Origin of the sequence: Mesorhizobium sp. PUT5 (assembly GCF_052216645.1) — a bacterium.
Taxonomy (GTDB): Bacteria; Pseudomonadota; Alphaproteobacteria; order Rhizobiales; family Rhizobiaceae; genus Mesorhizobium.
This window is the reverse complement of record NZ_JBQOSO010000003.1, coordinates 3,791,524-3,903,445: the sequence shown is the minus strand read 5'-3', so window position 1 is coordinate 3,903,445 and position 111,922 is coordinate 3,791,524. Positions and strand designations below refer to the sequence as shown.

General features: G+C 66.8%; 105 protein-coding genes, 2 tRNA genes and 1 pseudogene (2 of these 108 running past the window's edge). 63 read left to right on the top strand and 45 right to left on the bottom strand.

Annotated features, from left to right (window positions below; translation table 11 throughout):
* The 7 genes from ACTDI4_RS20600 to ACTDI4_RS20570 form a co-directional block, all read left to right on the top strand.
* Window positions 1-772, top strand: partial view of an iron ABC transporter substrate-binding protein gene (locus ACTDI4_RS20600; protein WP_442842924.1) — the 3' portion only. Its footprint begins 236 nt before the window's first position; the window shows 772 of its 1,008 coding nt (coding positions 237-1,008); its start codon lies off the left edge, out of view; the stop codon is at window positions 770-772.
* Between the two features lie 177 nt (window positions 773-949).
* Window positions 950-2,518, top strand: a complete 1,569-nt coding sequence (locus tag ACTDI4_RS20595; protein WP_442842923.1) for an ABC transporter permease — start codon at window positions 950-952, stop codon at window positions 2,516-2,518.
* On the top strand, window positions 2,515-3,600 hold the full coding sequence (locus tag ACTDI4_RS20590; RefSeq protein ID WP_442842922.1) for an ABC transporter ATP-binding protein: 1,086 nt from the start codon (window positions 2,515-2,517) through the stop codon (window positions 3,598-3,600). Before ACTDI4_RS20595 ends, ACTDI4_RS20590 begins: the two co-directional genes overlap by 4 nt.
* A gap of 645 nt (window positions 3,601-4,245) precedes the next feature.
* The gene (locus ACTDI4_RS20585; RefSeq protein WP_442842921.1) at window positions 4,246-7,662 is read left to right on the top strand and encodes a helicase-related protein; all 3,417 of its coding nucleotides are present in this window, start codon (window positions 4,246-4,248) and stop codon (window positions 7,660-7,662) included.
* A 16-nt stretch (window positions 7,663-7,678) separates the two neighbouring features.
* Complete coding sequence (locus tag ACTDI4_RS20580) at window positions 7,679-8,065, top strand: RNA-binding S4 domain-containing protein (protein ID WP_442842920.1); 387 nt, start codon at window positions 7,679-7,681, stop codon at window positions 8,063-8,065.
* 135 nt (window positions 8,066-8,200) lie between these two features.
* Complete coding sequence (gene fdxA / locus ACTDI4_RS20575; protein WP_442842919.1) at window positions 8,201-8,539, top strand: ferredoxin FdxA; 339 nt, start codon at window positions 8,201-8,203, stop codon at window positions 8,537-8,539.
* 473 nt (window positions 8,540-9,012) lie between these two features.
* On the top strand, window positions 9,013-9,597 hold the full coding sequence (locus ACTDI4_RS20570) for a CarD family transcriptional regulator (protein WP_442842918.1): 585 nt from the start codon (window positions 9,013-9,015) through the stop codon (window positions 9,595-9,597).
* A gap of 109 nt (window positions 9,598-9,706) precedes the next feature.
* On the opposite strand, the gene ACTDI4_RS20565 is transcribed toward ACTDI4_RS20570, so the two are convergent.
* Both ACTDI4_RS20565 and ACTDI4_RS20560 read right to left on the bottom strand, forming a co-directional pair.
* The gene (locus ACTDI4_RS20565) at window positions 9,707-12,256 is read right to left on the bottom strand and encodes an ABC transporter permease (protein WP_442843418.1); all 2,550 of its coding nucleotides are present in this window, start codon (window positions 12,254-12,256) and stop codon (window positions 9,707-9,709) included.
* Between the two features lie 17 nt (window positions 12,257-12,273).
* A complete protein-coding gene (locus ACTDI4_RS20560) occupies window positions 12,274-12,972 on the bottom strand; it encodes an ABC transporter ATP-binding protein (protein WP_442842917.1) in 699 nt (232 codons plus the stop codon).
* Window positions 12,973-13,055: 83 nt separating this feature from the next.
* Here ACTDI4_RS20560 and ACTDI4_RS20555 point away from each other — a divergent pair, with 83 nt between their 5' ends.
* Window positions 13,056-13,697, top strand: coding sequence for an arylesterase (locus tag ACTDI4_RS20555; protein ID WP_442842916.1), 642 nt, complete (start codon window positions 13,056-13,058; stop codon window positions 13,695-13,697).
* A 31-nt stretch (window positions 13,698-13,728) separates the two neighbouring features.
* On the opposite strand, the gene selD is transcribed toward ACTDI4_RS20555, so the two are convergent.
* Both selD and ACTDI4_RS20545 read right to left on the bottom strand, forming a co-directional pair.
* A complete protein-coding gene (gene selD, locus ACTDI4_RS20550; protein WP_442842915.1) occupies window positions 13,729-14,778 on the bottom strand; it encodes a selenide, water dikinase SelD in 1,050 nt (349 codons plus the stop codon).
* A 10-nt stretch (window positions 14,779-14,788) separates the two neighbouring features.
* The gene (locus ACTDI4_RS20545; protein WP_442842914.1) at window positions 14,789-15,886 is read right to left on the bottom strand and encodes a transglutaminase-like domain-containing protein; all 1,098 of its coding nucleotides are present in this window, start codon (window positions 15,884-15,886) and stop codon (window positions 14,789-14,791) included.
* Window positions 15,887-16,374: 488 nt separating this feature from the next.
* Here ACTDI4_RS20545 and fdnG point away from each other — a divergent pair, with 488 nt between their 5' ends.
* From fdnG to ACTDI4_RS20500, 9 genes are all read left to right on the top strand, one after another.
* On the top strand, window positions 16,375-19,464 hold the full coding sequence (gene fdnG, locus ACTDI4_RS20540; RefSeq protein WP_442842913.1) for a formate dehydrogenase-N subunit alpha: 3,090 nt from the start codon (window positions 16,375-16,377) through the stop codon (window positions 19,462-19,464).
* A gap of 15 nt (window positions 19,465-19,479) precedes the next feature.
* The gene (gene fdxH, locus ACTDI4_RS20535) at window positions 19,480-20,421 is read left to right on the top strand and encodes a formate dehydrogenase subunit beta (protein WP_442842912.1); all 942 of its coding nucleotides are present in this window, start codon (window positions 19,480-19,482) and stop codon (window positions 20,419-20,421) included.
* Complete coding sequence (locus tag ACTDI4_RS20530; protein WP_442842911.1) at window positions 20,418-21,128, top strand: formate dehydrogenase subunit gamma; 711 nt, start codon at window positions 20,418-20,420, stop codon at window positions 21,126-21,128. The genes fdxH and ACTDI4_RS20530 overlap by 4 nt, the downstream gene beginning before the upstream one ends.
* 97 nt (window positions 21,129-21,225) lie before the next feature.
* Window positions 21,226-22,143: a formate dehydrogenase accessory protein FdhE gene (gene fdhE, locus ACTDI4_RS20525; RefSeq protein WP_442842910.1), complete on the top strand. Its 918-nt coding sequence runs from the start codon at window positions 21,226-21,228 to the stop codon at window positions 22,141-22,143.
* Between the two features lie 7 nt (window positions 22,144-22,150).
* Window positions 22,151-23,572, top strand: coding sequence for an L-seryl-tRNA(Sec) selenium transferase (gene selA / locus ACTDI4_RS20520; protein ID WP_442842909.1), 1,422 nt, complete (start codon window positions 22,151-22,153; stop codon window positions 23,570-23,572).
* 13 nt (window positions 23,573-23,585) lie between these two features.
* Window positions 23,586-24,365 carry a tetratricopeptide repeat protein gene (locus tag ACTDI4_RS20515; protein WP_442843417.1) on the top strand — a complete coding sequence of 260 codons (780 nt, stop codon included), beginning with the start codon at window positions 23,586-23,588 and terminating at the stop codon, window positions 24,363-24,365.
* On the top strand, window positions 24,362-26,302 hold the full coding sequence (selB, locus tag ACTDI4_RS20510; protein WP_442842908.1) for a selenocysteine-specific translation elongation factor: 1,941 nt from the start codon (window positions 24,362-24,364) through the stop codon (window positions 26,300-26,302). Before ACTDI4_RS20515 ends, selB begins: the two co-directional genes overlap by 4 nt.
* A gap of 17 nt (window positions 26,303-26,319) precedes the next feature.
* A tRNA-Sec gene (locus ACTDI4_RS20505) sits at window positions 26,320-26,415 on the top strand.
* Window positions 26,416-26,672: 257 nt separating this feature from the next.
* Window positions 26,673-27,173 (top strand): class I SAM-dependent methyltransferase, encoded by a 501-nt coding sequence (locus ACTDI4_RS20500; protein ID WP_442843416.1) that lies wholly within the window; start codon window positions 26,673-26,675, stop codon window positions 27,171-27,173.
* 155 nt (window positions 27,174-27,328) lie between these two features.
* On the opposite strand, the gene ACTDI4_RS20495 is transcribed toward ACTDI4_RS20500, so the two are convergent.
* The 5 genes from ACTDI4_RS20495 to ACTDI4_RS20475 form a co-directional block, all read right to left on the bottom strand.
* Entirely contained in the window at window positions 27,329-27,946 is a 618-nt protein-coding gene (locus ACTDI4_RS20495; RefSeq protein WP_442842907.1) for a hypothetical protein, read from the bottom strand.
* A 104-nt stretch (window positions 27,947-28,050) separates the two neighbouring features.
* Window positions 28,051-28,176: a type B 50S ribosomal protein L36 gene (ykgO, locus tag ACTDI4_RS20490; RefSeq protein WP_442842906.1), complete on the bottom strand. Its 126-nt coding sequence runs from the start codon at window positions 28,174-28,176 to the stop codon at window positions 28,051-28,053.
* A 194-nt stretch (window positions 28,177-28,370) separates the two neighbouring features.
* The gene (locus tag ACTDI4_RS20485) at window positions 28,371-29,462 is read right to left on the bottom strand and encodes a 5-(carboxyamino)imidazole ribonucleotide synthase (RefSeq protein WP_442842905.1); all 1,092 of its coding nucleotides are present in this window, start codon (window positions 29,460-29,462) and stop codon (window positions 28,371-28,373) included.
* Window positions 29,459-29,938, bottom strand: coding sequence for a 5-(carboxyamino)imidazole ribonucleotide mutase (gene purE, locus ACTDI4_RS20480; RefSeq protein ID WP_442843415.1), 480 nt, complete (start codon window positions 29,936-29,938; stop codon window positions 29,459-29,461). Before purE ends, ACTDI4_RS20485 begins: the two co-directional genes overlap by 4 nt.
* 120 nt (window positions 29,939-30,058) lie before the next feature.
* A complete protein-coding gene (locus ACTDI4_RS20475) occupies window positions 30,059-30,262 on the bottom strand; it encodes a YdcH family protein (protein ID WP_442842904.1) in 204 nt (67 codons plus the stop codon).
* 234 nt (window positions 30,263-30,496) lie between these two features.
* Here ACTDI4_RS20475 and ACTDI4_RS20470 point away from each other — a divergent pair, with 234 nt between their 5' ends.
* The 3 genes from ACTDI4_RS20470 to ACTDI4_RS20460 all read left to right on the top strand — a co-directional run bounded on the left by ACTDI4_RS20470 (window position 30,497) and on the right by ACTDI4_RS20460 (window position 33,050).
* Window positions 30,497-30,676, top strand: coding sequence for a YdcH family protein (locus tag ACTDI4_RS20470; RefSeq protein WP_442842903.1), 180 nt, complete (start codon window positions 30,497-30,499; stop codon window positions 30,674-30,676).
* Between the two features lie 261 nt (window positions 30,677-30,937).
* Window positions 30,938-32,194, top strand: coding sequence for a flavodoxin-dependent (E)-4-hydroxy-3-methylbut-2-enyl-diphosphate synthase (gene ispG / locus ACTDI4_RS20465; RefSeq protein WP_442842902.1), 1,257 nt, complete (start codon window positions 30,938-30,940; stop codon window positions 32,192-32,194).
* Window positions 32,195-32,198: 4 nt separating this feature from the next.
* Window positions 32,199-33,050 carry a lytic transglycosylase domain-containing protein gene (locus ACTDI4_RS20460; RefSeq protein ID WP_442842901.1) on the top strand — a complete coding sequence of 284 codons (852 nt, stop codon included), beginning with the start codon at window positions 32,199-32,201 and terminating at the stop codon, window positions 33,048-33,050.
* A gap of 36 nt (window positions 33,051-33,086) precedes the next feature.
* Here ACTDI4_RS20460 and ACTDI4_RS20455 read toward each other — a convergent pair whose 3' ends face one another.
* Together ACTDI4_RS20455 and ACTDI4_RS20450 are read right to left on the bottom strand one after the other, a co-directional pair.
* A complete protein-coding gene (locus ACTDI4_RS20455; protein ID WP_442842900.1) occupies window positions 33,087-35,447 on the bottom strand; it encodes a response regulator in 2,361 nt (786 codons plus the stop codon).
* A gap of 167 nt (window positions 35,448-35,614) precedes the next feature.
* Window positions 35,615-36,532, bottom strand: a complete 918-nt coding sequence (locus ACTDI4_RS20450; protein WP_442842899.1) for a polyprenyl synthetase family protein — start codon at window positions 36,530-36,532, stop codon at window positions 35,615-35,617.
* 94 nt (window positions 36,533-36,626) lie between these two features.
* On the opposite strand from ACTDI4_RS20450, the gene ACTDI4_RS20445 reads away from it, so the two are divergent.
* The 3 genes and pseudogenes from ACTDI4_RS20445 to ACTDI4_RS20435 all read left to right on the top strand — a co-directional run bounded on the left by ACTDI4_RS20445 (window position 36,627) and on the right by ACTDI4_RS20435 (window position 38,507).
* A complete protein-coding gene (locus tag ACTDI4_RS20445) occupies window positions 36,627-37,388 on the top strand; it encodes a biosynthetic peptidoglycan transglycosylase (RefSeq protein WP_442842898.1) in 762 nt (253 codons plus the stop codon).
* Between the two features lie 138 nt (window positions 37,389-37,526).
* Entirely contained in the window at window positions 37,527-37,709 is a 183-nt protein-coding gene (gene rpmF, locus ACTDI4_RS20440) for a 50S ribosomal protein L32 (protein WP_188253464.1), read from the top strand.
* Window positions 37,710-37,843: 134 nt separating this feature from the next.
* Window positions 37,844-38,507: pseudogene (locus ACTDI4_RS20435) on the top strand (glutathione S-transferase family protein).
* Window positions 38,508-38,527: 20 nt separating this feature from the next.
* Here ACTDI4_RS20435 and ACTDI4_RS20430 read toward each other — a convergent pair.
* Both ACTDI4_RS20430 and ACTDI4_RS20425 read right to left on the bottom strand, forming a co-directional pair.
* A complete protein-coding gene (locus ACTDI4_RS20430; RefSeq protein ID WP_442842897.1) occupies window positions 38,528-39,775 on the bottom strand; it encodes an MFS transporter in 1,248 nt (415 codons plus the stop codon).
* Between the two features lie 104 nt (window positions 39,776-39,879).
* Entirely contained in the window at window positions 39,880-40,071 is a 192-nt protein-coding gene (locus tag ACTDI4_RS20425) for a DUF1192 domain-containing protein (protein ID WP_442842896.1), read from the bottom strand.
* Between the two features lie 113 nt (window positions 40,072-40,184).
* Here ACTDI4_RS20425 and ACTDI4_RS20420 point away from each other — a divergent pair, with 113 nt between their 5' ends.
* The 3 genes from ACTDI4_RS20420 (at window position 40,185) to ACTDI4_RS20410 (ending at window position 42,504) form a co-directional block, all read left to right on the top strand.
* A complete protein-coding gene (locus ACTDI4_RS20420; RefSeq protein ID WP_442842895.1) occupies window positions 40,185-41,192 on the top strand; it encodes an NAD(P)H-quinone oxidoreductase in 1,008 nt (335 codons plus the stop codon).
* 206 nt (window positions 41,193-41,398) lie between these two features.
* The gene (locus ACTDI4_RS20415; RefSeq protein ID WP_442842894.1) at window positions 41,399-41,539 is read left to right on the top strand and encodes a DUF1127 domain-containing protein; all 141 of its coding nucleotides are present in this window, start codon (window positions 41,399-41,401) and stop codon (window positions 41,537-41,539) included.
* Window positions 41,540-41,805: 266 nt separating this feature from the next.
* A complete protein-coding gene (locus tag ACTDI4_RS20410; RefSeq protein ID WP_442842893.1) occupies window positions 41,806-42,504 on the top strand; it encodes a DUF1013 domain-containing protein in 699 nt (232 codons plus the stop codon).
* A gap of 94 nt (window positions 42,505-42,598) precedes the next feature.
* Here ACTDI4_RS20410 and ACTDI4_RS20405 read toward each other — a convergent pair whose 3' ends face one another.
* The 3 genes from ACTDI4_RS20405 to ACTDI4_RS20395 all read right to left on the bottom strand — a co-directional run bounded on the left by ACTDI4_RS20405 (window position 42,599) and on the right by ACTDI4_RS20395 (window position 44,837).
* Entirely contained in the window at window positions 42,599-42,826 is a 228-nt protein-coding gene (locus ACTDI4_RS20405; RefSeq protein ID WP_442842892.1) for a hypothetical protein, read from the bottom strand.
* A gap of 265 nt (window positions 42,827-43,091) precedes the next feature.
* Window positions 43,092-44,396, bottom strand: coding sequence for a DUF4214 domain-containing protein (locus ACTDI4_RS20400; protein WP_442842891.1), 1,305 nt, complete (start codon window positions 44,394-44,396; stop codon window positions 43,092-43,094).
* Window positions 44,397-44,477: 81 nt separating this feature from the next.
* Complete coding sequence (locus tag ACTDI4_RS20395) at window positions 44,478-44,837, bottom strand: hypothetical protein (RefSeq protein WP_442842890.1); 360 nt, start codon at window positions 44,835-44,837, stop codon at window positions 44,478-44,480.
* Between the two features lie 147 nt (window positions 44,838-44,984).
* On the opposite strand from ACTDI4_RS20395, the gene ACTDI4_RS20390 reads away from it, so the two are divergent.
* From ACTDI4_RS20390 to ACTDI4_RS20290, 21 genes are all read left to right on the top strand, one after another.
* Window positions 44,985-46,157 carry an ABC transporter substrate-binding protein gene (locus tag ACTDI4_RS20390; RefSeq protein ID WP_442842889.1) on the top strand — a complete coding sequence of 391 codons (1,173 nt, stop codon included), beginning with the start codon at window positions 44,985-44,987 and terminating at the stop codon, window positions 46,155-46,157.
* A 15-nt stretch (window positions 46,158-46,172) separates the two neighbouring features.
* Window positions 46,173-47,039 carry a branched-chain amino acid ABC transporter permease gene (locus ACTDI4_RS20385; protein WP_442842888.1) on the top strand — a complete coding sequence of 289 codons (867 nt, stop codon included), beginning with the start codon at window positions 46,173-46,175 and terminating at the stop codon, window positions 47,037-47,039.
* On the top strand, window positions 47,036-48,073 hold the full coding sequence (locus ACTDI4_RS20380) for a branched-chain amino acid ABC transporter permease (RefSeq protein WP_442842887.1): 1,038 nt from the start codon (window positions 47,036-47,038) through the stop codon (window positions 48,071-48,073). Before ACTDI4_RS20385 ends, ACTDI4_RS20380 begins: the two co-directional genes overlap by 4 nt.
* A complete protein-coding gene (locus tag ACTDI4_RS20375; RefSeq protein ID WP_442842886.1) occupies window positions 48,070-48,837 on the top strand; it encodes an ABC transporter ATP-binding protein in 768 nt (255 codons plus the stop codon). Before ACTDI4_RS20380 ends, ACTDI4_RS20375 begins: the two co-directional genes overlap by 4 nt.
* Window positions 48,821-49,513 carry an ABC transporter ATP-binding protein gene (locus ACTDI4_RS20370; RefSeq protein ID WP_442842885.1) on the top strand — a complete coding sequence of 231 codons (693 nt, stop codon included), beginning with the start codon at window positions 48,821-48,823 and terminating at the stop codon, window positions 49,511-49,513. The genes ACTDI4_RS20375 and ACTDI4_RS20370 overlap by 17 nt, the downstream gene beginning before the upstream one ends.
* A gap of 37 nt (window positions 49,514-49,550) precedes the next feature.
* Window positions 49,551-50,687, top strand: coding sequence for a CaiB/BaiF CoA transferase family protein (locus ACTDI4_RS20365; protein ID WP_442842884.1), 1,137 nt, complete (start codon window positions 49,551-49,553; stop codon window positions 50,685-50,687).
* The gene (locus tag ACTDI4_RS20360) at window positions 50,684-51,478 is read left to right on the top strand and encodes an enoyl-CoA hydratase/isomerase family protein (protein ID WP_442842883.1); all 795 of its coding nucleotides are present in this window, start codon (window positions 50,684-50,686) and stop codon (window positions 51,476-51,478) included. The genes ACTDI4_RS20365 and ACTDI4_RS20360 overlap by 4 nt, the downstream gene beginning before the upstream one ends.
* Window position 51,479: 1 nt before the next feature.
* Complete coding sequence (locus tag ACTDI4_RS20355) at window positions 51,480-52,403, top strand: hydroxymethylglutaryl-CoA lyase (protein ID WP_442842882.1); 924 nt, start codon at window positions 51,480-51,482, stop codon at window positions 52,401-52,403.
* Window positions 52,404-52,421: 18 nt separating this feature from the next.
* Window positions 52,422-53,594 carry an acyl-CoA dehydrogenase family protein gene (locus ACTDI4_RS20350; RefSeq protein WP_442842881.1) on the top strand — a complete coding sequence of 391 codons (1,173 nt, stop codon included), beginning with the start codon at window positions 52,422-52,424 and terminating at the stop codon, window positions 53,592-53,594.
* Between the two features lie 7 nt (window positions 53,595-53,601).
* Window positions 53,602-54,957, top strand: coding sequence for an MmgE/PrpD family protein (locus tag ACTDI4_RS20345; protein WP_442842880.1), 1,356 nt, complete (start codon window positions 53,602-53,604; stop codon window positions 54,955-54,957).
* Between the two features lie 49 nt (window positions 54,958-55,006).
* Window positions 55,007-55,894 carry an MBL fold metallo-hydrolase gene (locus ACTDI4_RS20340; protein WP_442842879.1) on the top strand — a complete coding sequence of 296 codons (888 nt, stop codon included), beginning with the start codon at window positions 55,007-55,009 and terminating at the stop codon, window positions 55,892-55,894.
* Window positions 55,895-55,921: 27 nt separating this feature from the next.
* Window positions 55,922-56,962 carry a LacI family DNA-binding transcriptional regulator gene (locus ACTDI4_RS20335; protein WP_442842878.1) on the top strand — a complete coding sequence of 347 codons (1,041 nt, stop codon included), beginning with the start codon at window positions 55,922-55,924 and terminating at the stop codon, window positions 56,960-56,962.
* 118 nt (window positions 56,963-57,080) lie between these two features.
* Window positions 57,081-58,292, top strand: a complete 1,212-nt coding sequence (locus ACTDI4_RS20330; RefSeq protein ID WP_442842877.1) for an NADH:flavin oxidoreductase/NADH oxidase — start codon at window positions 57,081-57,083, stop codon at window positions 58,290-58,292.
* Between the two features lie 30 nt (window positions 58,293-58,322).
* Window positions 58,323-59,075, top strand: a complete 753-nt coding sequence (locus tag ACTDI4_RS20325) for an aspartate/glutamate racemase family protein (protein WP_442842876.1) — start codon at window positions 58,323-58,325, stop codon at window positions 59,073-59,075.
* Between the two features lie 37 nt (window positions 59,076-59,112).
* On the top strand, window positions 59,113-60,480 hold the full coding sequence (locus tag ACTDI4_RS20320) for an MmgE/PrpD family protein (protein ID WP_442842875.1): 1,368 nt from the start codon (window positions 59,113-59,115) through the stop codon (window positions 60,478-60,480).
* A gap of 33 nt (window positions 60,481-60,513) precedes the next feature.
* Window positions 60,514-61,692, top strand: coding sequence for an NADH:flavin oxidoreductase/NADH oxidase (locus ACTDI4_RS20315; RefSeq protein WP_442842874.1), 1,179 nt, complete (start codon window positions 60,514-60,516; stop codon window positions 61,690-61,692).
* A gap of 17 nt (window positions 61,693-61,709) precedes the next feature.
* Window positions 61,710-63,260 (top strand): class I adenylate-forming enzyme family protein, encoded by a 1,551-nt coding sequence (locus tag ACTDI4_RS20310; RefSeq protein ID WP_442842873.1) that lies wholly within the window; start codon window positions 61,710-61,712, stop codon window positions 63,258-63,260.
* Window positions 63,257-64,189, top strand: a complete 933-nt coding sequence (locus ACTDI4_RS20305; RefSeq protein ID WP_442842872.1) for an MBL fold metallo-hydrolase — start codon at window positions 63,257-63,259, stop codon at window positions 64,187-64,189. Before ACTDI4_RS20310 ends, ACTDI4_RS20305 begins: the two co-directional genes overlap by 4 nt.
* An 11-nt stretch (window positions 64,190-64,200) precedes the next feature.
* Window positions 64,201-65,184, top strand: a complete 984-nt coding sequence (locus tag ACTDI4_RS20300; RefSeq protein WP_442842871.1) for an NAD(P)H-quinone oxidoreductase — start codon at window positions 64,201-64,203, stop codon at window positions 65,182-65,184.
* A 110-nt stretch (window positions 65,185-65,294) separates the two neighbouring features.
* Window positions 65,295-66,296 carry an AraD1 family protein gene (araD1, locus tag ACTDI4_RS20295; RefSeq protein ID WP_442842870.1) on the top strand — a complete coding sequence of 334 codons (1,002 nt, stop codon included), beginning with the start codon at window positions 65,295-65,297 and terminating at the stop codon, window positions 66,294-66,296.
* Between the two features lie 103 nt (window positions 66,297-66,399).
* A complete protein-coding gene (locus tag ACTDI4_RS20290) occupies window positions 66,400-66,564 on the top strand; it encodes a hypothetical protein (RefSeq protein WP_442842869.1) in 165 nt (54 codons plus the stop codon).
* A 63-nt stretch (window positions 66,565-66,627) separates the two neighbouring features.
* Here the strand turns inward: ACTDI4_RS20290 and ACTDI4_RS20285 are convergent, their stop codons facing one another.
* Window positions 66,628-66,963 carry a hypothetical protein gene (locus tag ACTDI4_RS20285; RefSeq protein ID WP_442842868.1) on the bottom strand — a complete coding sequence of 112 codons (336 nt, stop codon included), beginning with the start codon at window positions 66,961-66,963 and terminating at the stop codon, window positions 66,628-66,630.
* Between the two features lie 198 nt (window positions 66,964-67,161).
* Complete coding sequence (locus ACTDI4_RS20280) at window positions 67,162-67,539, bottom strand: DoxX family protein (RefSeq protein ID WP_442842867.1); 378 nt, start codon at window positions 67,537-67,539, stop codon at window positions 67,162-67,164.
* Between the two features lie 220 nt (window positions 67,540-67,759).
* Here ACTDI4_RS20280 and ACTDI4_RS20275 point away from each other — a divergent pair, with 220 nt between their 5' ends.
* Window positions 67,760-69,205, top strand: a complete 1,446-nt coding sequence (locus ACTDI4_RS20275; RefSeq protein WP_442842866.1) for a family 16 glycosylhydrolase — start codon at window positions 67,760-67,762, stop codon at window positions 69,203-69,205.
* 40 nt (window positions 69,206-69,245) lie between these two features.
* Here ACTDI4_RS20275 and ACTDI4_RS20270 read toward each other — a convergent pair.
* Window positions 69,246-69,321, bottom strand: a tRNA-Ala gene (locus ACTDI4_RS20270).
* 241 nt (window positions 69,322-69,562) lie between these two features.
* Between ACTDI4_RS20270 and ACTDI4_RS20265 the strand changes: the two genes are divergently transcribed.
* Window positions 69,563-69,853: a YggT family protein gene (locus ACTDI4_RS20265; RefSeq protein ID WP_442842865.1), complete on the top strand. Its 291-nt coding sequence runs from the start codon at window positions 69,563-69,565 to the stop codon at window positions 69,851-69,853.
* A gap of 8 nt (window positions 69,854-69,861) precedes the next feature.
* Window positions 69,862-70,170 (top strand): DUF167 family protein, encoded by a 309-nt coding sequence (locus ACTDI4_RS20260; RefSeq protein WP_442842864.1) that lies wholly within the window; start codon window positions 69,862-69,864, stop codon window positions 70,168-70,170.
* Window positions 70,171-70,191: 21 nt separating this feature from the next.
* Here the strand turns inward: ACTDI4_RS20260 and ACTDI4_RS20255 are convergent, their stop codons facing one another.
* On the bottom strand, window positions 70,192-71,499 hold the full coding sequence (locus ACTDI4_RS20255) for an ammonium transporter (protein ID WP_442843414.1): 1,308 nt from the start codon (window positions 71,497-71,499) through the stop codon (window positions 70,192-70,194).
* A gap of 306 nt (window positions 71,500-71,805) precedes the next feature.
* Entirely contained in the window at window positions 71,806-72,678 is an 873-nt protein-coding gene (gene tesB, locus ACTDI4_RS20250) for an acyl-CoA thioesterase II (RefSeq protein ID WP_442842863.1), read from the bottom strand.
* A 117-nt stretch (window positions 72,679-72,795) separates the two neighbouring features.
* Between tesB and ACTDI4_RS20245 the strand changes: the two genes are divergently transcribed.
* A complete protein-coding gene (locus ACTDI4_RS20245) occupies window positions 72,796-74,055 on the top strand; it encodes a ubiquinone biosynthesis hydroxylase (protein ID WP_442842862.1) in 1,260 nt (419 codons plus the stop codon).
* 13 nt (window positions 74,056-74,068) lie between these two features.
* Here ACTDI4_RS20245 and ACTDI4_RS20240 read toward each other — a convergent pair whose 3' ends face one another.
* Window positions 74,069-74,602 (bottom strand): L,D-transpeptidase family protein, encoded by a 534-nt coding sequence (locus ACTDI4_RS20240; protein ID WP_442842861.1) that lies wholly within the window; start codon window positions 74,600-74,602, stop codon window positions 74,069-74,071.
* A gap of 154 nt (window positions 74,603-74,756) precedes the next feature.
* Between ACTDI4_RS20240 and ACTDI4_RS20235 the strand changes: the two genes are divergently transcribed.
* The 3 genes from ACTDI4_RS20235 (at window position 74,757) to ACTDI4_RS20225 (ending at window position 76,539) form a co-directional block, all read left to right on the top strand.
* A complete protein-coding gene (locus ACTDI4_RS20235) occupies window positions 74,757-75,440 on the top strand; it encodes a response regulator transcription factor (RefSeq protein ID WP_442842860.1) in 684 nt (227 codons plus the stop codon).
* Window positions 75,441-75,566: 126 nt separating this feature from the next.
* Window positions 75,567-76,022, top strand: a complete 456-nt coding sequence (locus ACTDI4_RS20230) for a cyclic nucleotide-binding domain-containing protein (protein ID WP_442842859.1) — start codon at window positions 75,567-75,569, stop codon at window positions 76,020-76,022.
* 31 nt (window positions 76,023-76,053) lie between these two features.
* Window positions 76,054-76,539: a GNAT family N-acetyltransferase gene (locus tag ACTDI4_RS20225; protein ID WP_442842858.1), complete on the top strand. Its 486-nt coding sequence runs from the start codon at window positions 76,054-76,056 to the stop codon at window positions 76,537-76,539.
* A 3-nt stretch (window positions 76,540-76,542) separates the two neighbouring features.
* Here ACTDI4_RS20225 and ACTDI4_RS20220 read toward each other — a convergent pair whose 3' ends face one another.
* The 11 genes from ACTDI4_RS20220 to ACTDI4_RS20170 form a co-directional block, all read right to left on the bottom strand.
* Window positions 76,543-77,349, bottom strand: coding sequence for an exodeoxyribonuclease III (locus tag ACTDI4_RS20220; protein ID WP_442842857.1), 807 nt, complete (start codon window positions 77,347-77,349; stop codon window positions 76,543-76,545).
* A gap of 119 nt (window positions 77,350-77,468) precedes the next feature.
* The gene (locus ACTDI4_RS20215) at window positions 77,469-78,152 is read right to left on the bottom strand and encodes an outer membrane lipoprotein carrier protein LolA (protein ID WP_442842856.1); all 684 of its coding nucleotides are present in this window, start codon (window positions 78,150-78,152) and stop codon (window positions 77,469-77,471) included.
* A 114-nt stretch (window positions 78,153-78,266) separates the two neighbouring features.
* Window positions 78,267-80,918 (bottom strand): DNA translocase FtsK, encoded by a 2,652-nt coding sequence (locus tag ACTDI4_RS20210; protein WP_442842855.1) that lies wholly within the window; start codon window positions 80,916-80,918, stop codon window positions 78,267-78,269.
* Window positions 80,919-81,061: 143 nt separating this feature from the next.
* Window positions 81,062-81,253, bottom strand: a complete 192-nt coding sequence (locus ACTDI4_RS20205) for a DUF4214 domain-containing protein (RefSeq protein WP_442842854.1) — start codon at window positions 81,251-81,253, stop codon at window positions 81,062-81,064.
* Between the two features lie 292 nt (window positions 81,254-81,545).
* Window positions 81,546-82,571 carry an IS110 family transposase gene (locus tag ACTDI4_RS20200; RefSeq protein ID WP_442841230.1) on the bottom strand — a complete coding sequence of 342 codons (1,026 nt, stop codon included), beginning with the start codon at window positions 82,569-82,571 and terminating at the stop codon, window positions 81,546-81,548.
* A gap of 117 nt (window positions 82,572-82,688) precedes the next feature.
* Window positions 82,689-84,479, bottom strand: a complete 1,791-nt coding sequence (locus ACTDI4_RS20195) for an FG-GAP-like repeat-containing protein (RefSeq protein ID WP_442842853.1) — start codon at window positions 84,477-84,479, stop codon at window positions 82,689-82,691.
* 388 nt (window positions 84,480-84,867) lie between these two features.
* The gene (locus ACTDI4_RS20190) at window positions 84,868-86,793 is read right to left on the bottom strand and encodes a DUF4214 domain-containing protein (protein WP_442842852.1); all 1,926 of its coding nucleotides are present in this window, start codon (window positions 86,791-86,793) and stop codon (window positions 84,868-84,870) included.
* A 298-nt stretch (window positions 86,794-87,091) separates the two neighbouring features.
* Window positions 87,092-88,078: an AraC family transcriptional regulator gene (locus ACTDI4_RS20185; protein ID WP_442842851.1), complete on the bottom strand. Its 987-nt coding sequence runs from the start codon at window positions 88,076-88,078 to the stop codon at window positions 87,092-87,094.
* A 290-nt stretch (window positions 88,079-88,368) separates the two neighbouring features.
* Window positions 88,369-89,082, bottom strand: a complete 714-nt coding sequence (locus ACTDI4_RS20180) for a helix-turn-helix transcriptional regulator (RefSeq protein ID WP_442842850.1) — start codon at window positions 89,080-89,082, stop codon at window positions 88,369-88,371.
* Window positions 89,083-89,205: 123 nt separating this feature from the next.
* Entirely contained in the window at window positions 89,206-89,373 is a 168-nt protein-coding gene (locus tag ACTDI4_RS20175) for a hypothetical protein (RefSeq protein ID WP_442842849.1), read from the bottom strand.
* A 79-nt stretch (window positions 89,374-89,452) separates the two neighbouring features.
* Window positions 89,453-91,360, bottom strand: a complete 1,908-nt coding sequence (locus ACTDI4_RS20170) for a propionyl-CoA synthetase (protein WP_442842848.1) — start codon at window positions 91,358-91,360, stop codon at window positions 89,453-89,455.
* Between the two features lie 118 nt (window positions 91,361-91,478).
* Here ACTDI4_RS20170 and ACTDI4_RS20165 point away from each other — a divergent pair, with 118 nt between their 5' ends.
* Window positions 91,479-91,640 carry a hypothetical protein gene (locus tag ACTDI4_RS20165; protein ID WP_442842847.1) on the top strand — a complete coding sequence of 54 codons (162 nt, stop codon included), beginning with the start codon at window positions 91,479-91,481 and terminating at the stop codon, window positions 91,638-91,640.
* Window positions 91,641-91,647: 7 nt separating this feature from the next.
* On the opposite strand, the gene ACTDI4_RS20160 is transcribed toward ACTDI4_RS20165, so the two are convergent.
* From ACTDI4_RS20160 to tkt, 6 genes are all read right to left on the bottom strand, one after another.
* Complete coding sequence (locus tag ACTDI4_RS20160; protein WP_442842846.1) at window positions 91,648-92,376, bottom strand: DUF899 domain-containing protein; 729 nt, start codon at window positions 92,374-92,376, stop codon at window positions 91,648-91,650.
* Between the two features lie 140 nt (window positions 92,377-92,516).
* Complete coding sequence (locus ACTDI4_RS20155) at window positions 92,517-93,413, bottom strand: fructose bisphosphate aldolase (protein WP_442842845.1); 897 nt, start codon at window positions 93,411-93,413, stop codon at window positions 92,517-92,519.
* 111 nt (window positions 93,414-93,524) lie between these two features.
* Entirely contained in the window at window positions 93,525-94,721 is a 1,197-nt protein-coding gene (locus ACTDI4_RS20150) for a phosphoglycerate kinase (protein WP_442842844.1), read from the bottom strand.
* 106 nt (window positions 94,722-94,827) lie between these two features.
* Window positions 94,828-96,708: a potassium/proton antiporter gene (locus ACTDI4_RS20145; protein WP_442842843.1), complete on the bottom strand. Its 1,881-nt coding sequence runs from the start codon at window positions 96,706-96,708 to the stop codon at window positions 94,828-94,830.
* A gap of 186 nt (window positions 96,709-96,894) precedes the next feature.
* Window positions 96,895-97,905, bottom strand: a complete 1,011-nt coding sequence (gene gap / locus ACTDI4_RS20140; protein ID WP_442842842.1) for a type I glyceraldehyde-3-phosphate dehydrogenase — start codon at window positions 97,903-97,905, stop codon at window positions 96,895-96,897.
* A gap of 30 nt (window positions 97,906-97,935) precedes the next feature.
* Entirely contained in the window at window positions 97,936-99,930 is a 1,995-nt protein-coding gene (gene tkt / locus ACTDI4_RS20135) for a transketolase (RefSeq protein ID WP_442842841.1), read from the bottom strand.
* Between the two features lie 256 nt (window positions 99,931-100,186).
* Between tkt and ACTDI4_RS20130 the strand changes: the two genes are divergently transcribed.
* The 3 genes from ACTDI4_RS20130 to ACTDI4_RS20120 all read left to right on the top strand — a co-directional run bounded on the left by ACTDI4_RS20130 (window position 100,187) and on the right by ACTDI4_RS20120 (window position 101,676).
* A complete protein-coding gene (locus tag ACTDI4_RS20130) occupies window positions 100,187-100,459 on the top strand; it encodes a DUF4164 domain-containing protein (protein ID WP_442842840.1) in 273 nt (90 codons plus the stop codon).
* 10 nt (window positions 100,460-100,469) lie between these two features.
* On the top strand, window positions 100,470-100,841 hold the full coding sequence (locus ACTDI4_RS20125) for a cell division protein ZapA (RefSeq protein ID WP_442842839.1): 372 nt from the start codon (window positions 100,470-100,472) through the stop codon (window positions 100,839-100,841).
* Between the two features lie 175 nt (window positions 100,842-101,016).
* Window positions 101,017-101,676 carry a peroxiredoxin gene (locus ACTDI4_RS20120; RefSeq protein ID WP_442842838.1) on the top strand — a complete coding sequence of 220 codons (660 nt, stop codon included), beginning with the start codon at window positions 101,017-101,019 and terminating at the stop codon, window positions 101,674-101,676.
* 106 nt (window positions 101,677-101,782) lie between these two features.
* Here the strand turns inward: ACTDI4_RS20120 and ACTDI4_RS20115 are convergent, their stop codons facing one another.
* Window positions 101,783-102,496, bottom strand: a complete 714-nt coding sequence (locus ACTDI4_RS20115; protein WP_442843413.1) for a hypothetical protein — start codon at window positions 102,494-102,496, stop codon at window positions 101,783-101,785.
* Between the two features lie 523 nt (window positions 102,497-103,019).
* Between ACTDI4_RS20115 and glmM the strand changes: the two genes are divergently transcribed.
* On the top strand, window positions 103,020-104,372 hold the full coding sequence (gene glmM, locus ACTDI4_RS20110) for a phosphoglucosamine mutase (RefSeq protein WP_442842837.1): 1,353 nt from the start codon (window positions 103,020-103,022) through the stop codon (window positions 104,370-104,372).
* A gap of 15 nt (window positions 104,373-104,387) precedes the next feature.
* On the opposite strand, the gene ACTDI4_RS20105 is transcribed toward glmM, so the two are convergent.
* Window positions 104,388-105,386 (bottom strand): DUF2125 domain-containing protein, encoded by a 999-nt coding sequence (locus ACTDI4_RS20105; RefSeq protein WP_442842836.1) that lies wholly within the window; start codon window positions 105,384-105,386, stop codon window positions 104,388-104,390.
* Between the two features lie 103 nt (window positions 105,387-105,489).
* Here ACTDI4_RS20105 and ACTDI4_RS20100 point away from each other — a divergent pair, with 103 nt between their 5' ends.
* The 4 genes from ACTDI4_RS20100 to ACTDI4_RS20085 all read left to right on the top strand — a co-directional run bounded on the left by ACTDI4_RS20100 (window position 105,490) and on the right by ACTDI4_RS20085 (window position 109,589).
* Window positions 105,490-106,047 carry a gamma-glutamylcyclotransferase gene (locus ACTDI4_RS20100; protein WP_442842835.1) on the top strand — a complete coding sequence of 186 codons (558 nt, stop codon included), beginning with the start codon at window positions 105,490-105,492 and terminating at the stop codon, window positions 106,045-106,047.
* Window positions 106,048-106,124: 77 nt separating this feature from the next.
* Window positions 106,125-107,072 carry an aldo/keto reductase gene (locus ACTDI4_RS20095; protein WP_442842834.1) on the top strand — a complete coding sequence of 316 codons (948 nt, stop codon included), beginning with the start codon at window positions 106,125-106,127 and terminating at the stop codon, window positions 107,070-107,072.
* A gap of 91 nt (window positions 107,073-107,163) precedes the next feature.
* Entirely contained in the window at window positions 107,164-107,901 is a 738-nt protein-coding gene (locus ACTDI4_RS20090) for an SIS domain-containing protein (protein WP_442843412.1), read from the top strand.
* 41 nt (window positions 107,902-107,942) lie between these two features.
* Window positions 107,943-109,589, top strand: coding sequence for an acyl-CoA synthetase (locus tag ACTDI4_RS20085; RefSeq protein WP_442842833.1), 1,647 nt, complete (start codon window positions 107,943-107,945; stop codon window positions 109,587-109,589).
* A gap of 3 nt (window positions 109,590-109,592) precedes the next feature.
* Here the strand turns inward: ACTDI4_RS20085 and ACTDI4_RS20080 are convergent, their stop codons facing one another.
* The 4 genes in view from ACTDI4_RS20080 to ACTDI4_RS20065 are tightly spaced (each overlapping or abutting the next) and all read right to left on the bottom strand, a layout consistent with a single transcriptional unit that may run on beyond the window.
* Entirely contained in the window at window positions 109,593-110,099 is a 507-nt protein-coding gene (locus tag ACTDI4_RS20080; RefSeq protein WP_442842832.1) for an L-2-amino-thiazoline-4-carboxylic acid hydrolase, read from the bottom strand.
* A complete protein-coding gene (locus ACTDI4_RS20075) occupies window positions 110,096-110,884 on the bottom strand; it encodes an ABC transporter ATP-binding protein (protein ID WP_442842831.1) in 789 nt (262 codons plus the stop codon). The genes ACTDI4_RS20080 and ACTDI4_RS20075 overlap by 4 nt, the downstream gene beginning before the upstream one ends.
* Window positions 110,877-111,668, bottom strand: coding sequence for an ABC transporter ATP-binding protein (locus ACTDI4_RS20070; RefSeq protein ID WP_442842830.1), 792 nt, complete (start codon window positions 111,666-111,668; stop codon window positions 110,877-110,879). Before ACTDI4_RS20070 ends, ACTDI4_RS20075 begins: the two co-directional genes overlap by 8 nt.
* A protein-coding gene (locus ACTDI4_RS20065) for an ABC transporter permease (RefSeq protein WP_442842829.1) crosses the window boundary here: on the bottom strand, window positions 111,665-111,922 show its 3' portion. The gene runs 573 nt beyond the window's last position; 258 of the gene's 831 nt are visible here — the last part of the coding sequence; its start codon lies off the right edge, out of view; its stop codon occupies window positions 111,665-111,667. Before ACTDI4_RS20065 ends, ACTDI4_RS20070 begins: the two co-directional genes overlap by 4 nt.

Below are 111,922 nucleotides of genomic sequence, written 5' to 3'. Positions count from 1 at the left end.
CGACGTGTTCCTGACCGAGAACTCGCCCGCCATGGCGCTGGTGGAAGAGGCGGGCCTGTTTGCGCCCGTCGACGCCGACACGCTTTCGCTGGTGCCGGAGAATTTCCGCCCCTCCAGCGGCAAGTGGACCGGGGTGGCGGCGCGCAGCACCGTCTTTGCCTACAACAAGACCAAGCTGACCGAGGAGCAACTGCCCAAGTCGATCCTCGACCTGGCCGATCCGGCATGGAAGGGACGCTGGGCGGCCTCGCCCTCAGGCGCCGACTTCCAGGCCATCGTCAGCGCCCTGCTGCAGTTGAAGGGCGAGGAGGCGACCGCGGCATGGCTGAAGGGCATGAAGGAGAACTTCACCGCGTATCGCGGCAACGGCACCGTGATGAAGGCGGTGAATGCCGGCGAGATCGACGGAGGCGTCATCTACCACTATTACTACTTCGGCGACCAGGCCAAGACCGGCGAGAACAGCAACAACGTCGCGCTGCACTATTTCAAGCACCAGGACCCCGGCGCCTTCGTGTCGATCTCGGGCGGCGGCGTGCTGGCGTCGAGCAAGCATCCCAAGGAAGCGCAGGCGTTCCTGAAGTGGGTGGCGGGCAAGGGCGGGCAGGACGTGCTGAAGAACGGCACCTCCTATGAATATGCGGTCGGCGTCGGCGCCGAATCCAATCCCAAGCTGGTGCCGCTGGCCGATCTGGACGCGCCGGCCGTCGATCCTTCGAAACTCAATTCCAGGAAGGTGACCGACCTGATGACGGCTGCCGGCTTGCTTTAGGTCGCGTTCGCCTTAAAAGAGCAACGCTTCCGCTCCCGCGGCAGATCTCTGCGCGGGGGCATTCCGTTTTTGAAAGGCCGACATCCATGATCCGCATTCACGGTCGCGCCTCCGCCCGCCCGGCCGCGGCTCGGCCGGGCTCCTTCGCTGCGTGAGGCGATGGCGTCGGCCGGCACCATGCGCCAGGACCTCGCGGCGGCAGCCGTGAAGGGCCGGCGCGCGCGCCGGCACGGCGGCGTGCCGTGGATCCCGATCGCGGCGGTCGCGGTCTCGCTGTTCGCGTCGCTGCCGCTGGGTTTCGTCGTGGTGGCCGCCTTCCAGGCCGGCTGGGAGACGGTGTCGGCGCTGGTGTTTCGTCCCCGCGTCGGCGAACTGCTCACCAACACGCTGTTTCTGGTGGTGCTGACGGTGCCGGTCTCGGCCGCGCTGGCCGTGGCGCTGGCCTGGCTGACGGAGCGCAGCGATCTGCCCGGCGCGCGGCTGTGGTCGTGGCTGGCGGTGGCGCCGCTCGCCGTGCCCGCCTTCGTGCATTCTTATGCCTGGGTCACGCTGGTGCCGGGCATGCACGGGCTCTGGGCGGGGGTGTTCATCTCCGTCATCGCCTATTTCCCCTTCCTCTATCTGCCGATCGCGGCGGCGCTGCGCCGTCTCGACCCGGCGCTGGAGGACGCGGCGGCCTCGCTCGGCCTCAGTCCGCGCCGCGTCCTGCTGCGCGTGGTCCTGCCGCAACTGCGGCTGGCGCTCTGCGGCGGCGGGCTGCTGGTGGGCCTGCATCTGCTTGCCGAATACGGGCTCTACGTCTTCATCCGGTTCGACACCTTCACCACGGCCATCGTCGACCAGTTCCAGTCCACCTTCAACGGTGCGGCCGCCAATATGCTGGCGGGAGTGCTCGTGCTGTGCTGCCTGACCCTGCTCGGCGTCGAGGTGCTGGTGCGCGGCGAGGAGCGCTATGCGCGCGTCGGCCCCGGTGCGGCGCGGCTGCAGCAGCGCGCCAGGCTCGGCCGCATGACGCTGCCATGCCTGGCCCTGCCCCTCGTCGTCGCCATGCTTTCGCTGGGCGTGCCCTTCATCACCATCGGCCGCTGGCTCATGCACGGCGGCGCGCAGGTCTGGCGCATGGACGAGATCGGGCTGGCGCTGGGCCAGACGCTGTTCCTGGCGCTGGCCGGCGGTCTTCTGGCCACGCTCGCCGCCATCCCCATGGCCTGGCTGTCTATCCGCGCGCCGGGCCGCCTGCAACGGGGGCTTGAGGGGCTGAACTACGTCGCCGGCTCGCTGCCGGGCGTGGTGGTGGCGCTGGCGCTGGTCACCATCACCGTGCGGGTCGCCCTGCCGCTCTACCAGACCCTGTTCACCATCATCGCAGCCTATGGCCTGATGTTCCTGCCGCGCGCGCTGATCAGCCTGCGCGCTTCGATCGCCCAGGCGCCGGTGGAGCTGGAACGCGCGGCGGCCAATCTCGGCCGGCCGCCGCTCAGGGCGCTGTGGGCCACCACCATCCGCCTGTCGGCGCCGGGGGCTGCCGCCGGCCTGGCGCTTTCGGCGCTGGGCATCACCAACGAACTGACCGCGACCCAGATGCTGGCGCCCAACGGCACGCGCACGCTGGCCATGGCCTTCTGGAACCACAGCGGCGAGATCGACTATGCGGCGGCCGCGCCCTATGCGGCCATCATGGTGGCGCTGTCGCTGCCGCTGACATGGCTGCTCTATGTCCAGTCGAAACGGATGGCCGGACGATGAGCCTGCTGGAGCTTCACGACGTCGCCAAGAGCTACGGCCCGGTGGCGGCGCTGGCCGGCGTCGACCTTGCCGTGGCATCCGGCACGCGCACGGCCATCGTCGGCCCGTCCGGCTGCGGCAAGACCACCCTGCTCAGGCTCATCGCCGGCTTCGAGGCGCCCGACCGCGGCCGCATCGTGCTCGACGGCGAGGTGCTGGCCGACGAGGCGGGCGCCGTGCCGGCGCATTTGCGCGGCATCGGCCTGGTGGCGCAGGACGGCGCATTGTTCCCGCACCTGACTGTTGCCGACAATATCGGCTTCGGCCTGGCCCGCCACGCCGAGCGGCGCGCCGAGCGCATCGCCGAGCTTGCCTATATCGTCGGGCTCGACGCGGCCATACTGAAGCGGCGGCCGCACCAGCTTTCCGGCGGCCAGCAGCAGCGCGTGGCGCTGGCGCGCGCCATGGCCATGAAGCCGCGCCTGATGCTGCTGGACGAGCCGTTCTCGGCGCTCGACACCGGCCTTCGCGCCTCCATGCGCAAGGCGGTGGCGGAACTGCTGGAGGCGGCCGGCATCACCACCATCCTGGTCACGCACGACCAGGCCGAGGCGCTGTCCTTCGCCGACCAGGTGGCCGTGATGCGGGAGGGCAAATTCTGGCAGGTGGGCACGCCGCGCGAGCTTTACCTCAAGCCCAAGGACCGCATGGTGGCCGAGTTCCTGGGCGAGGCGCTGGTGCTGCCGGCCCGGATCGCCGAGGGTTTCGCCGAGACCCCGCTGGGCCGCATCGCCCTGGAGACCCGCGAAAGGCGCGACATCGCGCGCATCATGCTGCGGCCGGAGCAGGTGACGCTGGAACGCGCGAGCCGGCAGGAGGCCGCCGCCGCCCGGCCCGGCCTGCTCTATGGCGAGGTGACCGAAACCGAATTCGCCGGCGCGAGCTGCGCGGTGGCGGTGAAGCTGCTGAACAGCCCCGATCCGCCCGAGGCGGCGGCCATCGGCGGCAGGCCGCTGATGCTGCGCAAGGCCGGCGTCGACGCGCCCGCCGTGGGCGAGGTGGTGCTGATCCGTGTCGTCGGCACCGCCCATGTCCTTGCCTGACGTCCGCGTCCCGGCGGCTGTACCGGGCGATGCCTGTGCCGTTCCGGCACATAAATGCTAACGCCGGGCGCGCGGCAGCCGGCAAATATCTCGGAGCGCCTGTGGATCGTCGGTGGAAAAGCTGTGGACGGCACAAGATGTTGTGGCGAACGAAACGTGAAACTTCGTCCATAGCCGATTCGTCGCTGATTCGTTCCGGCTTTGGCCGGATCGTTAATTCCGAAGCGCGTTTGGCAGGGCCGAAGCGTTAATGCCCGTTAAGAAATGGATGATTTTTCAAGAGGTTGAAGCGGCGTGCCGGTGCAGCGGCGGCGTGTGCGGGGCCCGAGCCGGCAAAACGTTAACGCGAGCCGGCGCGGCGCGGCGATCAGTGGCGGCGCGGATTCAGCATGTGGTGCGAAAATGCCCGGAAATGTCCATATGTAGCCGTGAACGAATCGTGAATCGGCAGGAGTCAGTGATTCGTCGCCGATTCGTTCCAGACTCGTTCCAAACATTAATCCGGCGGTGGAGGACGGGCGCCTCCGATCCCGGCCTCGCCGAACATTCCGCTTTTACTCGCGCCCGCGAATGCCTATGTGTCGCGGGGCAATCGAGACAAACGCGGACAAGACGAACGCGGGCGCGAAAGGTTTTTTCCGGCCGATGAATTTCCAGCCGAAGGCGAACCAGCCGCTGATCCTGTCGGGGCGTGACGTGACGGCCGTGCTCGGTCCCACCAACACCGGCAAAACGCATCTGGCCATCGAGCGCATGGTGGCGCATGAGAGCGGGCTCATCGGCCTGCCGCTGCGGCTTCTGGCGCGCGAGGTCTACGGACGGCTGTGCGAGAAGGTCGGCGCCAACAAGGTGGCGCTCATCACGGGCGAAGAAAAGATCCAGCCCGCCGGCGCACGCTATTCGGTCTGCACGGTGGAGGCGTTGCCGCGCGAGACCGACGCCGCCTTCGTGGCCATCGACGAGGTGCAGCTTGCCGGCGACCTGGAGCGCGGCCACATCTTCACAGACCGGGTCCTTCATCTGCGCGGCCGGCAGGAAACGCTGTTGCTCGGCGCGGCCACCATGCAGGGCATATTGCAGAAGCTGCTCAAGGGCGTGTCGGTGGTCACCCGTCCGCGCCTGTCGCATCTGGCCTATGCCGGGTCGAAGAAGCTCACCCGCCTGCCGCGGCGTTCGGCCATCGTGGCGTTCTCGGCCGACGAGGTCTACGCGATCGCCGAGCTGATCCGCCGCCAGCAGGGCGGGGCGGCCGTGGTTCTGGGCGCGCTCAGCCCGCGCACCCGCAACGCCCAGGTGGCGCTCTACCAGTCCGGCGACGTCGACTATCTGGTGGCCACCGACGCCATCGGCATGGGGCTCAATCTCGACGTCGACCATGTGGCCTTCGCCCAGAACCGCAAGTTCGACGGCTACCAGTTCCGCCAGCTCACCGCCGCCGAGCTCGGCCAGATCGCCGGCCGCGCCGGGCGGCATATGCGCGACGGCACCTTCGGCGTCACTGGCCGGGTCGATCCGCTCGAGGACGAGCTGGTGCAGAAGATCGAAAGCCATGATTTCGAGCCGGTGAAGGTGCTGCAATGGCGCACCGTCGATTTCGATTTTTCATCGCTTGACGCGCTGAAGCGCTCCATCGAGACCAATGCGCCGGTGGAAGGGCTGACGCGCGCCCTGCCGGCGGTCGACGCGCAGGCGCTCGAATTCCTGTCCAGGGACGGCGACATCCGCGCGCTCGCCGCCGGGCGCGAGCGGGTGGCGCTTCTGTGGGAGGCCTGCGCGCTGCCAGACTACCGCAAGATCGCTCCGGCGCAGCATGCCGACCTGATCGCGTCCATCTACACCGACCTTGCCCGGCACGGCCATGTCGACGAAAACTACATGGCCGAACAGGTGCGCCGCGCCGACACCACCGAGGGCGACATCGACACGCTGTCGCACCGCATCGCCCAGATCCGCACCTGGACCTTCGTGTCGAACCGCCCGGGCTGGCTGGCCGATCCGACACATTGGCAGGAAAAGACAAGAGAAATCGAGGACAGACTGTCGGATGCGCTGCATGAGCGGTTGACGAAACGCTTCGTAGACCGCAGGACTTCCGTCCTCATGCGGCGCCTTAGAGAAAATACCATGCTTGATGCCGAAATAAGTGCGAACGGAACCGTCCTCGTCGAGGGCCATCATGTCGGCGAGCTTCAGGGCTTCCGCTTCACCGCCGACCAGAGCGCGGGGGGCGAGGACGCCAAGGCCGTGCGCACGGCGGCGCAGAAGGCGCTGGCCGCGGAGTTCGAGGCACGGGCCGAGCGCTTTTCCGCGTCCGGCAACGGCGACATCGCGCTCGGGTCCGACGGCACGCTGCGCTGGATCGGCGCGCCGATCGGCACGCTGGTTGCCGGCGAGGACGCGTTGAAGCCGCGCGTGGTGCTTCTGGCCGACGAGCAACTCACCGGGGCCGCGCGCGACAAGGTGGCGGCGCGCGCCGAGCGCTTCGTCAATTTCCAGGTCGAGCAGTTCCTCAAGCCGCTGGTCGACCTGAAGGCGGCCGAGCAGCTTTCCGGCATCGCCCGCGGCATCGCCTTCCAGCTTTCGGAGAGTTTCGGTCTCATCAACCGGCGCGACATCGCCGAGGAGATGCGCTCGCTCGACCAGGAGGGCCGGGCCGCGCTGCGCCGGCTCGGCGTGCGCTTCGGCGCCTACCATGTCTTCGTGCCGTCGCTCGTCAAGCCGGCGCCGGCCGGGCTGGTCACGCTGCTGTGGGCGCTCAAGAACGACGGCAAGGACAAGCCTGGCTTCGGCGACGTCGTCAACGCGTTGGCCACGGGGCGCACCTCCGTGGTGGTCGACCCGGCATTCGACAAGGCCTTTTATCGTCTCGCCGGCTTCCGCAATCTCGGCCGGCGCGCCGTGCGCGTCGACATATTGGAGCGGCTGGCCGATCTGATCCGCCCGGCCACCAACTGGAAGCCGGGGCTGGGCCCGCGCCCGGACGGCGCCTATGACGGCCAGTCCTTCACGGTGACGCCGGCGATGATGTCGATCCTGGGCGCCACGGCCGACGACATGGAGGAAATCCTCAAGGGTCTCGGCTACCGTTCGGAGGCCAAGCCTGCCGAGGAGGTCAAGGCGAGGCTGGAGGCCATCGACGGGGCGGCGCGGGAAGCGGCCGAGGCCAAGGCCGCCGCAGAGGTGGCAAAGGCCGCGCAGGCAGCCGCGGCAGAGCCAGCAGTGGAAAGCGTCTCGGAGACGGAAACGACCGGAGTCGACGAGGCTTCGCACGAGGCTGAGGCCGCAACGGCCGGTGGCGAGACCATGGATGCCGAAGGGGCAGTGCCATCGGCGGTGGAGAGCCTTGACGAGGCGGCCGGGTCGAAGCCCTCCTCCCCCCTTGAGGGGGAGGTGTCGCCGCAGGCGGCGGAGGCGGTCGCTGAAACAGGTTCCGACGCCCCCTTTGCAGAACAGCCGGCCGTTTCAGATCAAGCGTTGAACAATGAGGACGCCGGAGCGGTTGAGGGGACCCCTCCCGACCAGACTTCGTCCGGCCACCCTCCCCTCGAGGGGGAGGGGAACGGCGGCACGACCGTCACCGCCGTCGCCATGGCTGGCGAGGCTGCATCTGCCGGAGCCCCTGGGGTCGAAGCCGCGGAGGAGGAAGCGCCCAAGCCCATATTGCTGTGGCGGCAGGCCCGCTTCGAGCACCGGCGCGGCGGCCAGCGGCACGACCAGCGCCAGCGCGGCGGCGCCCGCCATGGCGGCGAGGCTGCCGGCGGCCAGGGACGTGCCGCGCGCGAGAACGGCCGGGAAGACGGCCGTCCGCGCTTCAAGGGCAATTCCGAAGGCAATCCTGGCGGCGGGCCCGGGGGCAAGCCCGGCGGCCGGCAGGCCGAAGGCAAGGGGCGCCGCGAGGGCCGGCCCGAATGGAAGGGTGGCCGGCAGGACGGCAAGGACAGGAACGGCGGCGGCCAGGGCAAGCCGGGGCTCCGCGACCGGCGCGAGGAGCGTCCGGCCCGTATCGATCCGGATTCGCCCTTCGCCAAGCTCGCCGCGCTGCGCGACCAGCTCAAGAAGTAGGTTCGGGGCCGATGCGATGAACGCCGACGGCCGGCAGCGCATCGACAAATGGCTGTTTTTCGCGCGTGCGGTGAAATCGCGCTCGCTGGCGGCGCGGCTGGTCGTGGCCGGGCGCGTGCGCATCAATCGCGACAAAGCAGCGCAGGCATCCGATCTCGTGCGGCCCGGAGACGTGCTGACGATCACGCTGGACGGCCGCATCCTGGTGTGGAAGGTGGCCGCGCCCGGTTCGCGGCGTGGCCCGGCAGAGGAAGCGCGCACGCTCTATGAAGACCTTTCGCCGGCTCCGGCGCCGCGCGACGCCGCCGTTCCGGACGCCATCGCGCCGCTTCGGGAGGCCGGCAGCGGCCGCCCGACCAAGAAGGAGCGGCGCCAGACCGACCGGCTGCGCGAAGGCGGCTGAGGGCTTTTGCGCAAGGCTTGGAAAACCATTCCCGCAAGGCGGCCATGCGCGCGCGTGCCGCCCTTGCAAGCGCTGGCCAAAGGCGTTACCTGACCGCGCAGATATCGAGAGAACGGGACGTTCCCGGAGCCCCAGATGACCTATGTCGTGACCGACAATTGCATCAAATGCAAGTACATGGACTGCGTGGAGGTCTGTCCGGTCGACTGTTTCTATGAAGGCGAGAACATGCTCGTCATTCATCCCGACGAGTGCATCGACTGCGGCGTGTGCGAGCCCGAATGCCCGGCCGACGCCATCAAGCCCGACACCGAGCCGGGGCTCGACAAGTGGCTGCAGATCAACTCCGAATATGCCGACAAATGGCCCAACATCACCGCCAAGAAGGAGCCGCCGGCGGATGCGGCCGAGTTCGACGGCGCGCCGGGCAAGTTCGAGAAATATTTCTCCACCGAGCCGGGCGCCGGCGACTGAGGCCGGCCGGTCCGCGTCGCTCGCAAGGTGACGCTCAATAAGCGTGATGTGCCCGCGTCCTCGCTTGACAAGGCGGGGCCGAGGCCTTCGCGCATGCAGCAAATTCTTGATTCTTCCGACTTTTTGTTATATATATGTCCCACATGCCTGCGAGACATGTCGGTTCATGGCGAATTTGCCCGATCACTGAAAGGTGAGTCCCACAACCCGGATCAGAGCGATTTGAACCAGGCGGCCGCCATCGTGCGGGATGCCGGTTCAGGCTTATCACGGGGTGGGCTCGCGCGTCGCGCGGCAAGCCAGGGGCATCGGCCCGGAAGCGGTCCCGCCGTTTCCGCAAGGGCTGGTGCATAAACAAGAAGAGGAGGCGTTGCTGCGGCCCTCTGGGGTTGCGGGACGCTTCGGCCGGCCAGACCGGCCGCCCGTGTTCAGCCGGCAGTCCGCCGGCGCCACAACAAGGAGTTCAGGGCGTAATGGCAATCACCACCCCGCAGAAGAAGTCCGCAGCGGCCGCGCGTCACGGCTTCAAGACCGGCGAATTCATCGTCTATCCCGCTCACGGCGTCGGGCAGATCGTGTCCATCGACGAGCAGGAAGTGGCCGGTATGAAGCTGGAGCTTTTCGTGATCGATTTCCAGAAGGACAAGATGCGGCTCAAGGTGCCGGTCGCCAAGGCCACCTCCATCGGCATGCGCAAGCTGTCGGAGACCGACTATGTCGACCGCGCGCTCAAGGTCGTGCAAGGCCGCGCCCGCATCAAGCGCACCATGTGGTCGCGCCGCGCCCAGGAATACGACGCCAAGATCAATTCCGGCGACCTGATCTCCATCTCCGAGGTGGTGCGCGATCTCTACCGCGCCGAAAACCAGCCCGAGCAGTCCTATTCCGAGCGCCAGCTCTACGAGGCCGCGCTCGACCGCATGGCCCGCGAGATCGCGGCCGTCAACCGCATGTCCGAGACCGAGGCGGTGCGCCTCATCGAGGTCAACCTCAACAAGGGCCCGAAGCGCGGCGCCAAGGCCGACAACGAGGAGGCCGAGCAGGAAGAGGCCGCCTGAAGCCTCTTTCCTCGACAGGATCCATGCAGAACCCGGCCTTGCGCCGGGTTTTTGTTTTTTTGAAGCAGGGCCTCCTGCCCGAAAAGCCCGTTGCTTTCGGGATCATGCGCTACAGGGTGCGCAGAACCGGGGCGGCCTTCTGGCCCAGCACGCGCCATGTGCCGGCCAGGCCGATGCCCACGGTAAGCAGCAGCGACAGCAAGATGGTTCCCAGCGCTACTTCGGGCAGGAAATGGGACGGCAGCGACATGATGCGCGCCACCACGAACCAGGCGGCGACGCCGCCGGCGAACAGCGCGAAGACGGCGGTGGCCAGGCCGATCAGCATGTATTCGAGCGAGAACGCCGCTATCAGCGTGCGCCGCCGCGCGCCCAGCGTCTTCAGCACCACCGCGTCGTGGATGCGGGCGCGGTTGCCGGCCGCCAACGCCCCGGCCAGCACCAGCACCGAGGCGACCAGCGCCACGCCGGCGGCGGCGCGGATCGCCGTGCCGATCTGCTCGACCAGCCGGTTCACCATGTCCAGCGCGTCCTTGACATATACGCTGGTCACCGCCGGATAGGCGCGGGTCACGGCGTTGAGCAGGCGGGCGTCGTCGGCTTGCGTCGCGGTCTTGTCGGTCAGCGTCGCCAGCCAGGAATGCGGCGCGCCGGCGAAGGCGTTGGGCGAGAACACCATCACGAAGTTGATGCCCATGCTCTCCCATTCGACCTGGCGCAGATTGGCGATCCTGGCCGTGATCGCGCGGCCCAGCACGTTGACCGTCACCGTGTCGCCAAGCTTCAGGTCGAGGTCGCCGGCCTCGCGCGCGGAAAAGGACACCAGCGGTTCGCCCTGATAGTCGGCCGGCCACCATGTGCCGGCGGACAGCGTGGCGTTTTCCGGAACGGTTGCCGAATAGGTGATGCCGCGGTCGCCGCGCAGCACCCAGGCGCCTTCCGGCTTGATTGCGGCCCGGTCGACGGGAACGCCGTTCAGCGCCATCACCCGGCCGCGCAGCATCGGCACCTTCATCAGCGTGCCCTCCGGCGCCTCGCGCGCGACCAATGCCGCGAAGGCGTCGACATCGGCCGGCTGGATGTCGACGAAGAAGAAGTTCGGCGCGCGCTCCGGCAGGCTGGCGCCGATCTGGCGCCTGAGATTGCCGTCGACCAGCGCCAGCGTCACCAGAAGCGTCAGGCCCAGCCCGAGCGACAGCACGACCGACGGCGTCAAGGCGCCCGGCCGGTGGATGTTGCCGATGGCCAGGCGCAGCGCGGTGTGCCGCACGCGGGGGCTTTTGCGGGCCAGGTATTGCACCCCGGCGCTGACCGTGCGCAGCACCAGGAAGGCAAAGATCGCCGCGCCGACGAAGATGGTGGCGATGCGCCGGTCATTGGCCAGCAGGATCGCCATTGCCGCAAGCAGCACCGCGATGGCGAGCGCGCCCGCGACATAGGCAAGGCGCGGCAGGCCGCGGCTTTCGAAGCCCATCTCGCGGAACAGCGCCGTGGCCGGCACGTCGCGCGCCCGGCCCAGCGGCAGCAGCGCGAAGGCCAGCGTCACCAGCACGCCGAACAGCGCCGCCAGCGCCAGCGCGCCGGGATAGAGGCCGCCATGCGCCGGCAGCGGGATCAGCGACTGCAAGGAGGCGCTCACCGCGAACGGCACGAGCAGGGCAAGCAGCAGCCCGATGCCGATGCCGATCGCCGCGATCATCAGGATCTGCATGAGATAGACGGCGAAGACGAAGCCGCCGGAGGCGCCGAGGCTCTTGAAGGTGGCGATCACCGCCCGCTTGCCGTCGAGATAGGCGCGCACCGCGTTCGCCACGCCCACGCCGCCGACGACCAGCGAGGTCAGCCCGACCAGGGTGAGGAATTGCGAGAAGCGCTCGATATTGGCCGACAGCGCCGGCGCGGCGTTGGTGCGGGTGCGGATCGACCAGCCGGCCTGCGGGAACTTCTCGCCGGCCTGCTTGCGGATCGCGGCGAGGTCGGCCTCGCTGCTGCCGGCGGGCAGGCGCACCTTGTAGGCGTTTTCCACCAGGCTGCCCGGTTGCACCAGCCCGGAGGCGGCCAGCCCCTGCCGCGAGATCAGCAGCCGCGGCGCCAGGCTGAGGCCTTCGGAGACGGCGTCGGACTCCGTCACCAGCTTCGCCCGAAGCTCGAAGGTGGCGCCGCCGAGCATCAGCCGGTCGCCCGGCTTCAGCTTCAGCCGCTCGAACAGCAGATCGGGCGCCACGGCGCCGTAGACGCCCGCCTTTTCGCCGAACAGATCGGTGCGTGGCAGCGCCGGGTCCGTTTCCAGCGCGCCGTAGAGCGGATAGGCCTCGTCCACCGCCTTGGCCTCGACCAGTGCTTGGTCGGAGCCGTCGGGAAGCCGCGCCATCGAGCGCATCACGGAGCTTTCCGAAACGGTGCCCAATCCGGTCAGGAAGGCTCGCTCGGCGGAGGTCGCCTCGCGCTGGTTGATCTGGAAGCGGATGTCGCCGCCGAGGATCACCTGGCCCTGGCCGGCCACGCCGTCCAGGATCGAGCGCGCCACCGAGTTGACGCCGCCGATGGCCGCCACGCCGAGCGCGATGCAGGCCAGGAAGACCAGGAAGCCGGACAGCCCGCCGCGCATTTCGCGCAGCGAAAACCGCAAGGCGAGCGCGAGGGTTTGGGCCAGCGGCAGGCGAGACAGGGTGCCGATCATGCGGAAACTGCGACCGCGCCCAGGGCGGTCTCCATGCGGCCCGAGCGCATCGCCACCTGGCGCGAGCAGCGGGCGGCAAGGGCGGGATCGTGCGTCACCAGCACCAGCGTCATGCCGCGCTCGGCCGCCTTGGCAAAAAGGAGATCGGCCACCTGCCTGCCCGTGGCCTGGTCGAGATTGCCGGTCGGCTCGTCGGCGACAAGGATGCCGGGGGAGGGCGCCAGCGCCCGGGCGATCGCCACCCGCTGCTGCTCGCCGCCGGAAAGTTCGCCAGGATAGTGGGTGATACGGTCGGAAAGGCCGACCGCCGCCAGTTCCTTCGCCGCGATGCCGAACGGGTCCGCCGCGCCGGCAAGCTCCAGCGGCACCGCGACGTTCTCCAGCGCCGTCATGTTCGGGATGAGATGGAAGGACTGGAAGACGATGCCGATGTTTCGGCCCCGAAACGAGGCGATGGCGTCCTCGCTTTTGCCGTCCAGTTTTTCGCCTGCTATCCGCACCGTGCCGGAATCCACCCGCTCCAGCCCAGCCAGCACCATCAGCAGCGTCGACTTGCCGGAGCCGGAAGGTCCCACGACGCCGACCGCCTCGCCGGCCGCCACGTCGAGGCTGACGCCCTTCAGCACCTCGACGCGGGAGGCACCCTGGCCCAGCGTCAGCGACACGTCCCTCAGTTGGATGATGGCTTCCGTCAAAGCGAACTGTCCCCTACGGATGGAATTGTCCTATATGGAGCAAAAGCGGGCGGCAAATGCCGCTGTGATATGGGTCTTGCCGCATGGCTTTCAAACACCTCGTCGCCTTTGTCGCGCTTTTCATGGCCTCCTTCGGCACAGTTTCGCCGGCAAGGGCCCAGCCCTTGCAGATCGTTGTATTCGGCGACAGCCTTGCGGCCGGCTACGGGCTGGCCGCGGGCGACGGTTTCGCCGACAAGTTGCAGGCCGCGCTGCTGGCGGGCGGCCATGACGTGGCCGTCGCCAATGCCGGCGTTTCCGGCGATACGTCGAGCGGCGGCCTGTCCCGGCTGGACTGGTCGGTGCCGGACGGCACCGGGCTGGTCATCCTGGAACTCGGCGCCAACGATATGCTGCGCGGCATTTCGCCCGACATCACCGAAAAGAATCTCGACGCCATGCTGGCGCGGCTGAAGGCGCGCAACATCGCCGTGCTGCTGGCCGGCATGCGCGCCGCACCCAATCTGGGGGCCGGCTACCAGAATTCGTTCGACGGGATCTACCCGAGGCTTGCCGAAAAATACGGCGTGCCGCTCTATCCGTTCTTCCTCGACGGCGTCGCCGGCAATGCCGCCCTCAACCAGGCCGACGGCATGCATCCCAATGCGGCCGGCGTCGACCTGATCGTCGAGCGCATCCTGCCTGTGGTCGAAAAGACAATGGCCGCGCTGCCCCGCAACTCGTAAATCCGGATCCGGCGCCGGATCGCCCAACGCCTCAGGCTGCGACCGTGACGCCGCCCTGCGAAGTCACGGTGCCGACGATCGTCGCAGCCGGGCAGCCGCTATGGCGGATCATGCGCAGGATATCCGCCGCCCGGCCGGGTTCGCAGGAAACCAGCAGCCCGCCCGAGGTCTGCGGGTCGGTCAGCAGATGTCGTTTCCACAGCGGCAAATCCGGCGGCAGGCGCACGCTTTCGCCGAAGCTTGCCCAGTTGCGGTTCGAGGCGCCGGTCACGAACCCCTGCTCGGCCAGAGCTTCCGCCCGTTCGAAAAACGGCAGGTCGCCATAGCGCAAGGCGATGCCGGCATTCGAACCGCGCGCCATTTCCAGCGCATGGCCGAGAATGCCGAAGCCGGTGACGTCGGTGACCGCATGCACGTCCGCTTCCCTGCCGAGATCGGCGCCGACGCGGTTGAGCAGCGTGACCGAGGCCATCATTTCGGCATAGGCGGCCGCGTCGAGTTTCTCCTTCCTGAAGGCCGCCGAATAGATGCCGACGCCGAGAGCCTTGGAAAGGATGAGCGCATCGCCTGCCCGGGCACCGCTGTTCCTGCGCAAATTGGCTACCTTGCCGGTGCCGATCACCGCCAGACCGTAGATCGGCTCCGGCGCGTCGATGGAGTGGCCGCCGGCAACGGGAATGCCGGCCTCGGCGCAGATGCCGGCGCCGCCCCTGAGGATGTTGCGGATCGTCTCGACCGGCATCTTGTCCACCGGCATGCCAAGTATCGCCAGCGCCATGACCGGCGTGCCGCCCATGGCGTATACGTCGGAAATGGCGTTGGTGGCGGCGATACGGCCGAAATCGACGGGATCGTCCACCATCGGCATGAAGAAATCGGTGGTGGCGATCACGCAGTTTTCGTCGTCGGTTTGCCACACGGCCGCATCGTCGCCGGTTTCCGTGCCCACGAGAAGCCGCCTGAACGGGTGGGCGGCCGGCGGCTCCGCCAGCAGGGATTGCAGGACCGCGGGCGAGAGCTTGCAGCCGCAGCCGCCGCCATGGGCGAGCGTGCTGAGGCGGATCGGGGGTGCGGCGTCCATGTCGGTCTCCTCAGGCGCCGATTTCGCGCGCGGTCATGACATAGCGGAACTTGTCCGGCTCCAGGTAGTCGAGGCGCCTGCCCGCAACCTCCGCCTGCGGATACATCAGGAAGCCGAGTTCGCTCGCACGAGAGTCCGGCAGGTCAATGTCGCTGCCGTCATTGAAGGCGATCCAGTTGCCTTCCCAGGCGCCGAACAGCTTCTCGCGCACGGCGGCGACGCGCGGATTGTCCGCCGCAAGGCCGCCCTTCTCCTCCAGCATGACCTTGCGAACGTCGGCGGGGTCGGTGGCCACCCAACCGAAGCCGCCGAGATGAATTTCGGCGCGGCAGTGCTGTGCCTTGGTGATGGTCTCGTCCTTCGTCCCGAGGCTCTTATAGCCGAAGGCCGAAGGCGCGACGCGCACGCCGTAAAGGTCCCGCGCCGGAATACCTGCCGCCCGCACGAGCGCGACGAAGAGCGGATTGAGGTCCGCGCATTTGCCGCCGAAATCGCCGCTTTTCAGCATGGCGACGATGTCGCCGTCGCCGCAACCGCGTGTGGAAGCGCGGCGATAGGTATTGGCGACAACCCAGTCGTAGATGCGCCGCGCCTTCTCAAGGTCGCCCGCGGCATCGCCGACGATCCTGTCCGACGTTTCCTTCACGATGCCGTCGACCGGCGCGAGCCTGGTTCCGGACAGATATTTCTCGCGTTCCGCCGGGGTGAGCGCCGGGGCGTTGCCCGGCTTTGAAAGATCGACGGCGCGGTCCAGCGTGGAAACCACGCTGACGACCTGCGCCATCGGCTCGGCCTGGCCCGCCTTCCACTCCAGATAAAGCATGTCGGTGCCGCTGCGCGCGTCGCGTTCGACACGTGCAATGCCGGCATTGCTCGTCCAGCGATTGCCATCCGGCCGGTTCCAGTCATCGGCGCGCAAGCCCGCAAGTGGAACCCATGCGCGGACCGTGTCGTCCGTGCGCGCGGGCGTTATCAGCGTCGTAATCTCGAAGCTACGCCAGCCTGACGGCCTTGGATCGAATCCATTGCTCGCGGCCAGCGATGATCCGGGCATCATGGATGCCGCGCAAAAAGCGGCGCCGGCCTGCAAAATCTCGCGACGGTTCATGACATTCCCCTTTCAGGCCCCTTTCAGGTCGAACTCATCGATGTCGGATGTGCTCTGTTCGGCAGCGTTGGAACGGCCCGCGCAACGAGCCTCGAAACCGATTTCAGGATGTGATGGAAGATCGGCCCGCAAAGAAGGCCGTGCCGCGATGACGATCTGCACAGCTTCGCGAAGCACGCGCGAAGGGCAGTCAATTTTCGCAGCCCCGGCACGCGGGAGCTATGAAGAGCAGCCACGGCTCAAGTTTCGCGCGTTTGCGCTTCGTCGTCAACAATCGGGCATCGGAGCATCTGCATTCGATGCGAGCAACTAAACATGACCGATATGGTCATGTATTCAAGAATGCAAAATCAATACAGCGAAAGTCCAAATGCCTCATTTGTTGACAACCTTCGGTTATTGCGGTGAACTGCCTTCGTTACATAGCCAACGGATTGCCTGAGCCCGTTCCTGCGGGTCTCGCATGGTGCCAGAGGAGGTGTCGCGCAATGAATATTGAACTCTCACGCCGCCAGTTTCTGGGCGGAGCGGGAGCGGCGGTCGCGGCGACGGCGTTGGGGTCGTTCGGTTTCGGCGCGGTGGAAGGCGCCTATGCCGAGGCCATTCGATCCTTCAAACTCGTCAACACCGTCGAAACCCGCAATACGTGTCCCTATTGCTCGGTTGCCTGCGGCATCATTCTCTATTCCAAGGGCGACCTGAAGAAGGGCGAGAAGGCCGAACTCGTCCATGTCGAGGGCGACACGGACCATCCGACCAACCGCGGCACGCTCTGCCCCAAGGGCGCTGCGCTGAAGGATTTCGTCAAGGCCAAGACCCGGCTGCAGTATCCCATGCTGCGCGAGGCGGGGTCCGACACGTTCAAGCAGATTTCGTGGGACGATGCGCTCGATCGCGTCGCCCGCCACCTGAAGGACGACCGCGACGCGAACTTCATCGCCAGGAACGCGGCCGGCGTCACGGTGAACCGGTGGACCTCCACCGGCTTCCTGGCCGCCTCGGCGACCACGAACGAAACCGCGTTCCTCACCTACAAGGTGGTGCGCAGTACAGGCATAGTGGCATTCGACAACCAGGCACGCGTCTGACACGGCCCGACGGTGGCGAGTCTCGCCCCAACTTTTGGCCGCGGAGCAATGACCAACTCCTGGACCGACATCAAGAACACCGACCTCGTCGTCATCATGGGCGGCAACGCGGCGGAAGCCCACCCCTGCGGCTTCAAATGGGTCACCGAGGCCAAGGCCAATCGCGGCGCGCGGCTGATCGTGGTGGACCCGCGCTTCAACCGCTCGGCCTCGGTCGCCGACTATTACGCGCCGATCCGCCAGGGTACCGACATCTCGTTCCTGCTCGGCGTCATCAACTACTGCATCCAGAACGACAAGGTGCAGTGGGAATATGTGAAGAACTTCACCAACGCGGCCTACATCATCAAGGACGGGTTCGCCTACAAGGACGGGCTCTTCACCGGCTATGACGAGGCCAAGCGCGATTACGACCGCTCGACCTGGGACTATGTCATCGGCGACGACGGCTACGCCGCGATCGACGAAACGCTGCAGAACCCGCGCTGTGTCTGGAACCTGCTGAAGCAGCACGTTTCGATCTACACGCCGGAAATGGTGGAGCGCATCTGCGGCACGCCGAAGGAGAAATTCCTGAAGGTGGCCGAGATGATCTCGGAATGCTCGACGCCCACCAAGACCATGACGTCGATGTATGCGCTCGGCTGGACCCAGCATTCCAAGGGCTCGCAGAACATTCGCTGCATGGCGATGCTGCAGCTCATCCTCGGCAATATCGGCGTGCGCGGTGGCGGCATGAACGCGCTGCGCGGGCACTCCAACATCCAGGGGCTGACCGATATCGGCCTGATGTCCAACCTGCTGCCGGGCTATCTCAACATCCCCACCGAGAAGGAGGTGGATCTCAACACCTACATGTCGACGCGCGGCTACAAGCCGCTTCGGCCGAACCAGACGAGCTACTGGCAGAACTACCGCAAGTTCTTCGTCAGTTTCCAGAAGTCGATGTGGGGGCCGGCGGCGACCGCGCAGAACGACTTCGCCTATGACTGGCTGCCCAAGCTCGACGTGCCGAACTACGATATGCTGCGTATCTTCGACATGATGAATGCCGGCCAGGTCAACGGCTATGTCTGCCAGGGCTTCAACCCACTGATGGCCGCGCCCAACCGCAAGAAGATGACGGATGCGCTGTCGAAGTTGAAATTCCTGGTCACCATGGACCCGCTCGACACGGAGACATCGCGCTTCTGGGAGAACCACGGCGAGTACAACGACGTCGACACGGCATCGATCAAGACCGAGGTGATCCAGCTTCCCTCCACCTGCTTTGCGGAGGACGAAGGTTCGCTCACCAATTCCGGCCGCTGGCTGCAATGGCACTGGCCGGGCGCGACGCCGCCCGGAGACGCCAAGTCCGACAACTGGATCATGGCGCAGATATTCCTGCGGCTGAAGGCGCTCTACGGCAAGGATGGCGGCGCGTTCCCCGATCCGATCCTCAACCTGCAGTGGCCGTATGAGGACCCGAACGAGCCGACGGCCGCCGAGCTTGCGCAGGAAATAAACGGCCGGGCGCTGACGACGCTGACCGATCCCGCCGATCCCACCAAGGTGGTGATCGAGCAGGGCAAGCTCCTGCCGGGCTTCGCGGCGCTGCGTGACGACGGCTCGACCGCCAGTGGCTGCTGGATCTATTCCGGCTGCTTCACCGAGGCGGGCAACAACATGGCCCGTCGCGACAACCACGATCCCGACGAGACCGGGGCCTATCTGAACTGGGCCTGGTCGTGGCCGGCCAACCGGCGCATCCTCTACAACCGCGCCTCCTGCGACCTCGACGGCAAGCCGTGGGACCCGAGCCGCAAGCTCATCGCCTGGGACGGCCAGAAGTGGACGGGCTACGACGTGCCCGATATCGCGCCGAACGCCGATCCGCGCCAGGTCGGCCCGTTCATCATGAACGCGGAGGGCTCGTCGCGCCTGTTCGTCCGGGCCATGATGCGCGACGGCCCGTTCCCGGCGCATTACGAGCCGTTCGAGTCGCCGGTAGCCAATGTCATCGCGCCCAAGGTGCGGGGCAATCCGGTGGCGCGCGTCTTCGACGACGACTTCAAGCAGTTCGCCGAAACGGCATCGCCGGAGTTCCCCTACGCGGCCACCTCCTACCGGCTGACCGAGCATTTCCACTACTGGACCAAGCACGTCACCGTGAACGCGGTGCTGCAGCCGGAGTTCTTCGTGGAGATCTCGGAAGAGCTGGCGAAGGAGAAGGGCATCGCCAAGGGCGACTGGGTGCGCGTCTGGTCGAAGCGCGGCTCGGTGAAGGCCAAGGCCGTGGTGACCAAGCGCATCAAGCCGCTCGTCTGCGACGGCAAGACCATACATGTGGTCGGCATCCCGCTGCACTGGGGCTTCACCGGCGCGGCACGCAAGGGCTGGGGGCCGAACTCGCTCACGCCCGTGGTTGGCGACGCCAACATCGAAACCCCGGAATACAAGGCGTTCCTGGTCAACATAGAGCGCACCACGGCGCCCGCGGTCGCCTGAGGAGGAAACGACGCCATGTTTCCACCCGTTCCAAATCCCGACACCGCTCCGCAGGAAGCGCGCTTCGGGGAGAAGGACCTGATAAGGCGCTCGGCGTCGTCCGTGACGCCACCTGCCCAGCGCCAGACCGAAGTGGCCAAGCTGATCGACGTGACCAAATGCATCGGCTGCAAGGCATGCCAGGCGGCCTGCGCCGAATGGAACGACACCCACCAGGAGATCGGCTTCAACACGGGCTCCTACACCAATCCGCCCGACCTGACGCCCGACACCTTCACGCTGATGCGCTTCACCGAATGGGACAATCCCGACACCGGCAACCTCGAATGGCTGATCCGCAAGGACGGCTGCATGCATTGCGAGGATCCCGGCTGCCTCAAGGCCTGTCCCGCGCCCGGCGCCATCGTGCAATATTCCAACGGCATCGTCGATTTCGTCCACGAGAACTGCATCGGCTGCGGCTATTGCATCAAGGGCTGCCCCTTCAACATTCCGCGCATCTCGCAGGTCGACCACACCGCCTACAAATGCACCCTGTGCTCCGACCGTATCGCCGTCGGGCAGGGGCCGGCCTGCGCCAAGGCCTGTCCCACCCAGGCGATCGTCTACGGCACGAAGGATGAGATGAAGGAGTGGGCGCAAGGCCGCATCAAGGACCTGAAATCGCGCGGCTTCGAGAATGCCGGGCTTTACGATCCGCCGGGCGTCAGCGGCACCCATGTCATGTATGTGCTGCACCATGCCGACAAGCCGGAAATCTATGCCGGCCTTCCCGCCAATCCCCGCATCAGCCCGATTGTGGACGCGTGGAAGGGCATGACCAAATATGCCGGCATGGCGGTGATGGGGCTTACCGTCGCCGCCGGCGCGCTGCACTACCTGTTGCGTGGCCCCAATGTCGTGACCGAGCAGGACGAGGAGCAGGCCGAGAGGCTCACGGGAGAGAACCGCTCATGAGCAGGACCGACTATGGAGACGTGGAACGCGGCGACGTGGTGGTGCCCGGCCGGCCGGTGAAGGTGCATCGCTATTCCGGCGGCGCGCGCGTCAACCACTGGGTCACCGCCATCTGCCTCGTGCTGCTGGCGCTGTCGGGGCTGGCCATGTTCCACCCCTCCCTGTTCTTCCTTTCCGGGCTCTTCGGCGGCGGCCAGTGGACGCGCACCATCCATCCCTGGATCGGCGTGGTGCTGTTCTTCAGCTTCTTCGGCCTGTTCGTCCGTTTCTGGAGCGCCAATCTGTGGCGGCGCGACGACAGCCGGTGGATCGCCCAGGCCAACGACGTGGTTGCCGGCCGAGAGGAACGGCTGCCGGAAGTCGGCAAGTACAATGCCGGGCAGAAGCTCGTCTTCTGGTCGATGTCGATCCTGATCATCATCCTGATCGCTTCGGGTCTGGTCATCTGGAATGAATATTTCGGCTCCTTCACCTCCATCCAGTTGCAACGCTGGGCGCTGCTCGTCCACGCGATCGCCGCCGTCGTGGCGATCTGCGTGTGGGTCGTCCACGTCTATGCGGCGATCTGGGTCAAGGGCACGATCGGCGCCATGACGCGCGGAACGGTCACCGGCGGCTGGGCGTGGCGGCACCACAGGAAATGGCTGCGCGAGCTGGTTTCCATGCAGAAGGGCAAGCGCACGGAAACCACGACGCATTCGAGCTGAATTTCCCAAGAGCCTTTTCGGATGGACAGCGGCGGCCCATGGTGCGCACAATGCTGCTCGATGTCCACGTGGCCCGTCGGGTTCGTGAGGTATGAATATGGCAGGCAAGGCTGATCTGGCGCCGGACCCCACCGCGATCGGTGAAGTCTCTTCCCCTCCCTTCGTCAGATTGCCCGATCCGGACTCGCTTTTTGCCAGACGCGCGGCGCGCCTGCGTACGCTTGCCTCGGTCTCGCAGCTCGAACCCTATCTGCGCTTCGTCGCCGGCCTTTTCGAAGCCCAGCAGTTGGTCGCCACGCAATTTGGCCCTGCCGAGGCAACCGATGGGCTGGAGACTGCCCGCGCCGCCGAATTCGGCATGCCGCCGATCGACCGCGCGAAGGCGGCAGACGACGACAGCCTCGCGGCCATGTTCGACCGGCTTTTCGCGGAAGCCGAAATGATCGAGAAGCCGAAGAGCGCCGCATCCGCGCTGGCAAGTGTGGCGGCGGCGCACCGGGCCGGGCGTCGCGACATGGCGAATGCGGTCTTCTCCGGCCTGCTTCCGCCGGATGCGGTTGCCGAGCACATCTATGTCTGGGCGGCGCTGCAGGTACATTTCTCCCGGCTGGCATCCAGGCTCGATCCGAAGGCGGTGAAGCCGGTGGCCGACGGCATCTGTCCCGCCTGCGGTAGTCTGCCTTCCATCTCCATGGTGGTCGACTGGACGGGAGCGCATGGCGCCCGTTTCTGCGTGTGCTCGCTGTGCAGCACCATGTGGCACTATGTGCGCATCAAATGCGTCTGCTGCGGCTCCACCAAGGGTATCGGCTACAAGGAGGTTGAGGACGGCGGCGGCGCGGTCAAGGCCGAGACCTGCGACGAGTGCCGGAGCTGGCTGAAGATCATCTACCAGAAGAACTCCCCCGGCGCCGATCCCGTGGCCGACGATGTCGCGAGCCTCGGCATGGACATGCTGATGCGCGCCGAGCCTTACCGGCGTGGCGGTTTTGCGCCGCTGCTTGCCGGCCTCTGAGGTCGCCATGGCGCAGAGCAACGCCGACGTGCCACGCCGCGATCCCCAGGCAAGCCTTCGCCGGCTGCCATCGGTCGACCAGGTGCTGCGGGGCGAAGCCGCCCATCTGGCCGTGCAGCGTTTCGGCCGGCCCGCCGTGACGGATGCGGTGCGCAGCGCCCTTGCCCTGGCGCGCGAGGAGGTGCAGGCCGGGGCGGGGCTTGCGACGACGCAGGAGCTGGCATGGCGGGCGACGCAGATGCTGGAAGCGGCCGAGCGGCCGAGCCTGCGGCCGCTGTTCAACCTCACCGGCACGGTGCTTCACACCAATCTCGGCCGTGCGGTTCTCGCGCAGGCGGCGATCGAGGCGGCAACGCTTGCCATGCGCGACGCGGTGGCACTGGAATTCGATCTTGCCTCCGGCAAGCGCGGCGAGCGCGACGATCATCTGCGCGCGCTGGTCTGCGAGCTGACCGGCGCCGAGGACGCCACCGTCGTCAACAACAATGCCGCCGCCGTGCTTCTGGTGCTGAACAGCCTGGCCGCCGGCAAGGAAGCCATCGTCTCGCGCGGCGAACTCATAGAAATCGGCGGCGCCTTCCGCATGCCCGACATCATGACGCGCGCCGGCACCAAGCTCGTGGAAGTGGGCACTACCAACCGCACGCATCCGCGCGACTATGCCGATGCCATCGGCGAGGACACGGGCCTGCTGCTCAAGGTGCACACTTCAAACTACCGGATCGAGGGCTTTACCCGGGAAGTGACGGCGGCCGAACTGGCCGGCATCGCGCGGCAAAAGGGCGTGCCGCTCGTCAACGATCTGGGCTCCGGCACGTTGGCCGACCTTGCCGCCTTCGGCCTCGCGCACGAGCCGACCGTGCGCGAGGCCGTCAATGAGGGCGCCGACATCGTCACCTTTTCCGGCGACAAGCTGCTGGGCGGGCCGCAGGCCGGCTTCGTCGTCGGGCGCAGGGAGCTGATCGGCAGGATCAACTGCAACCCGATGAAGCGGGCGCTGCGGGTGGACAAGATCAGGCTGGCCGCCCTCGAAGCGACGCTGAAGCTTTATCGCGACCCGCAGCGGCTGGCGGAGCGCCTGCCGACGCTGCGGCTGCTTTCGCGCCCGCAAGAAGAGATTGCCGCGCAGGCCGCGAGGCTGGCGCCGAAGCTGGCGGCCTTTGCCGGCCCCGCCTTCGATGCCGTCGTGGCCGACTGCCGCAGCCAGATCGGTTCGGGCGCCCTGCCGCTCGCCACCATCGCCAGCGCCGGCGTGGCCGTCTCGCCCAGGGACGGCAGCGGTTCGGCGCTTGCCGAGCTTTCGGCGCGGTTGCGCGCACTGCCGATGCCGGTGATAGGCCGCATCGAGCGCGGCACGCTGATCCTGGACCTGCGCTGCCTTGAAGACGAGGACAGGTTTTCGGCCAACCTGTCCGGCGCGGACGCCTAGGCGGGGTGCGGTGATGCGCCTTGCCGGGTTCTTCACGCGAAAACAGCCGCAAGACGAGACCGCGCAGGAGATGGAGACGGCGCTCGCCGCCGCGAAATCCGGCGACTATGCGGCCGCGCTCTCCATCTGGGAGCCGCTGGCGCGGGGCGGCAATGGGCGCGCGCAGAACAATATCGGCGCCTGTTTCGCCGGCGGGCTCGGTGTCGAGCGGGATATGGACCTTGCCCGCCGCTGGCTGGCGCTGTCGGCGCAGGCTGGCGACGCCGCCGGGCAGCGCAACCTGGCCTCGCTGCTGTTCAAGGGCGACGGCATCGATGCCGACCATGCCGAAGCCGCCCGGCTCTACCGGCTGGCGGCCAAACAGGGCGACGCCCAGGCGCAGGACATGCTGAGCTGGATGCTGCTGGAGGGCGAGGCCGTCGCGTTCGATCCGGCGGAAGCGCGGCTGTGGGCCACGAGGGCGGCAGAGAACGGCATCGCCTCATCGATGACGCGGCTCGGCATGATCCACCACAACGCGCTCGGCGTTCCGCGCGACGCCGCGCAGGCCGTGCACTGGTGGCGAAAGGGCGCCGAAGCGGGCGATGCCGACGCGCAGGCCATGCTGGGGGCCGCGCTGCATCTGGGAATGGGGGCCGAGCGCGACCCGATCGCCGCCCTTGCCTGGCTCACGCGCGCTCGGCGGGCAGGCAGCGGGCTTGCCGCCCCCTTCATCGAGCCGGCGCGCGCCGCGCTGGACCCGGAGCAGCTTCAAGCGGCCGAGGCGCAGGCCGGAAAGGTTCTCGCCCCATGATCATCGGCACGGCGGGCCATATCGACCATGGCAAGACCTCGCTGGTGAAGGCGCTGACCGAGATCGATACCGACCGGCTGAAGGAAGAAAAGGCGCGCGGCATTTCGATCGATCTCGGCTTTGCCTATGTGCCGCTGCCCGGAGCCGAGGGCGAGGTGCTGGGCTTCGTCGACGTGCCGGGGCACGAAAAATTCATCCACACCATGCTTGCCGGCGCCGCCAGCATCGATTTCGTCATGCTGGTGGCGGCGGCCGACGACGGCGTGATGCCGCAGACGCGCGAGCACCTGGCCATCGTGGACCTGCTCGGCATCGAGCGTGGGGTCGCCGTCATCACCAAGAGCGACCTCGCCTCGACCGAGCGTTTGGGCGAGGTGGAGGCGCAGCTTCGCCGCGAACTCGCTGGAACCGGCCTTGCGGAGATTCCGATCCTGCCGGTCTCCACGGTCAGCGGCGCGGGCCTCAATGCCCTGCGCGACCTGCTCGTGGCGACGGCGCGCGCATTCGGCCATCGCCGCGGCGCCGGCCGTTTCCGCCTGGCCGTGGACCGCTCCTTCACCATCCAGGGTGTCGGCACCGTTGTGACCGGCACGGTGCTGTCAGGACGGGTGGCCGTGGGCGATCATCTCACCGTCAGCCCCTCGGGAAAGGCGGTGCGGGTGCGTTCGCTGCACGCGCAGAACCGGGAAAGCGAGACCGGCAAGGCGGGCGACCGCTGCGCGCTCAATCTGGCGGGCGAAGGCCTTTCCAAGGACGCCATAACGCGCGGCGACATGGTGGTGAGCCCGGGCCTGCATGCCCCCACGAGCCGTATCGATGCAACGCTGCGCGTCTTGTCCACGGAGCGGAAGCCTCTCGGCCAATGGTTTCCGGCGAGGTTGCACCACGCCTCGGCCGAAGTCGGCGCGCGCGTCGTGCTGCTCGGCGACGAGGATCTGCAGCCCGGCAGCGAAAGCCGCGTGCAACTGGTCCTCGACAGGCCGGTCGCCGCCGCGGCCGGCGACCGCTTCGTCATTCGCGACGTGTCGGCCCGGCGCACCATCGGCGGCGGCCGGTTCCTGGACCTTCGCGGCCCGCAGCGCGGCAGGCGCAGCCCGCAGCGCAGGGCGCAGCTCGAGGCCCATGCGATCGACGACCCGGTCGAAGCGGCCCGGGCACTGCTCGCAACCGAGCCCTTTCATCTCGACGCCGTCGCCTTCCTGCGCGACAGGGCGCTTTCCGAAGATCCCGCCGCGTTCGCGCGAACCCTCGATGCGGTATTGCTGGTGGACGCAGCGTCGGCCCTGCTGCTGCTTCCCGAATATTGGCGACTGTTCCGCGCCGGCCTTCTGGAGCGGCTTGAGCGGTTCCATGCCGAGAACCCGGACCTGACCGGCATCGGCCTCGAGCGGCTGCGGCAGGCCCTGCAGCCGCGGCTTCCCCCGCCTGCCTTCCGCATTGCGCTTCTGGCGCTCCGGGAGGAAGGGCTGGTCGTGCTCGACGGGGCCTGGCTGCGGCTGGCCGGCCATGAGGCGACAATGAGCGCCGCCGCCGACCGGCTCTGGCAACAGACCGAGCCGCTGCTGGGCGGCGCGGCGCGCTTTCGCCCGCCGCGGGTGCGCGACATCGCCGCCCTGCTCGGCGAGAGCGAGGACGACATTCGCCATCTTCTGAAGCTGGCCAGCCGCATGGGCCGCGTGCATGAGGTGGCGCAGGACCGCTTCTTCCGGCGCGACACGATTGCCGAAATGGTCGCCATGCTCGCCGAACTGGACGCCGCCAGGGCCGACGGCTGGTTCCTCGCCGGCTGTTTTCGCGATCGCGTAGACAGCGGCCGCAAGGTGGCGATCCAGATCCTCGAATTCTTCGACCGCAACAGCGTGACGATCCGGCGGGGCGACCGCCGCCGGCTCAACCGCCGCAAGCTGGACTTGTTCGGCGATCTGGCTCATCGTTGAAAGGCTGCGGTGGACCGGGAAGAGAATCGTCTCCGGTGGGGCGTCCGGACTTCAAATCCGGGAGAGGCCGTCAGACGGTCTTTGGTGGGTTCGACTCCCATTCTCTTCCGCCAGCCGCCGCCTCAGGACGGCAGCAGGCCGAGTTCGGATGCTAGCTCGAATTATGAGAGGGACAAGCACGCCGACCCTCACGTATTATCCGGCCTTCACTCGGGGAAGAACCATGTTGGCCGGATTTCGGCGTTCGGCGAGGCTGGTCGCAAACCACCTGCAAGACGCATGGCTCGGCATTTCCACCACCGGAACGGCCCCTGCGGAACTGCCGGGCCACGTCTATTATGCGACCGTCAGCTATTCCACCACATGGTCGGTGTTGCGCAAGCTCGACCTGGGGCAGGAAGATGTCTTCGTGGATGTCGGCTGCGGCAAGGGGCGCGTGCTGTGCCTGGCAGCGAGACACAGGATAAGGCAGGCCATCGGCATCGAATATTCGCCGGCGCTGGCAGCCGCAGGTCAACGGAACATCCGGCAGTTGAGAGGCCGCAGGTCGCCCGCGAAAATCCTCTGTCAGGCTGCGGAAGATTCCGACTATTCGGATGCCTCCGTCCTTTACTTTTTCAACCCGTTTGAAGCGCATCTGCTGAACCGGGTCCTCGAGAAGATCCGGGCGGACAGGCGCGGGCGGCCGGCACGAATGGCGTTCGTGATGGAATCGCAGGAGCAACGGAAGGTGTTTTCCCGCCATAGCTGGCTTGCATGTGACGAGCGGTTCGAAGATCAGGACCGGCATACCGTGGCGCTCTATCGGAGCGTCGGTGTCGACCGGCCGGACACTGCCTCTCTCCGTTCGACGCCGCCGGCGGACGATTGAGGCGGCGGTGAACCCCGCCGCGAGGCAGCCAGGCGGGTTCCGCTAGACCATGATGCCGAAAAGTGTGAAGCGGTTTTCGGACGAGATCATGGTCTATCCGATAGATTTTGCCGCATGTATGCGACGCCAAGTGATCCACTTGGCTGCAACATGCTCTAGATGCCTTCGCCGGCCAGTTCCTCCGACAGGGTGGCGACCTGGTTCTGGGCGTTGCGCAGCATGGGGTAGATGTCGAGCACGCGCTGCCAGGCCTCCAGCGCCGCCTGCTTGCGGCCGGTGTCGGCCATGATGTGCGCCAGGCCCGACAGCGCGCCGAAATGGCGCGGCTCGAGCTCCAGCGTCTTTTCGATGTTGACCATCGACTTGGCGTAGTTCTTCATCAGGAAATGCACGGTGGCGCGGCGGTTCCAGCCTTCCGCATAGGTCGGGTCGAGGGTGACCACCTGGTCGAGGAAATCGAGGGCGACGTCGTATTTCTGCTCTTCGATCGCCTTTTGCGACCATTGCATCATGAGGTCGATCGAGGCGCTGCCCGATTGCGACCATTCCTGCCAGATCTGGTTGGCGATGCGCTCGGCCGCCTTTTCGTTCCGCTCGCGCTTGAGCTTGGCAAACAGGGCGTCGAGCCGTTGCGCCCGGTTTTGGGGCGGCTGGTCCGGGGTGCCGGCAGGGGGCGGCTGCGGGATCGGCGCCGCAGCCTGGTCCTGCGCCGCCACGGCCGGCAGCATCATGGAGAGGAAAAGGGCCGCACAGACGGCAACAACGCTCCGCATGCCGGGAAATCTAATCCCCGGCATCGGAACGTCAAACGAAATCGCGCTGCGGCCAGCCGCCTTGCAGCCGGCGAGGGAAGGCGAAGATGCCGCCTTCGCCCGGCTCAGCCCTGGCGGGCCTTGTAGCGCGGATCGGACTTGTTGATGATGTAGATGCGGCCCTTGCGGCGAACCAGGCGGTTGTCCCGGTGACGCGCCCTGAGCGCCTTGAGCGAGTTCTTGATCTTCATGGTCGTGCCCGTTTCTAAGCCCGCTACGGGCCGAAGTTAAGGCGCGCCCGAAGGCGCGCCCGAATTTGTGCTCGGCTCATAAACGAGGAGCCTTGCCCGTGTCAACCGCTAGAGCGAGACGATCTCCCGCGGAATCTCTCTCGCGCTCCAAACTTTTGTTTTCGAAGCATGATCTTGTCCGCAACTTTTCGGGATCATGCTCCAGCGGCCGGCCGGCGCAATTTCGTGAAATGGCCCATCTTGCGGCCCGGCCGGCTTTCGGCCTTGCCGTAGAGGTGCAGCACCAGATCCGGTTCCGCCAGCAGGGCGGGCATGCGCGCCACGTCGTCGCCGATCAGGTTCTCCATCACGCAATCGGAGTGGCGATGCGGCACGCCCAGCGGCAGGTCCGCCACGGCCCGGATATGCTGCTCGAACTGGGAGACCGCGCAGGCGGCCTCGGTCCAGTGGCCGGAATTGTGGACGCGGGGGGCCATCTCGTTGACCAGCAGCGAGCCGTCGCCCAGCACGAAGAATTCCACGCCGATGACGCCGACATAGTCGAGCGCCTCCAGGATGCCGCGCGCCGCGTCCTGCGCCGCCGCGGCGGTTGCGGGCGCGATGTCCGCCGGCACCGTGGATGTGTGCAGGATGCCGTCGCGATGAACGTTGTTCGCGGGATCATAGGCGCGGAAGGAACCATCGGCGCCGCGCGCGGCGATGACGGAGATCTCGCGCTCGAACGGAACCAACTCCTCCAGGATCAGCGGCACCCCGCCCATGGCGGCCCAGGTGCCGGAAAGATCGCCGCCCACGGCATTGCGGAACAGGCGCTGGCCCTTGCCGTCATAGCCCATCCGGCGCGTCTTCAGCACGCCGTTGCCATGGTAGCGCGAAAGCGCGGTAGCGAGCTGTTCGTCATTGTCGACGGGGCTGGAATGCGCGGTCGGTATGCCGATGCCGTTGAGGAACTGTTTTTCGACGACGCGGTCCTGGGCCACTTCCAGCGCCTGCGGCGGCGGAAACACGGGAACCAGGGCGGCCAGCGCGTTGGCGGCCGCCACCGGCACGTTCTCGAATTCGTAGGTCACCACCGCCGAGGATTCGGCCAGCTCGGCGAGCGCGGCCGTGTCGTCATAGGCCGCCACGATCTGCCGGCTGGCCACCTGGGCCGCCGGGCAGCCGGACTGCGGCTCCAGGATGATGGTGCGATAGCCGAGCCGCGCGGCCGCCATCGCCAGCATGCGGCCGAGCTGGCCGCCGCCGATGATGCCGATGACCGAGCCGGGCGCGAGCGGTGCCGTCATGACGACCCCGCCGGTGCATCCGTTGCCGGTTCGAGCGCCACCCGCGCCGTCTGCGCCGCGCGCCAGGCGTCGAGGCGGGCGGCCAGCGCGTCGTCGCCGAGCGCCAGCACGGCCGCGGCCAGCAGCGCGGCATTGGCCGCGCCGGCCTTGCCGATGGCCAGCGTGCCGACGGGGACGCCGGCCGGCATCTGCACGATGGAATAAAGCGAATCCTGGCCGGAAAGCGCCTTCGATTCCACCGGCACGCCGAACACGGGCAGCGGCGTCATCGCCGCCGTCATGCCCGGGAGATGGGCGGCGCCGCCGGCGCCGGCGATGATGACCTTGTAGCCGGCGGCCTTGGCGCCCCGGGCGAAGTCGTAGAGCCGCTCAGGCGTGCGGTGAGCCGAGACGATCAGGCTGCGGTGCGGGATGCCCAGCGCCTCCAGCGTCTCGGCGGCGTGACGCATGGTGGTCCAGTCGGACTGGCTGCCCATGATGATGGCGACGTCGGCGCTCTCTTGCAATGGCGCGCTCCTGCGAGGCGGGGAAGGCCGCGCCTTAGCTCAAAACGCCGGGGCGGGCAAGGACGGGGATAAGGCGGGCGGTGCGGGTGTTCAGGCGATGATATCGGGAATGATGCGGTCCTCCAGCGCCTGGAGCCGGTCTTTCAACAGCAGCTTCTTCTTCTTCATGCGCTGAATCTGCAACGGGTCGCACCCGGTCGCCACCATGGCGTTGATGGCGGCGTCGAAGTCGGCATGCTCCTGCTTCAAACGCGCGAATTCGAGGCGAATCTCGGCCTGTTCCTGTTCCGACATGTCCACCGTTCTGCGAATCTCGTCGCCCGAAGACGCACCCGGACGGGCGGCCGGCGCCCACGGCCGGTGCGCAGCCCTTACCACATTTCTTGCCGCCGGGGAATGCTACCAAGCATCATTCGACATCCTCGTTCTTTGGTGGCAAAGTGTCATGCAGCCGTCACGGAGACGGGCCTGCGGTGGATCCTGCCGGGGCGGTTGCAATCGAGGAAACCATGAAAGGGAGAACCAATCATGTCTCTTGCATCCCATCTTGAGGAGCTGCAGAGGAAGCACGGCGCCATCGAGCGCGAGATCGATGAAGCGATGCTGCATCCTTCGATGGACGATCTGGAGATCGCCAACCTTAAGCGACGCAAGCTGGCTATCAAGGACGAGATTGAGAAACTGAGGGCGCAGCCCACGGCTCATTGAACCTTCATCGCCTCCCAGGCGCGGACAGGGCATTCCGGCGGTGTAGCCGCCGGAGTGCGGGTCGGCGTAGCGCAATTCCATAAAGCGATGCGGCTTCGGCCGTCATGCAACATGCGTTGCGGCCGACCCGCGGCACCGTTCATGCGCGCCGGTTGCGGCGCGCGTGGCCCGCGCCGGATGCCGCTATGACAGCATGCGCCATTGACAAGGCGGCTGCTGTCGGCCACCTCATGCGCGGACCTTTCGATAAGAGGCACCGGCATGACCGGGTATTTTTCCTCCCCCTTTCCGCGCCGCGCCAGCGTCGGCGTCGATGTCGGCGGCGTGATCGTCGGCGGTACCGCGCCGGTCGTGGTGCAGTCGATGACCAACACGGACACGGCCGACGTCGATGCCACCGTGCGGCAGGTGGCGGCGCTGTCGCGCGCCGGCTCCGAGATCGTGCGCATCACGGTGGACCGCGATGAAAGCGCCGCCGCCGTGCCGAAGATCCGCGAGCGGCTGGAGCGGCTGGGCGTCCACGTGCCGCTGGTGGGCGATTTCCACTATATCGGCCACAAGCTCCTGGCCGACCATCCGGCCTGCGCCCGGGCGCTGGCGAAATATCGCATCAACCCCGGCAATGTCGGCTTCAAGGACAAGAAGGACAGGCAGTTCGCCGACATCGTCGAGATGGCGATCCGGCACGACAAGCCGGTGCGCATCGGCGTCAACTGGGGCTCGCTCGACCAGGAACTGCTGACGAAGCTGATGGACGAGAACCAGGCCAACGGCTCGCCGATGACCGCGCAGCAAGTGACGCGCGAGGCGATCGTGCAGTCGGCCATCCTCTCGGCCGAAATGGCGGAGGAAATCGGTCTCGCGCGGGACAAGATCATCCTGTCGGCCAAGGTCAGCGGGGTGCAGGACCTGATCGCCGTCTATACCGAGCTTGCCGAGCGCTCGAACCACGCGCTGCATCTCGGCCTCACCGAGGCCGGCATGGGCTCCAAGGGCATCGTCGCCTCGTCGGCGGCCATGGGCATATTGCTGCAGCAGGGCATCGGCGACACGATCCGCATCTCGCTGACGCCCGAGCCGGGCGGCGACCGCACGCGCGAGGTGCAGGTGGCGCAGGAACTGCTCCAGACCATGGGGTTCCGCCAGTTCGTGCCGATCGTGGCGGCTTGCCCGGGCTGCGGGCGCACCACCTCCACCGTCTTCCAGGAACTGGCCCAGTCGATCCAGGAGGACATCCGCAGGAACATGCCGGTCTGGCGCGAAAAATATCCGGGCGTGGAGCAGCTCAAGGTGGCGGTGATGGGCTGCATCGTCAACGGGCCGGGCGAATCCAAGCACGCCGACATCGGCATCTCGCTGCCCGGCACGGGCGAGACGCCGTCGGCCCCGGTGTTCATCGACGGGCGCAAGGCCGCGACGCTGCGCGGCCCCAACATCGCCGCCGATTTCGAGAAGATGGTCGCCGACTATATCGAGCAGCGCTTCGGCCGGGGCATCGGGGCGAGCGCGGCCGAATAGAACCATGCGTGCGGCGGTCCTCGTTCTCGTCGCCGTGCTGGGGCTGTGTCTTGCGGCGACGGCGCGGGCGGACCCGCCCATGCCCGGCAAGAAGCGGCTGATCGGCCGCGTCTGCGAACTGATCGAGGCGTCGGCCGAAAGCACCGGCCTGCCCCGGGAATTCTTCGCGCGGCTGATCTGGAAGGAGAGCCGCTTCGATCCCGCCGCGGTCAGCCCGGTCGGGGCGCAGGGCATAGCCCAGTTCATGCCGGGCACGGCCAGGATGCGCGGCCTGGCAGACCCGTTCGACATCGAACAGGCCATTCCGGCCTCCGCCCGCTATCTGGCCGAACTCAGGCAGGGCTACGGCAATCTCGGCCTGGCGGCAGCCGCCTACAATGCCGGCGAAAGCCGCGTGGCGCGCTGGCTGGCATCGGGCGGCTTCCTGCCGCTGGAAACGGAAGCATATGTGCTGGACGTGATGGGCGAACCGGCGGACAATTTCGCCGACCGGGGGCATTCCGGCACCGTGCGGCCGCTGTCGGAGAAGGAGAATTTCGCCGTTGCCTGCCGCCGCCTGCCGGCCATCATGTCGGTGACGGTGGCGATGGCATCCATCAACGTCAAGCCGTGGGGCGTGCAGGTGGCAGGAAATTTCCGCCGCGCGGCCGCCGTGCGGCAATGGCAGCGCGAGCAGAATCGCTTTCCCGCGCTGCTGGCGGGCTACGATCCGGTGGTGAGCCGGGTGCGCACGCCGATCGGGCGCGCCGGCGTCTACGCGGTCAGGATCGGGGTGGACGATCGGGCCGGCGCCGACGCCATCTGCCGCAAGCTGCGCGGCGCCGGCGGCTCCTGCGTGGTGATGCGGAACCGTTGATCCGTTACGCGCGGCTGGCGGCGGGCGCGGGCGGCGTCACGCCCTCCTGGCGGCCGCCGCTTCGTTGAGCCAGGTGCCGATCTTGGCGCCGAGGCGGTCCGGCGAGACGGGCTTGGCCAGATAGTCGTCCATGCCGGCCTCCATGCACTTGTCACGGTCGCCCTTCAGCGCGTGCGCGGTGACGCCGATGATGGGCGTGTGGACACCGGTGGCCGCTTCGGCGGCGCGGATGGCGCGGGTGGCCTCGTAGCCGTTCATCTCCGGCATCGACACGTCCATCAGGATCAGCTTGGGCGAAAGCGCGCGGTACATCTCCACCGCGGTGCGGCCATTGCCGGCGATGCGGTAGTTCAGGTCCAGCCCGTTGAGGATCTGCGCGAAGACGAGTTGGTTCACCTCGTTGTCCTCGGCGATCAATATGTCGACCGGCCGGGCGGAGTTGGCCGCGGGCTCCGGCGGTGCGACGGCGGCCGGCGTTCCGCGGATGACGGTGAAGGTGGGCGTCGTCGCGACCGGCGCCGCGGCGGCGGGCGCCGGAGCCAAAGAGGGCGCCTCGCGCACGAACTGCGCCGGCTTGCCGAGCTGGCTGCGCGCCTTCTGGATGACGGAGATGACGGTGCCCAGCAATATGGCCGAGCGCGCCGGCTTGGTCAGATGCGCGGCGATGCCGAACTCGATGATGAGCTTGCCGAAATCCACCTGGTCGACCGAGGTGAGCAGCACCACCGGGATGGAGGCCAGCCGGCTGTCGGCGGCGATCGCCTTGGCGACGTCGGCGCCGTTCATGCCCGGCATCTGATAGTCCAGAATGACGCAGTCGACGGCCGCGCCGAGCTGGACGGCGCGGTTGAGGAAGGCGAGCCCCACGGCGCCGCTCTCGGCTGCGGCGCAGTCGAAGCTCCAGCTCCTGAGCTGTTCCAGCAGGATCTCGCGGTTGACCGGGTTGTCGTCGATTACCAGCACGCGGGCGCCGGTCACGTTGACGGGAACGATGTCGGTGTCGGACATGTCCTCGTGGACCGGCAGCGACACGCAGAACCAGAAGATCGAGCCGCGCCCGACCTCGCTTTCCACGCCCATGCGCCCGCCCATCAGGTTGACCAGCCGCGCGGCGATGGCAAGACCCAGCCCGGTGCCTTCGTGGCGGCGGGTGGAGGAGCTGTCGACCTGGGCGAACTTCTCGAACACGCTTTGCAGCTTGTCGGCGGGGATGCCGATGCCGGTGTCCTCGACGCGGACCTTGATTTGGGCGGCGCCGTTGACGATCTCGCCGCCGACGTCGACCAGCACATGGCCCTTTTCGGTGAACTTCACCGCATTGCCGAGCAGGTTGGTGATGATCTGGCGGAAGCGGCCGGCATCGCCCACCACAAGGGTGGGCAGGCGCGGATCGACGCGCACGATCAGCTCGATATTCTTTTCGGCGACGCGGGCCGAGACCAGCGTGGCGACGTCCTCGACCGCCTCGGTGAGCCGGAACGGCGCGGGGTCGAGGGTGAGCTGGCCGGCATTGATCTTGGAGAAGTCGAGGATGTCGTTGATGATGGTGAGCAGCGCGTTGCCGGATTTCACGATGACGTCGGTGAAGGTTTTCTGGCGCGGCGTCAGTTCGGTCTTGGCCAGAAGCTCGGCCATGCCCAGCACGCCGTTCATCGGCGTGCGGATCTCGTGGCTCATATTGGCCAGGAATTCCGACTTGGCGCGGTCGGCCGCCTCGGCTTTGAACAGGGATTCGGCGGTTTCGGCGAAGGCGCGGCGTATCGCCTTTTCCATCGGCCGGAATATCCAGAAGGTCACGATCGCAAGGGCCGCGGCCAGCAGCAGCGTTCCCCACATCAGCAGCCTGTCGCTGTGGGCGTCGGCAAGGCGGCGCTCGTTGTCCATGGCGGTGCGCGCGCGCACCAGCATGGGCTGGGCGAACAGTTCGTTCTGGTTGCGGATCTCGCGATAGCTCCAGTCGTCGAGCGTCTTGGCCTGCGCCATCAGTTCGAGGTTGCGCACCATGTCGCGCGCCGACCACAGGAGATAGCCGTTGACGGAGGCCGACTTCAGCTCGTCCTCGGTCTTCTTGGTCAGGCGCGGCGCGATGGCGGCGATCTCGGCGGTGAGGTTGTCGATCGCCTGCAGCAGACGCTTGGCGTGGCCCTGACCGGCCGTTGCCAGCTCGCCGCGCGTATCCGGCCGCCAGGCGCCGGCCGCCGTCTCGGCGAAGCTGGAAGCGTTGTTCAGGTCGCTGGAGAAGGCGACGAGATGGGCGCCCAGCGTGTCCACCTCGTGACGGTAGGAATTGTTGTGGTTCAGCGTTACGACGACGCTGCCCACCGCCAGGGCAAGGATCAGCAGGCCCGACAGATACCGAATCCGGATGGAGCGGATAAAGGATGAATATTCGGGCATGCGTTAATCCCCCCAAACACATACGCGCAATTTTAACGGTGGGGATTACGCTGCATTACCGTTAAGATTCCGTTCCGGATCGGCCGTTCCGGGCCGGATGGAAGGCCGAAGGGGCTCGGGGCGGGATGATCTCGTCCGGAATCCCCGTCGCGCTCCAGGACCTGACCCTAGCTGTCGCGCGTGGCGATGAAGGATGCGGCGGCCCGCAGCAGGGCCGCGCGTTCGCCGAAGGGTTCGAGCAGGGCGCTGGCCTGGCCGACCAGGCCGTCCAGCTGCTTCCTCGCCCAGCGCTCGCCATGCAGCGCGACGAGCGTCGCTTTGCCGGCGGCGGCGTCCTTGCCGGTCGCCTTGCCCAGCGTGCCGGCGTCGGCGGTGAGGTCCAGCAGGTCGTCGGCAAGCTGGAAGGCAAGGCCGATGGCCGAGCCGAATTCGGCCAGCCTTTCGCATTCGGCCGCGGGCGCGCCGGCGAGCACGGCACCCGCCTCGCAGGCGAAGCGGATCAGCGCCCCGGTCTTCATGGCCTGCAGCGTGATGATGCCGGCCTCGTCGGGGCGGTTGCGCCCGGCGTCGAGGTCCAGCATCTGCCCGCCGGCCATGCCGCCCAGGCCTGCCGCGCGCGCCAGCATCAGCACGAGCGCCGCCCGGCGCTCCGCCGGCAGGGGGGTCGCCTCGTCGGCCAGTATGTCGAAGGCCAGCGTCAGCAGCGCGTCGCCGGCCAGGATGGCGGCCGCCTCGTCGAAGGCCCTGTGCACGGTGGGCTGGCCGCGGCGCAGGTCGTCGTCGTCCATGGCCGGCAGGTCGTCGTGGATCAGCGAATAGCAATGGACGCATTCCAGCGCGGCGGCCACCCTGAGCGCGGCATCGCCATCGGCCGAAAACAGAGCCGCGCTTTCCAGCACCAGGAAGGGGCGCAGCCGCTTGCCGCCGTTCAGCACGCCGTGGCGCATGGCTGCCAGCAGCCGCTCGGGCCGCGAAATCTCGCCGGCGAGCCGGGGCGTGCCGAGAAGGCGGCGCAGCAGCGCTTCCACCTGTTCGGCCCTGGCCGAAAGCGCCGCCTCGAACGCCATGTGGTCGTCTTTTGTCATGGCGGCGAGCGGTAGCCGACACTCAGCCGTTGCGCAAGCAGCCAAGCGCCTTTATGCCGGGAGACGGGTTTCGGCCCGAGGGGCTTGACCGAGGTTGGACGGGTTGGCGGAACCGATCATCGACCACGAGACCGAAGGGCTGGATATGGCGTCGCGGGGCAAGCGCGGCACACGCGCCGGTCTCAGGCGCTGGGTTTGGCGGGCAGTCAAGGCGGCAGTCGTTCTGGCGCTCGTCCCGGTCGTGCTGACGCTGCTTTATGCGCCGTCCTTCGTGCATCCGATCTCGACGCTGATGCTCAAGGACCTCGTCACCCTCCAGGGTTACGACCGGCGCTGGGTGCCGCTCGAGGAGGTGGCGCCGGTGCTGGCCAATTCCGTCATCATGTCGGAGGACGGCCAGTTCTGCTTCCACCACGGCATCGATCTCGCCGAGTTGAAGGGCGTGGTCGACGACGCGCTTGCCGGCGAGGCGACGCGCGGAGCCTCCACCATCACCATGCAGACCGTGAAGAACCTGTTCCTGTGGACACGGCCGGCCAGCATGCTGCGCAAGGTGGTGGAGCTGCCGCTGGCGGTCTATCTCGATGCGGTGCTGTCGAAGCGGCGTATCATGGAGATCTACCTGAACATCGCCGAATGGGGGCCGGGCATCTACGGCATCGAGGCGGCGGCGCAGTATCATTTCGGCGTGCCGGCCAAGAAGCTGTCGCGGCGCCAGGCGGCGCTGCTGACCGTGTCGCTGCCCAATCCCTATGTCCGCAACCCGGCGAAGCCCGGCCCCGGGCTGCGGCGGCTGGCATCGCTGATCGAAAGGCGGTCGGCGCGGTCGGCGGCCTATGTGGGCTGCCTGGACTGAGGGCCCAAAAATTTTCGCGGGGGCTGGCCAAACGGCCGGCGGGCGTGTATAGCCACGCCACTTTCTTCCAGAATTTGGCCCGAAAGGCCCTTTTGCGAGGGCGAGGCGGGTCTTTGACCGATTGAGTGGAGCATATCCATGGCCGTACCGAAACGAAAAACTTCCCCGTCCCGGCGCGGCATGCGTCGCTCCGCCGACGCAATCAAGGCGCCGACCTATGTCGAGGACAAGAATTCCGGCGAAATGCGCCGTCCGCACCACATCGACCTGAAGACAGGCATGTATCGCGGCCGTCAGGTGCTGGAGCCCAAGGAGAGCTGAGCCGCTCTTCCTGCTGCAGAAAATGGCAAGGACCGGCCCGGCGCCGGTCCTTTTGCTTTTGGCGGCTGCTTTCGGCGGGGCACTCGCAAATCGCGCGAAGTTGAGCGACAGTGCGCCTCCCGGAGGAGAGGCCGATGTCCCTGACCCTGCATTTCCATCCGCTGGCATCGTTCTGCTGGAAGGTGCTGATCGCGCTCTACGAGACCGACACGCCGTTCGTTCCCAACATCGTCGATCTCGGCGACGAGCAGTCGCGCGCCGGCTTTTTCAAGCTGTGGCCGCTGGGCAAGTTCCCGGTACTGCAGGACGACGCGCGGCGCCCTGGTGCCGGAATCGACGATCATCGTCGAATATCTCGCGCAGCATCATCCCGGTCGCACCATGCTGATCCCGGCCGATCCGGAACTGGCCTTGCAGGCGAGGCTGGCCGACAGGCTGTATGATTTCCACCTGCACGAGCCCATGCAGAAGATCGTGGGCGACAGGCTGCGGCCCGAGGACCGGCGCGACCCGCTCGGCGTCGAGCAGGCGCGCGCGCAGATCAGGGCCACCTACGCATTGCTGGAGCGCGACATGGCCGGCAGGCAATGGGCGCTGGGCGAGGTCTTTTCCATGGCCGACTGCGCGGCCTTCCCGGCCCTCTTCTATGCCGACAGGGTGGAGCCGCTGGGGCAGGCGCACGGTACTCTCGCCGCCTATCTGGCCCGCCTGCGCCGCCGCCCCTCGGTCGAGCGCGTGGTGCAGGAAGCACGGCCCTATTTCCACTTCTTCCCCTATCACGACGGCCGCGATCCGTAGCGGCCGGCGCGACCGGTCGCTCAGCTTCCGGCTTCGGGTGCGGTGCGGGGATCGAGGTGCACGGCCTGCGGCGTGACCGCCCGCTCGGCCGGCTGGGTCTTGAACGCCTCGCGATCCTCGACCGGCACGGGCGCGCGCCGGCGGATGCGCAGCAGCGTGTAGCCGGCGAGCGAAAGGTGCGCCAGCGCCGTGGCCAGGAACAGCCCCTCGGGGCGCATCCAGCCCATCAGGGCGGCTGCCAGCATCGGCCCCAGCATGGTGCCGAAGCCGTAGAGCAGCAGCAGGCCGCCCGAGACCTTGACGAAGCTTTCGGCGGAAGCGTGGTCGTTGGCGTGGGCGACGGCGATGGAATAGAGCGTATAGGCGAAGGCGCCGTAAGCGGCGGTGAAGGCGATGACGAAGGTGCCGGCGCGGAACTGGAACAGGAACAGCAGCACGGCCATCAGCGCCGCGCCGAAGGCGACGGCGGCCAGCACGTAGCGGCGGTCGGTGCGGTCCGAGATGCGCCCGGCCGGGATCTGCATCACCGCGCCCGCCACCACCACAAGGCTCATCATCAGCGCGATCTGGGCCGTCGAGATGCCGACGCGTGCGCCGTAGACGGCGCCCAGCGTGCCCCAGGCGCCGTTGGCGATGCCGATCAGCATGCAGCCGATGAAGGAGACGGGCGAGTTGGCGTAGAGGCCCTTCAGGTCGAGCGAGACGTCCTGCAACGGCTTCGGGTGCGCGGCGGAGGATACAGCCGTCGGTATCAGCGACAGGCAGAAGAGGATGCCGGTGATCATGAACAGCGAATCCGAGCGCACGTCGCCGCCGGCCACCATCATCTGGCCGGCCATGATGGAGGCGTAGGTGACCATCATGTAGAGGCCGAACACGGTGCCGCGGTTCTCGTTGGTCGCCTTCTCGTTCAGCCAGCTTTCGATCACCATGAAGGCGCCGGCCATGGCAAAGCCGGTGAAGGCGCGCAGCACGATCCAGACATACTCCTCCACGATGAGCCCGGTGAGCAGGGCGATGATGGCGGCGCTGGCGGCGAAGGTGCCGAAGGCGCGCACGTGGCCGGCGCGGCGCACGATGCGCGGCGCCAGGAAACAGCCGGTGACGAAGCCGCCCGCCCAGGCCGTTCCCATCAGGCCCAGCGCCGCCGTGGAAAAGCCCTCGACCTGCCCGCGCAGCGGCAGCAGCAGGCCATGCAGCCCGGAGGCGGCAAGGAGGAAGGCAGTGCCGCGGAGCAGCGAGAGGATCGGGCGGTAGGCAGCGAGCATCGAATCGGTCCGTTCGTGAAAGGCCCGGCCACAGAATCAGCGGCGGGACCGCCTGACAACAGGTCGTTTCGGGCTTTTCGGCGGCGGCCGCCGAAGATCGGGGGTCAGCGGCGAAAAAGCGCCTCGGCGGCGGATCTGGTGGTATCCTTCGCCTGCAGCTCGGCTTCCAGCCGGACGATCTCGGCCTGCAGCAAGCCGATGCGCTCGGTCAGTTCGGCGACCGACAGCAGCGACAGGTCCTGCCCGATCTCGTGCCTTGCCGGCTTCTTGCGAGGCTCGTCGTCGAAGACCGCCATGCTCGCTCCTCCATCCCACTTTGCCGGAACCGGCATTGATCCTACGAGGAGGAGCATACATAGGGGAGGGGCGGGGATGCAAACGCCGGCGGCGGCCGGCATGGAGAAAGAAAATGGCCAGTGGGAACATTCCGGTGAAGATGAACGCCATCGTCATTTCCGAGCCCGGCGGCCCGCTGGTGCTGAAGCTGGAGCGGCGCGACGTGCCGAAGCCGGGGCCGGGCGAGATCCTCATTCGCGTCCATGCCGCCGGCGTCAACCGGCCGGACGTGCAGCAGCGCAAGGGCGTCTATCCGCCGCCGCCCGGTGCTTCCGACCTGCTGGGGCTGGAGGTGGCCGGCGAAGTGGCTGCGCTCGGGCCGGGCGCGGAGCGCTGGCGCGTCGGCGACCGGGTCTGTGCCCTGACGCCGGGCGGCGGCTACGCCGAATACGTTAAGGTGCACGGCACCCATGCGCTGCCCCTGCCGGCCGGCTTCACCTACACCGAGGCGGCCGCACTGCCGGAGACCTTCTTCACCGTCTGGCACAACGTGTTCGAGCGCGGCGCGCTGAAATCGGGAGAGACGCTGCTGGTGCATGGCGGCTCCTCCGGCATCGGCACCACCGCCATCCAGCTCGCCTCGGCCTTCGGCGCGCAGGTGATCGCGACGGCCGGCAGCAAGGAAAAATGCGATGCCTGCCTGCGTCTGGGCGCCGGCAGGGCGGTCAACTACCACGAGGAGGACTTTGTCCAGGCGGTGAAGGAGGCCACCGACGGCAAGGGCGCCAACGTCATCCTCGACATGGTCGGCGGCGACTATGTCGGCCGGAACTACCGCGCCGCCGCCGTGGAAGGACGCATCGTGCAGATCGCCACGCAAAGCGGCGCGGTCGCCAGCGCGGACTTTTCCAGGCTGATGGTCAAGCGCCTGGTGCATAGCGGCTCGACGCTGCGGCCGCGCAGCGTGGAATTCAAGGGAGCGGTCGCCGCGGCGCTGGAGGCGCAGGTGTGGCCGCTGCTGGCCGTGCGCCGGGTCGCGCCGGTGCTGGACATGATCTTCCCGCTCAAGGAAGCCTGGCGGGCGCACGAGCGCATGGAAGAGGGTGAGCATATCGGCAAGATCGTGCTCGACGTGGGCTGACCGCCCCGCCGGCAATGCCGCCGCAGCGCCTTTCCCGAGGCAGCCGGAAAGCCTGGTTAACCGCCTTTCCGGCCTTTTTACCCTTCGTTTATGTTGCAATGCACAAAGGCATTGCTGCTATGCAAAAGCGCATGTTCAAAAATGGTGCGTCAGTACCTATTTGAGGGTTGTCGAATTCACACCTGAACGAACGAATGGAGAGAGAGATGAACCTGATCCGCAGCTTCCAGAACTGGCGCCGCTACAACCAGACCGTCCGCGAGCTCAGCCGCCTCAACGCGCGCGAGCTGAACGACCTGGGCATCAACCGCGCCGACATTGAGCGCGTGGCCCGCGCCTCGCTCTAACAGAGCGGCCCAAGAGTAGACAGAACCGAAGCCTGGCGCGCCTTCATCGGCCTGCGCCGCCGGTTCCGAAGCCCGCCGGAGAAGTCCGGCGGGTTTTGTTTTGCCCGGTTCCATGGGGCCGGCCTTGCCCGTTTTGCGGCGCTTTTGTCGCGAATCTGTTGCGAGGCAGCGCCGGAACCGCTATATACGCCTCGATTTTCCCAATTCCGGTGGCTTCATAAACCACCGCCCGCGTCGGGACGCGGGCGAACGAGAAGGATTTTTCGATGGCCAACACGCTGCTGATGCCCAAGGCGACCGCCGTCTGGCTGGTCGACAACACCGCCCTGTCCTTCGACCAGATTGCGCAGTTCTGCTCGCTGCATCCGCTCGAGGTCAAGGCGATCGCCGACGGCGAGTCGGCGCTGGGCATCAAGGGCATGGACCCCATCATCACCGGACAGCTCACCCGCGAGGAGATCGCGCGCGGCGAAAAGGACATCAACCATCGCCTCAAGCTCTCCGAGCCGAAGGTGCGCGTGCCGGAATCCAAGCGCAAGGGCCCGCGCTACACGCCGCTGTCGAAGCGGCAGGACCGGCCGAACGCCATTTTGTGGCTGGTGCGCAACCATCCCGAACTGAAGGATGCGCAGATCTCGCGCCTGGTCGGCACCACCAAGTCGACGATCGAGCAGATCCGCAACCGCACGCACTGGAACGCGGCCAATCTGGTGCCGATGGACCCCGTCACCCTCGGCCTGTGCTCGCAGATCGATCTCGACCTGGAAGTGCAGCGCGCCTCGCGCGGACGCGAGCAGCCGCAGCCGGTGGCCGGCGACACGCTGCTGCCGGCCTCGCTGACCGAGCGGCTGACGCCGGAAAGCGGCCGGCCGCGCGACGAGGACGAGGAACTCGACGCCGATGCCGTCTTCGCCAAGTTGTCGGCGCTGAAGTCGAAGGACGCCGAAGAAGAGGACGAGGAATAGGCGGCGTCCCATGGGCGCCTCCACCTGCCGAGAGAGCCTGGTTCGAGAAGCAGGTTTCCCGAAATCCGGCTTTCATGCCTTCCGGCGCCGCGCTCTACGGCAGCAGCGCACGCAGATGGGCGCTCATCCCGTTTGAAAGCCGCTGGAGTTCGAGGCCGATGAGGTCGCCGAAATGCATCTGGAAGTGCCGGTCGATGACGACAAGGCACAGAGCGACCACCACGGTCGGATAAAGCCAGTTGAATGCTATGTGAAGAGGGTGGGGCTTGACCCTCTTCTCACGCCGCACAAGAGTACCGTCATTGGCATCCGGCGTATTCATGAGCCAATTCCCGCAGGGAATGATCAATCGGCACATGATGGCAATAGCAAGATGAATTTATTCTTAAAGACAGGTCTTTCCCGTCTTCTGCTTTCAGTTCCGCGCTCGATTACTTGCGTTGCATGACGTTCGACCAGGGTTGACGCAAATGCCCGGAAATGGCGGGCCTTCGCGCCCGCAGGCCCGTTTTGCGGCCCGTTTCGCGGATTGCCTGCAGGAGCGTTGAAGGCGCGGCCGCGCCGGGCGGGTTTACCCACCAGAACCTTCAAACGAACCAGATGCCGTTGGCGGTCGCATCTGCGGTATGGAGGTGGTTCTCGTTGCTGTCGGAGAAGAAGGCGAGCAGATCGCCCCTGTTCGTCTGGTGCGTGTCGAGCTTGTTGACCCAATAATTGAAGCCGGATTGATCGTATTCCCGTCCGAGCGTGTGGAGATAGAGCAGTTCCACGAATTTCGAGTTGCTGACGGTGTCCGGCGTGCCGTAGGTGCGGACGAATTCCGGTGAATGGATGAAGCTGTCGGCGACCGCGTTCAGCGTCGTCGTTCCCGAGTCGAGCCGGCCGATCCAGTAGCTCAGCCCTTCGACATCCGGCACCCGGTCGAAGGCCGCCTGATAGAGGCGATAGGCCTGTCCGGCATTGCCGGCGATGTCGAAGGCGAGCGTGCCGTTCTGGAAATCCAGCCTTTCGATGCCGGATAGTGCCCAGGCGGAATGGGTGGAAGTCTGCTCGACCGTGCCGTTCCCGTCTGAGTCGACAATGATCTTATACTGGGAGCGCGTGCCCGTGAATTTGATGGTGTCGGTGCCCGCCCGGCCCACATAAGACGTGATGGACGTGTCCGCCGCGAAGACGTCGTTGCCGTCCGTTCCGTATTTTACCGAGCCCGAGCTGCCGCCGTCCGTGATGAACTTGTCGTTGTCGACGATGGCGTCCTTCAGCCAGTGGGCGTGGCCTGAAAGGCTGGCGGCGCCGGAGGCGGTGGAAACCACCCCGATCACATAGGGGCCGGATCCGTTGTCATACCAGATGGGGCCGCCGGAATTGCCCGGATTGATTTCCAGATTGGAGATGTGGATGGTCTGGTCGACATAGTCTTTCCAGACATAGCCGAAATCGTTGGTCATGAAGTCCTGGTAGACCCCAGGATGACCCGTGACGTTTGCGTATCCCGACGAGAAGGAGAAATCCATTCCCATCCAGCCGTAGATGTCCCCCACCGCCGAGGAGAGCGACAACAGCGCGACGTCCAGTTCGGAGCCGCCAAGGCTGTTGCCGGGCTTTCCGTCACCAAAGCTTATGAGGCCGTCGCCGTTCGGATCGAAATCGGCGTAATAGCTGACATATACGGATTTGTAGGGGACGTTCGTCTCGTTCGGATCGTATGACAAATATATGTTTATCTCGTCCGCCAGTCCGTAGTTCACGTCGTAGACGACATGCGACGCGGTCAGGACGTCGTTTCTTCCGACCAGGACGCCGGAGCCGGAAAACCAGTTCGATCCGAAGCGCGTTTCAATGTATGCGACGGTCAGAAATGGATATGCGTCGTCGTTGACGAATGTAGTCATGGCGTCCCCTCCATCTTGGCTTCAGGTTAATGCCGGCGAGCCCGCGACTTCAACGAGAATCCGCGTATAGGCGGCCCGCTTTTACAAGCCGGTCGCCGGACCCGCCCGGGCATCCTGCATTCCTGACATCCGGCATTCGCGCCCGGCGTTCACCCGACGCCGTTCGCGGGGCGCAGGCGTTGCCCGCGGAAAGACGAATTTTCTCGGGCGGTTTCGCCAGGCGGGCCGAGGATCTCCCAGGTGCCTCCGCTTCGTATCCGTGCGGCGGGCGATTCCGTTGAACGATTCAAAAACTGGGATTTTATCCACGGCAGCGTGAGACCGTTCCGGCATTTCGAAAGCGGTAAACTTATTGAGCGTGTTAATATCTATATGAAAATAAAGAGGTATTTTTGTCGTGTCGGCTATTTGTGGATTTGCAAACGGAAGCAGAATTTTCATGAAACGTTTTATTTACATGAACCCAGAGTGCCCATAATGTCGCGCCCGGCATGCGGCGGACCTGCGACCAGGAGGAGACGTCGCCGGTCCAAAATTGGTCAAAAGAAGTGAAGCCGCATGGCTGTTACTCGGGAAGGAGATTGGTAAATGGCATTGCATTTCGGCCGCCTCATGTGCGGCACTTTGTTGGCATCTTCCATATTGGGCGGCGCGGCCGGGGCCTGTGAACTCAAGATCGGCTCGCCGGCGGTCCTGTCGGGGCCGGCGGCCCAGTGGGGCCTGGCGCTGCGCGGCGCGCTCGAATTCGTCGCCAAGGAGACCATGGAAGAGCACCGTCTGGCCATCGACGGCGTCGACTGCAAGGTCTCGGTGGTGGCCATCGATTCCAAATACACCGCTGAAGGCGCGGCATCGGCGATGAACGCCCTGGCCGCCGACGGCATCAAGGTCATCGTGGGTGCGGTCGGGTCGCCGGAAGTGACCGGCATGAAGCCCGTCGCCAACCGCAACCGCATGGTTGCGATGGTCAACAGCTTCGCCAAGGATTCCATCGGGCCGAAATGGCCCAACGTGTTCCACATCGGGCCGGGACCGTCGGGCTGGGCCGGGCCGATCATCGATGCGGGGCTGGAGCGCTACAAGTTCTCGACCGTGGCGATCGTGGCGCCGAACGACCAGGGCGGCACCGACATCGCCAGCGTCAACGCTTCGATCTTCGCCGAGAAGGGCGTCACGGCGACGGAGGAATACTATCAGCGCGGCACCACCAACTTCGCGCCGATCGTCACCCGGCTGCTCGGCTCCAACCCGGGAGCGGTCGACCTGGCCTCCTCGCCGGCCGGCGATGCGGGCATCATCGTCAAGCAGTTGCGGCAGGCCGGCTTCGAAGGGCCGATCTTCCGTCTTGGCGGTCCGGGCTTCGAGGAGATCGCCCGCGTCGCCGGAGGCGTCGACGTGCTGAAGGACTTCCTCTGGTACGAGCCGGTCTACATGGACGACAACCTGCGCAAGCTCGAGGCAAAGCATGCCGAGCTTCTGGGTGGCCAGCGCCCCGAGAACGCGGACTATTTCCGCTGGGTCTTCGCGGCGCGCATGATGATCAAGGCCGTCGCGGCCGCCGGCACGGTGGACGACGCCGACAAGATCGCCGAGGCGATGCGCAAGCTGCCGGTCGAGGACGAGAACATCGGCAGTGGCCACTGGATCGGGCAGAAGTTCTTCGGCATCAACCAGGAGATGTCCTATCCGTTTGCCATCGGCATCGTCCAGGATGGCGAAATCCAGCCCTATTTGCGCGCGGATGCCGTCAGCGAAGGCTGACGCTTCGGAGGAAAGATGGAAGCCTTCATCGCAACGGGGCTGATCGGGATCAGCCTCGGGTCCCAATATACTTTGCTGGCGCTCGGGTTCACGCTGATCTTCGGCATTCTCGGCGTCGTGAACTTCGCCCATGGCGGCTTCTACGTAATGGGCGGCTATGTCGCCTATTACTGCACCGCCGTCCTGGGACTGCCCTACCCCGTTGCGGTGCTGGCGGCACTGATCGGCACGGCCGCTCTGGGCTGGCTGCTGGAAGCGCTCATCCTCGAGCGCGTGATCGACGATCACCAGGCGACATTGATGGCCACCATGGGATTCTATCTCGTGATGGCCACCACCGTGCTTCTGATCTTCGGCGCCGAGTCGCCGGAGTTCTCCTTTCCGGTCTCCGGGGTGTGGCGCGCCGGCGGCGTCTATTTCCCCTATGCGAACATGATCGTGCTGGCGGTCTGCCTCGCGGCGATCCTCTTCGTCTACTGGCTGGTCTACGGCACCAATGTCGGGCGCGCCATGCGCGCCATGGCCGAGGACCGCGCCGTGGCCAGCGCGCTCGGCATGCGCACGAAGGCGCTGTTTCCCTTCGCCTTCGCGCTTGCCACCGGCCTTGCCGGCATGACCGGGGCGCTGGTCACGCCGATCCTGGCGCTGGCGCCGCATATCGGCGATCCGGTCCTGGCCTTCTCGTTCCTGACCGTGATCCTCGGCGGGCTCGGCAGCGTCACCGGCGCCACCGTGGCGGCCTTCATCGTCGGGCTGGTGGAGGCCTATGCCGCCGTCTATCTCGGCGGCTCGAAGGGGGCGCTGACGCTCTTCGTGCTCGTCCTCGTCATCCTGGTCGTCCGCCCGCAGGGCATCCTCGGCAAGGAGGTGCGCCGGTCATGAGCCGCACTGTCGCCACCCTGCTCCCCGAAGAGCGGCGCCAGCCGCTCTTCGGAACCAGCGAATGGGCCACGCTCGGCCTTGTGCTGCTGGCGTTCGTCGTGCCCTTTTCGGTCTCCAACCCGCAGATCCTGTCGCAGACCAACCTAATCCTCATTGCCGGCACCGCCGCTCTGGGCGTCTACATCATGCTGCGCATGGACCTGATGAGCTTCGCCGTGCCCTCCTTCATGGCGATAGGGGGCTACACCGTCGCCATACTGGGCATCCGGCTCGGGGTCACCGACGCGATCGTCCTCGCGGTCGGCGCGTTCGTGGTGCCCGCCGTCCTTGCCATACCGCTCGGCGCGCTGATCCTGCGCCTGAAGGGCGTCTACTTCGTGCTCGTCACCTTCGTGCTGACCGAGATCGTGCAACTGCTGCTGTTCGAGGCGGCGCCGCTGACCGGCGGATCGAACGGGCTGGTCGGCATGCCGGCGGTCACCTTCTTCGGGTTCGAGCTGTGGGACAATTCCCACGTGCTGCTCACCACCTGCGGCCTTGCCTTCGCCGGCTTCTTCATCGCGGCCGCCTTCACCCGGCGCTTCCGCTATGAATTCGCGGCGATCGAGAAGAACGACGTCCTGGCCGAAAGCCTGGGGCTGGCCTGCTGGAAATACAAGGCCATGGCCTTCTCGGTCGCGGGCGGCATCTCGGGCCTTGCAGGTTTCGCGCTCGTCAACATGCTGATGACCGCGCACCCGACTTCCTTCGCGCCGATGTCGTCGGTGACCTACATCACCTACACCATCGTCGGCGGCAAGGGATCGATCCTCGGCACCCTGGTCGGAGCGATCCTGCTCGTCACGGCGACGGACTATTTCGCGCTGAGCGGCGAGCTTTCGCCGGGCCTCTTCGGCCTGCTGATCGTCGTCGTGACCCTTGTGGCGCGTGGCGGCATCGTCGGCCTTGCAGGCACGCTTCTGCGGCGGCTGCGGGGCGGTGCCAAGGCCGGGTCTTCCGCCCGGTCGGCCGAGACGGCGGAGGCCCGGTCATGAGCGCGGATGCGATGAAGCGCGCGGATGCGCTGCGTGCCGAGAGCATCTCGAAGGAATTCGGCGGGCTGAAGGTCTTCCACGACGTCAGCTTCGAACTGCCCGCCGGAGGCCTTCTGGGGGTGATCGGGCCGAACGGGGCCGGCAAGACCACGATGATCAACATCATCTCCGGTCGCCTGCCGCCGAGTTCGGGACGGGTGCTTCTGGGAGAGAGCCGCGTCGACGGCCGCTCGGTGTACGAGAACGCCGGCAACGGCCTCGTGCGCAGCTTCCAGCAGACCGCGACGTTCAGCGGCCACAGCGTCGAGGACAACATGATCTCCGCGCTGCGCTTCTCTGGCGGAAGCCGCGCGGTGCTGGAAAGGCTCGGTCCGCTGCTGGACCAGTTCGGCCTGCTGGAGAACTGGCGGCGCAATGCCGAAGTGCTGCCCTACGGCCTGCAGAAGATGCTCGGCCTCACCATGGCCCTGGCGACGCAGCCGCGCATGCTGCTTCTGGACGAGCCCGCCGCGGGGCTGGAGAAGTCGGAGCGCACCAATATCGACAGCTATGTCCGCTTTGCCCGGGAGGAGCTGGGCTGCGGGATCCTGCTCGTCGAGCACGACATGGATCTCATCAAGCGGCTTTGCCCGGAAGTGATCGTTCTCGACGGCGGCAAGCTCATCGCCGCCGGAGAGCCGGCCGACGTGCTCGGCCGCAAGGACGTGATCGACGCCTATCTGGGCGGCAGCGACGAGGAGGGCGACGATGCTCAGCATTCGTGACCTGCATGTGGCCTATGGCGGCACACGGGCCGTCGACGGCGTCGACCTCGATATCGCAAGCGGCCAGACGGTGCTGCTGATCGGCGCCAACGGCGCCGGCAAGTCCAGCCTCATCAACGCCGTCATCGGGCTGGTGCGCTCGGCGCGCGGGCAGATCACGTTCGACGGGCGCGACATCGGCGCGCTGTCGAGCGATGCGCGCGCCAGGCTCGGCATCGGCTATTCGCCCGAGGGCCGGCGGGTGTTTCCCACCATGTCGGTGAAGGACAATATCCTGGCCGGGGCGGTGCGGCTGGCTCCCCGCGAGCAGAACAGGCGCTGGGACGGCATGGTGGCGACCTTCCCGTTCCTCGCCGAACGGCAGTCGCAGCCGGCCGGCCAGTTGTCGGGCGGTCAGCAGCAACTGGTCGCGATCGCCCGGGCAATGAGCGGCGGCCCGAAGCTGCTGCTGCTGGACGAGCCCTTCCTCGGTCTCGCGCCGGTCTGGATCCAGCAGATCTCGGCGGCCGTACGGCAGATGCAGGACGAGGGCATCGCCGTGCTCATGACCGAACAGATGGCGCGCCCGGCGCTGAAGATCGCCCACTACGGCCATGTCATGCGCGGCGGCCAGATCCGCCGTTCGGGCACGACCGCAGAAATCAAGGGGGCGGCTCTGGCAGAGGAATATCTCTGAACCGAGCCGGCGGCACCCCAGCCGAAGGAGTAACAAGTTGACGAATTCCGCACCGCTTCGCGGTCTGACCATCCTCGAACTCGGCCATAGCGTGGCCGCGCCCTATGCGGGACTGATCCTTGCAGAGCTCGGCGCACGGGTGATCAAGGTCGAGAATCCTGCAACGGGAGACTATGCCAGGGGCTGGGGTCCGCCCTTCCACAAGGAGGACGCGACCGCGTTCCACGCGCTCAACCGGGGCAAGGAAAGCCTCACGCTGGATTTCGCCGACGCGGCCGACGCGGCAATCCTGAAGCGGTTGATCGGCGAAGCCGACGCCGTGATCCAGAACCTGCGGCCGGGCCTGCTGGCGAAGTTCGGCATCGACGCCGACGAGGTACGCCGCGAGCATCCCGCGCTGATCTGGTGCGACATCGGCGCTTTCGGCAAGACCGGCCCGCTGTCGCGCAAGCCGGGCTACGATCCGCTGGCGCAGGCCTCCTCCGGCATCATGTCGGTCACCGGCGAGGTCGACCGTCCGCCCGTGCGCGTCGGCGTGTCGCTGATCGACATGGGCTCGGGCATGTGGACCGTGATCGGCCTTCTGGCCGCCCTTTGCGAACGCCTGCGCAGCGGCAAGGGCGCCCAGGTCGCGACCTCGCTGTTCGAGACCGGCCTTGCCTGGATGACCATTCCGCTCGCCGCGCATGCGGTGTCCGGCGAAGTTCGCAAGCCGCACGGTTCGGGACTTGCCGAGATCGTGCCCTACCAGGCCTTCGAGGCCAGCGACGGCTGGGTGATGATCACGGCCGGCAACGATAAGCTTTTCACCAAGCTTTGCCAGGCGCTGCCGGGACTGAAGGAAGTGGGAGAGGACCCGCGCTTCGCGCTCAACCGCGACCGGGTGATCCTGCGCCACGAACTGGTGCCGAAGATCGAAGAGGCCGTGCGGCAACTGACCGTGGCCGAGGTCGGGACGCTGCTCGACGCGGTCCAGGTGCCGAACTGCCCGTTGCTGCGCATCGACGAGGTCTGGAACCATCCGCAAACCGAAGCCATCGGCATCCTGACCGAAGGCGACGGGCAGAAATGGGTCGGGCTGCCGTTCACCCTCGATGACGTGCGCCCGACCTCCGGCGGCGCCGCGCCGCGGCTCGGCGCTCACGACAACATGTTCAAGCAGGCTTCCCAATGAACCGCAGTTTCGAAACGCTCGCCCTGGAACGGATCGAGGATCATATCCTGCTGATCCGCCTCGACCGTCCGCAGGCGGCCAATGCCATGAACACCCGCATGGGCGAGGAACTGATGGAGCTCTTCGAGGGCTTCCAGCTCGACACCCGGGGCCTGCGCGCCCTCGTGCTCACCGGCACCGGGGAAAAGGCCTTCTGCGCCGGCGGCGATCTGAAGGAGCGCAACGGCATGACCGACGAGCAATGGCTGCGCCAGCACGCCATGTTCGAGCGCATGCTGCGCGCCGTCATCGCCTGCCCGCTGCCGCTGATCGGCGCCATCAACGGCGCGGCCTATGGCGGCGGCTGCGAGATCACCGCAGCCCTCGACTTCGCCTATGCCGCCGACAATGCGCGTTTTGCGCTGACCGAGGTGACGCTCGGCATCATGCCGGGCGCCGGCGGCACGCAGAACCTGGCCCGGGCGGTGGGCGAACGCCGCGCCAAGGAGATCATTCTCACCGGCCTGCCCTTCACCGCGCAGCAGGCCTGCGACTGGGGGCTGATCAACCGCGTGCTGCCGCAGGCGCAATTGCTGGAGGCGACGCTGGCCACCGCCCGGCGCGTCGCGGGCAATGCGCCGATCTCGGTGCGGCAGGCCAAGCAGTCGATCCATCGGGGCCTGCAGATGTCCCTGGCGGACGGGCTGGCCTTCGAGATCGAATGCTATAACCGCATGGTCTCCACCGAGGACCGTCACGAGGGCGTGCGCGCCTTCAACGAGAAGCGCAAGCCGGTTTTCCGGGGGGTCTGACATGGCAGAGCAAGTCATCCTGCGCGAGGTCGGCCCTCGCGACGGCATCCAGATGGCCAAGCGCTTCCTGGAGACGGAACGCAAGCTGGAATGGGCGCTCAGGCTCGAGGCAGCGGGCATCCGCGAGATCGAGCTGACTTCCTTCGTCCCGGCCAAGGTGGTGCCGCAGTTCGCCGATGCGGACGAGCTGGCCAAAAGCCTGCCGCAGCTTGGCGGCGTGGTGGTGTCGGCGCTGGTGCCCAACCTCAAGGGCGCGGAGCGCGCCCTGGCGGCGGGCTTCACCCACATCAACTACGTGCTTTCCATCTCGGAGGCGCACAGCCTGTCCAACGTGCGGCGCTCCACCGACGAGGCGATCGCCGAATTCGACCGCATCGCGGCGCTGAGGCAGACGGAAGCGGGCAGGGCCATGGTGCTGGGCGTGGGCCTTGCCACGGCCTTCGGCTGCACGCTTCAGGGCCATGTGGAGCCCGAGCGGGTCTGGCAGGTCGCGCGGCATGTCGCGGCCGGCGGCGCGGACGAACTGATCGTCGCCGATACGGTCGGCTACGGCAATCCCGTCCAGGTGAAGATGCTGCTGCCGCCGATCGTGGAGATCGCGGCCGGGCGCCGGGTGATCTGCCACTTCCACGACACCCGCGGGCTCGGCCTCGCCAATGTCGCGGCCGCGCTCGACGCCGGGGTGCGCGTCTTCGACAGCTCGCTCGCCGGCCTCGGCGGCTGCCCCTTCGCGCCGGGCGCCACGGGCAACATCAACACCGAGGATGCCGCCTACATGCTGGAAAGCATGGGCTTTTCCACCGGTGTGGACATTGCGGCGCTGCTGGAGCTGCGCCGCGACGTCGAAAGCTGGCTGGGCGACGAGCGCTACAGCGGCGCCATCGCCCGCGCCGGCCTGCCCAAGACCTTTGAAATTGCAAAGTGAGTGAAAGACCCCAACAAGATGAGCCAGGTTACCCTCGATCTCGGTGAAGACTATCCGGAACTGCGCGAATCGATCCGCAGGATCTGCGAGAAATATCCGCTGGAATACTGGGCGAAGCTGGAAGAGGAATCCGGCTACCCGTCCGAATTCGTGGCGGAGCTGACGGAAGGCGGGTTCCTGGCGGTGCTGGTTCCCGAAGAATATGGCGGCTCGGGCCTGCCCTTGCGGGCGGCGGCGGTCATCCTGGAGGAAATCAACGCCTGCGGCTGCCAGGCAAGCCCGGCGCATGCGCAGATGTACATCATGGGCACGCTGCTCCGGCACGGCAGCGAGGAGCAGAAGAAGACCTACCTGCCGCAGATCGCCGAGGGGTCGCTGCGCCTCCAGGCCTTCGGCGTCACCGAGCCGACCACCGGTTCGGACACCACCCAGCTCAAGACCCGCGCCGTGCGCGACGGCGACCACTATGTGATCACCGGCCAGAAGGTGTTCACCTCGCGCGCGCTCTATTCCGATCTGATGCTGCTTCTGGCGCGCACCACGCCGCTGGATCAGGTCTCGAAGAAGACCGAGGGCATCTCGGTCTTCCTGGTCGACCTGCGGGAAGCCCGCGGCAACGGACTCGACATCCGGCCGATCAAGGCGCTGATGAACCACAACACGACCGAGGTCTTCATCGAGAACCTGCGGGTTCCGGCCTCGGCGCTGGTGGGCGAGGAAGGCAAGGGCTTCCGCTACATTCTCGACGGGATGAACGCCGAGCGCATCCTGGTGGCTTCGGAATGCATTGGCGACGGGCGCTACATGGTCCGCCGCGCGGTGGAGTATGCGAACGAGCGCGTCGTGTTCAAGCGCCCGATCGGCGCGAACCAGGGCGTGCAGTTCCCCATCGCCCGCTCCCATGCGGAACTGGAAGCGGCCGACCTGATGGCGCGCAAGGCGGCGGCGCTGTTCGATGCGCACCAGCCCTGCGGCGGAGAGGCCAACATCGCCAAGCTTCTGGCGTCGGAGGCGACATGGAAGGCGGCCGACACCGCGCTCCAGACCTTCGGCGGGTTCGGCTACGCCAGCGAATACGGCATCGAGCGCAAATGGCGCGAGGCCCGGATCTACCAGACGGCGCCGATCTCGACCAACCTGATCCTCGCCTATGTCGCGCAACACATGCTGGGCCTGCCCCGCTCCTATTGAGGTCATGATGGACGGCATTACCGGAAAGGCAGCTCAATTCGTCGCGGGCTTCGACGCCGCCTCGGCGCCGCCCGAGGCGCTGCATGCGGCACGCATCGGGATCGTCGATTGCGTCGGCGTCATGCTGGCCGGTGCCCGGGAACCCGCGATCGAGCTGGTGGCGAGCATCGCCACGCCGGTTCCCGGCAGCAACGAGGCGCCGCGCGCGGTGAACGGCATCAGCTACGGCGCGCCGGATGCCGCGCTGGTCAACGGCGTCGCCGCCCATGTCCTCGATTTCGACGACGTGGCGCTGGCCGGGCATCCCAGCACGGTGCTGGTGCCGGCGATCCTGGCCGAAGGGCACGAGCTGCGTGCCTCCGGCCGGGACGCGATCGAGGCCTATCTGGTCGGCTACGAATTGTGGGCGCATCTGGCCGAGCTGGAGCCCGGCCATCTGCACGACCGGGGCTTTCATCCCACGGCGGTGATGGGCACGCTGGCAACCGCGGCGGCGGCGGCGCGCCTGCACCGGCTGTCGCCGGAGCAGGCCGCCCACGCGCTCGCCATCGCCGCTTCGCTCGCGGCGGGGCTGGTCGCCAATTTCGGGTCGATGACGAAGTCGCTGCATGCCGGGCGCACGGCGCAATCGGGGCTCCAGGCGGCGCGGCTCGCCAAGGCGGGATATACGGGCAGCCTCGACGTCGTCGAGCACCGCACCGGCTTTCTCAGGGCGTTCTCGCCCTCCGGCTCGCCCGAACTCGATCCGCAGGCGTTCCGCATCGGCGAGGAATGGATGTCGGCCCGCTTCGGCGTCAACATCAAACGCTATCCGACCTGCTATGCCACGCATCGCGCCATCGACGCCATGCTGGGCCTGGTCGAGGAGCACGATCTCGCCGCCGAGGACGTGGCCACCATCCATGTCCACACCGGCGTCACCCAGCGCCTGATGTTGCGCAATTCGCGCCCGCAGACCGGGCTTGCCGCCAAGTTCTCGATGGAATTCGCCATGGCGAGCGCGCTGCTCTCCCGCAGGGTTGGGCCCCGCGAGCTGACCGACGAGTACGTCTCGCGCCAGGACGTGCAGGCCATGCTCGGTCGCGTCGAGGTGACGGTGAACGAGGACAAGGCTGGGGCCGACCTGCCGGTCGCCCCCTTCGACCTGGTCTGGGTGACGCTGAAGGACGGCAACGTCCACCGCCACGCGCCGGTGGAACATGCCCGGGGAAGCTGGCAGCTTCAGCTTTCCCGCGAAGAGCTGGAGGCGAAATTCGCCGATTGCGCCTCGATGCTGCTGCCGCGGGAGCAGGTCAAACCCCTGTTCGAAAAGCTCTACCGGATCGAGGAAGTTGGCGACCTTCGTGAACTTGCTCTGCTATGACCGGACTGCCCCGCGCAATTGAAGGAAACGGGATCGGAACCCAAAGGACATGACCAGCCTGCCGCAAAAACAGATAGCCGGCGTCTATCACCGCCGTTTCGGCGAGTTCCTGGTGACAGCCCTGTCGGACGGCTATGTCGAAATGGGCTATCAGATCTTCCACGAGTTCTCGCGCGAGGACGTGGACCTGATGATGGCGCGCGACCACAGGATCTCGCCGCCGCGCATCTCGATCAACTGCTTCCTGCTGCGCGGCCCGGCCGGCACCGTTCTCATCGACTGCGGCTCTCAGGACAAGTTCGGCCCGACCACGGGCAAGCTGTTCGAGAACCTTGCCGCGGCGGGCGTCGATCCGGGGGAGGTCGATCACGTGCTGTTGACCCATTGCCATCCCGATCACTCCTGCGGGCTGACGGACGCGCGCACGGGCAAGCGGCTTTTCCCGAACGCGACGGTCATCGCCAACCGCAAGGAGATCGCGCACTGGTTCTGCGACGAGGCAATGGCGGCCGCCGACGAGCGCCGGCGCGAGCGCTATTTCGGGTGGGCGCGCGAGCAGGTCGGTCCCTATCGCGACGGGCATCTGCGGCTCGCGGAGGACGGCGAGGAGGTGCTGCCCGGCATCACCATGGTGGAATGCGCCGGGCACACGCCGGGCCACAGCACCTGGCTGATCCGCTCAGCCGGCAAGCAGATGATCGTGTGGGGCGATCTCGCGCATGTGCCCGAGATCCAGGTGGCGCGGCCCGAGGTTTCGATGAGCTTCGACTACGACCCCGGCATGGCGGCGAAGAACCGCACGGCGCTGCTGGCGCGGATTCTTTCCGAGGACATGCTGGTGGCCGGCATGCACATCCATTTTCCCGGCTTCGGCTGGCTCATGCGCGACGGCTCCGGTTATCGCGTCGCCACCGAACAGTGGAGTTTCGAGATTTGATGACGGTTTCCCGGTAGCGCACAGAACATGCCAAAGGTCCCGACCATACGTGATGTTGCCCGGCTCGCCGGGGTTTCGATCGGCACGGTCTCGCGCGTGGTCAACGACGCGGCGGACGTGAAGCCGCATATCCGCAAGGTGGTGGAAAGCGCCATCGAGGAACTGGGCTACGTGCCCAACGCCGCGGCCAAGTCGATGCGCATGGGCCGGACCCGCACGGTCGGGTGCATCCTGCGCGAGATCAACATCGCCCAGCTCGGCGGGTTCGTCTCGACGGCCCAGAACGTGCTCAACGAATCGGGCTATTCGCTGCTGATCTCGAATTCGGAAGGCCGCACGCAACGGGAGATCGAGCTGTTGCGGAGCTTTTCCAGCGGGCAGGTCGACGGCGTTCTGATGGGCCCCTACACGCCCATCGAAGGCGAGTTCGAGGAGATCCTGCGCGGGCTGCCGGTGCCCCTGGTGATGATCGACCGCGATCAGCCGGAATGGTGCGACGCGGTCTATGCCGACCACGAGGGCGGCGTCTTCAGCGCCACCGAGCATCTGCTCAATCTGGGCCACCGGCGCATCGCGCTGCTTACGGGCCCCACCCGGCTCCACCCCGGCGCGGCGCGCGTGCGCGGCTTCGAGCGCGCCCATGCCGTGCGCGGGCTGAAGCCGGTGCCGGAACTTTTGATGGCGGACAGCTTCCTGCGCGACCACGCCTACAGGGCGACGTCGCTTCTGCTCGGGCTGTCGCAGCCGCCGACCGCCATCATCGCCGGCGGCATCGACATGCTCTCGGGCGTGCTGCGCGCGATACGCACGCGCGGATTGTCGATCCCGCACGACATTTCGGTCGTGGCATCGGGCCAGAACGACTTGTGCGACCTGCACCAGCCGCCGATCGCCGTCATCGGCTGGGACCAGAACGAGGTTGGCGCCACGGCGGCCTCGCTGCTGCTCGACCACATCATCCACGGCAAGAGAGAGGAACCGCGCCGTGTCATCATTCCGACGACCTTCAACCCGCAGGCCTCGTGCATGCCGCCAAAGGGCGTGACGCTCGACCTGCCGGCCGGCTGACGGCCAACCACTTCGCATCCGCATGCCTGCCGCTCCTCGAGGGAGCGGACGAAGAACTATTGCCCGCACGAAGGGCGCGGCGCGCGTTAGCCGGACCGTGCCACGAAAGGAGAGACCGATGTCGCGAGACGTGAAACTGTTTTCGGAGTTCAGCCTGCGCAGCGTGAGGCTGAAGAACCGCGTCGTCATCTCGCCGATGGGCACCTACACGGCCGAGAACGGCCACCTCCAGCCTTTCCACCACACGCACTATGCCAGTTTCGCCATGGGCGGGGCAGGGCTGGTGATGGTGGAGCAGACCTCGATCACCCGGCGCGGCCGCGTCACGAACGGCGATCCCGGGCTCTGGGAAGACAGCCACATCGCCGGCATGCGGGCATTGGTCAGCCATATGAAGAGCTATGGCGCCAAGGCCGGAATCCAGCTCAACCACGGCGGGCGCAAGTCCAGCATGCAGCGCGCCTTCCGGGGCAACGGCCCGCTCACCGACGCCGACCTGGCGATGGGCGAGGAACGCTGGACGCCGCTGGCGCCGTCGGCGCTGCCGCTGGGCGAGGGCTGGCTCACGCCGGAGGCGGCCAGCGTCGAGCAGATCGAGGGCTTGCGCCGTGCCTGGGTGGCGGCGGCGCGGCGCGCGGTGCTGGCGGGGTTCGATCTCATCGAGATCCATATGGCGCACGGCTATCTGCTGCAGAACTTCCTCTCGCCGCTCGCCAACCATCGCGACGACGCCTATGGCGGCAGCCTCGAGAACCGCATGCGCTTTCCGCTCGAAGTGGTGCGCGCGGTGCGCGAGGTCCTGCCGCAGTCCATGCCGCTTCTCGCCCGCATCTCGGCGACCGACTGGATCGAGGGCGGCTGGACCATCGAGGACAGCCTGGTGCTCGCGCGCGCTCTCTCCGAGGCCGGCGTCGACCTGGTCGACTGCTCTTCGGGCGGAAACCTGCGCATCGGCGCCACCAATGCCAGCCTCGGCCGCGGCCCGGGCTATCAGGTGCCCTTCGCGGACCGCATCCGTGCCGAGACCGGCGTTCCCACGGCCGCGGTCGGCATGATCCGCACCCCGGAATTCGCCGAGCGCATCCTGCAGGAGGGCAGGGCCGACCTGATCTTCCTCGCCCGCCAGGCGCTGTTCGACCCGTTCTGGGCGCATCACGCCGCCGAAACGCTGGGCGTCAACCAGGGGTTTGCCGACTGGACGCCGCAATATGGCTGGTGGCTCGACAAGTGGTCGAGGGCATTGGCGGCCAATGGCGAGACCCCGCTTGGCGCGGAGGTCTTTCCCGAACCCGCCGCAGCCGCGCCTGCCAAGGCATCGGCCCGCGCCTGAACCGAAGGAAAAGAGGGGAGGATAAACGCCATGCAAATCCGGATCTGGCACCAGTCCGTCAACGAGCTGAGCCGCATCGAGGCCTACAAGCGCGGCATCGAAGCCCATGCCGGCGCCTTTCTGGGCAGCGAGGCAAGCGTGCATGTTCACGGCCTGCCGGAAGGCACTTACGGCGCCCTGAGCCCGAGCGATGCGCTGGGCAACGCCTACACCTATCACCGCGTGCTCTCGCCCCTCGTGGAAATGGCGGTGGAGGCGGAGCGCCAAGGCTACGATGCCTTCGTCATGGGCTCGTTCAGCGAGCCGTTCCTGCGCGAGATGCGCACCGCCGTCGACATCCCGGTGGTTTCGCTGACCGAGGCGGCATTGCTGACCGGCTGCTCGCTGGGCTCGCAGATCGGCCTGATCTCGAATGCGCCGAACGTGGCCTACATGACCCGGCTTTCGGTGGCCAAGCACCATCTCGAAGCCCGGGTGCTGGAGGTGACCTCGCTCACGCCGGGCATGGACGAATACGAACTGATCGCCGCGCGCGACAACCCTGCCGCTCTGATCGAGGCCTTCACCCGCACCGCACGCGACCTGATCGCCAGGGGCGCCGACGTCATCGTGCCCGCGGAAGGCGTCATGGCCGAAATCTTCGCACGCGAAGGGCTGAAGCGGATCGACGATGCGGCGGTGGTGGACGTCTTCGCCGCCGCGTGGAGCCACGCGCTGAGCCTGGTGCGGCTCAGCCACGCCGGAATCGGCACCAGCCGCGCCTGGCTCTACCGCCGGGGCTGACGCTGCCGGAACCATTGCCTTGGAAGGAGAAACAACGATGAAGCCTGCCAGCCAGGTCCTGGGCGACTATCTCGCCAGCTTTGCCACGATCCAGCTTGAACAGGACATCCGCCAGAAGGCGCTGATCTGCCTGCTCGACACGCTCGGCCTGTCGATTTCGGCAAGGACGGAGACGACCACCCGTGCCGCGCTGGCGCTGGCGCAGCGCCTGGAAACGGGCGGCGCGACGGCCTGGGCGTCCGGCGCGAGGCTGAGCGCCGGCGAGGCCGCATTCGCCAACGGCGTCGCCGCCCATGCGCATTTCCAGGACGACACCGACCATGATTCCTGGACCCATCCGGGATCGCTGGTGCCGCCGGCCGTCGTCGCGCTCGGCGAGCGGCAGGGCGCCAGCCTGGACGCGGTCCTGGCGGCGCTGGTCGCCGGCTACTCGGCGATCAACTGGCTCGGGCGCGAGGAGGTCGTGGCGCGCAGGCTGATCCAGCGCGGCTTCCGCACCAGCCCGACATTTGGCACCATCGCGGCCGCGGCCGGCAGTGCGGCCCTGCTCGGGCTCGATGCCGCCCAGGCAGCCTCGGCGGTCTCGATCGCCGCCAGCACGACCGGCGGGACGCTGGAGCCGGTGCGCGCGGGCAGCGACGAATGGCGGGTCCAGAACGGCCGCGCCGCGCAGGGCGGCCTCATCGCCGCCTGCCTGGCGGCGGAAGGCGTGACCGGCGCTCCGCAGGCGCTCGACGGGCCCAAGGGATTTCTCGCCACGCTCGCCGGGCTGGAGACCACGCCCGACGTGTGGGCGACGCCGCCCGACCCGGCGATCATGCGCACCATCATGGCCAAGCCCTACGCGACGCTCGGCGACAACATGCCGGCGGCCATGGCCGCGCAGAAGCTTCACGACGAGGGCGTTGACCCTGCCGCGATCGAGGCGATCGAGGTGACGCTGTGGGAGCCCTACACGCTCTATCCGGGCACCAACTACAAGGGTCCCTACGAGCGGCAGGTGCAGACGCAGGCAAGTACCGCGTTCGCCGTCGCGGCGATGCTCTCGCAAGGCGACATCACCTACGAGATGGGCAACAGCCTGCGCCGCGACCCGGTCATCCTCGACCTGGTGGGCAGGACCACGGTGGTGCCCGACGCGGTGGGCGGCGCGCTGGATTCGGGCGTGACGCTGCTGATGAAGGACGGCAGCCGCCGCGAGGCGCATTCCTCGCAGATGCCGCGCGAGATGCTGTTCCAGACCCCGGACAGGGCGCTCCAGGTATTCGAGGGACGCCTGTCGCGGCTGGGCGCGCCCGCCGGTGCGGCGCGCGACCTCGGCGAACGGCTTTTCGCCGGGCTGGGGAACACCAGCGGCCCGGCCATGGGCGACGTGCTGCGCGACATCCTCGCGCTGGCGCGATGAAGGCGCGGCCAGATCATGCAATCGGAACCTGACATGCCGAACGATCCGCTTCTCTTCCGGCCCTACACGCTGAGGGGGGTGACGCTGAAGAACCGCATCGTCGTCTCGCCCATGGGCACCTATTCGTCCGAGGACGGGCGGCTGACGCCTTTCCAGTTCGCCCACTACGAGCGCATGGCCATGGGCGGAGCCGGCCTGGTGCTCATGGAGCAGACCTTCGTCACCCGCGCCGGCCGCGTCAGCAACGGCGATCCCGGCCTGTGGGCCGACAGCCATATCGAACCGATGGCCCGCCTGGTCAGCGAGATGAAGCGCTACGGCGCCAGGACCGGCATCCAGATCAGCCATGGCGGGCGAAAGGGCGGCCAGCAGCGCGCCTATGAGGGCAACGGGCCGATCACCGAGCGCGACCTGGCGGCCGGCAACGAGCGGCTCTATCCGATGGGCGCTTCGGCGCTGCCGCTGTCGGAAGGATGGCTGACGCCGATCGAGATGAACGAGGCGCAGATCGAAGGCATCGTCGAGGCCTTCGTGGCCGGTGCGCGGCGCGCGCTGCTTGCCGGCTTCGACCTGCTGGAACTGCATCTGGCGCACGGTTACCTGCTGCAGAGCTTCCTTTCGCCGCTGGCCAACAAGCGCACGGACCGCTGGGGCGGATCGCTCGAGAACCGGATGCGCCTGCCGCTGACCGTGGTCGGGCGGCTGCGCGAGATCATGCCGGAGTCCATGCCGCTCCTGGCGCGGCTTTCGGTGACGGACTGGATCGAGGGCGGCTGGACCGAGGACGACAGCGTCATCCTTGCCGGGCGGCTGAAGCAGGCGGGCATGGATCTGATCGACTGCTCGTCGGGGGGCAATATGCGCGCCGGCGCCACGAACTCGAACCTGGCGCGCGGGCCGGGCTACCAGGTCGCCTTGTCCGACCGGCTGCGGCGCGAAGCCGGCATCGCGACCGCCGCCGTGGGCATGATCCGAACGCCCCAATACGCCGAGGAAATCCTGCAGGCGGGCAAGGCGGACCTCGTCTGCATCGGCCGCCAGATGCTGTTCAACCCGTTCTGGGCCCATCACGCCGCCTGGCAGATGGGCGTGGAGCGCGATTTCCGGTCCTGGCCCGAACCTTATGGCTGGTGGCTGGACAAATGGGTGCGGGCACTGGCTGCCAATGGCGAGGACCCCCTCGGGCCCGAGCGTTTTCCCGAACCTGCCTGAACCCGGAGGAGCCCGGCATGAACTGGGGCGAGGATATTGCCGCCACCCGGTCCCGATACGGCGACCGCGTCGGCATCGTGGATGCGGAAGGCAGCCACAGCGTTGCGCAGGTGATCGACCGCGCGGCGGGCATTGCCGATCATCTTCGCGGCCTGGGGCTGGGGCCGGGCGACTTCGTGGCCACCGCCTTCCACAATTCGGCGCTGGCGGCTGCGGCAAGCTATGGCGTGGCGCTCGCCGGCGCGGCGGAAGTGCCGGTCAACCCGGTGCTGAGCCAGGCCGAGCTTGCCCATGCGCTGCAATGCACCGGGGCGCGGCTCATGCTCGTGGACGGCGATGCGGAACCGCTGCCGGAGCTTTCCGTGCCTTTGGTCGACGCGCGCCTGATCGCAGCCCGGACGATGACCGCCGCGGACTGGCCCGACGTCGAACCCGATGCGCCGAGCCGCATCGTCTTCACCAGCGGGACGACTGGTTTCGCCAAGGGGGCGATCCACAGCCATCGCGGCCGGTGGACCGGCACGCTGCTCTTGCGGGCGTCGCTGCCGCTTCTGCCCGACCGCAGTAACCGCATCCTGCTGATGACGCCCTTCTCGCATGGCAGCTCGCTGCTGACCTTCGCCTATCTGGCGCATGGCGCCGCAGTGCACCTGACGAAGGGCGTCGATCCGGCAATCGTGCTGCCGCTGCTGGCCTCGGGCGAGGTGACGGAGATGTTCGCGCCGCCGACGGTGCTCTCCAAGCTGACGGAAGCGTCCGCCGATCCGGCATTCAAGGACCTGACGCCGCGATTGCGGATGATCCTGACCGGCACCGCGCCGCTCACGCCGACGCTCTATCGCAATGCCGTGGCCCGCTTCGGCGAGATCATCCGCGTCACCTACGGCAAGAGCGAGATCTTCAACCCCATCACCTCGCTGGAGCCGGCCGAAACCGCCACGGCCTATGCCGAACCGGCAGGAGAGGGGCTGTGCGTGGGCTGGCCGGCGGCCGGGGTGCGGGTCGAGATCCGCGACGATGACGGCAGGGCTCTGCCGCGCGGCGAAACCGGTCAGATACATCTCCACAGCCCGCATCTGTTTTGCGGCTACATGATGCGCGACGGGGTCAGGATGCTGGCGCCGGGCGAGTTCCACGACACCGGCGACATCGGGCGCATCGACGAGGCCGGACGGCTGCATCTGGTTTCGCGCCAGTCCGACATGATGAAGAGCGGCGGCTACAAGATCGCGCCGGACGAAGTGGAACGCCTGCTGGCACCGGCGCTTGCGGGCACGGAGCTGGTGGTGCTGGGCTATCCGTCCGAATATTGGGGCGAGATCGTCACCGTGGTCGCCGAGAACCCGCCGGCGGGCTGGCAGGAGCGCCTTGCGCCGGCGCTGGCCGAAATGACCTCGTACAAGCGGCCGCGGCTGTTCGCCGCCATCGACAGCCTGCCGCGCAACGCCATCGGCAAGATCGCCCGCGCCGGCCTGCGCCGTTGGCTGGCCGAACGCTACGAGCTTGTCGAGAAGCCGCGCCCCGCCTTCGTGGCGAAGGCGGCCGGGGTGCAGGAAGGCGAGCCATGACAGGGTTCGAGCAGATTCCCGGCATTTATCATCGCATGCTGGGCGATGTTCTGGTGACCGCGCTTTGCGACGGCTACATGGCCTATGACAGCCTCGACATCATACGCTATCCCGATCACGCCAGGCTGGAGGCCTTTCTTGCCGAGGAAACCCGGGTTTCGCCACCGGTCGTGTCGATCAACGCGTTCCTCTTGCAGGATGGTGCCCGCAAGATCCTCTTGGACTGCGGCTCGGGCGACATCATGGGGCCGACCTGCGGGCGGCTGCCGGGCCTGCTGGCGCGTCTCGGCATCCGGCCGGACGAGATCACGGACGTGCTGCTGACCCATGTCCATCCCGACCATTCCAACGGCCTCACCGACCCGGCGAGCGGGAACAAGCTCTTCCCGGCCGCCAGCGTCCATGTGCATCGGGCCGAGATCGCCCACTGGTTCGACGACGGGCAGAGGGAAAAGGCCACGGAGCGCCAGAAGCGGGTCTATTTCGACGCCGGGCGGATCCAGCTCAGGCCCTATCTCGCGGACGCGGTCAAGATGTTCGACCGCGAATGCGAGGTGTTGCCGGGAGTGGTCGCGCTGCCCTCGCCGGGCCACACCCCCGGTCATAGCTGCTACATGGTGCGTTCGGGCGGCGAGGCGATGATCGTGTGGGGCGACACCGTCCATGTCCCCGAGGTTCAGCTCGCCGACCCCGATGTCGGCATGATCTTCGACACCGACAGCGCGGCCGGCGCCGTCTCGCGCCGCAGGATATTGCAGCGCTGCGTGGACGAGGACCTGCTGGTTGCGGGCATGCATATCCATTTTCCGGGCTTTGCCCGTATCCGCCCCGGCCACAGCGGGGCTTTCCGTTTCGTCCAGGAGCAATGGTTCCATGCCGTGAACCACGGCCATCGCCCCGAAGTCTGGTCGCCGTCCAAGAAGGATTGAGGAAACCTGTCATGTCGATGATGAAGATCTGCCATGCCCCCGAGCCCGGGGGACCGGAAGCCCTGCGTTTCCTGAGCGTCGAGCGCCCCCGGCCCGGACCGGACGAGGTGCTGATCCGCGTCGGCGCGGTCGGCGTGAACCGGCTCGATGCGATGCAGCGCGCCGGTGTCTACCCGGTGCCGGCGGGCGCCAACCCGGTGCTGGGCGTGGAATGCGGCGGCGAAGTGATCGAGGTGGGCGCCGAGGTGCGCGACATCGCGCCCGGCACGCGCGTGGCGGCGCTGCTTTCCGGCGGGGGATATGCCGAATATGCCGTGGCCCACTGGCGCCATGTCGTCGCCGTGCCGACGGACTGGGACGATGTCCGTGCCGCCAGCGTGATCGAGACCTTCTGCACCGCGCATGAGACGCTGTTCGAACTGTCGCGGCTCGCGCCCGGCGAACGCGTGCTGATCCAGGCGGGGGCGAGCGCGGTGGGCAGCACGGCCATCCGCATGGCCCAGCATGTCGGCGCCGAGATCGTCACCACCACCGGACGCGAGGAAAAGGCACGGCGCCTGCGCGAGTGGGGCGTGCCGCATGTGCTGAACTATCGCGAGGTGGATTTCGCCGAAGCCGTGCGCGAGATCTTTCCCGACGGCATCGACGTGATCGAGGATTTCGTCGGCCCAGCCTATCTGGCGCGCCACATCTCGCTGTTGCGCTGGCGCGGACGGCTGGCCTTCGTGGGCCTGCTGAGCTCGGGCCCTGCCGAGATCGACGTCGCCTCGGTGCTGACAAAGATGGTGCAGTTGCGCGGCTTCACGCTTCGCCCGCATTCGAGCGACGAGAAGGCGCAGGTGGTGGAACGTTTCCGTCGCCGCTGGCTGCCGGTGCTCGCCAGCGGCGAGATCGAGCCTGCCATGCATGGCGTGCTGCCTTTCGACGAGGCCGTCGAGGCCCACCGCATTCTCGAGGCGGCGGACAATTTCGGCAAGATCGTGCTGCGGCTCTGATCGTCCGCTGCGCCGCTCCGTCGATTGATGGCCGCCCCCGCCGGCACTTCATCCTCCCCAACGCCGTCGGGCGCCTGCCCGCATTTCCATTCCCGAAAGGCCTTTGCCCCATGTTGATGTCCCAGATCGCCGGTGCCGGAAGCACCACACTCGTCCTGGTCCGCGAGGAGGGCCGCCCCGCGTGCGAACTGCGCGGGGCTTCCAGCCTCTACGATGTCGCGCTGGCGGCGGCTCGCTCGGGCAGGCCGCTTGCCGATCTGGTCGCGGATCAGGGCTTTGGGGCCGAGCACGACCCCGAGGCGCTGGCGCGCGAGGGGCGCTATCTCGCGCCGATCACCCATCCCGACCCTGCCCATCTGCATCTGACCGGCACCGGGCTGACGCATCTGGGCTCGGCGGCGACCCGCGACGGAATGCACGCCAAGGCGATGGCGGCGGAAACCGATCTGACCGATTCCATGAAGATGTTCCGCATGGGACTGGAAGGCGGCAAGCCGGCGCGCGGCGGGATCGGGGTGCAGCCGGAATGGTTCTACAAGGGCAACGGCCACATGCTCGCCGCCCCCGGCCAGCCGCTCGTGTCGCCCGCCTTCGCGCTGGACCACGGCGAGGAACCGGAGATGGCCGGGATCTACGTGATCGGCGACGGCGGCCGCCCGTTCCGCCTCGGCTTTGCCGTGGCCAATGAATTCTCGGACCATGTGACGGAGCGCGGCAACTATCTGTGGCTTGCCCACTCCAAGCTGCGGCCGGCCTCGGTCGGGCCGGAGATCCGCATCGGGGCGCCGCCCGCCGACATCCGCGGCGCCAGCCGCATCCTGCGCAACGGCGCCGTGGTGTGGGAGAAGCCCTTCCTGTCGGGCGAGGACAACATGTCCCACAGCTTCGCCAATCTCGAGCACCACCATTTCAAGTACCGGCTCTTCCGCCAGCCCGGCGACGTGCATGTGCACATGTTCGGAACCGCGACGCTCTCCTTCGCCGACGGCGTCCGCGCCGAACCGGGCGACGTGTTCGAGATCGAGGCCGAAGGCTTCGGCATGCCGCTGCGCAATGCGATCGCCGTCGAGGCGGCGGAAGATGTCGGCGACATCGCCGTGCGCGACCTGTAGGAGGCCGCGTGGCGGTCGCCGGTCCCCGCTTCACCTGACAGTGATGGAAGAAGCGGAGCGCGATGCTGTTTACCAGGCGTGGCGGGGCGCATGGAGGTGACCCATGTCCGGACGCATCGCAACCGCAATCGTGCTCCTGATCCTGGCGGGAATTTCCGGCTGCAACACGACCAGCAACGGCACGCAACGTCCCCCGGCCCAGACCACCAATGGCGGCAATGCCGGCAGTTCAGGCGGCATGGGCGGCGGCGGCGGCGGTGGTTACTGAGCCTATGCCGTCAGCCGGCCGCCAAACGAGAAACAGAACGATGCCGTGTGGCCATGAAAGGCTCTAAAAGGCCGAGCAGACCTGCTCGCGGTCGGTCACCACGGTTCCGTCTTCCCGGGTGGTGACTTTCTCCACCACCTTGCATTTCTGCTCGGGCTTCCGCTCGGACCTCTCCTGCATCCTGCGGAAATCCTCGTCGCGCTTTCGCTGCCATTCCCTGTTATCGGCGGCCTGACGATCGGCTTCCGCAGACCGCGAAGCGGCGGAATTGGCCATGCACATTGCCATCGCCTGCGAGCCGGGCTCGAACCCGAGCTGCTCGCAGCGCTGCTTGTCGTTTGCCATGTCGATGGAGCGCTGCTCTTCCGAACTCACGCAGGCAGTGAGCGAAATGGCCATGCCGACCGCAAGAATACGTGCTGTGTTCCAATCTACGCGAACGCTCAACGCCACTACGCCCCTCCTGCCCAATTCGTGGCGGTAAGCTCTCTTTTCTCCGAATGTCCGTCAAGCGTGCGGAGCGCCTATCCAAGCGTTTTGCTGCAGGCGTCCGCCGGCCTTTGTCCGCGCGTCCAGCCAAATTGACAGGGCCTGACCCTAGCCCTTTTCGCGATCCAGGCTCCAGGCTCCGGGGCCTGCGAAAACGAGGTACAGGAACACGAAGCAGAACAGAATGGCCGCATCGCCCCCGTTGAGCACGGGGAAGAAGCCGCGCGGCGCATGGGCCGTCCAATAGGCAACGGCCATCTCGCCGGACAGGAGGAAGGCGACGATGCGCGTCTTGAAGCCAAGGACCAGCAGGGCGCCGCCCACCGCTTCGAGTATCCCCGCCAGGCCCATGATGGAAAACAGGCTGGCGGCATGGCCGCCGCCATCCGGGAAGCCGAGCAGCTTTTGCGTGCCGTGCTCCAGAAAAAGCAGCGCGGATACGACACGGAGAACCGTCAGCGCCAGGGGTCTATATCGATCCAGCATCGCGGTCGTCCAATTCAGAGGTTCCCGGCGAAATCTAAGGGCGGCCGCTCTTTTGGCAAGCGATGCCGTGACCGGACAGTCGTGTCCCCACCTCCGCTGGTCGCCTGTCCGGCCGAGCCAGGAATGTTACGACGCGTATCACATCGTTAGCGCAGGTCGATCGCGGCAGGGGGGAATGGATGCTAGCCTCGCTCAGGTATCGCGATCAGGGAATTGTTCGATGACGACCATCACGAATGCCAAGGGCGTACCTCTCTCATACAGCGGCGCTTCCACACATCATATCTCCGCCACCGGAGCCGGGCCGGAGCTTCACGGCAGCGCCGGAAACGATTCCTTCTGGGGAGACGCCGCTGTCGATGTCGCCATGTATGGCGGTGCGGGCGACGACATCTACTACCTCTATTCGCCGCTCAACAGAGCGGCCGAAGCATTCGGGCAGGGCACCGACACGATCGTCACCTGGATGAGCTACGAGCTGCCGGACAATTTCGAGAACCTGATCGTGACGGACGGCGATCGCTATGCCTTCGGCAACGCCATGGACAACATCATCGAGGGCGGCGCGGGCCATCAGACGCTGGACGGCGGTCCGGGCGACGATGTTCTCATCGGCGGTGCCGGCCCCGATACTTTCATCATATCGAAAGGCAACGGAAGCGACCTGATCGTCGATTTCGACGCGACCGACACCGTTCGCCTCAACGGCTACGGATTGACGTCGTTCGACGCCGTCCAGGCACGCCTGGTGCAGGCCGGGCCGGACGTCCGTCTCGATCTCGGCTCCGAGGAGGTGCTCGTCTTCAAGGACATGACCATCGACAGGCTGCAGCCCGGACAGTTCGAGCTGCCGCTGGACAAATCCGGGATGACGCTGTCCTTTGCCGACGATTTCGACGCGCTCAGCCTGCGCAGCGGCACGAGCGGCACCTGGGATACCAACTTCTGGCGGGGACAGCCGAACGGGAGCACGTTGAGCGGAAACGGCGAACTCCAATGGTATATCGACGCCTTCTATGGCCCGACAGGCAAGGTCGATCCGTTCAGCGTGGAAGACGGCATTCTGACGATCACCGCGGCGCGGGCGCCGGATGACATCAAGCCGCTGATCGACAACTACGAATACACCTCGGGCCTGCTGACCAGCTTCGGGTCCTTTTCCCAAACCTACGGCTATTTCGAAATGCGGGCCGATCTGCCCGAGATCGGCGGAACCTGGCCGGCCTTCTGGCTCCTCCCGGCAGACGGCGGCTGGCCCCCGGAACTCGATGTCGTGGAAATACGCGGCCAGGACCCGAACACGCTTTTCATGGCGGCGCATTCGAATGCGGGCGCAGAGCACACCAAGGCTGGTGCCACGGTGCATGCGTCCGATGCCGAAGGCTTCCACACCTACGGAGTGCTTTGGACGCCGGACGAGCTCGTCTGGTATTACGACGATGTGGCGGTGGCTCGCGCGGCCACGCCGGCCGACATGCACGACCCCATGTACATGCTGGTCAACCTCGCGGTCGGCGGCACCGCCGGGCCCCCTTCCGACGGGCTTGCCACGCCTGCCGAAATGCGCATCGACTATATCCGCGCCTATACGCTGGACGACGTGGAGACCGGCACATTGGGCATGGCGCGGGATGTCGCGGACGCGCCGCAGGACTGGCTGGCGTAGGAGTAGCAATGAAGCAATATCAATGCCGACGATCCGCCGATGGTGGAGCTGAGGGGGATCGAACCCCTGACCTCGTCATTGCGAACGACGCGCTCTCCCAGCTGAGCTACAGCCCCGTCCAGCGGATGGCGCATTTATGAGGCGAGGCCGCCGCCTGTCAAGCGGCCATTTGGCAGCCGTTCGGCAGACTTTCGGCGCGGCCCCGGCGCGAGGGGGGCGGTCCCTGCGGGCCGGTCCGTGCGGCCGGCGGCGCCCGGCGGGGCAGGCCGCGTGCCGGCGGCGGAAAGCGTGGCGACAAGCGGGCTCTTGCCCGTTTTCGCGCGAATGGCTACATGTCGGCGACAACCGGAGACCGGCATGATCGCCCTCATACAGACAATCGTCCTGGCCCTCGACCTCTACTGGTGGATCATCATGGGCGCGGCGATCTTTTCCTGGCTCTACGCGTTCAACGTGGTCAATCCGCGCAACCAGGTGGTCGGCACCGTCGGCAATGCGCTCTACCGGCTGACCGAGCCGGCACTGCGGCCGATCCGCCGCTTCATGCCCGATCTCGGCGGCATCGACATCTCGCCCATCATCCTGTTGCTCATCCTGTTCTTCCTGCGCCAGTTCATCATCACCACCATCGTGCCCCTGGTGGTGTGAGCGCGGCCATGGACGGGCCGGTCCGGCTGCGCAAGGACGGCATCGACCTGTTTGTGCGGCTGACGCCGAAATCCTCGGCCGAAGCGCTGGAAGGCGCCGAGACGGCGGCGGACGGACGCCGCCACCTGAAGGCGCGGGTGCGCGCCGTGCCGGAAAAAGGCGCCGCCAACACGGCACTGGAAAAGCTTCTGGCCAGGACGCTCGGCGTGCCGGCGACTGCCGTTTCTGTGGTCGCCGGCGGCACCGCGCGCCTGAAATGCGTGCGCGTGCAGGGAGACCCGGCGGCGCTTGCCGCGCGCGCCGAAGCCCTGCTGTAGCGCGTCGCCCGCCGCTTCCCGTTACGGCACCGCCTCGCCGTGCTGGGTGATGTCGAGGCCCTCGATCTCTTCCTGGGGGCTCGGGCGCAGGCCGACCAGCGCCTTGACGACGGCGAGGATGGCGAAGGTGGCGACCGCGGTCCAGGCGATGGTGAAGACGATGCCGTAGATCTGGGTGACCACGGAAGCGTTCCGGCCCAGGCCGTTGATGGCGGGGTCCGCCAGCAGGCCGGTCAGCAACGCGCCCACGATGCCGCCCACGCCGTGCACGCCGAAGGCGTCGAGCGAATCGTCGTAGCCCAGCGCGCGCTTGATCCTGACGGCGGCCAGGTAGCAGACGATGCCGGCCACGATGCCGACGACCAGCGCGCCCGAGGGATTGACGAAGCCGGCCGCCGGCGTCACCGCCACCAGTCCGGCCACGGCGCCGGAGATGATGCCGAGCACGCTCGGCTTGTCCGCGACCGCCCATTCGCAGAACATCCAGGCAAGCGCGGCCGCGGCGGCGGCGACCTGGGTGTTGAGCATGGCCGCGCCCGCCAGGCCGTCGGCGGCAAGCTCGGAGCCGGCGTTGAAGCCGAACCAGCCGACCCACAGGAGTGCGGCGCCGATCACCGAATAGACCAAATTGTGCGGCGCCATGTTGGCGCTGCCGTAGCCGGCGCGCTTGCCCAGGACCAGCGCCGTCACCAGGCCGGCCACGCCGGCATTGATGTGGACGACCGTGCCCCCGGCGAAGTCCAGCACGCCGGCCGAGCCGAGGAAGCCGCCGCCCCACACCCAGTGGGCGATCGGCGCGTAGACGACGAGCAGCCACAGCGCCATGAAGACCAGCAGCGCGGAAAACTTCATGCGCTCGGCGAAGGCGCCGGCGATCAGCGCCGGGGTGATGATGGCGAAGGTCATCTGAAAGGTCGAAAAGACGAATTCGGGGATGTTGGCGACCCCCGGCGCCCACAGCGTCTCCACCGTGATGCCGCGGTGGAACGCCTTCGACAGGCCGCCGACGAAGGCGTTGAGCGTGCCCCCATCGGAGAAGGCCAGCGAATAGCCGACGACGAACCACAGCACCGTCACCAGGCAGCAGATGGCGAAGCTCTGCATCACCGTGGCCAGCACGTTCTTCTTGCGCACCATGCCGCCGTAGAAAAGGGCAAGGCCGGGGATGGTCATCATCAGCACCAGCGCCGTGGCCGTCAGCATCCAGGCGGTGTTGCCCGAATCGAGCGCGGGCGGTGGCGCGGCCTGCTGGGCGCGCGCCGCCGTCGTGCCCATGGCGCCCGCCGCGGTCGTGGCGAAAGCGAGCGCGCGGACGGCGTTGGCGGGCATGCGGCCCGCTGGCATGCGGCAGGCCGGCGGGTTGAAAAGGGAAGGGGTGTTCATCCTGTCTCTCCGTTGGCGTTCTCCCGGCATGCAGGGGCCGAAGCCGTTTCCGCGCGGCCTTCCGGGCCGCCGCGGCATGGCTCCGCCCGCGCTCGGCGGGGATCGGCCATCGCGATTCAAGCGCCGTGCCAATTGCCGGCGCAGGGGCGAAGGCACTGAAATAAAACGGAGATTTGCGACGCCCCGGACACGTGACGGTCGGCATGCGCCGGGTATCTGCCTAATTCAAGGGCAGATACGAAGATGTGCTTATTATGTAGGCGAATGCCGGCGCAGGCGGATCAGTCCTTCCTGCGCGACCGAGGCGATCAGGGTGCCGTCGCGCGCATAGAGCGCGCCGCGGCTGAAGCCGCGGGAGCCGGAGGTGGAGGGGCTGTCTTGGGCGTAGAGCAGCCAGTCGTCCAGCGGGTGCGCGCGGTGGAACCACATGGCGTGGTCGAGGCTGGCGGCCTGGATGTCGGGATCGAACAGGCCGCGCCCATGCGCGAAGGTGGAGGTGTCGAGCAGCGTCATGTCGGAGAGGTAGGCCAGCAGCACCGGGCGCAGGCGCGCGTCTTCGGGAACCGGGCCGTTCAGCCTGATCCAGACGTTCTGGCGGGGCGGCAGCTTGTCGCGGCTGGAATAGTGCTCGACATTGACGGGGCGGATGTCGAGCGGCCGCTCGCGGGCCCAGAACTTGCGGATCGCATCGGGAATGTTCTCGACGGTCTGCAGAAGCTCGCGCTGCGAGGGCAGCGTCTCCGGCGCCGGCACGTCGTGCGGCATGGGCATCTGGTGGTCCAGCCCCTTTTCCCGGACCTGGAAGGATGCTTCCAGCGAGAAGATGGCCTGACCGTGCTGCACCGCCGTCACGCGGCGCGTGGTGAAGGAGGAGCCCTCGCGAATGCGGTCCACCTGGTAGACGATCGGCACCTTGATATCGCCCGGCAGCATGAAGTAGGCGTGCAGGGAATGGACGTGGCGGTCGGCGTCCACGGTGCGCTGGGCGGCCACCAGCGCCTGGGCGATGGTCTGGCCGCCGAACACGCGCTGCCATTCCACCTGGGGGCTGCGACCACGATAGAGGTTGTGTTCCAGCTCCTCGAGGTCGAGAATGCCGAGAAGCTGCTCCATGGGCGTCGTCATGCTGGGTTGGCCTCGCGCGAAATCCGCGACGGGTTTCCGACAGGAGCGGCGGGCAGTCAAGTGGCAGGACAGGGCGCAGGCCGCGTGGCGGCCGGCTGTGAAAGGGAGCGGAGCGCGATGGAGCAGAAGGGCGATGCCGGAAGCCGGTCCGGGCTCGACGTGCTGATTGCGGGTGCCGGCTATGCCGGGCTGGCGGCCGCCGTGTCGCTCAAGCAGGCCAGGCCGAGCCTTGCCGTTGCGGTGGTGGACGCCGCGCCGGAAGGCGCGTGGCGCCGCGACGGGCGGGCCTCGGCGATCGCGGCGGCGGCCTGCCGCATGCTGGAACAGCTCGGCGTATGGGACGAGATCGCGCCGGAGGCGCAGGCCATCACCGACATGGTCATCACCGATTCGCGCACCGCCGATCCGGTGCGGCCCGCGTTCCTCACCTTCGCCGGCGAGGTGGCGCCGGGCGAGCCCTTCGCCCATATGGTCTACAACCACGACCTGAACGGCGCGCTGCGGCGCCGCTCCGCCGAGCTTGGCATCGACATCATGGAAGGCATCGCCGTCCAGTCCTTCGACACGGACGGCGGCGGCGTCACCGTGCATCTGGCGGACGGGGCGACGCTGCGGGCGCGGCTCCTGGTGGCCGCCGACGGCGTCAATTCCCGCCTGCGCGACATGGCCGGCATCAGGACCGTGCGCTGGGCCTACGGCCAGTCCGGCATCGTCTGCACGGTGGCGCACGAGCGCCCGCACAACGGCCGCGCCGAGGAGCATTTCCTGCCGGCCGGCCCGTTCGCCACGCTGCCGCTGAAGCCCGACAAGGACGGCACCAACCGCTCCTCCATCGTCTGGGCCGAGCGCACCGAGGATGCCGAGAAGCTGGTCAGTGGCGACGAACTGGTGTTCGAGACGGAGCTGGAGCATCGCTTCGGCCTCAAGCTCGGCGAGATCCGCGTCATGGACAAGCCGCGCGCCTGGCCGCTGGGCCTCACGCTGGCGCGGGCCTTCGTGGCGCCGCGCTTCGCGCTGGCGGGCGACGCCGCCCATGGCATCCACCCGATCGCCGGCCAGGGCCTCAATCTCGGCTTCCGCGACGTGGCGGCGCTGGCCGAGGTGGTGGTGGAGGCCGACCGGCTGGGCCAGGACATCGGCGCCCTGGACGTGCTGGAACGCTACCAGCAATGGCGCCGCTTCGACACGGTGCAGATGGGCGTGACCACGGACGTGCTCAACCGGCTGTTCTCCAACGACATCGCGCCGGTGCGGGCCGTGCGCGACATCGGGCTCGGCCTCGTCGACCGCATGCCGCGCCTCAAGGAATTCTTCATCCGGCAGGCATCAGGGCTTTCCGGCGGCACGCCCAGGCTGCTGCGCGGCGAGGCCATCTGAATCGTTCCTGCTCCTACCGCACCACCCTGACCACGGTGCGGTCAGACAGCAGCGGCAGAAGCCGGGCCATGGTGCGCGCGCTCACCGCCACGCAGCCCTGCGTGGGCGTGAAGTCCGGCCGGGCGAGATGGAAGAAGATGGCGCTGCCGCGTCCGCGCCGGCGCGGGCTGATGTTCCAGTCCAGCACCAGGCAGGCGTCGTAGAGCCGGTCGGGACGCTGCATATATTCGTGGCTGACCGGATAGGGCAGCCTGACCGGGCGGTTGTAGTTGCGGTCGTCGGGCACCTCGCACCAGCCGAGGTCGGCGTCGATCGGCGCCATGGCAAGGCGCGTGCGCCGCGCCGTGGCGAAATGGTCGGGCCGGAAATAGCCGCCCAGGATGCGCATGGCCGCCAGCGGGGTGGCGCCGTCGCCCTCGCGCTTGGCGGCCGAGATGCCGCCGCGGCCCAGCGCGCAGGGAAACACCAGCGGGCCCGCCTGCAGAATGCCCTTGCTGGGGTTGCCGGGCCTGGCGCGCACGGTCAGAACGCGAAGACCTGTTGGCAAAGCCGCAGTCGCCCCATTGCGTCCGCTTTTTTTCCTGTATGATCGTGTCACGGAACAAATCTCTGTGATCGGCTGTTGTTGCCGGTGAGCTTCAGCATAAACGTCAGACGGTCAACAGGTGGCTGAACCTTATTTCATAACAATGGATTGACCCATGAGCACACGCACCATCCTGATCGTCGACGACGATGAAGACCTGCGCGCCATGCTGGTAGAGCAACTGTCGCTCTACGAGGAATTCGACGTGCTTCAGGAAGCGACGGCCGCAAAGGGCATCGCGGCCGCGCGCAACGGGGCCGTGGACCTGCTTATCGTGGATGTCGGCCTGCCGGACATGGACGGACGGGAAGCCGTGAAGATCCTGCGCAAGGGCGGTTACAAGGCGCCCATCATCATGCTGACGGGGCACGACACCGATTCGGACACCATCCTGGGCCTGGAAGCCGGCGCGAACGACTATGTGACGAAGCCGTTTCGCTTCGCGGTGCTTCTGGCGCGCATCCGCGCGCAGCTTCGCCAGCACGAGCAGAGCGAGGACGCCACGTTCTCCGTCGGGCCCTACACGTTCAAGCCGAGCCAGAAGCTGCTCATCGACCAGCGTGGCGCCAAGGTGCGGCTGACCGAGAAGGAAGCCTCCATCATCAAGTATCTCTACCGCGCCGACCAGAAGGTGGTGACGCGCGACGTCCTTCTGGAGGAGGTGTGGGGCTACAATTCGGGCGTGACCACGCACACGCTGGAGACGCATGTCTACCGCCTGCGCCAGAAGATCGAGCGCGATCCGTCCAATGCCGAAATCATCGTCACGGAAAGCGGCGGCTACAAATTGGTTCCGTAAGATATTAAGCAATTTGACGGCCTATAGGGCCGGTGGCGATTCGGGGCGCGGGGGTCGCTTTTTTGGAGGGAACGGCCTGTCGGCCCGGGGACGTGGGACCATGCATGCCTGGCTGGTCGTGAACTGATGGCGCTGGATGACGACATCCGCTCCTTGTCCGGCGTGGCTCTTTTCGAGGGCTTCACGCAGGAACAACTGCGCCTTCTGGCCTTCGGCGCGGAAACCACCGTGCTGCCGGCGGAACGCAAGCTCTACCGCGAGGACGACGAGGCCGATTCGGCCTATGTGGTGACCGCGGGCTCGATCGTGCTCTATCGCGAGGCGGACGAGGCCCGCACGCCGATCGCCGCCATAGGTCCGGGCGCCATCCTCGGCGAACTGGCGCTGATCGCCGACACCAGGCGCATGACCAGCGCCTACGCGGCGACCGATACGCATGTGCTGCGGCTCAACCGCAGCATGTTCCGGCGCATCCTGGAGGAATATCCGGAACTTGCCGTGCGCCTCCACAAGCGCGTCGCCGGGGAGTTGCAGGCGCTGGTGGCGCGCATCGAGGCGCTGGCTCCCAAATTCGAGGGCTGAACCGGCCATGGCGGATGAGCGGGTAACGGCAATGACGCTGGTGCGCGCAGGAGAAGAACATCTGCCCTTCATCCTGGCTGCCGAGCGCGGCGAGGGCTACGAGGCGCTCGTCGGGCGCTGGGAGGAAGCGCCCCATCGCGCCGCGCTTGCCGACGGCAGCCATGCCTATTTCATCGGCCTGGAGAACGACGGGCCGGCCGGTTTCGTGATGCTGCGCTTCTGGGGGGCGCCCGAGCGGGTCACGCTGGTGCGGCGCGTGGCGGTTGCGCGGCCGGGGCAGGGGCATGGCCGCCGGCTGCTGGCCGCCGTGGTGGACCGCGCCTTCCGCGAAACGCAGGTTCACCGTCTCCAGATAGGGCTGTTTCCGGACAATGCGCGCGCCCGCCGCGCCTACGAGGCGGTCGGCTTCAGGGCCGAAGGCATCTCGCGCGGCAGCGCCTTCTTCCACGGCGAATATCGCGACGAGCTGGTCATGTCGCTGCTGCGGCCCGAATGGGAGGCCGGCGCTGCCGGATAAGCCTCAGCCGAGTTCGAAGCGCGCGATCACCGGCACGTGGTCGGAGGGGCGGTCCCAGCCGCGCGCCTCGCGCAGGATGTCGTAGCCGAGGAAGGAAGGCACGAGATTGGCCGACGACCAGACGTGATCGAGCCGGCGGCCGCGGTCGGAGGCCGCCCAGTCCTTGGCGCGGTAGCTCCACCAGGTGTAGAGCTTCTGGTCGTGGGGTATGCCGATCCGCATCAGGTCCTCCCAGGCGCCGGCCTTGCGCATGGCCTCGAAGTTCTCGGTCTCGACCGGCGTGTGGCTGACCACGTTGAGAAGCTGCCTGTGCGACCACACGTCGTGCTCCAGCGGCGCGATGTTGAGGTCGCCGACCAGGATGGAGGCGGACGCCTCGTCCTGCTCGGCGCGCACCTCGTTCATCTCGGCCACGAAGTCCAGCTTGTGGCGGAATTTCCAGTTGATCTCCGGGTCGGGCTCGTCGCCGCCGGCCGGCACGTAGAAATTGTGAAGCAGGATCGACTTTTCCCCCGCCGAGAAGCGCACGGACAGGTGCCGGCTGTCCTCGATGTTGCAGAAGCGGCGCTTCTCCACCACCTCGAGCGGCCGCCGCGCGACCGTGGCCACGCCGTGGTAGCCCTTTTGCCCGTGAAAGGCGACATGCTCATAGCCGAGCTTGCGGAAGGCGGCCGCCGGAAACAGCTCGTCCGGGCATTTCGTCTCCTGCAGGCACAATATGTCGGGCGCCTGCTCGGCCAGCAGGCGTTCCACGAGCGGCATGCGCAGGCGAACGGAATTGATGTTCCAGGTGGCGATGGAAAAAGTCATGGAAGAAAAGGCCCGGCGAAAAATTCGTCCGGACCCTGCCAGCACGGCCGCTCAAAGACAAGGCACCGGGGCAGATCGCGACACGGCCGCGCCGATCCCGCGCCGTCTATCCACAGGCGTCAGCGCTGCTTGGTGTTCAGTTCCCGGTTGGCGGTGTAGTCGATCTTGAAGGTGTCGGCCGCGAAATTCACGCCTTCCCTGGTGTTGAAGATCATCACCGTGGTGTCCTTGCCCTGGGCGTCGGTGATGGTCCACTGGCGCAGTTCGTAGGTCTTCGGGTCGAACATCATGGTGATCATCGAATTGCCGAACACCGACCTGTCGCCGAGCTTGATGGTGGTGAGGTCGTCCTCTTCCTTGACGCTCCTGACCCGGTCGCCCGACAGGTCGATCCGGTCGGCCAGCAACAGCTTCAGCGGCGTCTTCGACAGCGGGTAGAGGTCGGAGGTGTTGAGCTTCCGGTTGAGGATGACCACCGACTGGCCGTCTGAGACCACCTGGAACTTCGAGGGCCCGTCATAGTTGAAGCGGATCTTGCCCGGCCGCTCCAGATAGAACTTGCCGCCGGTCTGCTCGCCTCTCGGCCCGAACTGCACGAACTCTCCGGTCATGGTCTTCACCGCGGAGAAGTGGTCGGCGATCCTTTGCGCCGCCGCCGGAACGGCCGCGTCGGCCCTGGCCATCTGGCCGAGGGCGGGCACCAGGTTCAGCGCCGCCGCGCCGCCTAGCGCCAGGCCGAGCCTCAGCACCTGCCGGCGGGTGGGAGTGAAGCTGCGGATCGGGGCTGTGTGTGGCTTGGTCATGCGGGTCGTTCTCTTCTGGTTGCGGGCGCGGCACGGGGCGCTTCTTCTGCCTATCGTCCCCCAGTTGGGCCTAAGTTTGGCGTCATCTCAACACATGAGGTCGGATGCGGTTCCTCAAAGCTTGTCCTCTTCCGTGGGGACGAGAATCTCGCGCTTGCCGGCATGATTGGCCGGGCCGACGATTCCCTCCTGCTCCATCCTTTCGATAAGGGAGGCGGCGCGGTTGTAGCCGATGCCGAGCCGGCGCTGGATGTAGCTGGTGGACGCCTTGCCGTCGCGCAGCACCACGGCCACCGCCTGGTCGTAGGGGTCGTCGGACTCGTCGAAATTGCCGCCGCCCGGACCGCCACGGCCGGAAGGCGCGTCCTCGTCCTCGCCCTCGTCCTCGGTGATGGCGTCGAGATATTCGGGCACGCCCTGCAGTTTGAGGTGGGCGACGATCTTCTCCACCTCGTCGTCGGAGACGAAGGGGCCGTGCACGCGCTGGATGCGGCCGCCGCCGGCCATGTAGAGCATGTCGCCCATGCCCAGAAGCTGCTCGGCGCCCTGCTCGCCCAGGATGGTGCGGCTGTCGATCTTCGACGTCACCTGGAAGGAGATGCGGGTGGGGAAATTGGCCTTGATGGTGCCGGTGATGACGTCCACGGACGGCCGCTGGGTGGCCATGATGACATGGATGCCGGCCGCGCGCGCCATCTGCGCCAGCCGCTGCACGGCGCCCTCGATGTCCTTGCCGGCCACCATCATCAGGTCGGCCATCTCGTCGATGATGACGACGATGTAGGGCATCGGCTCCAGGTCCAGCTCCTCCGTCTCGTAGACCGCCTCGCCGGTCTGGCGGTCGAAGCCCGTCTGCACGGTGCGGCTGATCTGCTCGCCCTTCTTGTGCGCCTGCAGGACGCGCGCGTTGAAGCCGTCGATGTTGCGCACGCCCACCTTGGACATCTTGCGGTAGCGGTCCTCCATCTCGCGCACGGTCCATTTCAGGGCCACCACCGCCTTCTTCGGATCGGTCACGACCGGGGTCAGCAGGTGCGGGATGCCGTCATAGACGGAAAGCTCCAGCATCTTGGGGTCGATCATGATGAGGCGGCACTCCTCCGGCTTCAGCCGGTAGAGCAGCGACAGGATCATGGTGTTGATGGCCACCGACTTGCCCGAGCCGGTGGTGCCGGCCACCAGCACGTGCGGCATCTTGGCGATGTTGACGATGACGGCCTCGCCGTTGATGGTCTTGCCGAGCGCGAGCGCCAATTTCGCCTTGGTCTGCTCGAAGTCGCGGCTGGCCAGGATTTCGCGCAGATAGACCATCTCGCGCTTGGCGTTGGGCAGTTCGATGCCGATGGCGTTGCGCCCGGGCACCACCGCGACGCGCGCCGCGATCGCGCTCATGGACCGCGCGATGTCGTCGGCAAGCCCGATGACGCGGCTGGATTTTATCCCGGGCGCCGGCTCCAGCTCGTAGAGCGTGACGACCGGGCCGGGGCGCACATGGATGATCTCGCCCTTGACGCCGAAATCCTCCAGAACTCCCTCCAGCATGCGGGCGTTCTGCTCCAGCGCTTCCTTGGACAGCGTGGGATCACGGGCGACGTTCTTCGGCTCGGCCAGGAAATGCAGCGACGGCATCTCGAAAATGTCGGAGGCGATCAGCGAGGTCTGGGCCTCGCGCTGCACGCGGGCGCCGGCCGCCGGGCGCGGCGCGGGCGCCTGCACGCGGGTGGCGGCGTCGGAGCGGAAATGGCGCACCTGCGCGGTCGGCTGCGACCGGGATGAGCCGTGCTCCGGCGCAGGATCGAAGTCGTCCGGGTCCTCCACCTCGAACATGTCCGCATCGTAGGGGTCCAGCGAGGGCGCATGGCCGCCCGCCGCGCGATCGGAGAAGTCCGGCTCGACGCGGATGCCGCCGCCGCCCATCCGGGCCTCGGCCAGCTCTGCCGATTCGACGCGCGCTGCGGCGCGGCGCCAGGCGCTGGAACCGCGCTGCGGCGCCGGGTCGAAATCGTCGCGGGCGTGCCGGCGGGCGGAGCGGCGGTGCAGCCAGGCCCGGAACGCCAGCCACCAGTGGGCAAGCGCGCCCAGTGCCAGCATGCCTTCGCCGTCGTCCTCGTCGTCGTCGGCCTCGAACAGCACCGCATCGCGATCCTCTGTCCGCGGCGCGGCAGCCTCGTCCTCCTCCTCGAGGCCGCTGCGGCGCGAGATCAATGCCGAACCATAGGCGAACAGCCACACGCCGGGGGCGGCGAACAGCGCGGCGACCACCCCGGCGACCAGGCCGCGCGGATAGCCGCCGATCAGCAGGCCGGGCAGCTTCAGCGCCATGTCGCCGGCGACGCCGCCGAGGCCGGTGGGAAGCGGCCAGGTGGGCGGCGGCACCACGCAGCCGGCCATCGCGGCCGCGCACAGCGCAAAGCCGAACCAGGCGAGCCCGCGCCGCGGCAGCTTGCCCAGCCCGTGCGCGGTAAACAGCAGGAAGGCCCAGACCACCGCCGGCACCAGGGCGGCCACCGCCGACAGGCCGAAGAACTGCATGGCAAGGTCGGAAAAGACCGCGCCGGGATAGCCCATGGCATTGGTCACCGGGTTGGCGGTGGCGTGGGAGAAGCTCGGATCGGCGACATTCCAGGTGGCGAGGCTGGCGACGGCGAAGACGACCGAGGCGAACAGGGCCGCCCCGGCCAGCCGCCCGACCTGCCGGCGCGCGAATGCCTGGATGCCTTGCCCCGTGCCGACCAGCGCGAGCGGTGCCGATGCCCCTGAACGCATTCCTCAATCCCCGTCCGTCATTGCTGTGCCGGGCCGCAAGGAAACGCCCGGTGGAATCAGCCGTCAGCCTATGCGGGGGAAGGTTAAGGTCGCTTTAACCATGAAAGGGGCCTTTTCGGCCCGGTTTGGCGCTTGCGCCGGCCTCACACGAACCAGACGCCGTCGCCGGTGGCATCGGCGGTGCCGGCGACGTTCTCGTTGCTGTCGCAAAAGAAGGCCAGCAGGTCTGGCCGGCTGGTCTGGCCGGCGCCGAGCTTGTCGAGCCAGTAGCCGAAGCCGCCCGGGTCCGGCTCGTCGGGGCGGGCTTCTCTTTTGGGGCAGGGCTTGTCAAGCAAAGGATACTGTCTCCGGCCCCAGGTGAGGCCCGGCGAAGTAGTGCTGAAGCACTGGCACGCAAAGGATCTGAGCTGCAGGACGTGATGGTTGCCCGCCAGGGGTCTGGCTTCTCTTCGAAGTCGGCGCTTGACCGCTCCATGATCGGGTCGGATGGAGAGGCATCCCACTCTTTTTTCCGAAGCTGCCAGTCTTAACTGACGTCCAGCCCGCCCGCGAGATTGCCTACCCACTCGTCCCTGAACGGGACCTCTATCCGCGCAGCGTCGCGGAATTCTCTATTCGATCGATCACTCAGGCGGTCTTGGCCTCCCAGCGATATGGCGTATTGTCCATCCACATCCGATGCAGGATGACTGCCAGGCGTCGAGCCACCGCCACGGTAGCCTTTGCCATACCTCGCCGACGCGCAATGGATAGTCCCCACGTCTTCAGCGGAGAGCTGCGCTTCGTGAGCCGCAGCAAGATTCCGGCGGCTTCTACCATTACCCAGCGGATTCCTGCATCGCCGCACTTGGAGATGCCTCTATCCCGGTCGATCTCGCCGGATTGATAGCGTGAAGGCGTCAATCCGAAGTGGGCTGGAACGGACCGAGATCGACTGAAGCGCGCCGGTTCGTCGACGCCAGCCCGAAAGCTTAGGGCAACCACCGGCCCAACTCCCGGTGCCGTCATGAGGAGTTTGCAGATGTCGTCGTTCTCAGCCAGCCGTTCCATCGCCTTTTGCAATCGCTGAAACTGCTCTCTCAGCACGCGGCGCACTTCCAGGAGAGGATCGATCACCAGGTGAAGATGCGGGGACTGTTCGAGCAATTCGATAATGCGCCGCTCAAACTGCAACCTGGTCACGACTCCAACCTTGAGGCCGAAGTTGCGCAGCAGGCCGCGTAGGTTGTTCTCCGCATCGACAATCTTCGCCTGCACGAACTTGCGCGCAGTGAGCAGCATCCGAATCTCCTGGCTCCGAACGGTCTTGACATGGACCGGCTTGTAGAGCCCGACCCGCATCATCTGCGCGATGCCTCGGGCATCATTGCGATCGGTCTTGTTGATCTGAGCTGAGAGCGCGGCCTTCATGTGCCGCGTCTCAACACAGATCACTGGATAGCCTGCGGCCGCGAGGCCGCTGTAGAGCCATTGCGAGAGTGGACCGGCCTCTAGGCCGACGCGCTTGTAGGGACCGCCAACTGCGTGAAGTGCGGTGCCGATCACAGTCGGCTCGGTCTCGACCTTGCACTCACGGATGAGATCGCCATGCGCATCCATCACGCAGATGCTGGTTGAGCGCACCGAAACATCAAGGCCAACGAACAATTCCATAGCAAAAGCCTCCTCCAGGTTGAACCGTTGGAGCTTGCCCGGAAGACGGTCTACCAGCCACCCTTTCAAAGGAGGCGGCTGGCGCCCCAATCATCCGATCTTTTTTATGCCGCAGGTCTACCCAAGCCAGATGCCATCAGCCACGGCGTCTGCCGTTCTCGCAACGTTCTCGTCGCTCTCCGAGAAAAAGGCGAGCAGATCACCCCGGTTGGTCTGGTGGGTATCGAGTTTCTCCACCCAATAATCGAATCCGCTTGGATCGGATATGCGGCCCAGCGTGTGCAAATACAGCAGTTCGACATATTCCGAATTTGTCACCGTCTCCTGCGTCCCGTAGGTGCGGGCGAATTCGGGAGAGTGAATGAAGCTATCTGCCACTGCTTTGAGTGACGTGGTGCCGGAATCGAGTCGACCGACCCAATAGCTCAGCCCTTCCGTGTCTGGAACGCGGTCGAATGCCGCTTGGTAGAGCCGGTATGCTTGGCCGGCGTTCCCGTCGAAATCGAAGGCCAGCGTGCCGTCATCAAACTGCAGCCGCTCGATCGAAATTAAGGTGTAATTCTCGCCAGATGGACTGCTGAGGTGAATGGAGCCATCGTTGTTGAGGGTGATCGAATGGGGCCCTCTTTCCGCTCCGAGCTTGACTGCGTCGATACCAGCCAGCCCATCAATTATGCGCGCGCCTGAGCGAATATTGATGATATCATTTCCAGCGGTTCCTACCTGCCGGACGCCAGGAGGGGTTTGGTTGAGGAAAATGCTCACCAGGCCATCCCCGCCGATTGAAACAATGTCCGGAGTGCCGTTACCGTCAAAATCACCAACATGCGCAGCATATGACGGGAGGAAATCGAGTTTTGTGCGCGTGAAATATCCGCCTTCGTTTATCCACAGATCCGGTTTCGGCACATCAGGCCCATTGTAGGTCGACAAAATATCAAGGTCGCCGTCACCATCGAAATCGACCGGATAGTTCCATTGCCGCCAATATGGGACATTTTCTTCACTAACCCCGAAGCGTTGAGCAGCTTCGTCAATGAAGGTCCCATCGGGTTGCTGGACAAAGAGCTGGGTGCCAACGCCAGTGAAATCGTAGCGGTAGGAATTTACCAGTATGTCCATCAGGCCATCACCGTTAACATCGAAAAAATCGACGTCGACGGCCTGGGATTGCCCCCCGAAAGCGGCGGGAAGGATGGTGTTGTTATCGATGAATTTTCCGGTGCCATCGTTCCACAGGATGCGATGGTAGCCTGACCCCGATCCCATAAACAAATCAGGGGCGCCGTCCCCGTTGATGTCGCCGAACTCCTGACTCGTATAATGCCCGTTTTGTGTTGATGCTACTGACGCTGGCAGGCTGTTGGCAGAAATCGAGAAATTTCCTGCGCCGTCATTAATCATGATGTAGGGGCCATACATATTCTCCCCGTACATATTGCCTACGATTATGTCGAGATCACCGTCACCATCGATGTCTGCCGTCGATGTGGAGTGGGTGTAGTCGACCAGACCCGGCAAATTTCCTTCGGAAAAGCGCAAGCCGCCATTCTCAGTGAGCAGAAGCCGGTTCGGAAGGCCAGGAAACGGGTCGGCGTCGTAGCCATGGTCTGCAATGAAGACGTCCTGCAATCCATCGCCGTTGAAATCTCCCGTAATGATCTCGCGAGGATGTATGACGCCAGGAATGCCACCGACAATTTCACCGCTAACATCAGTGAACGTGCCATTGGCATTGTTGCGAACAACAATGATTGGGAGCAAGCCGTAAGACGGAGGCCACTTCAGCGGGGCAATAACCAGGTCATCAAAACCGTCGCCGTTGAAGTCAAAAACACCAGTCGCACCGACCGACGCACCTGCCGGAAATTTTATCGAAAACTGATATGCTATACTAAAAAGCGCCATCCTTGCTAACCTCTCCCCGAAAATGGAATCAGGCTCGGATATCTGCTGGATTTGCGCAATTTTGCAATATTATTTTATAAAGGACTTTGCTGGAGCTGTAGAAAGCCGAAGGTGCGATCGTCACAAGCAAGGATGAGTTCGGGCCGGCCCGAACGCGGGAAATAGCTCACCGTCTTCACTACGGTCGAATGCGACGACGACGATCAGCTTTGGTTGCTTCTGCTGGGGCAGGGCGTGGTTGGAAATAGCGGCAGTATAGTCCTGTCAGTTTCTTCCCGAAAATTTCGGCTCGGTAACGGGTAATCAATAAAATCAATGACCTAGATTTAGGGTCGCTTTAACCATGAAAGGGGCCTTTTGCGGCCCCGGGCTGGCGCTTGCGCCGGCCTCACACGAACCAGACGCCGTCGCTGGTAGCATCGGCGGTGCCGGCGACGTTCTCGTTGCTGTCGGAAAAGAAGGCCAGCAGATCGGGCCGGCTGGTCTGGCCGGTGCCGAGCTTGTCGAGCCAGTAGGCGAAGCCGCCCGGGTCCGGGTCCCGGCCGAGCACGTTGGCGTAGAGCAGTCCGATGAAGGCGTCGTCGGAGAGCGTGCCGTCGTCGCCGTAGAGCTTGATGAACTCCGGCGAGGCCATGAAGGAGCGCGCCACGTCCTCGAAGCTCGACTGGCCGGCGTCCTGATGGCGGATCCAGTAGCCCAGCCCCTCGGCGTCGGGTTCGCGGCCGAAGGCGGTCTGGTAGAGCCGGAACATCTGCCCGGCGGTGCCGCCGGTATCGAAGGCCAGCGTGCCGTCGTCGAACTGCAGCCGCTCGATCGAGGACAGCGTGTCGGTGCCGTGCGGCCCGGTGACATAGAGCATGCCGTGCGGGCCCTTTTCGATGGCGTAGTCGGCGGCCGGACCGGAAAAGGTCACGGCATCGAGCCCGCTCAGCCCGATGAAATGCGTCGGGCTGTCGCCGGCGCTGAACCGGTCGTCTCCGAAGGTGCCGGTGACGCGCGCCTCGTCGACGTCGGCGACGTCGATCTCGAAGGTCTTGGCGGTGGTCAATCTTCCGTCGGAGACCGAGACCTCGACCAGATAGGCATTGGTGCCGGCGGCCGAGCCGGGCCATTCGAAATCGGGCATGTGCCTGAAGGTCAGCTGCCCGGTGGCGGCATCGATGACGAAGGCGTCGGCATCCCGGCCGCCGGAGATCGCATAGGTCAGCGCGTCCCCGTCGGGATCGCGGGCCTCGACGGTGAAGGCGGCCTTGTCACCCTCCACCGCGTTCTGCAGGCGCGGGCTCAGGATGATGGGCGCGGCGTTTGATGGAGGCTTATCGTCGTCGTTCAGGATTGTGCCAACGCCTTGGCCTTTGGCGACCGAGGCATTGATGCTGTTCGAAATATTGACGAAGAATGTTTCGTCCGGCTCCCATTGCCGGTCGCCGAAGACGGATATCGTCACCGTCGTGGACTGCTCTCCGACTGCAATTTTGCCGGACCCGCTGATCAGCGCGTAGTCGGTCGCATCCGCCGTTCCGTCGGATGTCGAAAAGTCGAATGTCACGTCCAGCGTGGAGAGTAGATCGAGTGAGATTGTGAAGACGAAATCCGTCGTGCCGGAATTGCCTTCAATCCGGCTGACGTCATCGATGGAGATGCCGGGAAGTGCCAAGCCAATTTCCGTCTCGGAATATGTTACAAAAGGAACCGGCCCCGTCAGATGCAAAAGATAAGTGTTCGCATCCCCGGTGACGGTATATTGCAGTTGCGTTCCGCCCGGCAGCAAGTTCACGGTTTGGAACGTCTCGCTGCCGGTCAACTGAATGCGGTCTCCCAGCGAGAAGTCGGTGATCGTGTCGCCGTCCAGGTCTTCCGCCGAGCCGCGAAAGATGTCGTTTCCAGGCCCTCCCGTTAAAGTGTTAGCGCCAGGGCCGCCGACCAAAATATCATCGCCACCGCCGCCGACAAGAACGTCATCGCCGCTGCCGCCGATGAGCACGTCGCCGAAGTCTCCTCCTACGAATGTGACATCTCCATTGCCGTCCGAGAGGTCAAATAGAACTCCATATTTATCAACATCCATATTTTCAATATCTAAATTGCGTAATATATATAGTATAGAAGATGTTGGTGTACGTTCTAAATACACCCCAAAAACGCTACTATAGTCAGGATGAAAATAACTACCTTTACCAATATTAAAAGGATATAAAATTCCATTCTCGATAATTCCATTAACATCTATGGTGATGTTAGGATTAACGAATATATCGTAAGATTCGGCCGGGTCGTAGTTGCCATTGTACGTGTATCTAAACGTGCCAACCATGTCGCGTTCCCCTCGTTTGCCGCCCCTAGACCTAACGCCTTGGTTTTCTTGGAATGAGCAGTATTCCCCGACGCACCGACATTTCCGGGCAGGAGCCGATTGTGAGGAACAATTCGCCGCCCCCACACCGCGCGCTTCCCCGCCTTCAGCGCTGTCGAATCGGCAGCGCTGAAGGCGGGTGGCCTTGCGGCGGTGCGGCCGATAACGAAACGGCCGGACCCTCGACCCTATAGCGGATTGCTGCTTTGCAGGGCGTCCAATCGCTATGCAGTTCGTCTCAGGGCAGCCGCGACGGATGCTACTTGTCGCGCATCCCCTCGCGGAACGCGGTTGGCGTCAGGCCATTGCGGTCACGAAATGCGCGCGCAAAGGCCGAGGGGCTGGCGAATCCGCACTCCATGGCGATCCGCTCGACATGCCAGTCCGGCGCCGAGGCGAGCAGTGCCGATGCCCGGTGAAGCCGCCCGGCGCGGATCATCTCGCCGATCCCCTGATCGTGCCGCGCAAAAATCCGGTAGAGATGCGCCCGTGAGCAGCCGAGCGCACGCGCTATCCTTGCGGACGTGAGATCCGGGTCGCCGAGATGCAACTGGATGTAGCGACAGGCCGCAGCATGTAAGGCCTCGTCGTGGCGTTCGTCCGGCGTCGCGCCGAGATCGGCATGCGCCCGGGCGAGAGTGCCCACGGCAATATCCACGGCGGCGTTGACAACGACCGCCGTGGCGTGCTCGTCCAGTCTGTCGCTTTCATTTGCGATCATGACGAGACACGACGTCAAGATACTGGCAAGCCCCTCGGGTGGCGGCCCATAAAGGCCATCGCGCAACAGGCCGGGTTTGTCGGCAAGGCCAGGCGCGAGCTTGACCTTCGGGATCGTCAGATAGACATGCGAATGGCCGTCGGACATCGTCGTCATCGGGCGGGTGCCGTCCATGACGGTGAGACCCGATGCGGGTGTGACCGTGCGCGTCACGTCGCTATCCGTTCTTATTTTCACGGCGCCCGACAGGCAAAGGCTGAACAGGACATATTCATCATTGGACCTGGCGAACCGGGAAACCACATCGTCGCTGCTGACAAAGCCGAAGGTCGATCCGTCCGCCGCGTGGTAGAGCTTTAGGTCCGCGTTGAAATCCTTGCGCTTTTCCTTCTGAGAGACATCGAGGTCGATGAAGCTGTGGATGCCGCGCCAGAAGTCGAAGCGTTGCGCGGCCGGCACAGAACGTGTCGAAAAGCGACGGAAGCCGCTTTTGGCGGGCCCAAGCTTTCCTCCCGTGCCTCTCATGTCTTGCCCCCACAAGCCCAGAAGAAATGCCGAACACACGAAAATAACCGTTGGATGACCTTGCGCAAGGAAAACTATTGTGTCGCGCAACGGGCGTCGGGTCGCCCTTCACTGCTCCGTGGGCGCGGGTTTCGCCGGCAGTGCCCGGCCGTCGGGATTGGGGTGGGGTTTTGGACGGCCGGGCTGCCGTCACACGTGGCGGCGGCACAACGGTAGGCGCGGCATGCGGCGGCGGCAATTAGGCCGAAGGAGCTACCGCGGGGGCTGCCGGCGGCGCGCGGCGCAGGGCGTCAGGCGCCGCGTGCGGTCGTTCCCATATAGGCCTCGCTGCGCTCCACGGCGCGATAGAAGTCGGCGAGCTGCTTGCCGCGCTCGGGACGGAAGGTGCGGTCGCAGATCACGAGCGAGGAGATGCGGTCGATGCGGAAGGCGCGGAAGTCGGCGCGCATCTCGCACCAGGCGATCAGCGTCCACACCTTGCCCCAGAACCACAGGCCCAGCGGGCGGATGTCGCGGCTGGTGGCGCGGCCGGCTTCGTCGCTGTAGTCGATGGTCAGCACCTGCCGCTTCTCCACCGCCCGCTCGATCAGGTCGATGGCCTCGCGCGCGGCGTCGCTCACCACCCACATCGGCGTGTGGATCTCGGTGCGGGCGATGCGGTCCTTCTCCGTGTCGGGAAGCACGGCGCCGATCTTGACCAGCGCCTCGTCGGCCGCGCGGGCCATCGCCGCGCCGCCGAAGGCGCGCACCATGCGCGCCCCGGCCACCAGGGCCACGATCTCGTCACGCGTGAACATCAGCGGCGGGAGGTCGAAGCCCTCCCTCATCATGTAGCCGACGCCGGCCTCGCCGTCGATCGGCACGCCGGTCGATTGCAGGTCGGCTATGTCGCGGTAGATGGTCCGCCCGGAAACCTCCAGCCATGCGCCGAGCTTCTGCGCCGTGACCAGCCGGCCCCCGCGCAGGTGCTGAACGATCTGGAAAAGCCTGTCGGCACGTCGCATTCGCTTCTCCCGGCTTAGATGCCATCTCGGCAGGTGCGGCCCGCCGCGCGGGGCATTGTATCGCATGTCGCTCCTGACAGCATAATGTCAGGAGTGCATGCGCCGCTTTCGGCCGCGAGCGCATCAGCGCTCGCGGCTTTCTTCCTCCGCATAGCGGTCCGGCCAGCCGATGTCGGCGCGCAGATGCGGCGGCAGCGAGTTTAGCAGGCGCTCGGTGCGGATCTCGTTGCGGATGGTGCGCACCTTGCCGGCATAGGACCTCAGCAGGGTAAAGACGGCGAAACGGGTCATGGCAGCCTCCTCTCGATCGGACAGGAAGCATCATCGCACACCCCTGCTGACAGCCCTGCGTCAGGAGGGACGGAGCCGGTCAGGCGCCGATGCCGCGCGCCTTGAGCGCTGCCGTGATCTCGTCGAGGATGGCGGGGTCGTCGATGGTCGCCGGCATGTTCCACTCTTCCTTGTCGGCGATCTTCTGCATGGTGCCGCGCAGGATCTTGCCCGAGCGCGTCTTGGGCAGGCGCTTGATCGTCACCACCGTGCGGAAGGCCGCAACCGGGCCGATCCTGTCGCGCACCAGGCCGACGGCTTCCTGCTCGATCGTGGCGCCGTCGCGCGTGACGCCGGCGTTCAGCACCACGAAGCCCAGCGGCACCTGGCCCTTCATGGCGTCGGCCACGCCGATCACCGCGCATTCGGCCACGTCGGGATGCTCGGCCAGCACCTCCTCCATGGCGCCGGTGGAAAGCCGGTGGCCGGCGACGTTGATGATGTCGTCGGTGCGGGCCATGACGAAGAGATAGCCGTCTTCGTCCAGTATGCCGGCGTCGGCGGTCTTGTAGTAGCCGGGGAACTCGTCGAGATAGGCTTGGGAGAAGCGCCTGTCGGCGTTCCACAGCGTCGGCAGGCATGCGGGCGGCAGCGGCAGCTTCAGCACCACGTTGCCCAGCGTGCCGGGCGACACCTCATGGCCGGCATCGTCCAGGATGCGGATGTCGTAGCCCGGCATGGCGACGCCCGGCGAGCCGTATTTCACCGGCAGCGTGCCCAGCCCCACCGGGTTGTGGGTGATGGGCGCGCCGGTCTCGGTCTGCCACCAATGGTCGATCACCGGCACGCCGAGGGCGCGTTCCGCCCATTTGATCGTCTCGGGATCGGCGCGCTCGCCGGCCAGGAACAGGGTGCGGAATTTCGACAGGTCGTATTTCGCCACCAGTTCGGCTTTCGGGTCCTGGCCCTTGATGGCGCGGAAGGCGGTGGGCGCGGTGAACAGGGCCGCGACGCCATGGTCGGCGATGACGCGCCAGAAGGTGCCGGCGTCGGGCGTGCCCACCGGCTTGCCCTCGAACATCACCGTGGTGCAGCCGGCCAGCAGCGGCGCATACACGATGTAGGAATGGCCCACCACCCAGCCGACGTCGGAAGCGGCCCAGAACACCTCGCCCGGCCGGACGCCGAACTCGTTCTCCATCGACCAGTGCAGCATGACCATGTGGCCGCCATTGTCGCGCACCACGCCCTTGGGCTGGCCGGTGGTGCCGGAGGTGTAGAGCACGTAGAGCGGGTCGGTGGCCGCCACGCGCACGCAGTCGACCCAGGCGCCCGCCGCGCGCTCGCGCGCCACGGCGTCGGCATAGTTGACGTCGCGGCCGGGGATGAGGTCGCAGCGCAATTCATCGCGCTGCAGGATCACGCAGCGCTCCGGCTTGTGGCGGGAAAGCTCCAGCGCGCCGTCGAGCAGCGGCTTGTAGGCGACGGTGCGGCCGGGCTCCAGCCCGCAGGAGGCGGATATGATCAGCTTCGGCTGCGCGTCGTCGACGCGGGTGGCGAGCTCGCGCGCGGCAAAGCCGCCGAACACCACCGAATGCACCGCCCCCAGCCGCGCGCAGGCGAGCATGGCGATCGCCGCCTCCGCCACCATCGGCATGTAGATGATGACGCGGTCGCCCTTCTCCACGCCCTGGTTGCGCAGCACGGAAGCCAGCGCCACCACCTCGCGCTGCAGCTCGGCGAAGGTGAATTTTCTCACCTTGCCGGTCATGGCGCTGTCGTGGATCAGCGCCAACTGCCCGGCGCGGCCGCCGGCGACATGGCGGTCGAGCGCATTGTGGCAGGTGTTGCAGGTGGCGCCGGCAAACCAGCGGCCATAGACGCCTTCGCCGGGGTCGAACACCTTGTCGAACGGGCGATACCAGTCGATGCCGCGGGCTGCTTCCGCCCAAAAACCCTCCGGGTCGTGCTGCCAGGCCGCATAGACATCGTGATAGCGTGAAACCATGGCATCCTCCCGTCGCGCATCGTTTCGAACTCTTAGCGCCTTCGGGGCGGGCGCGTCCATCTGACTAATGACGAAGCCTGCTTTGACAGAAGGCGGCGATGCTGGTCAAAGACGGGTGATGTCGAAGCTGCTCGCGCTCATGATCCTGGCCATGATGGTATTCCATCTCTTCAAGCCGCTCGGCCTGCCCGGCCTGAGGCAGAGGCGCGATTTCTGGAAGCTGGCCGTGGTGGCCCTGGCGGCCATCTCTGCGACCGCCGTGCTGGGCCACGGCTGGTAGCTGCCGCTCAGCAACAGCAGCCTTCCGTCTTCGCCTCGTCCTCATATTCGTCGTGGAGGCGCAGCCAGCCCATCATGCCGCGCCTGTCCTCGTTGCGGCCTTTCGGCGTCAGGTCGAAATAGTGGTAGGCGCCGATGAGCGCGTCGCCGCCGCGCGCGCGGACGATGAAGGTCAGGCAGATGTCGTCTGCCTCGTTCCTGTAGAACACGCTGGCGCCCGGCAGTTCCCTGCTTTGCAGCGGGCGCGTCTCGAAATTGTAGGTCGTGTCTCCGGCCGCGATCTGCCGGTCGGTGAAGGAGACCTGCATGTCGAAGTTGAAGTCGCTTGCATAGGACGACACCCAGTCGAACTTCCAGCCCATGCGCCGCTTGTAGGGCAGCAGCTCGTCGAGCGGGGCCCGCGAGACGACCACCAGCGACACGTCGTGATGCTTCAGATGCCGGTCGGCGCCGTCGATATGGTCGGCCAGGAAGGCGCAGCCGGGGCAGCGATGGCCGCCGGAGCCCTGCATGAAGTGGTAGACGATGAGCTGGCTTTTGCCCTTGAACAGCTCGGCCAGCCGCCTAGGGCCCTGCTCGGTCTCGAAGACATAGTCCTTCCTGATCTTCAGCCAGGGCAGCTTGCGGCGCTCGGCGGCGATCTCGTCGCGCAGGCGGGTCAATTGCTTCTCGCGTGCCAGATGCGCCTTGTGGGTCTGGAACCATTCCTCTTGCGAGACGATGCGATTGCTTTGCATGGCGGTTCTCCCTTGCTCCATGCCAAGGACGCCGCCGGCCGGCCGGCACCGACATCCCGGTTTGGATTTTTCGGGCGCCATGAAAAAACCCGGGCGCCAGGCCCGGGTTTCTGATGGTTCGCAGAAGAAAGGGCGCCGGGTCAGGCGGCCTTGACGCTCGAGGCGTCGAAAATGCTGTCGATCGACGAAGCCAGGGCGGCGTTGAACTGGTCGTCGGTCTGGTTGGCCGACAGACCCTCGGTCAGCGCGCGCGAGAAGGAGGCGATCATGCCGACATTCTGCTTCAGCTTTGCATTCGCCTCGTCGCGGGAATAGCCGCCGGAGAGCGCGACCACGCGCATGACGCGCGGATCGTCGATCAGCGGCTTGTAGAGGTTGGCCTTGGTCGGCAGCGTCAGCTTCAGCATGACCTGCTTGCCGGCCGGCACGTCGTCGAGATGCTTGCGGATCTCCGCCAGCAGGATGTCCTCGGCTTCCGCCTTGTCGGCGATCGAGATGGTGACTTCCGGCTCGATGATCGGGACGAGGCCGTGCGCCAGGACCTGCCTGGCGACCTCGAACTGCTGGGCGACGATGGCGGCGATGCCCTTGGCGTTCGCCGCATCGATGACCGAGCGTTCCTTGGTGCCGAATATTCCCTTCGCCACGGCCCGCTTCAGCAGCGTGTCGAGTTCCGGCATGGGCTTCATCAGCCTGACGCCGTCCTGCGCCTCCGCCAGGCCCTTGTCGATCTTGAGGAAAGGCACCACGTGGCGCTTTTCCCACAGATATTGTGCGGTCGGCGTGCCGTCGATGTCGCGGTCCATGGTCTGCTCGAACAGGATCGCGCCCATGACCTTGTCGCCGGTGAAGGCGGGCGAGGTGATGATGCGCGTGCGCATCTGGTGGACGAGGTCGAACATTTCCGCGTCATTCGACCAGGCGCTGCCGTCGATGCCGTAAAGCTTGAGCGCCTTCGGCGTGGAACCGCCCGACTGGTCGAGCGCTGCAATGAAGCCATCCTTGTTCGCGACCTGCGCGGCCATGTCCTTGTTCATCTCATTCTCCGAAAGTCCACTGATTTCCAAATCCCATATATCAAGCCGCGCCCCAATGTCACGATGCCGTCCCGGCCGGGTATGGGCGCGACGGCACGTTCGAGGCGGGCTTCAGGCCTTCAACACGTCCACGCCCGGCAGCGGCTTGCCCTCCATCCATTCCAGGAAGGCGCCGCCGGCCGTTGAGACATAGGTGAAGTCGCCGGCCACGCCGGCATGGTTGAGCGCGGCCACCGTGTCGCCGCCGCCGGCCACGGAAACCAGCTTGCCCGCCTTGGTGCGCGCGGCCGCGTGCCTGGCCGCGGCCACTGTCGCCCGGTCGAAGGGCTCGATCTCGAAGGCGCCGAGCGGCCCGTTCCACACCAGCGTGGCGGCACGGTCGATCCATTCGCTGACCGTCGCCACAGTCTTTTCGCCGACATCGAGGATCATGGCGTCGGCGGGAACCTGGTCGATGGCGACCGTCTCGCTCGCCGCGCCGGCCCTGAACTCGCGCGCCACGACCGCATCGGAAGGCAGGATGATGGCGCAGCCGGCGGTGGCGGCCTCGATCATGATCTGCTTGGCCGTGCCGGCCAGTTCGTGCTCGCACAGCGACTTGCCGACATTCGTGCCACGCGCGGCCAGGAAGGTGTTGGCCATGCCGCCGCCGATGACCAGCGCGTCGACCTTCTTCACCAGGTTCATCAAAAGGTCGATCTTGGTCGAGACCTTGGCGCCGCCGACGATGGCGATGACGGGCTTGACCGGATTGCCGAGGCCCTTTTCCAGCGCCTCCAGCTCGGCCTGCATGGCGCGGCCGGCACAGGCCGGCAGAAGACGCGCCAGCCCTTCCGTGGAGGCGTGCGCGCGGTGGGCGGCCGAGAAGGCGTCGTTGACGTAGAGGTCGCCATTGGCGGCCAGCGCCCCGATGAACTCGGGATCGTTCTTCTCCTCGCCCTTGTGGAAGCGGGTGTTTTCCAGAAGCAGGATGTCGCCGTCCTTCATCCCGGCCACCGCGCCGGCGGCCTCGGCGCCGATGCAGTCGACGGCGAAGGCGACCGGCTTGCCGATCATGGCCGAAACCGTGTGGGCGATCGGGTCGAGGGAGAATTCGGGCGAGGGCGCGCCCTTCGGGCGGCCGAAATGGGCGAGAAGGATGACCTTGGCGCCTTTCTTCGATAATTCGTCCACGGTGGGAACGATGCGTTCGATGCGGGTGGCGTCGCTGACCTTGCCGTCCGCGACCGGCACGTTGAGGTCGACGCGCAGCAGCACGCGCTTGCCGCGGATGTCGCCCATGTCGTCGAGTGTCTTGAAACCGGCCATCTTTCACCCTTTCCTGAAATCGCGCCGGACCTTACCCGGCAACGCGGACGATGCAAGACCGGCCTTTCAACGGCGGCGAAATAACGGCCGCAACGAGGCGCCGCGGTCAGGCTTCGCCGGTGACGTTTTCCCGCGGCATCTCGGGGGCGGCCTGAGCCTGCCTTTCGTCAGCATCCGCGGCCGGGGCGCGGCGGCGACGGAGGAAGGCGGCGATGCGGTCGCGGATCTCGCCGGCGCTGAGGAAGACCGGCACGCGCGCCGTCGGCGGGGCCGGCTCGAAGGAAAGCCCGAGGCCGGTGATGCGGCCCTTGTCGTCCACGTCGCGCACGATCAGCTCGATCGGGCCGAGCGGCACGCGGTCGGCATATTCGGCATGGCCGCCCAGCCGCTCGATCGCCAGCGCGCCGATGCTCAGCTTGCGCTCCGCCTCGGTCAGGCCGGGCGCGTAGGCGGCCTCCAGTTCCTCGGCCGGCCGGGCGGGGTCCACGGCAAAGGCGCCGAAGAAGTCGGCGTCCTCCGGGTCGACCAGGGCGCGGCTGGCGAACAGCTTGTCGAGCAGGCGCGGATAGCGGTCGGGCACGAAGATGTAGACATTGTCGCCGGCCTGCAGCCGGCCCATGTCCTGGAAGCGCATGGAGCGGCCCTCGCGCACCACCAGCGAGGGGCGGGCCCAGCGCGGGATGCGCTCGCCGCGCGCCACCGGGCTGCCGGGCGCCACGCGGTAGGCGAGAAGCTCGTGGCGGGCGGAGCCGGGCAGTTCCAGCTCGACCTTGTCGAGAGGCCCCATGCGCGCCGGCACCAGGAGGCCAAGGCGCCGCGCCAGCGGGGCCACCGTCCACCCCTGCACGACCAGGGAGACCAGCACGACGATGAAGGCGGCGTTGAAGATGACGCGGCCGTGCTCCAGCCCGCCCAGCAGGGGCGTGATGGCAAGCAGGATCGAGACGGCGCCGCGCAGGCCCACCCAGGAGATGAAGGCGACCTCCGGGCGCGGCAGCCTGAACGGCACCAGGCACAGCCACACGGCGATGGGGCGCGCCACGAAGACGAGGAACAGGCCGAGCAGCACGGTGGGCACCAGTATGGCGGGGAACTGCGCCGGCGTGGCGAACAGGCCCAGCACCAGGAACATGATGATCTGGGCCAGCCAGGAGATGCCGTCCTGGAAGCGGCGCAGCTTGCCCACCGCGCGGATGTCGGAATTGCCGGCCACCAGACCGGCGAGATAGACCGCCAGGAAGCCCGATCCGCCGATGGCGCCGGCGCCGGCGAACACCATCAGCGACAGCGTCAGCACGAAGATGGGCAGCAGGCCGTGGTCGAGGTTGAGCCGCTCGACCAGGGCGGTGATGGCCATGCCGCCGAGGATGCCGACGGCCGCGCCCAGGCCCATGGTGAGCAGGAAGCCGAGCAAAAGGTCGGCCACCAGCACCTTGGCTTCCGGATTGGCGCCGGCGGCGATCACCTCGACCAGGGTGATGGTGAGGAAGATGGCGATCGGGTCGTTGGTGCCGGATTCGACCTCCAGCGTGGAGCGCACGCGCTCGCGCAGGTTGATCTCGCCGGCGCGCAGCAGGAAGAACACGGCGGCCGCGTCGGTCGAGGCCACGGAGGCGCCCAGCAGGAAGGATTCCAGCCAGCCGAGATGCAGCAGGTAGAAGGCGGCGACGCCGAAGAGGCAGGTGGTCACCACCACGCCTCCCGTGGCCAGCGACAGGGCCGGCGCGGCCGCCTGCCGCAGCGCCTTCAGCGGCGTGCCGAAGCCGGAATCGAACAGGATCACGGCCAGCGCCAGCGAGCCGGCGAAATAGGCGAGCTGGGCATTGTCGAACTGGATGCCGAGGCCGTTGGCGCCGCTGGCCAGGCCGATGCCCAGGAACAACAGCAGCAGCGGCGCGCCGAAGCGGAAGGCGATCAGGCTCGAAAACGCGGCGGCAAGAACCAGGCCGGTGCCCACCAGCGTAGCGAGGTAGATCGCATGCTCCATCCAGGACGGCCCCAATTGCTATCGTGCGGGATCACCGGAGAGTGAGGCGAAGACAAGGCCGGCGCAAGGCGCGGCGATGATTTTTATCCCGTCCGGCCGCAATTTCCGCGCCGCGTATTCGCCAACGAAAACGCCCGGCGGAATTGGCCGGGCGCTTTCTTGCGATGAGGATCGGGCCGAAAAGGATCAGGCGATGGTCTTGCCCACGGCCACGGCCGTGTCGGCCATGCGGTTGGAGAAGCCCCATTCATTATCGTACCACGACATGACGCGCACGAGGTTGCCGTCGATCACCTTGGTCTGGTCGAGCGCGAAGGTGGAGGAAGCCGGATTGTGGTTGAGGTCGATCGAGACCAGCGGCTCGTTCGTATAGGCGAGGATGCCCTTCAGCGGCCCGTCGGCGGCGGCCACCAGAGCCTTGTTCACCTCGTCCACGGTCACGGCCTTCTTCGGCACGAACTTGAAGTCGATGACGGAGACGTTGGGGGTCGGCACGCGGATCGACACGCCGTCCAGCTTGCCCTTCAGCTCCGGCAGCACGAGGCCGACGGCCTTGGCCGCGCCGGTCGAGGTCGGGATCATCGACATGGCGGCGGCGCGGGCGCGATAGAGGTCCTTGTGCATGGTGTCCAGCGTCGGCTGGTCGCCCGTATAGGCGTGCACCGTCGTCATGAAGCCCTGCTGGATGCCGAAGGCGTTGTTCAGCACCATGGCCACCGGCGCCAGGCAATTGGTGGTGCACGACGCGTTGGAGATGACGATGTGGTCCTTGCCGATCTTGTCGTGGTTGACACCGTAGACCACCGTGAGGTCGGCGCCGTCGGCAGGTGCGGAGACGATGACGCGCTTGGCGCCCGCCGTCAGGTGCGCCGAAGCCTTCTCCTTCGAGGTGAAGATGCCGGTGCATTCGAGCGCGATGTCGACGCCCAGTTCCTTCCACGGAAGCTGCGCCGGGTCCTTGATGGCGGTGACCTTGATGGCGCCCCGGCCGATGGAGATGGTGTCGCCCTCCACCTTCACCTCGTGCGGAAAGCGGCCGTGCACGCTGTCGTAGCGCAAGAGATGCGCGTTGGTCTCGACCGGGCCGAGATCGTTGACCGCGACCACTTCGATGTCTGTGCGGCCCGACTCGTAGATGGCGCGCAGGATGTTGCGGCCGATACGTCCGAACCCGTTGATGGCAACCTTGACCGTCATTTTCGAAATTCTCCCTGGGAGCGAAACAAATCAGTTCTTGTGCAGGCGCGCCTCGGCGGCCTTGGCCGCGTCTTCCGCGGTGATGCCGAAATGCGGGTAGAGCTTCTCGATCGGAGCCGATGCGCCGAAGCCCTTCATGCCGATGAAGATGCCGTCGGAGCCGATGATGTGGTCCCAGCCCTCGCGCACGCCGGCCTCGATGGCCATCTTCACGCCGGCCTTGCCGATCACCTTCCGGCGGTAGGGTTCGTCCTGCTCGGCGAACAGCTCGAAGCAGGGGACGGAGACGACGCGGGTGGGGTGGCCGTGTCCCTGCAGCAGCTTGCGGGCGCCGAGCGCGATCTCCACCTCGGAGCCCGTGGCGAAGATGGTGACGGCGGCCTCGCCGCCCTCGGCGGCGGCCAGCTCGTAGGCGCCCTTGCGGCTGAGGTTCTCGGCCGTGAACTCGGTGCGCAGCTCCGGCAGGTTCTGGCGGGTCAGCGCCAGGGTCGAAGGGGTCTTCATGTGTTCCAGCGCCAACTGCCAGCATTCCGCCGTCTCGGTGGCATCGGCCGGCCGGAAGACGTTGTGGTTGGGGATGGCGCGAAGGGCGGCCAGATGCTCCACCGGCTGGTGGGTGGGGCCGTCCTCGCCCAGACCGATGGAATCGTGCGTCATGACGAAGATGGAGCGGATGCCCATCAGCGAGGCCAGCCGCATGGCCGGGCGCGCATAGTCCGAAAAGCACAGGAAGGTGCCGCCATAGGGGATGATGCCGCCATGCAGCGCCAGCCCGTTCATGGCGGCTGCCATGCCGTGCTCGCGGATGCCGTAGTGGACATAGCGCTGGCCGTAGTCCAGCGGGGTGATGTTCTTGGTCTGGCTGGTCTTGGTGTTATTGGAGCCGGTGAGGTCGGCCGAGCCGCCGATGGTTTCGGGCAGGATGCCGTTGATGACCTCCAGCGCCATTTCCGACGCTTTGCGGGTGGCCACCTTCGGCCGGTCCGCGGCCAGCTTCTTCTTGTACTCGATGATCGCGTCGTCGAAGCCTGCCGGCAGCTCGCCCTTGGTGCGGCGCTCGAATTCGGCGCGCAGCTTGGGCTCGGCCTTGGCAAGGCGTGCCTCCCACTCGGCGCGGGGCGTGGCCCCGGCCTTGCCGGCCTCGCGCCAGGCGCCGAGGATGTCGTCGGGGACCACGAAGGGCGGCGAATCCCAGTTGAAGAACTTGCGGGCCCCGGCGATCTCCTCGGCGCCGAGCGGCGAGCCGTGCGCCTTGGCGGTGCCGGCCTTGGTGGGCGCGCCGAAGCCGATGGTGGTGCGGCAGGCGATGAGGCTCGGCTTGTCGGAATGGCGCGCGGCCTCGATGGCGACGGCGATCGCCTCGGGGTCGTGGCCGTCGACCAGCGTGGCGTCCCAGCCGGAAGCGCGGAAACGGGCGAGCTGGTCGGTGGAATCGGCCAGCGACACCGGGCCGTCGATGGAAATGTCGTTGTGGTCCCAGAAGACGATCAGCTTGTTGAGCTTGAGGTGCCCGGCAAGCGTCAGCGCCTCCTGCGAGACGCCTTCCATCAGGCAGCCGTCGCCGGCCAGCACATAGGTGTAGTGGTCGACGAGGTCGTTGCCGAAGGCGGCGTTCATGATGCGCTCGCCGAGCGCGAAGCCGACCGAGTTGGCGAAGCCCTGGCCGAGCGGGCCGGTGGTGGTCTCGATGCCGGTGGCGTGGCCGTATTCGGGGTGGCCGGCGGTCCTGGAGCCGAGCTGGCGGAAATTCTCGATCTGGTCGATGGTCATGTCCTCGTAGCCCGTCAGATAGAGCAGCGAGTAGATCAGCATCGAGCCGTGGCCGGCCGAGAGGATGAAACGGTCGCGGTCGGGCCAGTGGGGGTTCTTCGGATCGTATTTCAGAAAGCGGGTGAACAGCACCGTGGCGATGTCGGCGCAGCCCATCGGCAGGCCGGGATGGCCGGAGTTGGCCTTTTCCACGGCATCCATGGACAGAAAGCGGATCGCATTGGCCATCCGGTCGTGTTGTTCGCGCGAGGGCATGGTTCCTCCAGGGAAGATGGGGCTTTGGCGAGCCTTCAAAAAGGTGCGCGACACATAGCAGGAGGGCGCCTTGAGTCAACAAATGGCTGCATTCGCGCCTTCCGCCATCGGCGGCGGCATCGCCTTACTTTAGCGTTTGCGGGGGACAGCGCGAGTGCTTTGTTGACGCATGGTTCAGGCGCCGCCTAATGTTTTAAAGGTAACGCGTTCTGAACGCGGACCGATTCGGTGATGGGCAGGGTGCAGGACAAGGACCATGACCGGGGAAACGACGCTCAAGGAAGTGATCGCCAGGCTGGGCAGGGCCATCGAGGGCCTCGAAAACGCCGTCGCGGCGCGGCTGGAGCAGGAGCGCGACTATTCCGAAGCCGAGGCCGAGGTGCAGCGCATGAACGCCGACCGCTCGCGGCTGGCGCAGGAACTGGACAATTCCGAGGCGCGGGCCGAACGGCTCGAGGATGCCAACAAGGAGGTGTCGCGCCGCCTCGTGACGGCCATGGAGACGATCCGCGCGGTGCTGGACAGGTAGGAGGTTGGCCATGGCGCAGGTGACGGTTTCCATCGACGGCAAGCAATACCGCATGGCCTGCGACGAAGGCCAGGAAGAGCACCTCATCGACCTTGCCGAGCGCTTCGACCGCTATGTCATGCACCTGAAGGATTCCTTCGGCGAGATCGGCGACCAGCGGCTGACGGTCATGGCCGGCATCATGGTCATGGACGAGCTGACCGAGCTGCAGAAGCGCATCAAGGGCATGGAGAGCGAGGTGCTGACGCTGCGCAAGACGCGCGACGATGCGCTGAGCAAGGCCGACAAGAACGACGCCGCGCTGACCGGCGCGCTCGGCGCGCTGGCCGAGCGCATGGAAACGCTGGCCGAAAAACTGGCGGTGCGGCCGGTTTCCGCCTGATCTCCGCGGCGGTCCGCTGCGGAAAAGATATTCCCCTGCGCCAGGGACGGCGCGGGGCGAAATCGCTTGCGGCGTTCCCGCGGGGCGGATTTAATACCCTTGATCCGGCCGGCCTGGCGCGATCGGGCTGGTCGGCGGCCGCCACGCGGCACCTTTCAACAAGGGAAGAACGACCATGAGCCTTCGCATCAACGATACGGCGCCGGACTTCACCGCCGACACGACCGAAGGACCGATCCGCTTCCACGAATGGATCGGCGACGGCTGGGCGGTGCTGTTCTCGCATCCCAAGAACTTCACCCCGATCTGCACCACCGAACTGGGCACGATGGCCGGCCTGGAAGGCGAGTTCAGGAAGCGCGGGGTCAAGATCATCGGCATCTCGGTGGACCCGGTGGAAAGCCATCACAAGTGGAAGGACGACATCCAGAAGGCCACCGGCCATGCGGTGCGCTACCCGATGATCGGCGACCGCGATCTCAAGGTGGCCAAGCTCTACGACATGCTGCCGGCCGGTGCCGGCGACACCTCCGAAGGGCGCACGCCGGCCGACAACGCCACGGTGCGGTCGGTCTTCGTCATCGGCCCGGACAAGAAGATCAAGCTGATCCTGACCTATCCGATGACCACGGGGCGCAATTTCGCCGAGATCCTGCGGGCGATCGATTCCATCCAGCTCACCGCGAAATATCCGGTTTCCACGCCGGCCGACTGGAAGCCCGGCGAGGACATCGTGATCGCCGGCTCGGTATCGGACGAGGAGGCGGCCAGGCGCTTCGGCGCCTTCGAGGTGGTCCTGCCCTACCTCAGGAAGGCCAGGCAGCCCGCGGCCTGACGCTTTTGGCCCGTGCCAGGCCGAAACCGCAGGGACAAAAAGAGACCCGCAGGCCGGCGCCGGCCTGCGGGTCTCGCCTTTCAGGCGCCGCAAAGGCGCTGCGGTGTCAACCCTTCAGCCGGGCGTTGCACAGGCTGTAGAAGCCGCCGCCCTTCTGGATCCACTTCAGGCCGCCCAGCGCATCGGCGTCCTTGTTGGCGTAGTACTGGTCGAGGCAGGTGTGCATGCGCGCCTTGCCGGGGGTCTCGTTGGCATATTTGTTCGAGATCGCGGTCGGGAACTTGACGCCGCGCGGCGCTTTGGTGGTCGGGGTGGCGGGCTCGCCCTTGTAGTTGGCCTCGTTGACGCTCGGCACGGTCTCGTCGTCGGCCGCGCCCGATCCGCACTGAGCCTTGCGGAAGTCGTTCCACTTCTGGCCGCCCAGCGTGCCGGCGGTCTTGGCGGCCTGATACTTGCTGCTGCATTCGGTCATGGTCAGGCCCTTGGCCTCCGGCTCGGCCTTGGCGGTGGTCTTCGTGGCCTTGGCCGGCGCGGCGGCGGCGCTGGCGCCGGGCCCGCATTCGGCCTTGCGGAAGTCGTTCCACTTCTGGCCGCCCAGCGTGCCGGCGGTCTTGGCGGCCTGATACTTGCTGCTGCATTCGGCCATGGTCAGGCCCTTGGCCTCCGGCTCGGCCTTGGCGGTGGTCTTCGTGGCCTTGGCCGGCGCGGCGGCGGCGCTGGCGCCGGGCCCGCATTCGGCCTTGCGGAAGTCGTTCCACTTCTGGCCGTTCAGGGTGCCGGCGGTCTTGGCGGCCTGATATTTGGCGCTGCATTCGGCCATGGACAGGCCGGTGCCGGTCTCGTTCGAAGCGGCGGCGCTCTTCTTCGTCTTCTTGGCCGGAGCGGCGGCATTGTCGTTGGTGGCGGCGCTGGCGTCGGAACCGCACTCGGCCTTGCGGAACTGGTTCCAGGTCTGGCCGTTCAGCGTGCCCGCCGTCTTGGCGGCGTTGTACTTCGTGCTGCACTCGGCCATGGTCAGCGCGCTGGCCGGAGAGGCCAGGAAAAGCGTGACGACGGCGAGGCCGGTCAGTGATGCAAGTCTGTCGATGCGCATGGGTTTCTCCGTTTGCGGCCCGAAAATCGTCCCTCCGGCAGAAATAGCGCTCAACGGCCGGTTGCGCCAGTGGGGTTGCAGATGGTAACCGTCGCCGCGCTTTCCGCGAGGATTGCGACGATTGTGCCGCATTTTTGGCGAAAGAACGGATTCCTAAGGATTCGTAACATAAGATCATACATTGTGATGACTGGACGCGGGGCAGTTGTGGCATTAGGTGCCGTCAAGTTCCGGCAAGGATGATCAGTATATGTCAGGACGTTATTTCGGGACGGACGGTATTCGCGGTCGGGCCAACAAGTTCCCCATGACCGCCGAGGTGGCCATGAAGGTGGGGATGGCCGCCGGCCTGTCCTTCCATCGCGGCACCCACCGCCACCGCGTCGTGCTGGGCAAGGACACGCGCCTGTCCGGCTACATGATCGAGAATGCGCTCGTGGCCGGCCTGTGCGCGGCGGGCATGGACGTGTTCCTGCTCGGCCCCATTCCCACGCCGGCGGTCGCCATGCTCGTGCGCTCGCTGCGCGCCGACATCGGCGTGATGATCTCGGCCTCCCACAACCCCTATTCCGACAACGGCATCAAGCTGTTCGGGCCGGACGGCTACAAGCTCTCCGACGAGATCGAGCAGCGCATCGAGGCGATGCTGGATGAGGACGTGGAGATGGCGCTGGCCGATTCCGACGCGTTGGGGCGCGCCAAGCGCGTCGACGGCGTGCACGACCGCTACATCGAGTTCGCCAAGCGCACGCTGCCGCGCTCCATGTCGCTGTCGGGCCTGCGCATCGTGGTGGATTGCGCCAACGGCGCGGCCTACAAGGTGGCGCCGGCCGCCCTTTGGGAACTCGGCGCCGAGGTCTTCGCCATCAATGTCGAGCCCGACGGCTTCAACATCAACAAGGAATGCGGCTCCACCCATCCCGTCAGCCTGCAGAAGAAGGTGCACGAGGTGCGCGCCGACATCGGCATCGCGCTGGACGGCGATGCCGACCGCGTGGCCATCGTGGACGAGAACGGCGCGGTGGTCGACGGCGACCAGATCATGGCCATGATTGCCGAGTCCTGGCACCAGAGCGGGCATCTGGCCGGCGGCGGCGTGGTTTCCACGATCATGTCGAATCTCGGCCTGGAGCGCTTCCTCAACGGCATGAACCTGCAGCTCCACCGCACCAAGGTGGGCGACCGCTACGTGGTCGAGCACATGCGCGCGCACGGCTTCAATGTCGGCGGCGAGCAGTCGGGCCACATCGTGCTGTCCAACTTCTCCACCACCGGCGACGGCCTGGTCTCGGCGCTGCAGGTGCTGGCCTGCGTGAAGCGCCAGAACCGGCCGGTCAGCGAGTTGTCGCGCAAGTTCGAGCCGGTGCCGCAGCTTCTGAAGAATGTGCGCATCGCCGGCGGCCAGCCGCTGGAGGACGCTTCCGTGAAGGCGGCGATCGAGGAGGCCCGTAACCGGCTGGGCAAGAGCGGCCGCCTCGTCATCCGCCCCTCCGGCACCGAGCCGCTCATCCGCGTCATGGCCGAAGGCGACGACCAGAAACTGGTCGAGACGGTGGTGAACGACCTGGTCGACGTGATCTCCGAGACGCGCAGCGCCGCCTGAGGCGGCCTTGCCGCCTCATTGCACGGGTTTTATCTCGCCCAGCGGTATGAAGCCGAGCGTGGCCTTGCCCTTGACCACGTTGAGCGGCAGCGAGGGCTCGTTGCCGAGCATGGCCAGCACGCCTACGCCCTGCCGGATCTGGCCCGCCTTTTCCGGAAGCGCGCCGGCCAGCACCTCGGCCACTGCCTTGGGATTGTGCAGCCTGACGGTGAGCGCGGCGTCGATCAGGCCGTCGGTGCCGATCGTCACCGGCCCCGACACCGATACGCGCGCCTCGCCCGAGGAAAGCTCCGCGCCGGCGATCTCCACCGTGTGGCCGCGCAGGCTGCGCGTGTTCGAGGCGAGCAGGGCGATGCCGTCCTTGAGGGTGGCGCGCACGTTGCCGTCCAGCGGCGGAAGGGCGCGTCCGCCCACCGCCTCGGCGTCGATCTCCAGATCGGCGAAGCTGCCGCTGTAGTCGAGGTCCGTGCCGATCGGCTGCACGACGGCGGCGGCATTGCCTATGCTGAAAAGCTGCACCGGGTCGGTGTCGTCCTGCGGGTCGGTCTGGCCGGAAAGCCCCTCGGCATCCAGCGAGACACGCTTCGGCAGCGGCCACGACAGGCGCGCGCCGGCCTGAAGCCGGTCCCAGTCGATCCACAGCGGCGTCATGCCGGGCGACATGGTGCGCAGCGGGCCGCGCATCTCGGCGGTCGGCAGCCAGGGAAAGGGCAGGCTCGCCGCCGCGTTCAGGCTGCCGGCCGAGGCGGCGACATTGCCGGCGTCGTCCTCATAGGCCATGGCGTCGCACGTCACGTCGAGGCGCAGCGGATAGCCGCTCACCTGCATGTTGACGCAACTGGCGCGGATGCCGCGCGCGTCGAGCGCCGCGATCCTGGCCGCGGTCTCGCTGCGCAGGCGGTCGGCCAGCCAGAACCAGCCGGCGCTGTAGAGGCCGAACATGACGAGCAGCAGCAGCGCCACCCACCATAGGACGCGGCGGGGCTTGCGGGGAATTTCGTTGCTTGACGTCATGCTGCGGCTCTCGCTACCTCTGCGCCATTAGAACGTACCGGCCATTTCCGGCGGGCCCCGGCCCGCGGGGTCTCGCGCCGGCGCGGCCATACAGGCTTGGCATATGGGCGATTTTTGGGTTTTTGGCTACGGGTCGCTGATCTGGCGCCCCGGTTTTGCGCATGTGGAGACGCAGCGGGCGCGGCTGTTCGGCTACCGCCGCTCGCTCTGCGTCTATTCCTTCGTGCATCGCGGCACGCGCGAGCGGCCGGGGCTGGTGCTGGGCCTCGACAGGGGCGGCTCCTGCGTGGGGCTGGCCTTCCGCGTGCCGGGCGACCTGCGCGGCGAGGTGCTGGGCTATCTGCGCGAGCGCGAGCAGGTGACCCTGGTCTATCTGGAGCGGACCCTCGACGTTCGGCTGGAGAACGGCGAAAGCGTGCCGGCCGTCGCCTATGTCGCCGACCGCCGGCACGAGCAATATGCCGGCGCCCTCGACGAGGCGGACGCGGCCGCGGTGGTGACCGGCGCGGTCGGCCAGTCCGGTCCCAACGAGGAGTACGTCCTCAATACGATCGCGCATCTGGAAGCGCTCGGCATCCGCGACCGCTGGCTGGAAGGGGTGGCGCAGCGCGTCGCGCCGCGGCCAGAAGGAGTCGGGGCAAAAGCGCTGTCAAGTCTTTGATATGGCCGCGCGGCGGCCTAGATTGCGGCATCTGGGGTCAGGTGCTGACCCTTGGCTTCGCAGCATTGGAGACCGCCTTGCAGAAACGCCGCCTCGGTTCTACCGCCCTCGAAATCGCTCCGCTGGTCCTCGGCGGCAACGTGTTCGGCTGGACCGCCGACGAGAAGACCTCCTTCGACCTGCTCGATCGATTCGTCGAGGCCGGCTTCAACGCGATCGACACCGCCGATTCCTATTCCCGCTGGGTGCCCGGCAACAAGGGCGGCGAATCGGAGACCATCATCGGCAATTGGATGAAGGCGCGCGGCAACCGCGACCGGGTGATCGTCGTCACCAAGGTGGGCTCCGACATGGGGCAGGGCAAGAAGGACCTGTCCGCCGCCTATATCGAGAAGGCCGTGGAAGCCTCGCTGAAGCGCCTGCAGACCGACGTCATAGACCTCTATCTGTCGCACTGGCCGGACCCGACCGTGCCGCATGAGGAGACGCTGGGCGCCTATCAGAAGCTGATCGCCGCGGGCAAGGTGCGCCATATCGGCGCCTGCAACCTCGACGCCGGCCAACTCCGCGCCGCGCTCGACGTCGCAAGGCTGCGCGACCTGCCGCGCTACGAGGTGCTGCAGCCCGAATACAACCTCTACGACCGCAGCGCCTTCGACGGTCCGCTGCGCGACCTGTGCATGGCGGAGGGGCTCGGCGTCATCAGCTATTTCGCGCTCGCCAAGGGTTTCCTATCCGGCAAGTACCGCGGCATCGACGATCTCGGCAAGAGCGTGCGCGGCGAGGGCGTGAAGGGCTATCTCAACCCGCGCGGCATGCGCATCCTCGCCGCGCTAGACGCCGTCTCGGCCCGTCATGGCGCCAAGCCGGCGGAGGTCCCGCTGGCCTGGCTGATGGCGCGGCCGGGTATCACCGCGCCGATTGCCAGCGCCACGAGCGCGGCGCAGATGGACAGCCTGGTGAAGGCCGCCTCGCTGAAGCTTTCCGCCGCCGACATGGCCGAACTGGACAAGGCCGGCGCCTGAGCGGCGATTGCCTGTTGCGGAAAAGGCGCGCTTTGCCGAATATGCCGCCGGCCGGCGCGTCGCGGCGGCCGCCCTTTCCCGGCAGGACCGCATGAGCAGGACGCCCACCGCAGCCGCCTATCTGGCAGACCTTGCCGCCCGCATGGGCCGGCTGCTGGAGCACAATGCCGAGGCCATCGCCGCGGTCGCCGATGCGGTGGAGCGCGCGGCAAGGGCCGACGGGCTGGTCTACATCTTCGGCACCGGCCACAGCCACATACTGGCGGAGGAAGCGCACTACCGCGCCGGCGGCCTGGCGCTGGTGGTGCCGATCCTGGCGACCGCGCTGATGGTGCATGAGGGAGCTGCGGCCAGCACCGCGTTCGAGCGCGTTCCGGGCGTGGTCGGGCCGATCCTCGAACACTATCCGGTGGGGCCGCGCGACGTGCTGGTCATCGTCTCCAACAGCGGCGTCAACGTCGCCGTGGTGGAGGCGGCGCAGTTGGGCAAGGCGCGCGGCGCCACCGTCGTCACCATCACGTCGGAGGCATATTCGCGGCAGGCGGCGGGCGACCGTGTGCGGGTGGCCGACATCGCCGACATCGTGCTCGACAACGGCGCCCCGCCCGGCGACGCGGTCATGTCCGTACCGGGCTCGGAGCTGCGGGTGGGGCCGGTCTCCACCTCCATCGGAGCGGCGCTGCTCAACGCCGTTTTCGCCGAGGCCGCGGTGCGGCTCAGCGCTTCCGGCGCGCAAGCGCCGATCTATCTCAGCGCCAACATGCCCGGCGCCAGAGAGGTCAACGAAAGGCTGATTGCCCGCTACCGCGCGCGCAACCGCCATCTTTGAAGCGGCGGGGCGAGGGGCGGCCGCCACGCAGGGAGAAGAACATGGATTTTTCGGCTGTTGACCGGACCTATGCGCGGGCCCGCGAAAATTTTCGGATCGACGTGCCCGAAAAGTTCAACTTCGCTTTCGACATCATAGACGGCTGGGCGGCGCGCGACGACCGCACGGCCGTCATCGCCGTCTCGCGCGACGGCGAGACGGTGCGGCACATACCCTTTTCGGAATTCAGCGACAGCTCGAACCGGCTGGCCAATGCGCTCGGGGCGCTGGGGGCGGGACCGGGCGATTTCGCCTGCGTCGTCGTCGGCCGCGTTCCTTCATGGTACACGGTGCTGTTCGGCTGCATGAAGGCCGGCGTCGTCTCCATGCCCGGCACCAATCTTCTGACCGCGCACGACATCGCCTACCGCATCGACCATGCCAGGGCGACGCTGGCCATCGTCACGCCCGAGCATTGCGCCAAGGTCGAGCAGGTGCGTGCCCAATGCCCGACGCTGAAGCATCTCATCGTCGTGGACGGCGAGCGCGACGGCTGGCTGTCGCTCGGCCGCATGCTGGCGGACGCCTCGCCGGTGCTGGAGCGCGCATTCTTTCCGGCCACGCGCGCCACCGACATGATGATGGCCTATTTCACCTCCGGCACCACCTCCATGCCCAAGATGGTGCCGCGCGACCATGCCTATGCGCTGGCGCATGCGGCCACCGGCCTGTTCTGGATGGACCTGCGCCCCGGCGATATTCACTGGTCGCTCACCGACACCGGCTGGGCCAAGGCGGCCTGGGGCATATTGTTTCCGCAGATGCTGCTCGGCACGCCCTGCGTGCTCTACAATGGCGAGGGCGCCTTCGACGCCGACATGCACCTGAAGCTGATCGCCAAGCTCGGCATCACGACATTCTGCGCGCCGCCCACCGTCTACCGGCTGTTCGCGCAGCACGACCTCACCCGCTACGACCTTTCCAGCCTGCGCCGCTCGCTCGGCGCCGGCGAGCCGCTCAACCCGGAAGTCATGCGCATCTGGAAGGAAGCCACCGGCACCACCATCGCCGACGGCTACGGCCAGACCGAGACCATCAACATCGTCGCCAACTTCCCCGGCGAGGCGGTGCGGCCGGGCTCGATGGGCCGGCCGGTGCCGGGCTACGACGTCGATGTGGTCGACGACGACGGCAAGCGGCGCCCCGACGATGAAGTGGGCCACATCGCGGTCAGGATCACCGATCCCTATCCGGGCGGGCTGTTCCACGGTTACTATCAGGGCGAGGGCAAGCCGCTCGACACCGCCTCCTTCCGCCATGGCTGGTACTATACGGGCGACACGGCGCGCCGCGATCCGGACGGCTATCTGTGGTTCGTCGGCCGCTCAGACGACATCATCACCTCGGCCGGCTACCGCATCAGCCCCTTCGAAGTGGAAAGCGCGCTGCTGGTGCATGATGCCGTGGCCGAAAGCGCGGTGGTGGCCAAGCCGGATGCCACGCGCGGCGAGATCGTGAAGGCCTATGTCGTTTTGGCCAAGGGGTTTGCGCCCTCCGACGAACTGGCGCGCGACATCCAGGAGGTCTGCCGCAACCTCACGGCTCCCTACAAATATCCGCGCGAGATCGAATTCCTTGAGGCGCTGCCCAAGACCATCTCCGGCAAGATAAGGCGGGTGGAGCTGCGGCAGGCGGCGCGCAAGGCGTAGCTCTCACGCCGCATCCCGGTCGGTCAGGCAGATGTGGCAGCAGCCGTCGCCGTGGCCGGGCGTCCAGGTGACGTTGTCGAAGCGCACGCCGGTGGCCTCGAACAGGCCCCGGTCGAAGGCGCCGGCGATGCGGCACAGAGTGGCGAGCTTTTCCTCGCCCACGCCCGCCTCCACCCAGGCGTCCTTGAGCGGGCAGCGCTTCACCTTGAAGGCGATACGGTCCTCGCCGCGCTCCACCTCGGTCGGGTACATGCGGCCGTCGTCGGGGCTGACGGCCAGGAAAGCCTCGCCGATCTTGCGGGCCTCGTTTGGGCCGAAATGCGGAAACGCGGCTGCCGCCACCTCGCGGCCCCGCCGTTCGATGGCGCGGATCATGACATGCTCGGCTTTTTCCGCGCCCATTTCCGCGGCGAGTTCTTCCAGCATCAGCCGATAGAGGTCGGCGCGGTTCCTGAAGGCGCCGTCGAGTTCGCGCGACAGTTTCTCGGCTCTGGCTTCGGCGTCGGTCATGGTCGCTCCTGTCCTGCAACGAGTTTCGGCGCCGCCGCCACCAGTGCCCTGCCGACGGCCGATTGCGGCGCATCGATGACGGCGCGCGCGTCGCCCTGTTCGGCGATGCGCCCTCCCTCCAGCAGTATGAGGCGGTGGGCGAAGGCACGCACCAGCCCCAGATCGTGCGAAATGAACAGATAGGCGATGCGTTCCTCGCGCTGGAGTGCAAGCAGCAGTTCCAGGATCTGCCCGCGCACGGAGACGTCGAGGGCCGAGACGGCCTCGTCCAGCACGATCAGCGACGGTTTCGTGGCGATGGCGCGGGCGATCGCGACGCGCTGGCGCTGGCCGCCGGAAAGCTCGTGGACGGTGCGGGCGGCGAGCCCGGCCGGAAGCCCGACGCGCTCCAGCAGCCCGGCGATGCGCCGCGGCCGCTCGGATCGGGGAGCGATGCCGTGGATGCGCAGCGGATCGTCCAGCACCCGCGCCACCGTGGCGCGCGGGTTGAAGGCGGCATTGGGGTCCTGGAACACCATTTGCAGGCGGGCGCGGCGGGACCGCAGGGCGCCGCCGCGCAGGGCCAGCCAGTCTTCGCCCTCGAAGCGGATGTCACCGAAATCGGGCTCGACCAGGCGCAGCAGAAGCCGCGCGATGGTGGACTTGCCGCTGCCGGAAGGTCCGGCCAGCGCCAGCGTCTCGCCGGGCATGATCGCAAAGCCGACATCCTCCACCGCCGGCACGGCCTTGCCGCTGCGGCGGAACGTCTTGGTGAGGCCGGACACGGCGAGCAGCGGCTCATGCATGCGGCCGCTCCGAAGAAAGCAGCAGCGCGGCGTCCAGCCCGATATGGGCGTCGAGCAGGGCCCGCGTGTAGGCCTCGCCGGGGCGGGTGACGATGGCGGCGGTGGCGCCGATCTCCACCATGCGCCCGGCGCGGAACACGGCGATGCGGTCGGCCAGTTCCGAGGCCAGCGCGATGTCGTGGCTGATGAACAGCAGCGTCATGCCGTCCTCGGCCACGAGCTGCCGGATCAGCGCCACGATCTCGGCCTGCACGATGGTGTCGAGCGCGCTCGTCGCCTCGTCGGCGATCAGCAGCTTCGGCCGTGCGGCGATGGCGGCGGCGATGGCCACGCGCTGCTTCTGCCCGCCGGAAAGCTGGTGGGGAAAGGCATGCCGGATGGCATCCGGTTCGAGCAGGCGCACGCGGGCGAGCAGCTCGCGGGCGCGCTCCTGCGCCTGCCGCCACGACAGGCCGAGATGCGCGCGCCCCACCTCGGCCACCTGCCGGCCGACCGGCATGACCGGGTCGAGGCTGCCGGCGGGATCCTGGAAGACGAAGCCGATGTCGCGCCCGCCCAGCGGAGCGCGGGCAAGGCCCGGCCAGCCGATGCGGCCTTCCTGCACGGCGCCCGCCGGCAGCAGGCCGGCAATCGCCAGCGCCAGCGTGCTCTTGCCCGAGCCGCTTTCGCCGATGATCGCCAGCCGCTCGCCGGGCATGATGTCGAGGTCGATCCCTTGCAGGGCCAGGGGGCCGTCGCGCCGATAGGCTACGGCAAGATCGCGGACGGAGGCGAGCACGCTCACGACAGGCCCTTGCGCACGGCGGAGCTCTCGACCGCGCCTTCGCCGGCCAGGTAGATCCCCAGCACGGTCAGGACCAGCGCGATGCCGGGCACCACGGACAAGAAGGGCGCGCTGCGCAGCACGGTGCGGCCTTCGGCGATCATGCCGCCCCAGGTGACGCGGTTGGGGTCGCCGAGGCCGAGGAAGGACAGCGCAGCCTCGGTCAGGATGGCGCCGGCGACGATGATCGACGACAGCGCCAGCACCGGCGGCAG

Bases quoted from the DNA above. Each gene is read 5' to 3' on its own strand.
- ACTDI4_RS20595 (WP_442842923.1), top strand. From the start codon at position 950: ATGCGCCAGGACCTCGCGGCGGCAGCCGTGAAGGGCCGGCGCGCGCGC.
- ACTDI4_RS20590 (WP_442842922.1), top strand. From the start codon at position 2,515: ATGAGCCTGCTGGAGCTTCACGACGTCGCCAAGAGCTACGGCCCGGTG.
- ACTDI4_RS20585 (WP_442842921.1), top strand. From the start codon at position 4,246: ATGAATTTCCAGCCGAAGGCGAACCAGCCGCTGATCCTGTCGGGGCGT.
- ACTDI4_RS20580 (WP_442842920.1), top strand. From the start codon at position 7,679: ATGAACGCCGACGGCCGGCAGCGCATCGACAAATGGCTGTTTTTCGCG.
- fdxA (WP_442842919.1), top strand. From the start codon at position 8,201: ATGACCTATGTCGTGACCGACAATTGCATCAAATGCAAGTACATGGAC.
- ACTDI4_RS20570 (WP_442842918.1), top strand. From the start codon at position 9,013: ATGGCAATCACCACCCCGCAGAAGAAGTCCGCAGCGGCCGCGCGTCAC.
- ACTDI4_RS20555 (WP_442842916.1), top strand. From the start codon at position 13,056: ATGGCTTTCAAACACCTCGTCGCCTTTGTCGCGCTTTTCATGGCCTCC.
- selD (WP_442842915.1), bottom strand. From the start codon at position 14,778: ATGGACGCCGCACCCCCGATCCGCCTCAGCACGCTCGCCCATGGCGGC.
- ACTDI4_RS20545 (WP_442842914.1), bottom strand. From the start codon at position 15,886: ATGAACCGTCGCGAGATTTTGCAGGCCGGCGCCGCTTTTTGCGCGGCA.
- fdxH (WP_442842912.1), top strand. From the start codon at position 19,480: ATGTTTCCACCCGTTCCAAATCCCGACACCGCTCCGCAGGAAGCGCGC.
- ACTDI4_RS20530 (WP_442842911.1), top strand. From the start codon at position 20,418: ATGAGCAGGACCGACTATGGAGACGTGGAACGCGGCGACGTGGTGGTG.
- fdhE (WP_442842910.1), top strand. From the start codon at position 21,226: ATGGCAGGCAAGGCTGATCTGGCGCCGGACCCCACCGCGATCGGTGAA.
- selA (WP_442842909.1), top strand. From the start codon at position 22,151: ATGGCGCAGAGCAACGCCGACGTGCCACGCCGCGATCCCCAGGCAAGC.
- ACTDI4_RS20515 (WP_442843417.1), top strand. From the start codon at position 23,586: ATGCGCCTTGCCGGGTTCTTCACGCGAAAACAGCCGCAAGACGAGACC.
- selB (WP_442842908.1), top strand. From the start codon at position 24,362: ATGATCATCGGCACGGCGGGCCATATCGACCATGGCAAGACCTCGCTG.
- ACTDI4_RS20495 (WP_442842907.1), bottom strand. From the start codon at position 27,946: ATGCGGAGCGTTGTTGCCGTCTGTGCGGCCCTTTTCCTCTCCATGATG.
- ykgO (WP_442842906.1), bottom strand. From the start codon at position 28,176: ATGAAGATCAAGAACTCGCTCAAGGCGCTCAGGGCGCGTCACCGGGAC.
- ACTDI4_RS20485 (WP_442842905.1), bottom strand. From the start codon at position 29,462: ATGACGGCACCGCTCGCGCCCGGCTCGGTCATCGGCATCATCGGCGGC.
- purE (WP_442843415.1), bottom strand. From the start codon at position 29,938: ATGGGCAGCCAGTCCGACTGGACCACCATGCGTCACGCCGCCGAGACG.
- ACTDI4_RS20475 (WP_442842904.1), bottom strand. From the start codon at position 30,262: ATGTCGGAACAGGAACAGGCCGAGATTCGCCTCGAATTCGCGCGTTTG.
- ACTDI4_RS20470 (WP_442842903.1), top strand. From the start codon at position 30,497: ATGTCTCTTGCATCCCATCTTGAGGAGCTGCAGAGGAAGCACGGCGCC.
- ispG (WP_442842902.1), top strand. From the start codon at position 30,938: ATGACCGGGTATTTTTCCTCCCCCTTTCCGCGCCGCGCCAGCGTCGGC.
- ACTDI4_RS20460 (WP_442842901.1), top strand. From the start codon at position 32,199: ATGCGTGCGGCGGTCCTCGTTCTCGTCGCCGTGCTGGGGCTGTGTCTT.
- ACTDI4_RS20455 (WP_442842900.1), bottom strand. From the start codon at position 35,447: ATGCCCGAATATTCATCCTTTATCCGCTCCATCCGGATTCGGTATCTG.
- ACTDI4_RS20450 (WP_442842899.1), bottom strand. From the start codon at position 36,532: ATGACAAAAGACGACCACATGGCGTTCGAGGCGGCGCTTTCGGCCAGG.
- rpmF (WP_188253464.1), top strand. From the start codon at position 37,527: ATGGCCGTACCGAAACGAAAAACTTCCCCGTCCCGGCGCGGCATGCGT.
- ACTDI4_RS20430 (WP_442842897.1), bottom strand. From the start codon at position 39,775: ATGCTCGCTGCCTACCGCCCGATCCTCTCGCTGCTCCGCGGCACTGCC.
- ACTDI4_RS20425 (WP_442842896.1), bottom strand. From the start codon at position 40,071: ATGGCGGTCTTCGACGACGAGCCTCGCAAGAAGCCGGCAAGGCACGAG.
- ACTDI4_RS20420 (WP_442842895.1), top strand. From the start codon at position 40,185: ATGGCCAGTGGGAACATTCCGGTGAAGATGAACGCCATCGTCATTTCC.
- ACTDI4_RS20415 (WP_442842894.1), top strand. From the start codon at position 41,399: ATGAACCTGATCCGCAGCTTCCAGAACTGGCGCCGCTACAACCAGACC.
- ACTDI4_RS20410 (WP_442842893.1), top strand. From the start codon at position 41,806: ATGGCCAACACGCTGCTGATGCCCAAGGCGACCGCCGTCTGGCTGGTC.
- ACTDI4_RS20405 (WP_442842892.1), bottom strand. From the start codon at position 42,826: ATGAATACGCCGGATGCCAATGACGGTACTCTTGTGCGGCGTGAGAAG.
- ACTDI4_RS20400 (WP_442842891.1), bottom strand. From the start codon at position 44,396: ATGACTACATTCGTCAACGACGACGCATATCCATTTCTGACCGTCGCA.
- ACTDI4_RS20395 (WP_442842890.1), bottom strand. From the start codon at position 44,837: ATGAAAATTCTGCTTCCGTTTGCAAATCCACAAATAGCCGACACGACA.
- ACTDI4_RS20390 (WP_442842889.1), top strand. From the start codon at position 44,985: ATGGCATTGCATTTCGGCCGCCTCATGTGCGGCACTTTGTTGGCATCT.
- ACTDI4_RS20385 (WP_442842888.1), top strand. From the start codon at position 46,173: ATGGAAGCCTTCATCGCAACGGGGCTGATCGGGATCAGCCTCGGGTCC.
- ACTDI4_RS20380 (WP_442842887.1), top strand. From the start codon at position 47,036: ATGAGCCGCACTGTCGCCACCCTGCTCCCCGAAGAGCGGCGCCAGCCG.
- ACTDI4_RS20375 (WP_442842886.1), top strand. From the start codon at position 48,070: ATGAGCGCGGATGCGATGAAGCGCGCGGATGCGCTGCGTGCCGAGAGC.
- ACTDI4_RS20370 (WP_442842885.1), top strand. From the start codon at position 48,821: ATGCTCAGCATTCGTGACCTGCATGTGGCCTATGGCGGCACACGGGCC.
- ACTDI4_RS20360 (WP_442842883.1), top strand. From the start codon at position 50,684: ATGAACCGCAGTTTCGAAACGCTCGCCCTGGAACGGATCGAGGATCAT.
- ACTDI4_RS20355 (WP_442842882.1), top strand. From the start codon at position 51,480: ATGGCAGAGCAAGTCATCCTGCGCGAGGTCGGCCCTCGCGACGGCATC.
- ACTDI4_RS20350 (WP_442842881.1), top strand. From the start codon at position 52,422: ATGAGCCAGGTTACCCTCGATCTCGGTGAAGACTATCCGGAACTGCGC.
- ACTDI4_RS20345 (WP_442842880.1), top strand. From the start codon at position 53,602: ATGGACGGCATTACCGGAAAGGCAGCTCAATTCGTCGCGGGCTTCGAC.
- ACTDI4_RS20340 (WP_442842879.1), top strand. From the start codon at position 55,007: ATGACCAGCCTGCCGCAAAAACAGATAGCCGGCGTCTATCACCGCCGT.
- ACTDI4_RS20335 (WP_442842878.1), top strand. From the start codon at position 55,922: ATGCCAAAGGTCCCGACCATACGTGATGTTGCCCGGCTCGCCGGGGTT.
- ACTDI4_RS20330 (WP_442842877.1), top strand. From the start codon at position 57,081: ATGTCGCGAGACGTGAAACTGTTTTCGGAGTTCAGCCTGCGCAGCGTG.
- ACTDI4_RS20325 (WP_442842876.1), top strand. From the start codon at position 58,323: ATGCAAATCCGGATCTGGCACCAGTCCGTCAACGAGCTGAGCCGCATC.
- ACTDI4_RS20320 (WP_442842875.1), top strand. From the start codon at position 59,113: ATGAAGCCTGCCAGCCAGGTCCTGGGCGACTATCTCGCCAGCTTTGCC.
- ACTDI4_RS20315 (WP_442842874.1), top strand. From the start codon at position 60,514: ATGCCGAACGATCCGCTTCTCTTCCGGCCCTACACGCTGAGGGGGGTG.
- ACTDI4_RS20310 (WP_442842873.1), top strand. From the start codon at position 61,710: ATGAACTGGGGCGAGGATATTGCCGCCACCCGGTCCCGATACGGCGAC.
- ACTDI4_RS20305 (WP_442842872.1), top strand. From the start codon at position 63,257: ATGACAGGGTTCGAGCAGATTCCCGGCATTTATCATCGCATGCTGGGC.
- ACTDI4_RS20300 (WP_442842871.1), top strand. From the start codon at position 64,201: ATGTCGATGATGAAGATCTGCCATGCCCCCGAGCCCGGGGGACCGGAA.
- araD1 (WP_442842870.1), top strand. From the start codon at position 65,295: ATGTTGATGTCCCAGATCGCCGGTGCCGGAAGCACCACACTCGTCCTG.
- ACTDI4_RS20290 (WP_442842869.1), top strand. From the start codon at position 66,400: ATGTCCGGACGCATCGCAACCGCAATCGTGCTCCTGATCCTGGCGGGA.
- ACTDI4_RS20285 (WP_442842868.1), bottom strand. From the start codon at position 66,963: ATGGCCATTTCGCTCACTGCCTGCGTGAGTTCGGAAGAGCAGCGCTCC.
- ACTDI4_RS20280 (WP_442842867.1), bottom strand. From the start codon at position 67,539: ATGCTGGATCGATATAGACCCCTGGCGCTGACGGTTCTCCGTGTCGTA.
- ACTDI4_RS20275 (WP_442842866.1), top strand. From the start codon at position 67,760: ATGACGACCATCACGAATGCCAAGGGCGTACCTCTCTCATACAGCGGC.
- ACTDI4_RS20265 (WP_442842865.1), top strand. From the start codon at position 69,563: ATGATCGCCCTCATACAGACAATCGTCCTGGCCCTCGACCTCTACTGG.
- ACTDI4_RS20260 (WP_442842864.1), top strand. From the start codon at position 69,862: ATGGACGGGCCGGTCCGGCTGCGCAAGGACGGCATCGACCTGTTTGTG.
- ACTDI4_RS20255 (WP_442843414.1), bottom strand. From the start codon at position 71,499: ATGCCCGCCAACGCCGTCCGCGCGCTCGCTTTCGCCACGACCGCGGCG.
- tesB (WP_442842863.1), bottom strand. From the start codon at position 72,678: ATGACGACGCCCATGGAGCAGCTTCTCGGCATTCTCGACCTCGAGGAG.
- ACTDI4_RS20245 (WP_442842862.1), top strand. From the start codon at position 72,796: ATGGAGCAGAAGGGCGATGCCGGAAGCCGGTCCGGGCTCGACGTGCTG.
- ACTDI4_RS20235 (WP_442842860.1), top strand. From the start codon at position 74,757: ATGAGCACACGCACCATCCTGATCGTCGACGACGATGAAGACCTGCGC.
- ACTDI4_RS20230 (WP_442842859.1), top strand. From the start codon at position 75,567: ATGGCGCTGGATGACGACATCCGCTCCTTGTCCGGCGTGGCTCTTTTC.
- ACTDI4_RS20225 (WP_442842858.1), top strand. From the start codon at position 76,054: ATGACGCTGGTGCGCGCAGGAGAAGAACATCTGCCCTTCATCCTGGCT.
- ACTDI4_RS20220 (WP_442842857.1), bottom strand. From the start codon at position 77,349: ATGACTTTTTCCATCGCCACCTGGAACATCAATTCCGTTCGCCTGCGC.
- ACTDI4_RS20215 (WP_442842856.1), bottom strand. From the start codon at position 78,152: ATGACCAAGCCACACACAGCCCCGATCCGCAGCTTCACTCCCACCCGC.
- ACTDI4_RS20210 (WP_442842855.1), bottom strand. From the start codon at position 80,918: ATGCGTTCAGGGGCATCGGCACCGCTCGCGCTGGTCGGCACGGGGCAA.
- ACTDI4_RS20200 (WP_442841230.1), bottom strand. From the start codon at position 82,571: ATGGAATTGTTCGTTGGCCTTGATGTTTCGGTGCGCTCAACCAGCATC.
- ACTDI4_RS20195 (WP_442842853.1), bottom strand. From the start codon at position 84,479: ATGGCGCTTTTTAGTATAGCATATCAGTTTTCGATAAAATTTCCGGCA.
- ACTDI4_RS20190 (WP_442842852.1), bottom strand. From the start codon at position 86,793: ATGGTTGGCACGTTTAGATACACGTACAATGGCAACTACGACCCGGCC.
- ACTDI4_RS20185 (WP_442842851.1), bottom strand. From the start codon at position 88,078: ATGAGAGGCACGGGAGGAAAGCTTGGGCCCGCCAAAAGCGGCTTCCGT.
- ACTDI4_RS20180 (WP_442842850.1), bottom strand. From the start codon at position 89,082: ATGCGACGTGCCGACAGGCTTTTCCAGATCGTTCAGCACCTGCGCGGG.
- ACTDI4_RS20175 (WP_442842849.1), bottom strand. From the start codon at position 89,373: ATGACCCGTTTCGCCGTCTTTACCCTGCTGAGGTCCTATGCCGGCAAG.
- ACTDI4_RS20170 (WP_442842848.1), bottom strand. From the start codon at position 91,360: ATGGTTTCACGCTATCACGATGTCTATGCGGCCTGGCAGCACGACCCG.
- ACTDI4_RS20165 (WP_442842847.1), top strand. From the start codon at position 91,479: ATGTCGAAGCTGCTCGCGCTCATGATCCTGGCCATGATGGTATTCCAT.
- ACTDI4_RS20160 (WP_442842846.1), bottom strand. From the start codon at position 92,376: ATGCAAAGCAATCGCATCGTCTCGCAAGAGGAATGGTTCCAGACCCAC.
- ACTDI4_RS20155 (WP_442842845.1), bottom strand. From the start codon at position 93,413: ATGAACAAGGACATGGCCGCGCAGGTCGCGAACAAGGATGGCTTCATT.
- ACTDI4_RS20150 (WP_442842844.1), bottom strand. From the start codon at position 94,721: ATGGCCGGTTTCAAGACACTCGACGACATGGGCGACATCCGCGGCAAG.
- ACTDI4_RS20145 (WP_442842843.1), bottom strand. From the start codon at position 96,708: ATGGAGCATGCGATCTACCTCGCTACGCTGGTGGGCACCGGCCTGGTT.
- gap (WP_442842842.1), bottom strand. From the start codon at position 97,905: ATGACGGTCAAGGTTGCCATCAACGGGTTCGGACGTATCGGCCGCAAC.
- tkt (WP_442842841.1), bottom strand. From the start codon at position 99,930: ATGCCCTCGCGCGAACAACACGACCGGATGGCCAATGCGATCCGCTTT.
- ACTDI4_RS20130 (WP_442842840.1), top strand. From the start codon at position 100,187: ATGACCGGGGAAACGACGCTCAAGGAAGTGATCGCCAGGCTGGGCAGG.
- ACTDI4_RS20125 (WP_442842839.1), top strand. From the start codon at position 100,470: ATGGCGCAGGTGACGGTTTCCATCGACGGCAAGCAATACCGCATGGCC.
- ACTDI4_RS20120 (WP_442842838.1), top strand. From the start codon at position 101,017: ATGAGCCTTCGCATCAACGATACGGCGCCGGACTTCACCGCCGACACG.
- ACTDI4_RS20115 (WP_442843413.1), bottom strand. From the start codon at position 102,496: ATGGCCGAATGCAGCGCCAAATATCAGGCCGCCAAGACCGCCGGCACC.
- glmM (WP_442842837.1), top strand. From the start codon at position 103,020: ATGTCAGGACGTTATTTCGGGACGGACGGTATTCGCGGTCGGGCCAAC.
- ACTDI4_RS20105 (WP_442842836.1), bottom strand. From the start codon at position 105,386: ATGACGTCAAGCAACGAAATTCCCCGCAAGCCCCGCCGCGTCCTATGG.
- ACTDI4_RS20100 (WP_442842835.1), top strand. From the start codon at position 105,490: ATGGGCGATTTTTGGGTTTTTGGCTACGGGTCGCTGATCTGGCGCCCC.
- ACTDI4_RS20090 (WP_442843412.1), top strand. From the start codon at position 107,164: ATGAGCAGGACGCCCACCGCAGCCGCCTATCTGGCAGACCTTGCCGCC.
- ACTDI4_RS20085 (WP_442842833.1), top strand. From the start codon at position 107,943: ATGGATTTTTCGGCTGTTGACCGGACCTATGCGCGGGCCCGCGAAAAT.
- ACTDI4_RS20080 (WP_442842832.1), bottom strand. From the start codon at position 110,099: ATGACCGACGCCGAAGCCAGAGCCGAGAAACTGTCGCGCGAACTCGAC.
- ACTDI4_RS20075 (WP_442842831.1), bottom strand. From the start codon at position 110,884: ATGCATGAGCCGCTGCTCGCCGTGTCCGGCCTCACCAAGACGTTCCGC.